This window comes from Rodentibacter sp. JRC1 (assembly GCF_020521555.1).
Lineage (GTDB): Bacteria > Pseudomonadota > Gammaproteobacteria > Enterobacterales > Pasteurellaceae > Rodentibacter > Rodentibacter abscessus.
Genome location: NZ_BPWA01000001.1, coordinates 1,730,145 through 1,845,487 on the forward strand (window position 1 = coordinate 1,730,145; position 115,343 = coordinate 1,845,487).

Annotated in this window: 100 protein-coding genes, 4 tRNA genes, 2 pseudogenes and 2 other annotated features (1 of these 108 only partly in view); of the genes and pseudogenes, 61 read left to right on the top strand and 45 right to left on the bottom strand. The window is 40.8% G+C overall.

Annotated features, from left to right (window positions below; genetic code table 11):
* Positions 1 to 102: 102 nt before the first annotated feature.
* Entirely contained in the window at positions 103 to 1,488 is a 1,386-nt protein-coding gene (locus tag HEMROJRC1_RS07925; RefSeq protein ID WP_226692407.1) for a nicotinate phosphoribosyltransferase, read from the top strand.
* Positions 1,489 to 1,847: 359 nt separating this feature from the next.
* Here the strand turns inward: HEMROJRC1_RS07925 and HEMROJRC1_RS07930 are convergent, their stop codons facing one another.
* From HEMROJRC1_RS07930 to rapA, 4 genes are all read right to left on the bottom strand, one after another.
* Positions 1,848 to 1,931 carry a putative quinol monooxygenase gene (locus HEMROJRC1_RS07930; RefSeq protein WP_226692957.1) on the bottom strand — a complete coding sequence of 28 codons (84 nt, stop codon included), beginning with the start codon at positions 1,929 to 1,931 and terminating at the stop codon, positions 1,848 to 1,850.
* A gap of 301 nt (positions 1,932 to 2,232) precedes the next feature.
* Positions 2,233 to 3,585, bottom strand: coding sequence for an esterase-like activity of phytase family protein (locus HEMROJRC1_RS07935; RefSeq protein ID WP_226692408.1), 1,353 nt, complete (start codon positions 3,583 to 3,585; stop codon positions 2,233 to 2,235).
* A gap of 861 nt (positions 3,586 to 4,446) precedes the next feature.
* Positions 4,447 to 5,106, bottom strand: a complete 660-nt coding sequence (gene rluA, locus HEMROJRC1_RS07940) for a bifunctional tRNA pseudouridine(32) synthase/23S rRNA pseudouridine(746) synthase RluA (protein WP_226692409.1) — start codon at positions 5,104 to 5,106, stop codon at positions 4,447 to 4,449.
* Positions 5,107 to 5,108: 2 nt separating this feature from the next.
* The gene (rapA, locus tag HEMROJRC1_RS07945) at positions 5,109 to 7,892 is read right to left on the bottom strand and encodes an RNA polymerase-associated protein RapA (RefSeq protein ID WP_226692958.1); all 2,784 of its coding nucleotides are present in this window, start codon (positions 7,890 to 7,892) and stop codon (positions 5,109 to 5,111) included.
* A gap of 173 nt (positions 7,893 to 8,065) precedes the next feature.
* Here rapA and pnuC point away from each other — a divergent pair, with 173 nt between their 5' ends.
* The gene (pnuC, locus tag HEMROJRC1_RS07950; RefSeq protein WP_226692410.1) at positions 8,066 to 8,749 is read left to right on the top strand and encodes a nicotinamide riboside transporter PnuC; all 684 of its coding nucleotides are present in this window, start codon (positions 8,066 to 8,068) and stop codon (positions 8,747 to 8,749) included.
* Between the two features lie 170 nt (positions 8,750 to 8,919).
* Here pnuC and HEMROJRC1_RS07955 read toward each other — a convergent pair whose 3' ends face one another.
* Complete coding sequence (locus tag HEMROJRC1_RS07955; protein WP_226692411.1) at positions 8,920 to 9,618, bottom strand: tRNA1(Val) (adenine(37)-N6)-methyltransferase; 699 nt, start codon at positions 9,616 to 9,618, stop codon at positions 8,920 to 8,922.
* An 81-nt stretch (positions 9,619 to 9,699) separates the two neighbouring features.
* On the opposite strand from HEMROJRC1_RS07955, the gene srmB reads away from it, so the two are divergent.
* The gene (gene srmB / locus HEMROJRC1_RS07960; protein ID WP_226692412.1) at positions 9,700 to 11,022 is read left to right on the top strand and encodes an ATP-dependent RNA helicase SrmB; all 1,323 of its coding nucleotides are present in this window, start codon (positions 9,700 to 9,702) and stop codon (positions 11,020 to 11,022) included.
* 210 nt (positions 11,023 to 11,232) lie between these two features.
* Here the strand turns inward: srmB and rpsT are convergent, their stop codons facing one another.
* On the bottom strand, positions 11,233 to 11,496 hold the full coding sequence (gene rpsT, locus HEMROJRC1_RS07965; protein WP_226692413.1) for a 30S ribosomal protein S20: 264 nt from the start codon (positions 11,494 to 11,496) through the stop codon (positions 11,233 to 11,235).
* Between the two features lie 267 nt (positions 11,497 to 11,763).
* On the opposite strand from rpsT, the gene murJ reads away from it, so the two are divergent.
* The 5 genes from murJ (at position 11,764) to ispH (ending at position 18,864) form a co-directional block, all read left to right on the top strand.
* Positions 11,764 to 13,338: a murein biosynthesis integral membrane protein MurJ gene (gene murJ / locus HEMROJRC1_RS07970; protein ID WP_226692414.1), complete on the top strand. Its 1,575-nt coding sequence runs from the start codon at positions 11,764 to 11,766 to the stop codon at positions 13,336 to 13,338.
* Positions 13,339 to 13,384: 46 nt separating this feature from the next.
* Positions 13,385 to 14,323, top strand: coding sequence for a bifunctional riboflavin kinase/FAD synthetase (ribF, locus tag HEMROJRC1_RS07975; RefSeq protein WP_226692415.1), 939 nt, complete (start codon positions 13,385 to 13,387; stop codon positions 14,321 to 14,323).
* A 15-nt stretch (positions 14,324 to 14,338) separates the two neighbouring features.
* Positions 14,339 to 17,164 (top strand): isoleucine--tRNA ligase, encoded by a 2,826-nt coding sequence (gene ileS, locus HEMROJRC1_RS07980; RefSeq protein WP_226692416.1) that lies wholly within the window; start codon positions 14,339 to 14,341, stop codon positions 17,162 to 17,164.
* Positions 17,165 to 17,404: 240 nt separating this feature from the next.
* Positions 17,405 to 17,923: a signal peptidase II gene (gene lspA, locus HEMROJRC1_RS07985; protein ID WP_226692417.1), complete on the top strand. Its 519-nt coding sequence runs from the start codon at positions 17,405 to 17,407 to the stop codon at positions 17,921 to 17,923.
* A complete protein-coding gene (gene ispH / locus HEMROJRC1_RS07990; RefSeq protein ID WP_226692418.1) occupies positions 17,920 to 18,864 on the top strand; it encodes a 4-hydroxy-3-methylbut-2-enyl diphosphate reductase in 945 nt (314 codons plus the stop codon). The genes lspA and ispH overlap by 4 nt, the downstream gene beginning before the upstream one ends.
* A 79-nt stretch (positions 18,865 to 18,943) precedes the next feature.
* Here the strand turns inward: ispH and HEMROJRC1_RS07995 are convergent, their stop codons facing one another.
* Positions 18,944 to 20,875 carry a TonB-dependent siderophore receptor gene (locus HEMROJRC1_RS07995; protein ID WP_226692419.1) on the bottom strand — a complete coding sequence of 644 codons (1,932 nt, stop codon included), beginning with the start codon at positions 20,873 to 20,875 and terminating at the stop codon, positions 18,944 to 18,946.
* Between the two features lie 199 nt (positions 20,876 to 21,074).
* On the opposite strand from HEMROJRC1_RS07995, the gene glyQ reads away from it, so the two are divergent.
* From glyQ to HEMROJRC1_RS08035, 8 genes are all read left to right on the top strand, one after another.
* On the top strand, positions 21,075 to 21,983 hold the full coding sequence (gene glyQ / locus HEMROJRC1_RS08000; RefSeq protein ID WP_194811608.1) for a glycine--tRNA ligase subunit alpha: 909 nt from the start codon (positions 21,075 to 21,077) through the stop codon (positions 21,981 to 21,983).
* A gap of 52 nt (positions 21,984 to 22,035) precedes the next feature.
* Complete coding sequence (locus tag HEMROJRC1_RS08005; RefSeq protein WP_226692420.1) at positions 22,036 to 22,689, top strand: FABP family protein; 654 nt, start codon at positions 22,036 to 22,038, stop codon at positions 22,687 to 22,689.
* A complete protein-coding gene (locus HEMROJRC1_RS08010; RefSeq protein ID WP_226692421.1) occupies positions 22,689 to 22,952 on the top strand; it encodes a hypothetical protein in 264 nt (87 codons plus the stop codon). Before HEMROJRC1_RS08005 ends, HEMROJRC1_RS08010 begins: the two co-directional genes overlap by 1 nt.
* Complete coding sequence (locus tag HEMROJRC1_RS08015; protein ID WP_226692422.1) at positions 22,952 to 23,179, top strand: hypothetical protein; 228 nt, start codon at positions 22,952 to 22,954, stop codon at positions 23,177 to 23,179. Before HEMROJRC1_RS08010 ends, HEMROJRC1_RS08015 begins: the two co-directional genes overlap by 1 nt.
* 172 nt (positions 23,180 to 23,351) lie before the next feature.
* A complete protein-coding gene (glyS, locus tag HEMROJRC1_RS08020; RefSeq protein WP_226692423.1) occupies positions 23,352 to 25,421 on the top strand; it encodes a glycine--tRNA ligase subunit beta in 2,070 nt (689 codons plus the stop codon).
* Between the two features lie 86 nt (positions 25,422 to 25,507).
* Positions 25,508 to 25,584 (top strand) — tRNA-Ile (locus HEMROJRC1_RS08025).
* 362 nt (positions 25,585 to 25,946) lie between these two features.
* On the top strand, positions 25,947 to 26,240 hold the full coding sequence (locus tag HEMROJRC1_RS08030; RefSeq protein ID WP_226692424.1) for a hypothetical protein: 294 nt from the start codon (positions 25,947 to 25,949) through the stop codon (positions 26,238 to 26,240).
* A 346-nt stretch (positions 26,241 to 26,586) separates the two neighbouring features.
* Positions 26,587 to 28,407: a monovalent cation:proton antiporter-2 (CPA2) family protein gene (locus HEMROJRC1_RS08035; protein WP_226692425.1), complete on the top strand. Its 1,821-nt coding sequence runs from the start codon at positions 26,587 to 26,589 to the stop codon at positions 28,405 to 28,407.
* Between the two features lie 138 nt (positions 28,408 to 28,545).
* On the opposite strand, the gene rdgB is transcribed toward HEMROJRC1_RS08035, so the two are convergent.
* Positions 28,546 to 29,139 carry an RdgB/HAM1 family non-canonical purine NTP pyrophosphatase gene (gene rdgB, locus HEMROJRC1_RS08040; protein WP_226692426.1) on the bottom strand — a complete coding sequence of 198 codons (594 nt, stop codon included), beginning with the start codon at positions 29,137 to 29,139 and terminating at the stop codon, positions 28,546 to 28,548.
* A gap of 20 nt (positions 29,140 to 29,159) precedes the next feature.
* Entirely contained in the window at positions 29,160 to 29,888 is a 729-nt protein-coding gene (locus tag HEMROJRC1_RS08045; RefSeq protein WP_226692427.1) for a 3-deoxy-D-manno-octulosonic acid kinase, read from the bottom strand.
* 76 nt (positions 29,889 to 29,964) lie between these two features.
* On the opposite strand from HEMROJRC1_RS08045, the gene HEMROJRC1_RS08050 reads away from it, so the two are divergent.
* The gene (locus HEMROJRC1_RS08050; protein WP_226692428.1) at positions 29,965 to 31,011 is read left to right on the top strand and encodes a glycosyltransferase family 9 protein; all 1,047 of its coding nucleotides are present in this window, start codon (positions 29,965 to 29,967) and stop codon (positions 31,009 to 31,011) included.
* A 65-nt stretch (positions 31,012 to 31,076) separates the two neighbouring features.
* Here the strand turns inward: HEMROJRC1_RS08050 and HEMROJRC1_RS08055 are convergent, their stop codons facing one another.
* The gene (locus HEMROJRC1_RS08055; RefSeq protein ID WP_226692429.1) at positions 31,077 to 31,421 is read right to left on the bottom strand and encodes a carboxymuconolactone decarboxylase family protein; all 345 of its coding nucleotides are present in this window, start codon (positions 31,419 to 31,421) and stop codon (positions 31,077 to 31,079) included.
* 115 nt (positions 31,422 to 31,536) lie between these two features.
* On the opposite strand from HEMROJRC1_RS08055, the gene HEMROJRC1_RS08060 reads away from it, so the two are divergent.
* Both HEMROJRC1_RS08060 and HEMROJRC1_RS08065 read left to right on the top strand, forming a co-directional pair.
* Complete coding sequence (locus HEMROJRC1_RS08060) at positions 31,537 to 32,433, top strand: cupin domain-containing protein (protein ID WP_226692430.1); 897 nt, start codon at positions 31,537 to 31,539, stop codon at positions 32,431 to 32,433.
* Positions 32,434 to 32,511: 78 nt separating this feature from the next.
* Positions 32,512 to 34,356, top strand: a complete 1,845-nt coding sequence (locus HEMROJRC1_RS08065; protein WP_226692431.1) for an ABC transporter ATP-binding protein — start codon at positions 32,512 to 32,514, stop codon at positions 34,354 to 34,356.
* Between the two features lie 59 nt (positions 34,357 to 34,415).
* Here HEMROJRC1_RS08065 and HEMROJRC1_RS08070 read toward each other — a convergent pair whose 3' ends face one another.
* On the bottom strand, positions 34,416 to 34,703 hold the full coding sequence (locus tag HEMROJRC1_RS08070) for a YfcZ/YiiS family protein (RefSeq protein WP_226692432.1): 288 nt from the start codon (positions 34,701 to 34,703) through the stop codon (positions 34,416 to 34,418).
* Between the two features lie 197 nt (positions 34,704 to 34,900).
* Between HEMROJRC1_RS08070 and HEMROJRC1_RS08075 the strand changes: the two genes are divergently transcribed.
* The 3 genes from HEMROJRC1_RS08075 to mutH all read left to right on the top strand — a co-directional run bounded on the left by HEMROJRC1_RS08075 (position 34,901) and on the right by mutH (position 37,816).
* On the top strand, positions 34,901 to 36,271 hold the full coding sequence (locus HEMROJRC1_RS08075) for an outer membrane protein transport protein (RefSeq protein ID WP_226692433.1): 1,371 nt from the start codon (positions 34,901 to 34,903) through the stop codon (positions 36,269 to 36,271).
* A 328-nt stretch (positions 36,272 to 36,599) separates the two neighbouring features.
* On the top strand, positions 36,600 to 37,139 hold the full coding sequence (locus tag HEMROJRC1_RS08080) for a methylated-DNA--[protein]-cysteine S-methyltransferase (protein ID WP_226692434.1): 540 nt from the start codon (positions 36,600 to 36,602) through the stop codon (positions 37,137 to 37,139).
* Positions 37,136 to 37,816, top strand: a complete 681-nt coding sequence (gene mutH / locus HEMROJRC1_RS08085) for a DNA mismatch repair endonuclease MutH (RefSeq protein ID WP_226692435.1) — start codon at positions 37,136 to 37,138, stop codon at positions 37,814 to 37,816. Before HEMROJRC1_RS08080 ends, mutH begins: the two co-directional genes overlap by 4 nt.
* Positions 37,817 to 37,893: 77 nt before the next feature.
* Here mutH and HEMROJRC1_RS08090 read toward each other — a convergent pair whose 3' ends face one another.
* From HEMROJRC1_RS08090 to znuC, 6 genes are all read right to left on the bottom strand, one after another.
* On the bottom strand, positions 37,894 to 38,511 hold the full coding sequence (locus tag HEMROJRC1_RS08090) for a MarC family protein (protein ID WP_226692436.1): 618 nt from the start codon (positions 38,509 to 38,511) through the stop codon (positions 37,894 to 37,896).
* A gap of 95 nt (positions 38,512 to 38,606) precedes the next feature.
* Positions 38,607 to 39,887: a tRNA lysidine(34) synthetase TilS gene (gene tilS / locus HEMROJRC1_RS08095; RefSeq protein WP_226692437.1), complete on the bottom strand. Its 1,281-nt coding sequence runs from the start codon at positions 39,885 to 39,887 to the stop codon at positions 38,607 to 38,609.
* Positions 39,887 to 40,753 (bottom strand): pyridoxal kinase, encoded by an 867-nt coding sequence (gene pdxY / locus HEMROJRC1_RS08100; protein ID WP_226692438.1) that lies wholly within the window; start codon positions 40,751 to 40,753, stop codon positions 39,887 to 39,889. Before pdxY ends, tilS begins: the two co-directional genes overlap by 1 nt.
* 203 nt (positions 40,754 to 40,956) lie before the next feature.
* On the bottom strand, positions 40,957 to 41,904 hold the full coding sequence (gene accA / locus HEMROJRC1_RS08105) for an acetyl-CoA carboxylase carboxyl transferase subunit alpha (RefSeq protein ID WP_226692439.1): 948 nt from the start codon (positions 41,902 to 41,904) through the stop codon (positions 40,957 to 40,959).
* An 88-nt stretch (positions 41,905 to 41,992) separates the two neighbouring features.
* Positions 41,993 to 42,778 carry a zinc ABC transporter permease subunit ZnuB gene (gene znuB / locus HEMROJRC1_RS08110; protein ID WP_226692440.1) on the bottom strand — a complete coding sequence of 262 codons (786 nt, stop codon included), beginning with the start codon at positions 42,776 to 42,778 and terminating at the stop codon, positions 41,993 to 41,995.
* A complete protein-coding gene (gene znuC, locus HEMROJRC1_RS08115) occupies positions 42,778 to 43,581 on the bottom strand; it encodes a zinc ABC transporter ATP-binding protein ZnuC (RefSeq protein ID WP_226692441.1) in 804 nt (267 codons plus the stop codon). The genes znuB and znuC overlap by 1 nt, the downstream gene beginning before the upstream one ends.
* Before the next feature lie 174 nt (positions 43,582 to 43,755).
* Here znuC and mepM point away from each other — a divergent pair, with 174 nt between their 5' ends.
* The 6 genes from mepM to HEMROJRC1_RS08145 all read left to right on the top strand — a co-directional run bounded on the left by mepM (position 43,756) and on the right by HEMROJRC1_RS08145 (position 50,054).
* Positions 43,756 to 45,216 (top strand): murein DD-endopeptidase MepM, encoded by a 1,461-nt coding sequence (gene mepM / locus HEMROJRC1_RS08120; RefSeq protein ID WP_226692442.1) that lies wholly within the window; start codon positions 43,756 to 43,758, stop codon positions 45,214 to 45,216.
* A gap of 155 nt (positions 45,217 to 45,371) precedes the next feature.
* On the top strand, positions 45,372 to 46,325 hold the full coding sequence (locus HEMROJRC1_RS08125; RefSeq protein WP_304621902.1) for an ABC transporter permease: 954 nt from the start codon (positions 45,372 to 45,374) through the stop codon (positions 46,323 to 46,325).
* Complete coding sequence (locus HEMROJRC1_RS08130; protein ID WP_226692443.1) at positions 46,318 to 47,271, top strand: iron chelate uptake ABC transporter family permease subunit; 954 nt, start codon at positions 46,318 to 46,320, stop codon at positions 47,269 to 47,271. Before HEMROJRC1_RS08125 ends, HEMROJRC1_RS08130 begins: the two co-directional genes overlap by 8 nt.
* Before the next feature lie 16 nt (positions 47,272 to 47,287).
* Positions 47,288 to 48,055 carry an ABC transporter ATP-binding protein gene (locus HEMROJRC1_RS08135; RefSeq protein WP_226692444.1) on the top strand — a complete coding sequence of 256 codons (768 nt, stop codon included), beginning with the start codon at positions 47,288 to 47,290 and terminating at the stop codon, positions 48,053 to 48,055.
* A gap of 9 nt (positions 48,056 to 48,064) precedes the next feature.
* A complete protein-coding gene (locus HEMROJRC1_RS08140) occupies positions 48,065 to 48,979 on the top strand; it encodes a siderophore ABC transporter substrate-binding protein (protein ID WP_226692445.1) in 915 nt (304 codons plus the stop codon).
* A gap of 118 nt (positions 48,980 to 49,097) precedes the next feature.
* Positions 49,098 to 50,054 (top strand): sigma 54-interacting transcriptional regulator, encoded by a 957-nt coding sequence (locus HEMROJRC1_RS08145; protein WP_226692446.1) that lies wholly within the window; start codon positions 49,098 to 49,100, stop codon positions 50,052 to 50,054.
* A gap of 24 nt (positions 50,055 to 50,078) precedes the next feature.
* Here HEMROJRC1_RS08145 and hflX read toward each other — a convergent pair whose 3' ends face one another.
* The 3 genes from hflX to rluC form a co-directional block, all read right to left on the bottom strand.
* On the bottom strand, positions 50,079 to 51,458 hold the full coding sequence (hflX, locus tag HEMROJRC1_RS08150; protein ID WP_226692447.1) for a ribosome rescue GTPase HflX: 1,380 nt from the start codon (positions 51,456 to 51,458) through the stop codon (positions 50,079 to 50,081).
* Between the two features lie 9 nt (positions 51,459 to 51,467).
* Entirely contained in the window at positions 51,468 to 51,746 is a 279-nt protein-coding gene (gene hfq, locus HEMROJRC1_RS08155; protein WP_226692448.1) for an RNA chaperone Hfq, read from the bottom strand.
* Between the two features lie 96 nt (positions 51,747 to 51,842).
* Positions 51,843 to 52,817 carry a 23S rRNA pseudouridine(955/2504/2580) synthase RluC gene (gene rluC, locus HEMROJRC1_RS08160; protein ID WP_226692449.1) on the bottom strand — a complete coding sequence of 325 codons (975 nt, stop codon included), beginning with the start codon at positions 52,815 to 52,817 and terminating at the stop codon, positions 51,843 to 51,845.
* 405 nt (positions 52,818 to 53,222) lie between these two features.
* Here rluC and rne point away from each other — a divergent pair.
* From rne to HEMROJRC1_RS08170, 3 genes and pseudogenes are all read left to right on the top strand, one after another.
* Positions 53,223 to 55,266 (top strand): annotated as a pseudogene (gene rne, locus HEMROJRC1_RS08165) (ribonuclease E); the annotation flags it as partial.
* Positions 55,267 to 55,394: 128 nt separating this feature from the next.
* Positions 55,395 to 56,051 (top strand): annotated as a pseudogene (locus HEMROJRC1_RS10925) (ribonuclease E); the annotation flags it as partial.
* A gap of 136 nt (positions 56,052 to 56,187) precedes the next feature.
* Positions 56,188 to 56,277: transfer RNA gene (locus HEMROJRC1_RS08170), tRNA-Ser, on the top strand.
* Positions 56,278 to 56,334: 57 nt separating this feature from the next.
* On the opposite strand, the gene priC is transcribed toward HEMROJRC1_RS08170, so the two are convergent.
* The 4 genes from priC to gloA all read right to left on the bottom strand — a co-directional run bounded on the left by priC (position 56,335) and on the right by gloA (position 59,933).
* Positions 56,335 to 56,919: a primosomal replication protein PriC gene (gene priC / locus HEMROJRC1_RS08175; RefSeq protein ID WP_226692451.1), complete on the bottom strand. Its 585-nt coding sequence runs from the start codon at positions 56,917 to 56,919 to the stop codon at positions 56,335 to 56,337.
* Between the two features lie 32 nt (positions 56,920 to 56,951).
* Positions 56,952 to 58,304 carry a Na+/H+ antiporter family protein gene (locus tag HEMROJRC1_RS08180; RefSeq protein WP_226692452.1) on the bottom strand — a complete coding sequence of 451 codons (1,353 nt, stop codon included), beginning with the start codon at positions 58,302 to 58,304 and terminating at the stop codon, positions 56,952 to 56,954.
* Between the two features lie 161 nt (positions 58,305 to 58,465).
* Positions 58,466 to 58,585: a sequence feature (His leader region), on the bottom strand.
* A 92-nt stretch (positions 58,586 to 58,677) separates the two neighbouring features.
* Positions 58,678 to 59,367 (bottom strand): ribonuclease T, encoded by a 690-nt coding sequence (gene rnt, locus HEMROJRC1_RS08185; protein WP_226692453.1) that lies wholly within the window; start codon positions 59,365 to 59,367, stop codon positions 58,678 to 58,680.
* 155 nt (positions 59,368 to 59,522) lie between these two features.
* Positions 59,523 to 59,933, bottom strand: coding sequence for a lactoylglutathione lyase (gene gloA, locus HEMROJRC1_RS08190; RefSeq protein ID WP_226692454.1), 411 nt, complete (start codon positions 59,931 to 59,933; stop codon positions 59,523 to 59,525).
* A 291-nt stretch (positions 59,934 to 60,224) separates the two neighbouring features.
* On the opposite strand from gloA, the gene pgtP reads away from it, so the two are divergent.
* Positions 60,225 to 61,556 carry a phosphoglycerate transporter protein PgtP gene (gene pgtP, locus HEMROJRC1_RS08195; RefSeq protein WP_226692455.1) on the top strand — a complete coding sequence of 444 codons (1,332 nt, stop codon included), beginning with the start codon at positions 60,225 to 60,227 and terminating at the stop codon, positions 61,554 to 61,556.
* A gap of 63 nt (positions 61,557 to 61,619) precedes the next feature.
* On the opposite strand, the gene cmoA is transcribed toward pgtP, so the two are convergent.
* Positions 61,620 to 62,342, bottom strand: a complete 723-nt coding sequence (gene cmoA / locus HEMROJRC1_RS08200; protein WP_226692456.1) for a carboxy-S-adenosyl-L-methionine synthase CmoA — start codon at positions 62,340 to 62,342, stop codon at positions 61,620 to 61,622.
* A gap of 229 nt (positions 62,343 to 62,571) precedes the next feature.
* Here cmoA and aspS point away from each other — a divergent pair, with 229 nt between their 5' ends.
* Positions 62,572 to 64,341, top strand: a complete 1,770-nt coding sequence (gene aspS / locus HEMROJRC1_RS08205; protein ID WP_226692457.1) for an aspartate--tRNA ligase — start codon at positions 62,572 to 62,574, stop codon at positions 64,339 to 64,341.
* Positions 64,342 to 64,408: 67 nt separating this feature from the next.
* Entirely contained in the window at positions 64,409 to 64,840 is a 432-nt protein-coding gene (nudB, locus tag HEMROJRC1_RS08210) for a dihydroneopterin triphosphate diphosphatase (protein ID WP_226692960.1), read from the top strand.
* Positions 64,841 to 65,020: 180 nt separating this feature from the next.
* Here nudB and HEMROJRC1_RS08215 read toward each other — a convergent pair whose 3' ends face one another.
* Positions 65,021 to 66,091, bottom strand: coding sequence for an acyl-CoA dehydrogenase family protein (locus tag HEMROJRC1_RS08215; protein ID WP_226692458.1), 1,071 nt, complete (start codon positions 66,089 to 66,091; stop codon positions 65,021 to 65,023).
* Positions 66,092 to 66,167: 76 nt separating this feature from the next.
* Positions 66,168 to 66,713 carry a carboxymuconolactone decarboxylase family protein gene (locus tag HEMROJRC1_RS08220; protein WP_226692459.1) on the bottom strand — a complete coding sequence of 182 codons (546 nt, stop codon included), beginning with the start codon at positions 66,711 to 66,713 and terminating at the stop codon, positions 66,168 to 66,170.
* Between the two features lie 225 nt (positions 66,714 to 66,938).
* On the opposite strand from HEMROJRC1_RS08220, the gene HEMROJRC1_RS08225 reads away from it, so the two are divergent.
* The 7 genes from HEMROJRC1_RS08225 (at position 66,939) to HEMROJRC1_RS10930 (ending at position 71,532) form a co-directional block, all read left to right on the top strand.
* Entirely contained in the window at positions 66,939 to 67,499 is a 561-nt protein-coding gene (locus HEMROJRC1_RS08225) for a TIGR00730 family Rossman fold protein (protein ID WP_226692460.1), read from the top strand.
* Positions 67,500 to 67,737: 238 nt separating this feature from the next.
* Entirely contained in the window at positions 67,738 to 68,478 is a 741-nt protein-coding gene (locus tag HEMROJRC1_RS08230; RefSeq protein ID WP_226692461.1) for a YebC/PmpR family DNA-binding transcriptional regulator, read from the top strand.
* An 86-nt stretch (positions 68,479 to 68,564) separates the two neighbouring features.
* Positions 68,565 to 69,074, top strand: coding sequence for a Holliday junction resolvase (locus HEMROJRC1_RS08235; protein ID WP_226692462.1), 510 nt, complete (start codon positions 68,565 to 68,567; stop codon positions 69,072 to 69,074).
* A 72-nt stretch (positions 69,075 to 69,146) separates the two neighbouring features.
* Positions 69,147 to 69,713 (top strand): crossover junction endodeoxyribonuclease RuvC, encoded by a 567-nt coding sequence (gene ruvC, locus HEMROJRC1_RS08240; protein WP_226692463.1) that lies wholly within the window; start codon positions 69,147 to 69,149, stop codon positions 69,711 to 69,713.
* A 59-nt stretch (positions 69,714 to 69,772) separates the two neighbouring features.
* Complete coding sequence (gene ruvA / locus HEMROJRC1_RS08245) at positions 69,773 to 70,387, top strand: Holliday junction branch migration protein RuvA (RefSeq protein ID WP_226692464.1); 615 nt, start codon at positions 69,773 to 69,775, stop codon at positions 70,385 to 70,387.
* A gap of 8 nt (positions 70,388 to 70,395) precedes the next feature.
* Positions 70,396 to 71,403: a Holliday junction branch migration DNA helicase RuvB gene (gene ruvB, locus HEMROJRC1_RS08250; protein WP_226692465.1), complete on the top strand. Its 1,008-nt coding sequence runs from the start codon at positions 70,396 to 70,398 to the stop codon at positions 71,401 to 71,403.
* Between the two features lie 9 nt (positions 71,404 to 71,412).
* Positions 71,413 to 71,532 (top strand): IS3 family transposase, encoded by a 120-nt coding sequence (locus tag HEMROJRC1_RS10930; RefSeq protein WP_226692961.1) that lies wholly within the window; start codon positions 71,413 to 71,415, stop codon positions 71,530 to 71,532.
* Between the two features lie 152 nt (positions 71,533 to 71,684).
* Here the strand turns inward: HEMROJRC1_RS10930 and rho are convergent, their stop codons facing one another.
* The gene (rho, locus tag HEMROJRC1_RS08260) at positions 71,685 to 72,947 is read right to left on the bottom strand and encodes a transcription termination factor Rho (RefSeq protein ID WP_226692466.1); all 1,263 of its coding nucleotides are present in this window, start codon (positions 72,945 to 72,947) and stop codon (positions 71,685 to 71,687) included.
* A gap of 473 nt (positions 72,948 to 73,420) precedes the next feature.
* Here rho and argH point away from each other — a divergent pair, with 473 nt between their 5' ends.
* Entirely contained in the window at positions 73,421 to 74,794 is a 1,374-nt protein-coding gene (gene argH / locus HEMROJRC1_RS08265) for an argininosuccinate lyase (RefSeq protein WP_226692467.1), read from the top strand.
* Between the two features lie 146 nt (positions 74,795 to 74,940).
* The gene (locus HEMROJRC1_RS08270; RefSeq protein WP_226692468.1) at positions 74,941 to 75,135 is read left to right on the top strand and encodes a hypothetical protein; all 195 of its coding nucleotides are present in this window, start codon (positions 74,941 to 74,943) and stop codon (positions 75,133 to 75,135) included.
* 631 nt (positions 75,136 to 75,766) lie between these two features.
* Here the strand turns inward: HEMROJRC1_RS08270 and glnE are convergent.
* The 8 genes from glnE to orn all read right to left on the bottom strand — a co-directional run bounded on the left by glnE (position 75,767) and on the right by orn (position 84,464).
* Positions 75,767 to 78,709: a bifunctional [glutamate--ammonia ligase]-adenylyl-L-tyrosine phosphorylase/[glutamate--ammonia-ligase] adenylyltransferase gene (glnE, locus tag HEMROJRC1_RS08275; protein WP_226692469.1), complete on the bottom strand. Its 2,943-nt coding sequence runs from the start codon at positions 78,707 to 78,709 to the stop codon at positions 75,767 to 75,769.
* Position 78,710: 1 nt separating this feature from the next.
* Positions 78,711 to 79,649, bottom strand: coding sequence for a tRNA (adenosine(37)-N6)-dimethylallyltransferase MiaA (gene miaA, locus HEMROJRC1_RS08280; RefSeq protein WP_226692470.1), 939 nt, complete (start codon positions 79,647 to 79,649; stop codon positions 78,711 to 78,713).
* On the bottom strand, positions 79,650 to 81,548 hold the full coding sequence (gene mutL, locus HEMROJRC1_RS08285) for a DNA mismatch repair endonuclease MutL (protein WP_226692471.1): 1,899 nt from the start codon (positions 81,546 to 81,548) through the stop codon (positions 79,650 to 79,652). It lies immediately after the preceding gene.
* Complete coding sequence (locus tag HEMROJRC1_RS08290) at positions 81,548 to 83,029, bottom strand: N-acetylmuramoyl-L-alanine amidase (RefSeq protein WP_226692962.1); 1,482 nt, start codon at positions 83,027 to 83,029, stop codon at positions 81,548 to 81,550. Before HEMROJRC1_RS08290 ends, mutL begins: the two co-directional genes overlap by 1 nt.
* A 7-nt stretch (positions 83,030 to 83,036) precedes the next feature.
* Positions 83,037 to 83,513: a tRNA (adenosine(37)-N6)-threonylcarbamoyltransferase complex ATPase subunit type 1 TsaE gene (tsaE, locus tag HEMROJRC1_RS08295; RefSeq protein WP_226692472.1), complete on the bottom strand. Its 477-nt coding sequence runs from the start codon at positions 83,511 to 83,513 to the stop codon at positions 83,037 to 83,039.
* 142 nt (positions 83,514 to 83,655) lie between these two features.
* A tRNA-Gly gene (locus tag HEMROJRC1_RS08300) sits at positions 83,656 to 83,731 on the bottom strand.
* Between the two features lie 15 nt (positions 83,732 to 83,746).
* Positions 83,747 to 83,822, bottom strand: a tRNA-Gly gene (locus HEMROJRC1_RS08305).
* Positions 83,823 to 83,915: 93 nt separating this feature from the next.
* Positions 83,916 to 84,464, bottom strand: coding sequence for an oligoribonuclease (gene orn / locus HEMROJRC1_RS08310; protein ID WP_226692473.1), 549 nt, complete (start codon positions 84,462 to 84,464; stop codon positions 83,916 to 83,918).
* Between the two features lie 68 nt (positions 84,465 to 84,532).
* Between orn and rsgA the strand changes: the two genes are divergently transcribed.
* The 5 genes from rsgA (at position 84,533) to manA (ending at position 89,659) form a co-directional block, all read left to right on the top strand.
* Positions 84,533 to 85,573 (top strand): small ribosomal subunit biogenesis GTPase RsgA, encoded by a 1,041-nt coding sequence (gene rsgA, locus HEMROJRC1_RS08315; RefSeq protein ID WP_226692963.1) that lies wholly within the window; start codon positions 84,533 to 84,535, stop codon positions 85,571 to 85,573.
* Positions 85,574 to 85,753: 180 nt separating this feature from the next.
* On the top strand, positions 85,754 to 86,011 hold the full coding sequence (gene ptsH, locus HEMROJRC1_RS08320; RefSeq protein ID WP_077414172.1) for a phosphocarrier protein Hpr: 258 nt from the start codon (positions 85,754 to 85,756) through the stop codon (positions 86,009 to 86,011).
* Positions 86,012 to 86,111: 100 nt separating this feature from the next.
* On the top strand, positions 86,112 to 87,839 hold the full coding sequence (ptsI, locus tag HEMROJRC1_RS08325) for a phosphoenolpyruvate-protein phosphotransferase PtsI (RefSeq protein WP_226692474.1): 1,728 nt from the start codon (positions 86,112 to 86,114) through the stop codon (positions 87,837 to 87,839).
* Between the two features lie 59 nt (positions 87,840 to 87,898).
* On the top strand, positions 87,899 to 88,399 hold the full coding sequence (gene crr / locus HEMROJRC1_RS08330; protein WP_226692475.1) for a PTS glucose transporter subunit IIA: 501 nt from the start codon (positions 87,899 to 87,901) through the stop codon (positions 88,397 to 88,399).
* Between the two features lie 63 nt (positions 88,400 to 88,462).
* Positions 88,463 to 89,659: a mannose-6-phosphate isomerase, class I gene (gene manA / locus HEMROJRC1_RS08335; RefSeq protein WP_226692476.1), complete on the top strand. Its 1,197-nt coding sequence runs from the start codon at positions 88,463 to 88,465 to the stop codon at positions 89,657 to 89,659.
* Between the two features lie 253 nt (positions 89,660 to 89,912).
* Here manA and HEMROJRC1_RS08340 read toward each other — a convergent pair whose 3' ends face one another.
* The 6 genes from HEMROJRC1_RS08340 to HEMROJRC1_RS08365 all read right to left on the bottom strand — a co-directional run bounded on the left by HEMROJRC1_RS08340 (position 89,913) and on the right by HEMROJRC1_RS08365 (position 95,912).
* A complete protein-coding gene (locus tag HEMROJRC1_RS08340) occupies positions 89,913 to 91,352 on the bottom strand; it encodes an anion permease (RefSeq protein WP_226692477.1) in 1,440 nt (479 codons plus the stop codon).
* Positions 91,325 to 92,749 (bottom strand): triphosphoribosyl-dephospho-CoA synthase CitG, encoded by a 1,425-nt coding sequence (citG, locus tag HEMROJRC1_RS08345; RefSeq protein WP_226692478.1) that lies wholly within the window; start codon positions 92,747 to 92,749, stop codon positions 91,325 to 91,327. The genes HEMROJRC1_RS08340 and citG overlap by 28 nt, the downstream gene beginning before the upstream one ends.
* Positions 92,750 to 92,773: 24 nt before the next feature.
* Positions 92,774 to 94,276, bottom strand: coding sequence for a citrate lyase subunit alpha (citF, locus tag HEMROJRC1_RS08350; protein ID WP_226692479.1), 1,503 nt, complete (start codon positions 94,274 to 94,276; stop codon positions 92,774 to 92,776).
* A gap of 14 nt (positions 94,277 to 94,290) precedes the next feature.
* A complete protein-coding gene (gene citE / locus HEMROJRC1_RS08355) occupies positions 94,291 to 95,166 on the bottom strand; it encodes a citrate (pro-3S)-lyase subunit beta (protein ID WP_226692480.1) in 876 nt (291 codons plus the stop codon).
* The gene (gene citD / locus HEMROJRC1_RS08360; RefSeq protein ID WP_226692481.1) at positions 95,163 to 95,450 is read right to left on the bottom strand and encodes a citrate lyase acyl carrier protein; all 288 of its coding nucleotides are present in this window, start codon (positions 95,448 to 95,450) and stop codon (positions 95,163 to 95,165) included. Before citD ends, citE begins: the two co-directional genes overlap by 4 nt.
* Before the next feature lie 198 nt (positions 95,451 to 95,648).
* On the bottom strand, positions 95,649 to 95,912 hold the full coding sequence (locus HEMROJRC1_RS08365; RefSeq protein ID WP_226692482.1) for a GrxA family glutaredoxin: 264 nt from the start codon (positions 95,910 to 95,912) through the stop codon (positions 95,649 to 95,651).
* Between the two features lie 204 nt (positions 95,913 to 96,116).
* Between HEMROJRC1_RS08365 and HEMROJRC1_RS08370 the strand changes: the two genes are divergently transcribed.
* On the top strand, positions 96,117 to 97,007 hold the full coding sequence (locus HEMROJRC1_RS08370) for a RimK family alpha-L-glutamate ligase (protein ID WP_226692483.1): 891 nt from the start codon (positions 96,117 to 96,119) through the stop codon (positions 97,005 to 97,007).
* Between the two features lie 41 nt (positions 97,008 to 97,048).
* On the opposite strand, the gene HEMROJRC1_RS08375 is transcribed toward HEMROJRC1_RS08370, so the two are convergent.
* Both HEMROJRC1_RS08375 and fumC read right to left on the bottom strand, forming a co-directional pair.
* A complete protein-coding gene (locus HEMROJRC1_RS08375) occupies positions 97,049 to 97,651 on the bottom strand; it encodes a chalcone isomerase family protein (protein ID WP_226692484.1) in 603 nt (200 codons plus the stop codon).
* Between the two features lie 109 nt (positions 97,652 to 97,760).
* Positions 97,761 to 99,155 (bottom strand): class II fumarate hydratase, encoded by a 1,395-nt coding sequence (gene fumC / locus HEMROJRC1_RS08380; RefSeq protein WP_226692485.1) that lies wholly within the window; start codon positions 99,153 to 99,155, stop codon positions 97,761 to 97,763.
* Between the two features lie 230 nt (positions 99,156 to 99,385).
* Here fumC and HEMROJRC1_RS08385 point away from each other — a divergent pair, with 230 nt between their 5' ends.
* From HEMROJRC1_RS08385 to HEMROJRC1_RS08410, 6 genes are all read left to right on the top strand, one after another.
* On the top strand, positions 99,386 to 99,814 hold the full coding sequence (locus tag HEMROJRC1_RS08385) for a DNA polymerase III subunit chi (RefSeq protein ID WP_226692486.1): 429 nt from the start codon (positions 99,386 to 99,388) through the stop codon (positions 99,812 to 99,814).
* A 25-nt stretch (positions 99,815 to 99,839) separates the two neighbouring features.
* A complete protein-coding gene (locus HEMROJRC1_RS08390; protein ID WP_226692487.1) occupies positions 99,840 to 100,400 on the top strand; it encodes a hypothetical protein in 561 nt (186 codons plus the stop codon).
* Positions 100,401 to 100,743: 343 nt separating this feature from the next.
* The gene (locus HEMROJRC1_RS08395) at positions 100,744 to 103,608 is read left to right on the top strand and encodes a valine--tRNA ligase (protein ID WP_226692488.1); all 2,865 of its coding nucleotides are present in this window, start codon (positions 100,744 to 100,746) and stop codon (positions 103,606 to 103,608) included.
* 77 nt (positions 103,609 to 103,685) lie between these two features.
* Positions 103,686 to 105,515: a MotA/TolQ/ExbB proton channel family protein gene (locus HEMROJRC1_RS08400; protein ID WP_226692489.1), complete on the top strand. Its 1,830-nt coding sequence runs from the start codon at positions 103,686 to 103,688 to the stop codon at positions 105,513 to 105,515.
* Positions 105,516 to 105,527: 12 nt separating this feature from the next.
* Positions 105,528 to 106,229, top strand: coding sequence for an OmpA family protein (locus tag HEMROJRC1_RS08405; RefSeq protein WP_226692490.1), 702 nt, complete (start codon positions 105,528 to 105,530; stop codon positions 106,227 to 106,229).
* Positions 106,229 to 107,098: an HNH endonuclease signature motif containing protein gene (locus HEMROJRC1_RS08410; RefSeq protein WP_226692491.1), complete on the top strand. Its 870-nt coding sequence runs from the start codon at positions 106,229 to 106,231 to the stop codon at positions 107,096 to 107,098. The genes HEMROJRC1_RS08405 and HEMROJRC1_RS08410 overlap by 1 nt, the downstream gene beginning before the upstream one ends.
* A gap of 152 nt (positions 107,099 to 107,250) precedes the next feature.
* On the opposite strand, the gene HEMROJRC1_RS08415 is transcribed toward HEMROJRC1_RS08410, so the two are convergent.
* Positions 107,251 to 107,955 (bottom strand): YggS family pyridoxal phosphate-dependent enzyme, encoded by a 705-nt coding sequence (locus tag HEMROJRC1_RS08415; protein ID WP_226692492.1) that lies wholly within the window; start codon positions 107,953 to 107,955, stop codon positions 107,251 to 107,253.
* A gap of 154 nt (positions 107,956 to 108,109) precedes the next feature.
* Positions 108,110 to 108,232, top strand: a sequence feature (Thr leader region).
* A gap of 34 nt (positions 108,233 to 108,266) precedes the next feature.
* On the opposite strand from HEMROJRC1_RS08415, the gene thrA reads away from it, so the two are divergent.
* The 6 genes from thrA to HEMROJRC1_RS08445 all read left to right on the top strand — a co-directional run.
* Positions 108,267 to 110,714: a bifunctional aspartate kinase/homoserine dehydrogenase I gene (gene thrA, locus HEMROJRC1_RS08420; RefSeq protein WP_226692493.1), complete on the top strand. Its 2,448-nt coding sequence runs from the start codon at positions 108,267 to 108,269 to the stop codon at positions 110,712 to 110,714.
* 13 nt (positions 110,715 to 110,727) lie between these two features.
* Positions 110,728 to 111,672, top strand: coding sequence for a homoserine kinase (thrB, locus tag HEMROJRC1_RS08425; protein WP_226692494.1), 945 nt, complete (start codon positions 110,728 to 110,730; stop codon positions 111,670 to 111,672).
* 21 nt (positions 111,673 to 111,693) lie between these two features.
* A complete protein-coding gene (locus tag HEMROJRC1_RS08430; protein ID WP_226692495.1) occupies positions 111,694 to 112,746 on the top strand; it encodes a DUF262 domain-containing protein in 1,053 nt (350 codons plus the stop codon).
* The gene (locus HEMROJRC1_RS08435; protein ID WP_226692496.1) at positions 112,727 to 113,365 is read left to right on the top strand and encodes a HEPN domain-containing protein; all 639 of its coding nucleotides are present in this window, start codon (positions 112,727 to 112,729) and stop codon (positions 113,363 to 113,365) included. Before HEMROJRC1_RS08430 ends, HEMROJRC1_RS08435 begins: the two co-directional genes overlap by 20 nt.
* A 16-nt stretch (positions 113,366 to 113,381) precedes the next feature.
* Entirely contained in the window at positions 113,382 to 114,656 is a 1,275-nt protein-coding gene (gene thrC, locus HEMROJRC1_RS08440) for a threonine synthase (RefSeq protein WP_226692497.1), read from the top strand.
* Positions 114,657 to 114,898: 242 nt separating this feature from the next.
* Positions 114,899 to 115,343: the 5' portion of a 4'-phosphopantetheinyl transferase superfamily protein gene (locus tag HEMROJRC1_RS08445; protein WP_226692964.1), read on the top strand. Its footprint extends 263 nt past the window's final position; the window shows 445 of its 708 coding nt (coding positions 1-445); its start codon is at positions 114,899 to 114,901; its stop codon lies off the right edge, out of view.

Here is a 115,343-nt window from a genome sequence, read left to right on the forward strand (position 1 = left end):
ATTTCGGTTTAACTTTGGGACACGAAAATGACAGCTTAAAACCCTGTGAAATTTAGGGCTAATCTACTTTAGCCCTTTTAATTTTTAAATGAGCTAAATGGAATGTACACATCTAATTTTTTAAATCTTATCTTAAATGTTGACAGTTATAAGGCATCTCATTGGTTGCAATACCCACCTAATACGGAATATGTCTCTTATTATGTTGAGGCGCGTAGCGGAGAGTTTGATGTCGTTTTTTTTGGTTTACAAGCCTTTATCAAAGAGTATTTGTTAACTCCCGTTACCCAACAGGATATTGAAGAAGCGGAAATTGTTTTAAAACTACACGGGTTGCCGTTTAATCGTCTTGGTTGGCAGCGTTTAATTGAGAAATATCAAGGATTTTTACCGTTAAAAATAGAAGCTGTTCCTGAAGGGACGGTATTACCGGTAGGCAATGTGGTTTGCCAGATTGTTAACACCGATCCTGAATTCTTTTGGCTGACGGGTTATCTGGAAACCGCATTATTACGTGCAATTTGGTATCCCTCCACGGTTGCAAGTATTTCTTATTTCTGTAAACGGCAGATCAAGCAAGCACTTGAAAAATCTGCCGATAATTTAGATAACTTATTATTTAAATTGCATGATTTCGGCGCGAGAGGGGCATCTAGTTTAGAAACGGTTGCTTTAGGCGGTTTGGCTCATTTGGTTAATTTTATGGGAACGGACAGTGTTTCGGCATTAGTTGCAGCCCGCCGTTGGTACAACGTGGAGCAAATGCCGGCTTTTTCTATTCCAGCCGCAGAACATAGCACCATAACTTCATGGGGCAAAGAAAGAGAAATTGATGCCTATGAAAATATGTTAAATCAATTTGCCGGTAAAGATAAAATTTATGCGGTTGTTTCGGATAGTTATGATCTTTGGTATGCACTGGAGCATATTTGGGGGGAGCGGCTTAAAGATAAAATAAAAGAACGAGGAGGAACTTTGGTTATACGCCCGGATAGCGGCGATCCTGCCGAAGTGATATGCCGCTCATTAGATATTTTAGCGCGTAAATTCGGTTCAACGCTGAATAGCAAAGGTTATCGGGTGTTGCCTGATTATATACGACTTATTCAAGGAGACGGGATTAATTGTAATTCAATCGCGCCGATTCTAGAATCAATAATCGCTCACGGATTTAGCGTTGATAATGTGAATTTCGGAATGGGTGGGGGATTATTACAACAGGTAAACCGAGACACGATGAGTTGGGCGATGAAAGCAAGCGCGGTGAATATCGCAGGTAAATGGCAAGATGTTTATAAAGATCCGATTACCGGTCAGGCGAAGCGTTCCAAAAAAGGGTTGCTCGCCTTGGTTAAACGGCAAAATCAATGGCAAACGATCCCTCAACAAGCCTTAAATGGACAAGAGAATCAATTACGTACGGTGTTTTTTAACGGACAGTTATTAATTGACGATACTTTAGAAACAATACGAATGAGAACGGGGTGATAGGCTTTGTGGTGAAATAAACCGAAATACTCGCTATTATGTAGCACTTGCACAAATCTTTGTAGGGGCTGTTAGGCGAAGCCGTAACGCATCATTAACAAAGTTTAATGGTGCGTTACGCAAAGCTAACGCACCCTACCTCCCGATAAATATTGAATATAAAATTCTATTTGGGCAACTGATACATAATACCGGAAATACTTCCCATCATTTTGTAAGACGGCGTATTTCGGTTTATTTGGGGGACTAATTCACTTTAGCTTTTAGGGTTGGGTAAAATGCAATTCGCCCTGATTTTCTAAAAACGTCGGTTGAATTTCTACATAATCTTTATCTTTCGCTTTCAATATACTGCCTGTTTATTGAATGTAATCTTTAAAGTGGGGCGTTTTGCGGTGATTTTCATAAGCCGCACCATTAGCGTAAATTTCAAAGAAAACCATTTATTGGGGCTTTCTTCTGTCGCCTCCGCATTCGCAATAACACTTTCTTCCCGTTTTAAGGATTATGTCATTTCCGCTGTAATAATGGCTTTAAATTTCGCATTATCTTCCGGTTTTACTTCCACTGTAACAAGATTTGCCCGCATTTCAGATTTTTGGTGTACCTTTTTATCTCCTAAAAATTGAGCCTTGAGCGTAATACGTTTTTTTTAAGGAAGACCAATAAAACCGTCAAAAAAATAACCGCACTTTTATTTTTAGTAGAATGCCAAGGTACGGTTAGTTTAGTTGAGATCTGTTATTACTTAGCGTTAAGTAATGCCGGTACTTTCAGTAAAATTAATTCGTTATCATCCTGACGATTAGGCTCACGGCTTGATGAAAATGGAAAATTATTATCGTTACCCACAATAATATGCTCATTATCCACAATATCTACGTTTTCAATAGTAAAAAACGGAAATGCTAATTTTTCTCCGGTTAATGGTTTAAGACTGATTTTATTTGGATCGGCAATTTTGAGTAAATCAATGTAAGCAATTTTTTTCACAGCCTTGCCAACATTGTTATCAGAAAACGTTACCTTATAAATACGTTTAAATTTTGCCGGATCGGAAAAACAATGTGTTGTGTCTGTAAGGTTTCTGCAGGCTTTATCAAGCGTTCCTTCCCCGTTATCCCGTTCAATAATTAAACCGTTTTTAGCATCAATCATATTGAAATCGCCGATAGCGTTATGCTCATTTTCTAAAGGGTAAAACCAATAACGTCCCGTCCATTTTTGTTTATCAACATCAAACTCTAAAATACGTAGTGAAACTTTACCATCTATGGTTTCCCAACTTTGTTTATTTTCATTCCATAAAGGGCCTTCTAATAATGGGTAAAGATATTTATTGTCAGGTGAGGCAGCCATTCCTTCATAACCTTTCGAACGTTTTAAATTAACATTTTTATAATGTCCGTTTGGTGTACTTGGCGAGCCAACCCGACTGTTGTCGGGAGACTGAATTTTTATTCCGTCAACTTCACTTTCAAATACGGATAATATTTTCCCGTCTAAATTTGCTTTAATTAGGTAAGGGCCAAATTCATCGCCAATCCAAATATTATCATCGATGATTTGAAAGCTTTCTGTATCGAAATCTGCTCCGGTTAAATATCTTTCCTTAGTATCTTCGTGGGTAATACGAAACGGTACTTTTTTGTCCGGATCGGATAAAAAGACAGTTTTAATCGGTTTAAATTGCCCTTGTGACCAGTCAATTTTGTATTGGTTTAAGTAAAGCATTGAATCGGCTGAATTTGCTTTACTGCCAAATCCGTTATCTGTAAGGAGCCATACTGTATCTTTGCCGACAACTTTGATTCCTGAGTGTCCTTGTCGGGGTTGATTTTGAATTGGTAAAAAATGACCTGTTTCGCGATCCTTCGATTTTCCTTGCACTGATTGTAATTTTTCTATCCGTTTAAATGTTGTATATTTCCCAGACGTTTTTAAATCATTTGGTGTATTATTCGGCACCGAAACAACGGAATTTGCTGGTAATACAGCATGTCCGGATAGCTCGGCAGGTACCTCAAAAGCGGCTTGAACAATGCTTGTCATACCTAAGGTTAAACTCAATATAGTTAAATACTGTTTGCTTTTCATACATTTTCCCTTTTACTTAATTCTATAAAGAGAATATATGGTAAATATGACGATAGTATGACAGAGAAATAAGTTCCTTTGAGTATGAATTAGGCGAAATATTAGTAAGTTTGAGCCATGATTGAAACTATCTCTTATTTTATGCCTTTATCACTTCAGTAATACCCGCTGCGCTCATTTTTGGGGCAAATCGCGAATTTCATATTCGTCGAGATCCGGATAGTAGCAATCCTCTTTGAAAATATTTTTAAACCATTCCGTATGGGGTGGAAAAAGTGAGTTTTAGGTAAAAGCTAACAATGCAACAGTATAATGCTTACTATGGGTAGCTTAATGTCAAAGCAGTATTTCTGAGGTAGAGCGTAAATTACAAATTGCCGTACCCTCTGCCAGTCAATCATTAAAATTACTTGAACGTACAGAAAAACGGCTAGGCATTGGGCGTATTTTTGAACCTAATATGCAAACTTTTACCGATAAAGACGACTTTGTTCCAATCTTGCAAAACACTGGAGTGAGTATCCACCACTTTATTTGTATTATCTACAGCATGCTAAAAAGGCATGAAAGGTTCAGACAGTGATTGAATTTCTGTAGGAAAAGAACAGGGTATAAAAATGTCGATAATGCAGTTGCATAAAGAAAATTTTATATTCAATATTTTGAGGTAGGGTGTGTTAGCCGTAGGCGTAACGCCCCTTTTTTGTCAATAAATTTCATTACGGTGCGTTACGGCTTCGCCTAACAGCACCCTTGTATATTAAAACTCTGATAAACTCGCAACAAACAACACAACGTTATCCACAGCTACGATGATTTGTGCAAGTGCTACATAATACCAAAAATTCACCGCACTTTTTACTAAAAATCTACATTTGCGTGAAATGTGATGGGCGCACCGGTTATTGGGTGCGTGATACTAAGTTCTTCGGCGTGTAAACAAAGGCGTGGCGCCATAAGTTTTGCTTGAGGATGTGCATAAAATTTATCACCTAAAATCGGGTGTCCCAGTGCCAGCATATGCAAGCGAAGTTGGTGGGAGCGTCCGGTGATTGGGGTGAGTTTTACACGCGTGCTGTTATTCGGGAGGCGTTCTAAAACGTCAAATTTTGTGACCGCTCTTTTGCCGGATACAAAGTCTAAACGCTGACGAGGGCGGTTTTCCCAATCGCAAATCATCGGCAAATCGACTTCACCGCTGTTTTGTGCCAAATGTCCCCACACGAGGGCTTGATAATGCTTTTTCGGTTCACGTTCACGAAATTGGCGTTTAAGTTCTTTATCGGCGGCTTTGCTCAAGGCAAATAAAATAATCCCGCTGGTTGCCATATCAAGGCGGTGTGCCGGTTCGCAGAAACCGAATTTTTCTTTTACCCGACTCATTGCACTGTCGTAATATTGAGGCTGATTACCCGGCACGGAAAGTAAGCCGCTCGGTTTATTCACCACACAAATATAGTTGTCTTGATAAATAAGATCCAAATAAGGCGTTATCGGGGGATTGTATTCAATTAATGCCATAATTATTCCTTATTGGTGATAATGACACGTAGGCTATCCAATCGCCATGTCGCTTTGGAAAGTTCTTGTAGCGATTGAGCTCGTTGAGCTTCCAAAATATCAATTTCGCTTTGACGAATGTTTTTATTGACGGCTTGTAAGGCTTGTAGTCGGTTGAGTTCGGCACTTAATGCGTAATCGGCCGAACGTTGCGCTTCGGAAATTGTGGTTTGTGCAAGAGATTGTACTTTCTTTTCTCCCATCACCAATAATTGCTCCAAGGTCGGACGTGCCATTTTGATCATTTTATTCGCCACATCTTTGCCGAGCGGTTTGAGTTTACTTTGTAAGGTTTCAAAGGCGACCTGTTCAGCTATGTTGTTGCCTTTGTTATCAAGCAAAAGGCGAATAGGTGTCGGAGGTAAGAAACGGTTTAGCTGTAATCCTTTTGGTGATTGCGTTTCCACGACATAAACGAGCTCTAATAACAAAGTGCCTGCCGGTAATTGCTTGTTGATGAGTAATGCCATTGCTGCTTTGCCGATATCGCCCGAGGCAATGAGATCAATACCTTGACGGATCATCGGGTGATCCCAAGTTAAAAATTCTAATTCCTCACGAGCAAGGGCAAGATTGCGATCAAAGGTTACCGTAACGCCCTCTTCTTTCAGCCCCGGAAAATCCGGTACAAGCATTGTGCCGGTAGGAGTGATGACAAGGCTATTTTCGCCGAGATCATCTTGTTCTACGCCGATAATATCGAATAAATCCAGCGCAAAATTCACTAATTCGACTTCGTTATCTTGTGCCGCGATTTCTTGCGCCAGTTGTTGTGCCTGTTCGCCGCCGTTAGAATTGAGTTCTAACAACCGATCACGACCTTGTTCCAATTCCCGCTTTAGTCTTTCCCGTGCTTTCTTTGTTTCTGTAATGAGTGTATTTATCTCAGAAAGTGCGGTTAAATTTGACCGTACTTTTTGTAGCGGTTCGGCAAAATGTTCAAATAACGTCATCCCCATCGGGCAGGTTTGTTCAAAGGCATTTAAACCTTCGTGATACCAACGCGCCAGCGCATAATCGGCGGAGTTTGCCACACAAGGAACATAAATTTGTACATCACGGGCTTGACCGATACGATCCAGACGCCCGATACATTGCTCTAATAAATCAGGATTATGCGGTAAATCAAATAACACCAAGGTATTGGCAAATTGGAAGTTACGCCCCTCTGAACCGATACCGGAACTCAGTAACACCTGTGCCCCTTGCGCCATATCGGCAAAGTAGGCAGCGGCACGATCACGCTCGATAATTGACATTTTTTCATGGAATACCGCCGCACGAATCGCCTCTTTTTCACGCAGAAGTTGCTCTAACCTCATTGCCGTTTGCGCGCTTTGGCAAATGACGAAAATTTTTTCATCACGTTGTGTTTTAAGGAAATTCAGCAGCCATTGCATTTTGCTATCTTGCGCTTGGTTTTCGCTTTCCACTGTAAGTGTAATTTGATGATAAATACGATGTGGAAAACCTTTTACGCCTTGACGGGTGTTGCGAAACAACACACGACTGGTGCCGTGCCGATCGATAAGGTTTTGAATGAGTTCTTGACGGGCAGATTGCTGCTCTTCTTCATTATGGGAATCAATGGCTCGGAACAGCGGTTCTACGTCTTGTTCGCTTAATAAATCGGAAATATGGTTTTTTTCAACCGCACTTAACGATTTATCCGCCAGCAACGATTGCACTGCATCCGCAACAGGTTGATAATTTTGTTGCTCTTTTTGGAATGTCGCATAATCGAAAAAACGTTCGGGATCGAGCAATCGTAAACGGGCGAAGTGGCTTTCTTGCCCTAACTGTTCAGGAGTCGCCGTGAGCAATAATACGGAAGGAATAGTCTGCGCAAGTCGTTCCACCAATAAATAAGCGTGGCTCGGTGCATTTTCGTTCCAAACAAGATGATGAGCTTCATCTACAATCAAACAATCAAAACCGGCGGCAAGGGCTTGCTCTGCACGTTTTGGTGAATTGACCAACCAATCTAACGCACAAATTATCAAGGATTCCGAAGCAAAGGGATTTTCTCCGGTGGTCACGAAATCGGCGCAACGTTCTTCATCAAATAATGAAAAATGTAAGTTAAAGCGGCGTAACATTTCAACTAACCATTGATGTTGCAAGCTTTCAGGCACGAGAATAAGGACGCGTTGCACTTTCTCGGCGAACAATTGATTTTGTAGAATCATTCCGGCTTCAATGGTTTTTCCTAATCCTACTTCATCGGCAAGTAGCACACGAGGATTCACACGCTTACCCACTTCGGCGGCGATATGCAATTGATGAGGAATTAGACCTGCGCGAATACCGCGTAACCCACGGAGTGGCGATTGAAATTGTGCCTGTTGATGTTTCAGCGTGCGATAACGTAGCGCAAAATGATGGCTGCGATCCAATTGTGCGGAAAAAAGACGATCTTTTGCCGAACTGAACGAAATAAGGGGGGAAATATCCTTTTCTTGCACGACCACTTGCTCGCCTTGCGGGTTTTCTACCAAGTAAAAATTTAGGTTTTTTAGGGTTTGAATATCGACGATTTTCCCTTGCCAACCTGCTTTATGCGTCAGCATTTCGCCCTTGTTAAATTGAATACGTGTAAGTGGTGCTTGTGTTATTGAGTAAATACGGGTTTCATCCGCCGCAGGGAAGTGAAGGCTCACCGTGCGGGCATCAAAATCGGTAACTATACCTAATCCAAGATTATTTTCACTTTCACTTAACCAACGCTGACCAAGGGCAAAAGGCATCATATTGTTTTTCCATTTATTAAAATTCGGGCGGCTATTTTAGTCCGATTGAAAGGGAAAGCAATGAAAAAACGTGATCTACTTCATAATTACGGGATTCTTACGAATCACTCCTTTACTTTAAAAAAGTGCGGTGTGAAAATGGCACAAATTTTCATCTCACGGAGTAAATTATGGATTGGTCTGAACGTCTTAAGCGCGAATTTCTATTAGGCTGGAAGCCTTTTGAAATTATTTGGCTTGCAGCTTTTATCATTGCGCAAATTTGGGTATATACGCAGGCACCGGATTCTTGGTTGGCAATGGTTTCCGGTATTGCCGGTATTTTGTGCGTGGTGCTGGTGAGTAAAGGAAAAATCAGTAACTATTTCTTCGGTTTAATTTTTGCTTATACCTATTTTTATGTGGCTTGGGGGGCAAATTTCTTAGGCGAAATGAATACCGTGCTTTATGTCTATTTGCCGGCGCAGTTTATCGGTTATTTTATGTGGAAAAATAACATGCAAAATGACAATGGCGGCGAAAGTGTAATGGCAAAAGCTTTAACGCTAAAAGGCTGGGGCGTTTTACTGGTAACGATAACTATCGGCACATTGCTATTCGTACAAGCCTTGCAAGCCGCAGGTGGAAGCTCAACGGGTTTGGACGGCTTAACTACCGTGATAACGGTGAGCGCGCAGTTATTGATGATATTACGTTACCGCGAACAATGGTTGCTATGGATTGCATTAAATATTCTTTCCATCGCGCTTTGGGCAGAAACACCGGCAATGTATTTAATGTATTCGGCGTATTTGTTGAACTCTATTTACGGTTATTACAACTGGACGAAGTTATCAAAACAGACTGAAAACTAACCGCACTTAAAAAAGATTCCGTAGGGTGCGTTAGGCTTGCCGTAACGCACCAAACTTGGATTTAACGGTACGTTACGCCTTTGGCTAACACACCCTACTCTGTTTTGTGCAACTGGTGCATAATATCACTATAGTGTAGAAAAGGCGAACTTTTGGGCTCGCCTTTTTCGTTAAAATTTTAGGTAAAACTCTTTGGTTAACGCGATAAATTCCACTGTGTATCGGTCGTTTTCATCGTAAATGGCAAGATGATCTCTCTCTAAAAGCAAAGGCTGTTTGGCAAACGTGATAAGCATTCGTTGCGGTGTTTTGCCGATTTTAGTGATGATTTCCGTTTGTTTAATGCAATAAAGTGCGGTGGATTTTACCAGTGTTTTTGCAGCCTCATAAGGCAACACAAAACTGATTTTGCCTTGTTCCGATAACCGAGATTCCGCACACCGAAGCCATTCCGAATGACTTTGTTGGGTATAACGCGCTAGTTTCCGTTCTTCATTTTTACAGGCGACACCTTGTTTAAAGTAAGGCGGATTTGCCACAATGAGATCAAAGGTTTCCTGCGTTGTTCGCAAAAAACGCAAGACATCATCTTGTACTAATTTAATACGTGTTTGCCAAGGTGAACGTTCAATGTTTTCTTGTGCTTGTTGTGCGGAAAATGTATCCAATTCTACGGCATAAATGCGGCAATCCGGCGTACTGCGTTGCGCTAACATTAATGCCAATAGTCCTGTTCCACAGCCCATATCTAAGATTTTTTTGCACTGGGATATCTCTGCCCAAGCGCCGAGCAAAATACCGTCGGTGCCGACTTTCATCGCACATTGTTGTTGATTGATATGAAATTGTTTAAAGGTGAAACTGCTCATAAAATATTTCGTAAATTGACCGCACTTTAGGCGGCTTTTCGGGTATAATCCGCGCCAATCTTAACAAAGAACCGCATAATAATGAATTTATCCCGATTTGAACAATTCGATCTTTCCCCCGAACTTCTCAAAGCCCTAGATAAAAAAGGCTATTCCCGCCCGACAGCCATCCAACTTGGAGCTATTCCGGCAGCAATGGAAGAGCGTGATGTGTTGGGTTCCGCACCGACCGGCACGGGGAAAACCGCAGCGTTTTTATTGCCGGCATTACAACATTTGTTAGATACTCCCCGCCGTAAACCCGGGCCGCCGCGTATTTTAATACTGACACCAACGCGTGAACTGGCAATCCAAGTTGCGGAACAAGCGGAGGAATTGTCGCAATTTACCCATTTGAAGATTGCAACAATCACAGGTGGCGTAGCGTACCAGAATCACGGTGAAGTATTCAATACCAATCAAGATCTTGTTGTGGCAACACCGGGGCGTTTATTGCAATACATTCAAGAAGAAAACTTTGATTGTCGTTCGGTGGAGATTTTGATCTTTGACGAAGCGGATAGAATGTTACAAATGGGCTTTGGACAAGATGCGGAAAAAATTGCAGCGGAAACCCGTTGGCGCAAACAAACTTTGCTTTTCTCAGCCACTCTTGAGGGCGAATTATTGATCGATTTTACCAAGCGTTTGTTAAATGATCCGGTCAAAATAGAGTCTGAACCAAGTCGCCGTGAACGCAAGAAGATCAATCAATGGTATTACCACGCAGACAGTAAAGAACACAAAATTAAATTGCTTGCCCGTTTTATTGAAACGGAAGAGGTAAGCCGAGGAATTGTTTTTGTACGCCGCCGTGAAGAGGCTCGAGAACTTTCAGAAACCTTGCGAAAGCGTGGTATTCGTTCCACTTATTTGGAAGGTGAAATGGCGCAAACTCAGCGCAATAACGCCATTGATAAACTTAAATCAGGTGTTGTAACGGTATTGGTGGCAACGGATGTTGCGGCACGTGGCATTGATATTGATGATATTACCCACGTGTTGAATTTTGACCTACCATATAGCGCAGATACTTATTTGCACCGTATCGGACGTACTGCCCGTGCCGGCAAAAAAGGCACGGCGGTTTCTTTTGTGGAAGCGCACGATTATAAATTACTCGGCAAAATCAAACGTTATACGGAAGAAATTTTAAAAGCACGTATTTTAGAGGGATTAGAACCTCGCACTAAACCACCAAAAGACGGCGAAGTAAAATCCGTCAGTAAAAAACAAAAAGCACGAATTAAAGAAAAACGTGAAGAAAAGAAAAAAGCCGAAACGAAGAAAAAGACAAAATTGCGCCATAAAGATACAAAAAATATCGGCAAACGCCGTAAACCGAGTTCAATACAGGAAGGTTAGAAATAAGTGCGGTTGAAATTTGGGGAATTATGTAGGGGTAGGGTGCGTTAGGCGAAGCCGTAACGCACCTTTCTATTAATTCATCAATCAATTTCATTGCGGTGCGTTACGGCTTCGCCTAACGCACCCTACAATGATTATAGCCAGACTTTGGCTGGCTATAATAAAAAACCGCACCTTTGAAGTGCGGTTTTTTTCAAGCTGTTTTTATTACGCTAATTTTTTGATTTGTGCAGCTAATTTAGATTTATGGTTGGCTGCTTTGTTAGCGTGGATTAAGCCTTTAGATGCCATACGGTCAACAACTTTTTGCATTTCAATGAATGCTGCTTCGGCTGCTGCTTTTTCACCTGCTGCTACTTGAGCATATACTTTTTTGATGTAAGTACGCATCATAGAGCGTTGGCTTGCGTTGTGTTGGCGACGTTTTTCAGATTGGATCGCACGTTTTTTTGCTGACTTGATATTAGCCAAGGTCAAACTCCTAAAATTTCTGTTAATTGATAGACAAAATAAAGGGCGTCAATATGCCGATTTTTTATACTTTTGTCAATGGAATATTTGTGTTGATTTCGGTGAGACACAACCGAAAGTAAGCATCGTTATTTTCACAAGCGCTTTCAATAGGGGCTCACACAAACGATGTGGGGCGGATTTTATCAGTTTTTTTTGGCGGAATATAGCGTAAAAACAAAATTTCTATACAATTAGGCAAAATTTTTCAGCCAAGAGAACAGTATTTTGAGTAAACGACTTTTGAAATCGGGTGTGATTGTCAGCAGTATGACCTTATTATCACGTATATTGGGTTTAGTCCGTGATGTGGTTATCGCTCATCTTATCGGTGCCGGAGCGGCGGCAGATGTCTTTTTATTTGCCAATCGCATCCCTAATTTTCTGCGCCGTTTATTTGCCGAGGGGGCATTTTCTCAAGCTTTTGTTCCCGTATTGGCTGAATATCGCAAATCAGGTGATATTGATAAAACCCGTGAGTTTATTGGTAAAGTTTCGGGCACATTAGGCGGTTTGGTGAGTATTGTGACGATTCTTGCAATGTTGGGCTCGCCCGTTGTTGCCGCATTATTTGGAATGGGCTGGTTTACCGATTGGTTAAATGATGGCCCTGATGCACATAAGTTTGAACAAGCCTCATTATTGCTCAAAATCACTTTCCCTTATTTATGGTTTGTTACCTTTGTGGCGTTATCCGGGGCGGTATTGAATACGCTCGGTAAATTCGGTGTGATGTCTTTCTCTCCCGTGTTGTTAAATATTGCGATGATTGCGACCGCACTTTTCCTTGCGCCGCAAATGGATAATCCCGATCTTGCCCTTGCTATCGGTATTTTTATTGGCGGGTTATTGCAATTTTTGTTTCAAATTCCCTTTATGAAAAAAGCCGGGCTATTGGTGAAACCCAAATGGGCTTGGCACGATGAAGGCGTGGTGAAAATCCGTAAGCTGATGATTCCGGCATTGTTCGGTGTATCGGTAAGCCAAATCAATTTATTGCTGGATACAGTGATTGCCAGTTTTCTTATGACAGGATCTATCAGTTGGCTTTATTATTCTGATCGCTTACTTGAATTTCCTCTCGGTTTGTTCGGTATTGCCATTTCCACGGTTATTTTACCGACACTTGCCCGTCATCACGTTAATCGTGAAGAAGATTCCGCGCAAAGTGCGTTGAATTTCCGAAACACAATGGATTGGGGGGTGCGTATGATTTTATTACTCGGCGTGCCGGCTGCGGTTGGCATTGCAGTGTTAGCGAAACCGATGTTACTTACTTTGTTTATGCGCGGCAGTTTCACCCTAAATGATGTGCATTCGGCAGCTTATTCTTTATGGGCGTTCAATGCGGGTTTATTGAGTTTTATGTTGATTAAAATTCTCGCAAACGGTTATTACGCCCGCCAAGATACGAAAACACCGGTGAAAATAGGGATTATCGCGATGGTGAGTAATATGGGATTTAATGCTTTGGCGATTCCCTTTAGTTATGTCGGGTTAGCGATTGCTTCTGCAATGTCGGCGACACTTAACGCTTATCTGCTTTATCGCGGTTTGGCGAAAACGGATGTGTATCGTTTCTCACGCAAAAGTGCGGTCTTTTTTGCGAAAGTTTTATTTGCCGCACTCGCTATGGGGGCTGCCGTATGGTATTACGTTCCGGCGATTAACGAATGGGCTGCAATGAGTTTTATGATGCGCGTGCATTGGCTGGGTTGGCTTATCGCCTTAGCTGTGATTGTTTATGGGATAATGTTGATTTTATTAGGTATTCGCAAGCACCACTTGCTGACAAGAAACTAACTTACCGCTATAATGCCGAAATTCTGTTATTTTCGTGGATAAGGACATGCAATTAATTCGTGGGCTACGCAATGTAAGCCGGGTTTCTCAAGGTTGCGCGCTAACAATCGGCAACTTTGATGGCGTGCATTTAGGGCATCAAGCCGTGTTGCGACATCTTCGCCAAAAAGCCGATGAATTACATTTGCCGATGGCAGTATTGTTATTTGAACCGCAGCCCCGCGAATATTTTATGACTGAAAATGCACCGGCGCGTTTAATGCGTTTGCGTGATAAACTCCACTATTTGCAACAAGCGAAAGTTGATGTTGTCGTCGTCCAAAAATTTGACCGCACTTTTGCCAAACAACCTCCTGAGCAATTTATTGAAGAAGGTTTAGTCAAACGATTAAATGTAAAATTTTTAAGCATTGGTGATGATTTCAGATTTGGTTTGAATCGCCAAGGCAGCTTTGCGATGTTGCAGGAAGCAGGCAAACGGTTCGGTTTTACGGTGGAAGATAATCACAGTTTCTGTTTTAATGCACAACGCATTAGTAGTACGGCTATTCGTGAGGCCCTAGGTTCCGATGATTTATGTTTTGCGGAACGTTTGCTCGGTAAACCTTATCGAATTTTCGGGCGGGTGATTCATGGCAATAAATTAGGCAGAACCATTGGTTTCCCCACGGCAAATATCCGTTTACACCGCCAAGTGAACCCTGTTAAGGGCGTGTATGCCGTTAAAGTGCGGTTAAAATCCGGCGAGATTTTCAATGGTGTGGCAAATATTGGGAAACGCCCGACAATCAATGGGACAATTCAATTATTGGAAGTGTACTTATTTGATTTCTCACGAGACATTTATGGCGAACATATTGAAATTGAGTTCTGCCATAAAATTAGAAATGAAATAAAATTTCCTTCTTTTGATGCTTTAAAAGCACAAATTGAATGTGATGTGGAAACAGCGAAAGCGTTTTTTAGTAAGAATTTAAAAATGTAAAAATTGGGAAATAAAATGACAGTTGATTACAAAAACACTCTTAATCTACCGGAAACAGGCTTTCCGATGCGTGGCGATTTGGCGAAACGCGAGCCTGTGATGCTGAAAAATTGGTATGAGAAAAAGCTTTACCAAAAAATTCGTCAGGCTTCCAAAGGCAAAAAATCCTTTATTTTGCATGATGGCCCTCCGTATGCGAACGGCAGTATTCATATCGGTCATGCTGTCAATAAAATTCTGAAAGATATTATCATTAAATCAAAAACCGCATTAGGTTTTGATTCTCCTTATATTCCGGGCTGGGATTGTCATGGCTTGCCGATTGAATTAAAAGTAGAAGGCTTGGTAGGCAAACCGAATGAGAAAGTTTCGGCAGCGGAATTTCGTCAAAAATGTCGAGAATATGCTGCAGAGCAAGTGGAAGGACAAAAGAAAGATTTTATCCGTTTAGGCGTATTGGGCGATTGGGATAATCCGTATTTAACGATGAATTTCGATACGGAAGCCAATATTATCCGCACGCTGGGTAAAGTGATTGAGAACGGTCATTTATACAAAGGTTCTAAGCCGGTTCACTGGTGCTTGGATTGTGGCTCTTCTTTGGCGGAAGCGGAAGTGGAATACGAAGATAAAGTCTCTCCGTCAATTTATGTGCGTTTTCCGGCGGAAAGTGCGGTCGAAATTGAAGCTAAATTTAATGCGCAAGGAAAAGGCGAGGGGAAAATTTCTGCGGTGATTTGGACAACCACACCTTGGACAATTCCATCAAATCGAGCTATAGCGGTTAATGCCGAACTTGAATATCAATTGATTCAGCTTGGCGATGAACGGGTGATTTTAGCGGCTGAACTGGTGGAATCCGTGGCGAAAGCCGTCGGCATTGAAAATGTGGAAGTATTGGGTTCGGCAAAAGGCAAAACACTTGAGCTTACCCGTTTCCATCATCCGTTCTATGATTATACCGTACCTGTGATTTTAGGTGATCACGTTACCACAGACGGCGGTACGGGATTGGTTCATACCGCACCGGATCACGGTTTAGACGATTTTATCGTCAGTAAACAATATGATTTACCGATGGCGGGGTTAGTGTCTAATGACGGCAAGTTTATTTCGAGTACGCCGTTTTTTGCAGGAAAAGGTGTGTTTGAAGCCAATCCGCTTGTGGTAGAAAAATTGCAAGAAGCAGGCAATTTACTGAAAGTTGAAAAAATTAAGCATAGTTACCCACATTGTTGGCGTCATAAAACGCCGATTATCTTCCGTGCCACACCGCAATGGTTTATCGGTATGGATGTGCAAGGCTTACGCCCGCAAGCATTAGGCGAAATTAAACAAGTGCGTTGGATTCCCGATTGGGGACAAGCCCGCATTGAAAAAATGGTGGAAAATCGCCCTGATTGGTGTATTTCCCGTCAGCGTACTTGGGGCGTGCCGATGACGATGTTTGTACATAAAGAAACGGAAGAATTGCACCCGCGCACATTAGAATTACTCGAAGAAGTGGCAAAACGGGTAGAAAAAGCCGGTATTCAGGCTTGGTGGGACTTAGACGAGAAGGAATTATTGGGTGCGGATGCGGAACGTTATCGTAAAGTGCCGGATACCCTAGATGTATGGTTTGACTCGGGTTCAACTTATTCTTCTGTGGTGGCGAACCGCCCTGAATTTAACGGCAATAGTGCGGATATGTACTTGGAAGGCTCCGATCAACATCGTGGTTGGTTTATGTCGTCATTGATGCTTTCTACGGCAACGGATAACAAAGCACCTTATAAACAGGTTCTCACACATGGCTTCACTGTGGATGGGCAAGGCCGTAAAATGTCGAAATCTATCGGTAATATCGTTACTCCGCAGGAGGTCATGGATAAATTCGGCGGTGATATTTTACGTTTATGGGTGGCATCTACCGATTACACCGGGGAAATGACCGTATCCGATGAAATTTTAAAACGTGCGGCGGATAGTTATCGCCGTATTCGTAACACCGCCCGTTTCTTGTTGGCGAACTTAAACGGTTTTGATCCGACACGTGATTTAGTGCAAGCGGAAGAAATGGTGAGTTTGGATCGTTGGGCGGTATCTTGTGCTTTAGAGGCACAAAAAGAAATTATTGAAGCCTATGATAACTATCAATTCCACGCCGTGGTGCAGCGTTTAATGCGTTTCTGCTCGGTAGAGATGGGATCGTTTTATTTAGATATTATTAAAGACCGCCAATATACCACAAAAGCGGATAGTCTCGCCCGCCGTAGTTGTCAAACGGCGTTATGGCATATTGCTGAAGCTTTGGTACGTTGGATGGCACCGATTTTATCATTCACTGCGGACGAAATTTGGCAATACTTACCGAAAACTAAAAATGAACGTGCGGAATTTGTTTTCACCGAAGAGTTTTATACCGGATTATTCGGTTTAGGTGAAAATGAAAAATTAGATGATGCTTATTGGCAACAACTGATTAATGTGCGTTCCGAAGTAAACTGTATGTTAGAAATTGCCCGTAATGAAAAAGTTATCGGTGGCGGTTTAGAAGCGGAAGTTACCCTTTATGCAAACGATGAATATCGCACCTTGCTTGAACAACTTGGCGATGAGTTACGTTTCGTCTTGATCACTTCAAAAGCCACGGTGAAACCATTAGCGGATAAACCGTCTGATGTTATGGTGGGCGAGCTTGAAGGCATTGCGATAAATGTAGTTCGTTCAAGTGGTGAAAAATGTCCACGTTGTTGGCATTATTCCGACAAAATCGGTGTAAATCCGGCGCATTCTGCCTTATGTCCTCGCTGTGTGGAAAATGTGGCAGGTAATGGTGAAGTACGCCGTTTTGCCTAATATAACTATTTCGTAGGGTGGACAACAAGTTGCCCCCTACAATCTAGTCGCAATTTATTGTTGTGAAAAGTGCGGTCGATTTTAACCGCACTTTTTCGGTATTATGTAGCACTTGCACAAATCATCGTAAGGTGCCGTTAGGCGAAGCCGTAACGCACCAATAGTGGGGGGAATGATGAAGTGGTGCGTTACGCAGAGCTTAACGCTCCTTATCCCCGGTGAATATTTAGGAATATATCAATGACAAAAAATAAAACGGGACTTTCTTTTCTTTGGCTAAGTGCGGTCGCTTTTGCCCTTGATTTACTTACCAAATATATCGTAGTACAGAAGTTCGATTTATACGAAAGCGTAAATATACTACCGATATTTAATCTCACTTATGTACGCAATTATGGTGCGGCGTTTAGTTTTTTAGCGGATCACGATGGTTGGCAACAGTACTTCTTTATTGTGTTGGCGTTGTTGATTTCCGCTATGTTGATTTATTTCTTAGCCAAAAATCAAGCAGATCAAAAAATTCAAAATACGGCTTATGCTTTGATTATCGGCGGCGCGTTGGCCAATATGGTAGATCGTGCGTACAATGGTTTTGTTGTCGATTTTTTCGATTTTTATTGGGATATTTATCATTATCCGGTGTTTAATGTTGCCGATATTGCGATTTGTATCGGTGCGGGACTGTTGGCACTTGATGCCTTCAAAAGCGAAAAGAAAAAAGTACAGACTCAACAGCAGGAAAAGAGCGGTCAAAAATGAAGATAATTTTAGCGAATCCGCGTGGATTCTGTGCAGGCGTAGACCGTGCCATTAGTATTGTTGAACTCGCTCTTGAAATTCACGGTGCGCCGATTTATGTGCGCCATGAAGTCGTGCATAATCGTTTTGTGGTGAACGGACTACGTGAACGCGGTGCTATTTTTGTGGAAGAGTTAAGCGAAGTCCCGGACGGTGCGATTGTGATTTTTTCCGCCCACGGTGTGTCGCAAGCGGTGCGTCAAGAGGCGAAAGATCGCCAACTGAAAGTATTTGATGCAACTTGCCCGCTGGTTACCAAAGTTCATATGCAAGTGGCTCGTGCCAGCCGTAAAGGAACGAAAGCAATCCTTATCGGTCATAAAGGTCACCCCGAAGTAGAAGGCACTATGGGGCAATATAGCAATGATGAAGGCGGCATTTATTTGATCGAAAGCGTGGAAGATATTTCCCGTTTACCGGTGCAAAAAAATGATGACCTCACTTTTATGACGCAAACTACGCTTTCATTAGATGATACCGCAGAAACGATCACCGCATTGAAAGAGAAATATCCGGCAATTCAAGGGCCGCATAAAAATGATATTTGCTATGCCACCACCAATCGCCAAGAGGCAGTGCGGGAGCTGGCAAAGCTATCGGATTTAGTGCTGGTGGTCGGCTCAAAAAATTCTTCAAATTCCAACCGTTTGGCGGAATTGGCTTCCCGTATGGGTGTGAAATCACAACTTCTTGACGATCCTGAAGATATTCAAGCGGATTGGTTTGATGAAGTGAAAACCATTGGCATTACTGCCGGTGCATCGGCTCCGGAAGAATTGGTGCAATCCATTATTTCTCGTCTTAGAGAATTCGGCGCAGATGAACTGGAAGAGCTACAAGGGCTTGAAGAAAATATGTTCTTTGAAGTGCCGAAAGAGTTACGGATCAAAGAAGTCGATTAAAGGAAAAACGGTATCTTATTTGAGATACCGTTTTTTATGATTGATAAAAGTACAGCTAAAATCGACCGCACTTTATACTTTAGAATGAACCTTTTAGCCCAACATAGACATTGCGTCCGTCTTGACCATAACCGAGAATGTTTTCATATTTTTTATCAAATAGGTTATTTAAGTTCGCATAAAGGGTTAGGTTCGGAATGAGCTGATAATCTACCCCAAGGTTAGCCAAGGTATATGACGGAAGTTTTACCGCTCTTGTGGCGTAAGGTGGTGAAGATTCGTAGTAGTTATCCATTCGTTGGCTCACATAAGATACATTCACATTCGTACCCAGTTTTTCAGTAACTTGATAGGCCAATCCTGCATTTGCCGTATGTTTAGGACGGCGGTTCAATTCTTTGCCTTTGCTGTCTTTTGTTTGTGTATAAGTGTAATTTGCGTAAACGGTTAAATCTTCGGTGAGTTTTCCGTTGTAGGCAATTTCAATGCCTTTTATTTTGGTTTTACCTTCAAGATTGATTGAACGTGTAACCGTATTTGGCCAAACGCCTGTCGATTGAGATGAAATAAAGTTCTCAACGTTACGTGCAAAATAGGTTATATCCAAGTGATGTGATTTATCGGTGTTTTCAATGAGTAAACCGATATCACCGCCACGGCTTTTTTCAGGTTTTAAGTTTGGATTGCCGATATATTGACCGTTATAGCCATAATATTCCGTGATTGTCGGATTTTGAATTGCGTTGCCGATACTTGCATGAGCTTTAAAATTCGGCGATAAACGATATGCACCTGAAATTCGTCCGGTGAAAGAATTATCATATTTGTTGCTATTAATATAACGTCCGCTGAGCGATAAACTGTGATCTTGCTCGCTCAATAGACGGTATTCCGCCGCAATACTCTTTTCATTGAGTTCCTTCTTATTTGTCAAGAAATAGCTGGAATCATAAGTCGTTTTTTGATATTCGCCCAATAAGCTAACGCCTTGAGTAATTGCGCCTTCACGATCAAAGTTTATATCTAACTGATAATTTGCATTCAGCTTTTTCGCATCATAGCCGCTTGTCATACCGAAAGTATCACTATCTGTTTTGATGTGGCTGACACTTGCTTTATGTTTAAAGAGATCTTGCGAATTTCCCCAATATCCGCCCAATTTAAACAGGGTTTCACGGGTGCGGGTGCGATGCCCTGTTTCATCATTCAGGCTATTATCGAAATAAACGCTTTGAGAGGAATGAGAGGTTAAAAATTCAATGCCTTTTTCATTATCATCATAACCAACACGCAACGACGTATTATCACGATGAAATTTATCTTTTTCCTTTGCATTTCCTACTGAAATTTTAGTTCCGTCTTGGGCGGTGTAAGAAAAAGGTTTATTGCTCAATGCCGAAATACCGCTTGTGCGGTGGCTATCAGCGTGTAAATCATAATAAAATCCTTGATGATAGCCTGAAAGGGTAACGGAACCGTCTCTTGTGCGGTGTGAACTTGTGCCGAAATCGAAGTCTATATTAAAGGGCTTTTCTTTATATAAACCGCTTTTGGTGGTGATGTAAATGACACCTCCCATGGCATCACTGCCCCATAGAGCCGACTGTTCTCCCCGTAAGACTTCAATACGTTCCACATTGCTTAAACTTAAGCCGCCAAAATCAAAGCCATAGCCGCTGACAGGATTTACTTTTACACCATCAATAATGACTGCCGTATGATTGGCATCCGCCCCACGTAAGTAAATATTGCTTAATGTGCCTCGCCCACCGGAAAAACTCATTGCCGTTCCGGGAACGGTTTTTAGTACATCACTCACATAAGTGGCGTTTCTTTTTGAAAAATCTTTTTCGGTGAGTACGGTAACCGAAGAGGCTGTTTTATCCTGATTGATTGGTGTTGCGTAAGCGGAGTAAACATTAATAGGCTCAAGTTCATTTTTACCGCTTTCGGCTTGTGCTGAAGCAGATAAACCGATTAAAAGTGCGGTCGTAATTAAATTTGTTTTCATATTGAAGTTCCCTAGAAATTAAAAAATACGGGTATTCTTGCATAGTCCTGTTTTTCTGCCTAATTGAGATTTTTCATTGCGAATATCAATTTTATTCATAAAAAAACATCACAATTTTTAACCGCACTTTTCGCCTTTATCCGCACTAGGCTTTCAAGTATAATGTCGGCATTTTTCACTATTTTATCGATTCAATATTATGAGCAATCAATTCAACATAAAAACATTCCAAGGTATGATTCTCGCCTTACAAGATTACTGGGCAAAACAAGGTTGCACGATTGTACAGCCTTTTGATATGGAAGTCGGTGCGGGGACATCACACCCGATGACCGCATTGCGTGCTTTAGGGCCTGAACCTATGGCATTTGCCTATGTGCAGCCCTCGCGCCGCCCGACAGACGGGCGTTATGGTGAAAATCCGAACCGTTTGCAACACTATTATCAATTTCAAGTGGTGATTAAACCTTCACCGGATAACATTCAAGAACTTTATTTAGGCTCACTTGAAATGCTCGGTTTTGATCCGACCAAAAACGATATTCGTTTTGTGGAAGATAACTGGGAAAACCCGACTCTTGGTGCTTGGGGGTTAGGTTGGGAAGTATGGCTAAACGGAATGGAAGTGACCCAATTTACTTATTTCCAACAAGTGGGTGGTTTGGAATGTAAACCGGTAACGGGAGAAGTTACCTATGGTTTGGAACGTTTGGCAATGTACATTCAAGGTGTGGATAGTGTGTATGATTTAGTGTGGTCTGACGGCCCGCTTGGCAAAACTACCTATGGTGATGTGTTCCATCAAAATGAAGTGGAGCAGTCCACTTATAACTTTGAATATGCAGACACGGATTTCTTGTTTTACTGTTTCGATCAATATGAAAAAGAAGCACAATCACTGCTAAGTTTAGAAAAACCGCTACCGTTGCCGGCTTATGAACGCATTTTAAAAGCGGCACACAGTTTCAATTTATTAGACGCACGCAAAGCGATTTCGGTTACCGAACGTCAACGTTATATTTTACGCATTCGCGCACTAACCAAAGGTGTAGCAGAAGCCTATTATGCCAGCCGCGAGGCTTTAGGATTCCCGGGTTGTAAAAAATAACTTGGAAAATAACCGCACTTTTATGCATTGACGACAATTTAAGGAAAGAATAATGAGTGATTTTCAATATCCAAAAGACATTTATACTGAAGCAGAAACCGATGTAAATACCCTTGACAACCTTGGACCGTTAGCTCCTTTAGCGGGGATCTGGGAAGGCAAACGCGGTTTGGATATTAATCCGAAAGCGGATGGTGCGGTAAAAGATCCTTATATTGAACACATTGAGCTACAACCTATTGATGCGCAAACTAACGGCCCGCAGTTATTTTACGGTTTGCGTTATCATACTCACATTGTGCAGCCTAATGAAGTGGAAACTTTCCATGATCAAGTCGGTTATTGGTTGTGGGAGCCGGCGACAGGCAATATTTTATTCACCTTAAGTATTCCACGCGGACAAACGTTAATGGCGGTGGGGAATGCTACAGCAGACGCCAAAAAATTTACCGTAAAAGCCGTGCGTGGTTCACTAACAAACGGCATTATTTCAAATCCGTTTATTGAGCAATCCTTCACTACGGAGAGTTATGAAATCACCGTGAGTATTAATGATGACGGGACTTGGTCTTACGATCAAACCACATTAATGACAATCCCGGGCTATGATAAGCCTTTTGAACATCGCGATCGTAATCGCTTAACAAAAATCGCAGAAGCGGCCTTGAATCCGACCGCACTTGCCGCACAAAAAGAAGGTAAATAATGAAACCGATTCTTTATTATGCAGCACAATGTCCTGATACTGCACCTTTTGTTGCAGAGTTAAAGAGATTAGGCGTAGATTATGAAGAAGTTGAAGTATTATCTTCCATTCCTAATCTGAAACAATGGCTACGTTTACGCGACCGCCACTCCGCTTTTGATAACGCAAAAGCTCAAGGTTTTGCAGGATTTCCGGCATTGTGGTTGGAGGACGATAGGGTAATTTTGGATTTAAATTTGTTGAACGGAATATTTAAAAAATAATGAAAAGCAGCCTTGCCGGAATCGCTTTCGTTAGCATTTTATCTGCTTGTAGCCAGACTTCGGATATGCCAAAAGAAGCAATGATCGGTGTTCGCCAAAATGCAAATGAGATGCATGGTTGTATAACGGCAGTAAGAGAACATTATTCTTATAGCCAACAAAAATGCGTTCAACAAGGAGCTCGGATTATCAAAACCAAGAAAGGTTGGAAAGTCCAAAACTTTTGATGTTTCCTAATCTTAAATTGCTCGTAGATTTTCTATATTGTTTATGTCATTGATATAGAAACAGTCGAATTGAATTTTAATTAAAAAAAATAAGTACATAGGGTGGGCTTTCGCTCATCAATATTTTAAAAAATTACTGAAGGGTTAAAGCCCACTCACAAGAGAAAAGAAAATGACAACCCAAAACTTCTTAGTCGAAATCGGCACAGAAGAGCTGCCGCCAAAAGCTCTGAAAACATTAGCGACCGCTTTTGCGGAGAATGTAGAAAACGAATTAAATCAAGCCGGTTTGTCATTCGATAAAATCGAATGGTTTGCCAGCCCTCGCCGTTTAGCGGTGAAAGTGTTGGCACTTGCAACACAACAGCCGAGTAAAGAAATTGAAAAACGTGGTCCTGCGGTGTCTGCGGCATTTGATCAAGATGGCAAACCAACTAAAGCGGCTGAAGGCTGGGCGCGTGGTTGCGGCATTACGGTGGATAAAGCGGAACGCCTTGCGACGGATAAAGGCGAATGGTTGGTTTATCGTGCCACCGTTGAAGGCAAAGCAACTAAAGATTTACTGGCAGAGATCGTATCGGCAAGCCTTGCGAAATTGCCGATCCCAAAACCAATGCGTTGGGCGGACAAAAGCGTGCAATTTATTCGCCCTGTTCACACCGTCACAATGTTGCTTGGAGATGACTTGATCGAAGGTGAAATTTTAGGTGTGGCAAGTGCTCGCACTATTCGCGGGCACCGTTTCTTGGGCGAACGGGAATTTGAAATTCAACACGCCGATCAATATCCGCAATTATTGCGTGAGAAAGGTTCTGTAGTGGCTGATTTTAACGAGCGTAAAGCGGAAATCCTTGCAAAATCTCAAGCAAAAGCGACCGCACTTGGCGGCGTGGCGGATATTGACGAAAGTTTGCTTGAGGAAGTCACTTCATTAGTGGAATTTCCGAATGTACTTACTGCGAAGTTTGAAGAACGTTTCCTTGCCGTGCCTGCGGAAGCCTTGGTTTACACAATGAAAGGCGATCAAAAATATTTCCCGATCTATGATAAAGACGGCAAATTATTACCGCACTTTATTTTTGTATCGAATATCAATCCTGAAGATCCGACAGCAATTATTGAAGGAAACGAAAAAGTGGTTCGCCCGCGTTTAACGGATGCGGAATTTTTCTTCAAAACCGATTTAAAACAAAAATTGGTCGATCGCTTACCTCGTTTAGAAACCGTGTTGTTCCAGCAGCAACTTGGCACATTGCGTGATAAAACCGCCCGTATTGAACAACTTGCAGGCGAAATCGCAAAACAAATTGGCGCAGATGAAAGCAAAGCGAAACGTGCCGGTTTACTCTCAAAATGCGACCTAATGACGAATATGGTGTTTGAATTTACCGATACGCAAGGTGTAATGGGAATGCACTATGCCCGCCACGATGGTGAAGATGAAGAAGTTGCCGTAGCCTTAAACGAGCAATATATGCCGCGTTTTGCCGGTGATGAATTACCGAAATCATTGGTGGCAAGCAGTGTTGCATTGGCGGATAAATTAGACACTTTAACGGGGATTTTCGGCATTGGACAAGCGCCTAAAGGGAGTGCTGACCCATTCGCACTACGCCGTGCGGCATTGGGCGTATTGCGCATTATCGTAGAGAAAAATTTATCGCTTGATTTAGCGGATTTAGTTCAAAAATCAGCCGCACTTTTCGGTGATAGGCTCACGAATAAGAATGTTATTGAAGACGTCGTGGACTTTATGCTAGGGCGTTTCCGTGCGTGGTATCAAGACGAGGGTATTGCGGTGGATGTAATTCAGGCGGTACTTGCCCGCCGCCCGACCCGTCCGGCTGATTTTGATGCACGCGTGCGTGCGGTATCGCATTTCCGTACTTTAGATTCTGCTCAAGCCTTGGCGGCGGCAAACAAGCGTGTGGCGAATATTCTTGCTAAAACGGAGAGTAACATTGGCGAGATCAATTTAGCCGCGTGCTTGGAGCCGGCTGAAAAAGCACTGGCTGAAATCGTACTTGGCTTACAAACAGAAGTACAACCGTTGATTGCGAAAGGCGAATACACCGCCGTGTTAGATAAATTGGCTGGCTTGCGCACACCGGTGGATAATTTCTTTGATAACGTGATGGTGAATGCGGAAGATCCTGTATTACGTCAAAACCGTTTGGCAATTTTAAATACGCTCCAAGATTTGTTCTTACAAGTGGCGGATATTTCTGTCCTTCAAGCGTAAAATTAATGAGGAATGGTCATTTTTCCAACGACCATTCCTTTACTTATAGACTTCATCTAATTATTTCTCTATAATCAGCCCCACTTTCCCCCTTAGCTCAGTCGGTTAGAGCAGGCGACTCATAATCGCTTGGTCGCTGGTTCAAGTCCGGCAGGGGGGACCAACATTAAATTTCTACTCTTTCGCCCTCTTACGTTTTCTTACGCTCAACCCTTATAAATACCGGCTTTTCGTTGGGTATATTTCTGTTTAATTAAGATTAAAAAATTCCCTAAAATTATTCCTAATATAGAAATTTCCACATTGATTCAATAATCAGAAAGTTATAATTGCGGACAATAAAAGTCTGCAAGAATTGACCGCGCTTTTTCCATAAGGACAATGTGTTCAAATTGAGGGAATAGGGTACGAGGTTTTATTTGAACGGGATCACATTCGATAAGTGGCAACGGAACAAATTTTTGCCTTTTTACAATAGGATTGTAATAAATCTAAATATTTTTTTAGAATTAACTCAAAAGGAAAATGGCTATGGCACTTTCTTATGCAAAAAGCTCACATTTATCAAAAGCAATTCGTAATTTAATTGGTGTGCCGTTTTGTTTTTACGTTGCATACTATATTTATTTTAAACTGCCGCTTATATTGGAAAGCGGGGAAAGTGTGCGAGTTCCTCGTATTGTGTGGTTAATCTATGAGGCATTTGGTGAAACCTATTTTTATCCAATTATGGCGGTAATAGCTATTTTCATTGGCTTTCTTGGTATCGGTTTAGCAGTAAAACATTTTAATGCTCACAAAGCACAAAAGAACCAATAGGTTATGTAATAAATTGCGGTAAAATAGGAGAGTTTTATTCTCCTATTTTAATTTCTGTTCAATAAGTCTTAGTCAAGGTATCGCAATAAAAGCATGTTTTATATTTGAACGAGAGTACATTTTCTAATTAGAAATGGAGCAGATTTTCGTAAAACCCAATAACCTAAAAATCAGAAGATTAAAAATAGCTGATTTTGGATATTTATTATACCCATTTCTAATGAAAAAATTATCAGCTTAAATTTCTTATCTCTATCTTTTCCCCTATAAATTGTCATAAAAACCAAGTAAAATACTGCGGTTTCTATTTAATATTTCTTTTTTACTATTTTAGTTAGGAGTTTCTATGGCTGCGGAAGGCGCGGGAGATTTGTTTCGGGTCGTTGCTTTATTAGGGGCTGCAGTGGTGGCGGTCCCCCTATTTAAACGAATCGGTTTAGGGTCTGTTTTAGGGTATCTTGCCGCAGGGCTTGCTATTGGGCCTTATGGCTTAAATGTCGTTGATGATCCGCATGCCATTATTCATCTTGCCGAATTTGGCGTAGTGATGTTCTTGTTCGTGATTGGACTTGAGATGAAACCTTCGCATTTGTGGAGTTTGCGCCGTCAGATTTTTGGCTTGGGAAGTATGCAGGTGATTATTTCCGCTATTGTATTAACCTGTGTTTCCGTGCAGTTTGGCGTATCTTGGGAAGTCGCATTTGTCAGTTCGGCAGGGTTTGTGTTGACTTCTACTGCAATCGTGATGCAAGTACTGGGAGAGCGTAAAGAATTATCTACAAAGCGCGGTCAAAAAATCGTATCAATTTTACTGTTTGAAGATCTCCTTATTGTTCCGTTGCTTGCTATCGTTACTTTCCTTTCGCCTTTTGAAAGCACGGAAGATTCAATGCCTTGGTGGCAATCTGCCGGTATCGCAATGTTGGCATTGACTGTGTTAGTGTGTATCGGTCGTTTTATTTTAAACCCGGTATTCCGTATTTTAGCGAACGCAAAGGCGCGTGAGGTGATGACGGCGGCAGCTCTTTTTGTTGTATTGGGTGCAGCGTTATTGATGGAGGAAGCCGGATTATCTATGGCGATGGGGGCATTTGTGGCAGGGGTAATGCTTTCTGAATCGGCGTTTCGTCATCAATTGGAAGCCGATATCGAACCTTTCCGTGGTTTATTGCTTGGTCTTTTCTTCCTCGGCGTGGGAATGGCATTAGACTTAAAAGTCGTGTTTGAAAATTGGCAATTGATTTTACTCGGTGTTATCGCCTTAATGCTAACCAAAGGTATCTGTATTTATCTTATTGCCCGTCTTGCAAAAAGTACGCACAAAACCGCGTTAGAACGCGCATTGCTCATGGCGCAAGGTGGCGAATTTGCTTTTGTGTTGTTCGCCGCCGGTCTCTCTAAAGGCGTAATTGATGAAACAGTTAATGCGAATATGACGGCAATTGTTGTACTTTCTATGGTGCTTACGCCGATTATCCTTATTATTTATGAAAAATTCGGTTCGAAAGAAAGTGTTGAAGAAATTCAACCGGATGAAATTGATGAACAACACCCGATCTTAATTATTGGAATGGGAAGATTCGGACAAATTGTCAATGACCTGTTACGTTTAAGTGGTTATGCCACCACGATTGTGGATCTTAATCCGAAAATGATTAAAGGTTTTAATGAATATGGCATTAAATCCTACTTTGGCGATGCTTCCCGCCGTGAGTTTTTAATCGCCGCCGGATTGGAAAAGGCGGAATTTCTTGTGGTCGCCATTGATAATAAAGAGCAGGCGTTATCTATTGTGCATTTTGCGCGGGAAGTGAATCCTAATATAAAAATTATTGCCCGTTCTTACGATCGTTTTCATACTTTTGATTTATACAAAGTCGGTGCCGATGAAATTATTCGCGAAACTTTTGATTCGGCGGTGAGAGCCGGTAAGCGGACATTGGTTCATCTTGGTATGGAAGAAGAGGTTGCGAAAGAAGTCGCGGAATATTATTTTCATGCAGATCGCCACGAAGTAGAGTTAATGTCTCAAGTTTATGATCCGAAAATGGGGATTTTTCGTAATCCGTTAATGCGTGATATTGCACGTGAATGCGATCAGAAAATGGCAGCAGATATTCAAGAAATCTTGTTAAGAGCAAAAGAAAGAGAAGAAGAGAGCTTATAAAAAACGCTAATAGAATTATACACAATCGCTTTGAGCGATTGTTATGCCTCACGGCACCGTTGGCAAGTCAACGTTCAAAATCTAAAGATTTTGTGACCGCACTTATGAGCATAAAGTGCGGTCATTTCTTTTTGTGTTTTATATGCTAAGTTTGGCTTTCAATATTTTCAATGCATGTGCACGATGGGAGATTTTTTTCTTCTCTTCGGTTTCTAGTTCGGCAAAAGTGCAACCTTGTTCAGGGCTGAAAAATAGGCTGTCATAACCGAAACCATTTTCGCCTTTTTCTTCAAAACCAATTACACCATGGCATTCGCCCTCTGCAATAATGGGCGAAGGATCAGTCGGATGTTGTAAAAATACGATGCAACTGACAAATTTTGCATGACGTTCCGTTTCCGCTGTATTTGCAAGTTCTGCCAATAATTTTTGGCGGTTTTTTGCATCATTGCCCTCTTCTCCTGCATAACGGGCGGAATATAACCCCGGTGCGCCGTTAAGTGCTTTCACGACTAATCCCGAATCATCGGCAATGGCGGGTAAACCGGATTTTTCCGAGGCGTAACGGGCTTTCAATAAGGCATTTTCCACGAAAGTTAAGCCGGTCTCTTCCGGGCTTTCAATACCTAAATCCGTTTGTGCGATAACCTCAAAGCCAAGACTTGCCAACACATCCGCCATTTCTTTTACTTTGCCTTTGTTGCCTGTAGCAAGTACGATTTTTCTTGTCATAATTTATCCTCTGTTCATATTTAATTTTGATGATAAGCGTCCGTTAAATCCGCCCAGTTTTGTTCGGTAAATAGAATGTTCAGCCTTCCCGTCTCTTTTATAAAAGAGCGATAAAGACGATTTAGGTTTTCCGTTTTCCAAAACTCCCCTGATTTTTCACCGCACTTATCAAAATCTAATAACCAACATTTTTGCCCTTGGGCGGTTTGCTGTACCAAAATATTATGAGCATTGAGATCCGAATGGCAAATTTGCAAATCGTGCAATCGGCGAATTAATCTCCCCATTTGTTGCCATATTTCTATCGGTAATGTTTCATTTGATAAAAGTGCGGTCAAATCTTGGGCGTTTTCGATTTTTTCCGTCAGAATATCCGCTTGATAACAAATGCCGAGTTGCCCTTTTTTGACACGCGCCCCAATGGGTTTCGGCACGGGTAAATCGGCGTTATGTAAACGCTGTAATAAGCGAAATTCGGTAAAACTGCGGGTATTTTCAAGGGAGGAAAAACGATAGCGATCTTTATTTAATTTTCCCCATAAGCCACCCCGATAATAATGGCGAAGTGCGCAATTTACGCCGAACCAATCTTCCGTTTGGAGAAAATATGTCGTACCGCGCCCTTTTGCAGATCCCAAAATGCACTGTTGGGATTGCCAAAATTCAGGATTAAAAAATTCCGTTTGGGTATCGAAAGTGCGGTCAAAATTGAAGATGAAAAATTGATTGTGATGTTGATATTCAAACATTTGGGTTGGATTCTTGATAGAAAATGCCTTCATTCTACTTTAAAATATCGGCAAATTAAACGATAAAGGATCTCAAATGCCACTTTTTAACAAAGCCCCTAAGTCCCTCTGTATTCTTCGACTTTCAGCGGTGGGAGATGTGTGCCATGCCCTTGCCGTGGTGCAGTGTATTCAAGCCTATTATCCTGAAACGAAGATTACTTGGATCATCGGTAAAACTGAAGCGACATTATTAGAGGGAATTCCAAATGTTGATTTGGTGATTTACGATAAAAAAACGGGTTGGAAAGGTGTCTTTAATTTATGGCGACAGCTGAAAAATGAACGTTTTGATGCATTGTTAAATATGCAAACGGCATTTCGTGCTTCCGTGCTTTCTTTAGGTATTAAAGCAAAATACAAAATCGGTTTCGGTAAAAAACGTTCGCGCGAAGGGCAGTGGTTATTTGTTAATCGGCGCGTGAATGATCCTGTTTCACAGCACGTATTAGATGGTTTTATGGCCTTTGCGGAATATATTGGTGTGCCGAAAGATGCGCCTACCTGGCAGTTAGCCGTTTCAGAACATGATCGGCAATTTGTGCAACAATTTATAGATCCTTCACGTAAGAATTTGTTGATTTCCCCCTGTTCCAGCAAAGCAGAAAAAGATTGGTTAGTGGAACGTTATGCAGAGGTGGCGAATATCGCCAATCAGCATAATGTGAATGTGATATTTTGCAGTGCTGCGGCAAAACGTGAATTAGAAATGGTTGAAAAAATTACCGCACTTTGTGATTTCACACCGATTAACGCGGCAGGTAAAACGAATCTAAAACAACTTGCCGCATTGATTGGAAAAGTGGATCTTGTACTTTCGCCGGATTCCGGCCCGGCGCATATCGCAACAACGCAAAATACGCCGGTGGTCGGATTGTATGCTTATCATAATCCGCGTCGCACCGCACCTTATCATAATTTAGCAAATGTCGTTTCCGTTTATGAACAAAATGTGTTGCGGGAGTTTGGTAAACCTTCTTCCGAATTGCCTTGGGCGACAAAACTAAAAGGAAAAAATTTGATGGCGGAAATTCAGGTGGAAGAGGTGATAACACAAATGAAAGCGTTAAATTTGTGGCAATAAAAAAGGCACTCAAAGAGTGCCAATATTCGTAGGTTCCTAAATAATTAAAAACTTAAGTGGTTTGATTACTCACCTTTTTGCGTGTGATAAGCTTCTAACGCGCGTAACGAATAAGTGTATGCTGCGCCTGCATTTAAGGCGATGGACATCGCAAGTGCTGCTGCAACCTCAGCTTCCGTTGCGCCCGCTTTTACTGCTTCTTCTGCGTGAACACTAATGCAACTTTCACAACGGGTTGTAACTGCTACTGCAAGGGCAATTAATTCACGGGTTTTCGCATCAAGCACATCACCTTCCGCAGCCGCCGCACCGAGTGCTTGATAGGCTTGCAACATTTTCGGATGTTGTTTACCAAGTGCAGCAAATGATTTTTTAACATGTGATGTATGTTCTTTCCAATCTGTAAACATTGTATTTTCTCCTAGAAATCAATTAAACATATAGGTAACTTCTGTGAGCTATTATAGTTGGATTGCGGTATTATACTTGTCAATTCATCTCAATTTTTATGGCTAAAATCTCATCATGGATTATTTAGACAGACTCACTCATTTGGCACAAGTACGCGGTGAAATTAATATTCACTGTCTTTTTCAGGGTGAATGGCAGATCAACTATGAAGAAAAGCATAATGACAAAGGCATTTTTCATTTAATTGAAGAAGGCGAGTGTTGGCTGACATTCGGTGAAAAGACCTTTCATTTGAAGGCCGGTGATATATTTTTTCTTCCGCAAAGTCGACCGCACTTGATGAGTAATTTGGAGGAAGGGCAGCCTTCCGTTCCTTTAAAAAAGGAACAACAAGGAATTTTTCAAATTCATCAAATCGGGCGGGGTACACCGAACTTTAAAATGTTTTGCGGTGCATTTTATTATCAGAAAAATGCCCTATTGATAGAATCATTGCCGACTTATTTACATTTGAATTTATGCGATACGCCGATCCATCCTTTGGTTCAATTATTTTTACAGGAAGCCCAGAAACAAGAAAGCGGCACGCAATCGGTGATTGATGCGCTGGCAAATGTATTATTTATTTACATTTTACGTGATGTGATTTCTCGCAGTGTGATTGATAAAGGCGTATTGTATGCATTACAAGATAAACGTCTTAACTCGGTGGTAGTGCAGTTATTACAATCACCGGCGAAGCAATGGCATATTGAACAACTTGCTAAGCTGGCGACGATGTCGCGTGCAAATTTTATTCGTGTGTTTCAGCAACAATTAGGAATGTCTCCCGGTAAGTTTCTTACAAAAGTGCGGTTAGATTTAGCAGCGTTTTTGTTAAAGCAATCGCAACAGTCAATACTGGCTATTGCGTTGGAAGTGGGCTATCAATCGGAAGCGCATTTTAGTAAAGCCTTTAAGAATGTTTATCAGCTCTCCCCAAGTCAGTATCGGAAATTGTCTTCTCTATAAATTGTAAAATTTTTGCGTTATAATAACAGGCGTTTTAGAAGGCAACTTTACGTTGCCTTTTGTTTTTAAGGAAATACTATGTTTAACAAAATTTTTTCGTGGTTTGAAAACCGTTTAAATCCGTATCCGGAAAGCAATCCGATCACGCCGGAAAAAGGTTTGTTTCGTTTTATTTGGTCTAGTATCGACGGTATGAAAGGCTGGATTTTCTTGCTGGCGATCTTAACTGTCGGTACGGGAGTAATGGAAGCGTTGTTGTTCCAATTTATGGGGTTACTCGTTGATTGGCTAGGCACTTACACGCCCGCAACCTTATGGCAGGAGAAAGGGCATTTATTGCTGGGAATGGCAGCATTGCTTGTGTTAAGTATTGTATGGTCTTTTATTGGGGTAAATGTTCGTTTACAAACTTTGCAAGGTGTATTCCCTATGCGTTTACGCTGGAATTTTCACCGTTTAATGCTGGGCCAAAGTTTAAGCTTTTATCAAGATGAATTTGCCGGTCGGGTTTCCGCTAAAGTAATGCAAACGGCACTTGCCGTGCGTGATACCGTAATGACGATTGCGGATATGTTGGTTTACGTAGCGGTATATTTTATTACTTCAGGTCTTGTGTTGGCGGCATTGGATGCGTGGTTCTTATTACCATTTGGTGTTTGGATTGTATTGTTCGTCATCATTTTAAAATTATTAATTCCACGTTTAGCCAAAACGGCGGAACGCCAAGCGGATGCCCGTTCATTGATGACAGGGCGTATTACAGATGCCTATTCAAACATTGCAACCGTAAAATTATTCTCCCATGGTGCACGTGAAGCCTCCTACGCAAAACGTTCTATGGAAGAATTTATGGTTACCGTGCATGCACAGATGCGTTTGGCAAGTTCGCTTGATACGTTAACTTATGCCTCTAATATTTTTCTGACGTTAAGCACGGCAATATTAGGCGTGATTTTATGGCAACAAGGGCAAACCAGTGTGGGGGCGATTGCCACGGCTACGGCAATGGCATTACGGGTGAACGGGCTTTCTCGCTGGATTATGTGGGAATCCGCCCGTTTATTTGAAAATATTGGTACGGTAAATGACGGTATGAATACGCTCACGAAACCGCACACCATTGTGGATAAACCGAATAGTACACCGCTACAGGTGAAGCAAGGTGAAATTAAATTTAATGATATTACTTTTGCCTATGATCCGACAAAGCCTTTATTGAGTCATTTTAACCTCACCATTAAACCGGGGGAAAAAGTCGGATTAATCGGGCGTTCCGGTGCGGGAAAATCCACGATTGTAAATTTATTGCTCCGTTTTTACGAAGCCCAGCAGGGAGCTATTACTATTGACGGGCAAAATGTATTGGATGTGCAACAAGAAAGTTTACGCCGTCAAATCGGTTTGGTGACACAAGATACCTCGTTACTACACCGTTCCGTACGTGAAAATATTATTTATGGTCGCCCGAATGCGACTGAAGAAGAAATGAAACAGGCGGCAGAGCGGGCTGAAGCGGCGGATTTCATTCCGTTCTTGCGTGATGAGCAAGGCCGACAAGGTTATGAGGCGCATGTCGGTGAACGCGGTGTGAAACTTTCCGGCGGTCAACGTCAACGTATCGCTATTGCCCGTGTAATGTTGAAAGATGCGCCGATCCTATTACTTGATGAAGCCACAAGTGCATTGGATTCGGAAGTGGAAGTTGCGATTCAAGAAAGTTTGGACAAAATGATGGAGAACAAAACGGTTATTGCGATTGCACACCGTTTATCAACCATTGCCGCAATGGATCGCTTAATTGTATTGGATAAAGGTCAAATTGTTGAACAAGGCTCGCACGCCGAGTTACTTGAACAAAACGGACTTTATGCCAAACTTTGGAAACACCAAAGCGGTGGTTTCCTAAGCCAGCATGATGATTAGAAAATAGGCACAAAAATGACCGCACTTTCGTTGAAGTGCGGTCATTTCCATATTTGTTTTTAACGATTTGCTAATTCAAAAATCATTGCTTCCGCTTGACAGCTGAAGGTGAAGCTTGCTTTTAGTTGCACCCCGTCTTCCATGGATATAATTTCACTAACGATTTCGCAAGGTTCACTTTCTGTTTTGCGGGCTTTTTCGGTTAAACGGGCGAGAGCCTGTTCCGCCTCTGTTCGGTTGTGATAAATTTGATCTACGTTTACGGTACAATCCGAACCGTCAATAATTGTGCCTACATCTACACAACTACAGGTAAGGGATTCTTCCGCTTTGCATTTTACCGTCATATTTTATCCTTATTTTGAAATTAATCCGGTGGCATTTTACCACTTTTAAAAACGCATTGAAAATTAACCGCACTTTAAATTCTTCCCACTGGTCGGAACTCATTAAAAATAAACAAAATAAATTTGCACTCTAGCACATGGAGTTTTAGAATCTTGTGTCTTTTTATTATTTCCATATAAATAACAAGGGTTTCCCAATGAAAAAATTTAACCAATCTTTATTAGCGGTTGCAATGTTACTTACAGCCGGTGGGGCAAATGCCGCAGCATTCCAATTATCGGAAGTTTCTACATCCGGCTTAGGTCGGGCTTATGCCGGTGAGGCGGCAATGGCGGATAATGCGTCAGTCGTGGCGACGAACCCTGCATTGATGAGTATGTTTAAAACCAATCAATTCTCTGTCGGCGGTGTTTATGTGGATTCTAAGATTAATATGAGCGGTCCTGTTACGGTTAGTGCATTTGGTCGTACTCTTGCTCAGGGTTCTGCTTCCCAAAAGAGCGTTGTGCCGGGATCATTTATTCCGAATATGTATTTTGTTGCACCGATTAACGATAAATTTGCGGTGGGTGCGGGAATGAACGTAAACTTCGGCTTAAAAAGCGAATATGACAACAACTATGATGCGGGTGTTTTTGGCGGTAAAACCGATTTAACCGCAATTAATCTTAACTTAAGCGGTTCATATCGTGTTACTCAAGGTTTAAGTGCAGGTGTTGGTTTGAATGCCGTTTATGCGAAAGCAGAAATCGAACGCCGTGCGGGTATTTTAAGTACCGCGGTTAAAAATGCTGCGCCTTTAGTTCCGTCTTTAGTTGCTGCCGGACGGATTTCTCCAAATGCAGCGCAGTCTTTATCAAGACTTCAAGGTATGGGGAAAGATACCGTTTTAACGCATTTACGTGATCGAAACGCATGGGGGTTCGGTTGGAATGCAGGTTTGTTATATGAGTTTAATGAACGTAATCGTATCGGTGTAGCATATCATTCAAAAATCGATATCGATTTTAACGATCGCTATGCCGTGAGCGCACCACGTGCAATTGCGGGAGCGCCGGCAGGGGAAGGTAACTTAACGTTGCATTTACCGGATTATTTGGAAGTCTCCGGTTTTCACCGGTTAACGGATCGCTTTGCAATGCACTATAGCTATAAATATACGCACTGGAGCCGCCTAAAATCGTTACATGCGACTTATAACACCGGTGAATTAGCTTTCCATAAAGATGAAAATTACCGTAGTAATTCCCGTATCGCACTTGGTGCGACTTATGATGTAAACGATCAACTCACCTTACGTGCAGGTATTGCTTATGACGAGGCTGCCGCGACATTAAATCACGCAAGTGCCTCAATCCCTGATACTGATCGTACTTGGTATAGTTTTGGTGCAACCTATAAAGTTACTCCGAATCTTTCTGTTGATTTAGGCTATGCTTACTTAAAAGGCAAAAAAATCCAATTTAAAGAATCACAAGATGTTCGTGGTATTGCGAAAATTGAAGCGGATTACACCTCTAAAGCAAGTGCTAGTCTTTACGGTTTAAACCTAAATTATAGTTTCTAATTTGTAAAAAAAATTTAGCATAATAAAAGCACAGACTTGCATAAAGTTTGTGCTTTTTTGTAGAATGAGATCCATCTCATCATTTCACAAACGCAAAAACTTCGGTATTAATACTCGCACAAATCATCGTAGGGTTCGTTAGGCGAAGCCGTAACGCACCAATTAATGGGGTTTTATGATGAAATGGATTGTTGGGGCGTATTGCATACGCCCTGATAAGCCCTCTTACGAAATTGGGCGTATGCAATACGCCCCTACCCCCGATAAATATTGGATATAAACTTCTCTTTGTGCTACTGATACATAACACTGAAAAACGTAGAAAAAAATGACCGCACTTTATTACACTTATTATCCTTCACCGGTCGGACAACTTTTAATTTTGTCCGATGGTGAATACATCACACATATTGATTTTGAAAAAGAGCAATACGCACCGAATCCGGCTTGGCAAGAAAAAAACGATCTGCCTTTGTTTCAAAAAGTGCGGTTAGCTTTTGATCGCTATTTTAACGGTGAACCCGAGACTTTCTCGGATATTCCTTTAAAAGCGGAGGGAACGCCTTTTCAGAAAGCGATTTGGCAAGCATTGTGCCAAGTTCCTTATGGAGAGATGTCGAGTTATGGTGAGTTGGCAAAAATAATCAATAATCCTAAAGCCGTGCGTGCCGTAGGGGGTGCAGTGGGCAGTAATCCGATTAGCATTATCATTCCTTGCCATCGTATTCTCGGTAAAGATAAAACCTTGACCGGATTTGGTGGCGGATTAGCCGCCAAACGTTTTTTACTGCAATTAGAAAATATTCCTTATATTGATAAGGGAAGTGAATACACCAGACCCCGCTTTTTCAAAAAATATAACGAATGATTTCTCAAACTCAAACACCGCCAAGCACATTATCACAACTCCTTCAACGGGCGCAACGGATAGCCGGTTTAACTTTTGGTGAGCTTGCAGACGAACTGAATATCTCTGTTCCGCCAAATTTAAAACGGAATAAAGGTTGGGTTGGAATGTTATTAGAAACCGCATTGGGGGCAACCGCCGGCAGTAAAGCCGAGCAAGATTTTGTTCACCTTGGTGTCGAGCTGAAAACCTTGCCTGTAAATGAACAGGGTTTTCCACTAGAGACGACCTTTGTTAGTCTTGCTCCGTTAGTACAGAATTCCGGTGTGCAATGGGAAACTTCTCATGTTCGCCATAAATTATCTTGTGTACTTTGGATTCCTATTGAAGGCAGTCGCAGTATTGCGTTGCGTGAACGCCATATCGGTGCGCCGATTTTGTGGCGACCGACTCCACAGCAAGAACATCAATTAAAACAAGATTGGGAAGAGTTGATGGAATACATCACGCTTGGGCGGCTTGATCAAATTACCGCAAGAATCGGCGAAGTGATGCAGTTAAGACCAAAAGGGGCAAACGCTAAAGCAATCACAAAAGGGATTGGAAAACGTGGTGAAACGGTGGAAACGTTACCCTTAGGTTTTTATTTAAGGAAAGAGTTTACCGCAGGTATTTTGAGGGATTTTTTAGGGGCTTAGCTTATATACCGCCTATACCGAATTAAAGGCTCGGAGGAAAAATAAAAAGGCTTCCGAAAAGAAGCCCTATTAAAAATTTACACAACCTGCGTAAAGAAATTTTTTAATCCCACCAATACATTATTTACGGCAACTGTTGCCAAAATCAATCCCATCACACGACTAATAATCGCCGCGCCGGAATTGCCAATGAAATGTTGAATTCGATTTGCGGCAAGCAACAGAATGTAGGTAATCAATAACACCGCCAACATAATTCCGGCAGTAATAAATTGTTCGCTGAAATTAAAACGGTGATTATCCGTTAAAAGCACGATTGCCATCATCGCACCCGGTGAGGCAATAGAAGGAACGGCAAGGGGGTAAACGGCAATTTCCGTCACATTAGCACGCATTTTTATTTCTTGATCGGGTTTGCTTTCACCGAAAATCATTGTTAAAGCAAACAAGAAAAGCACTAACCCACCTGCAATTTGGAAGGCTGGTAAAGGCACTTGCATTGCTTCAAAAAGAATTTGCCCACCGATTAAAAAGAAAAGTAAAATTCCGGCGGAAATAATCACTGCATTGCGTGCGATTTTACGGCGTTCTTCAAGGGAGAATCCAATTGTTTTGGAAAGGTAAACGGGAATTGAGCCAATAGGATCAATGACTGCCCAAAGTACGACAAACTGAACAATAAAAGAATCAAACATTCGCTTTCCTTTTTATATGATGAAAATAATGAGGGGCATTTTATCAAATAAATGGAGCAAAGTGCGGGAGGAACAGAATATTTTGCGCTATTTTTTTAGTGTTCAAAAACTTGAAAAAAACCGACCGCACTTTGCAGCGTATCTCCATAAAAAATTAGCGGAATTCGCTGCCGCTGCCAAGGAGGAACGCCTAATTCTTGCCATACTTTTTTGATTTCTTCTCTTGGGCGTTTGGGGTGGTATTTGATTTTACCTGAATAAGAAAAACGAATTTGAATAGGTTGCGTTGTTGGGAGTAATTCAACGGAATATTGCTGCCAATGGAAAATAAATGTTTTCTCGGTACGTTCTAGACGAAGTGTACCCAAATTATCAGGCAGTGTAATATGAGTCTCATTCAGTTCAAGGTGAATTTGCGTTAAATCGGCAAAGTTATCCGTAAGGTATAAGCGGGATTGATAACGACGAACCACGTTTTCATCAAGATGAAATTGCGGATTAGCCCCTTCTTTCGACAAGATAACATCTTGAATAAGTTGTTCAAGTTGACGTTTGGTCGGCATTTCACAATCATTTTCAGCCAACCACATACGCAAAAGTGCGGTCTGTTTTGCACGGGAATATCGAACAAAATGATGGAGGTTAAATTCGGTTTGCGTTTGGCAGTGTTTACTGAAGGTTTCTCGTAGCAATTCGTCGATCAATTGTTGTTGTTCAAAACAATGTTGTGCAGAACGTTGGACGACCCGATCAAAATAAGCCCAACGCTGTCGTAGTGTCGGCAAAATCAGGTTGCGTAAAAAATTGCGATCATAACGGTTGTCATTATTGCTTTCGTCATTAACCCAAACCAGATTTTCAATTTGAGCATAATTTTCTAATTGTTCACGGGTAAAATTCAGTAAGGGGCGGAAAATGTTCATACCGAACACTTCACTGTGCGTTTGCATTGCTCCCAAGCCCTGTAAACCGCTACCGCGTTTAAGGGCAAGAAAAAAAGTTTCCGTTTGATCGTTTAGGTGATGTGCGGTTGCCAGTAGTTCATCAGCTTGAAGGTGTCGGCGAATGGCGTTATAACGTGCTTCACGTGCGCCGGCTTCAATGCCGTTGCAACGATCGATTTGAACATATTCGATAATGAGCGAAATCTCAAATTTATCACATAACCGTTGGCAATGCTTTGCCCAGCTGTCCGCATTTGGACTTAAACCGTGATGAATATGAATTGCTCGCAGATGAAAGTGCGGTTGTTTTTCACGGTATTTTGCAAATAGTGAGAGAAGTACGGTGGAATCCAAACCACCGCTCAAGGCGATAAGGCAACCTTGCGCAGTGATTTGTTTTAGCTGTTGTTCAAAACTTGAGAAAAGATCCATTAAGCAATTTTTTCAGCTTTATACTGTGCCGTTGGATTTAAGATCTCAAAACGTGCGGCAATTGTTTGTAACTCATAGGAGTTGAGATCAAAGGTCATTTTCATCACACCGGCGACTTCGTTATTCATTGCTTCAAATGCTTCTACATCCGATTTACCATTGAGTAAATTCGCTAAGAAAGTACCGGCGATTAAATCGCCTACGCCTACGGGTTCAAAGTTGAATTGATAAAGCGGACGGCTTAAATGCCAAATACCTTCCGATGTCCCCATAATGATTTCAAAGGTATCCGGATCATTAATTTTGCCGACTTTGCCTAAGTGTTTTACTAAGACTTTTTTCACGCCTTTGTCGAGTAATGCACGCACGGCTTTAAGTACATCGTCAAAGTTGTTAATCGGAAAATCGCTCAGTTGGCGTAGTTCATGGAGGTTTGGCGTCATAATATCGGCCACAGGAATTGCTTTTTCTATCAAGGCCTCGCGAACGCCGTTTGCGACTACGCAGACTTTTTCCGGGTTAGGCATAACCGGATCACATAAGTAGAGCGCATTAGGATTGCGCTTTTTGATTTGTTCTAAGGCATAGATGATTTGATCGACTTGTTCTGCTGAGCCGAGATAGCCGGAAAGTAGCGCATCACATTCTTGTAATTTTTCGATATTGTCTAAGCCGGTGACGATTTCACGGATTTGTTCTTGTGGAATCACCATTCCCGTCCATTTGCCGTATTGTGTGTGGTTAGAGAATTGCACGGTGTTGAGCGCCCAAACATCCACGCCTAATAATTGCATTGGGAATGTGGCGGATTTATTTCCGGCAAAGCCGTATACGACGTGAGATTGGATAGAAAGTACGTTTTTCATGTTTGTATCCTTTTCTAATATTTATCGGGGGTAGGGTGCGTTAACCATAGGCGTAACGCACCTTTTTGCCAATTCATTAATAAATTTTATTACGGTGCGTTACGCCTATGGCTAACGCACCCTACAATGATTTGTACAACTGCTACATAATAACGCAAAAGATAAAAAAGAGCGGTCAAAAATACCGCTCTTTTTTTAATCGGTTAGCAATAGCCGTAAGACATTAAACGTTGGTAACGTCTGTCTAACAATTCTTCTTTTGATAATCCGTCAAGTTCGCTTAAATCTTCAATTAACTGTTGTTTTAAGTTTTTTGCCATCAACGCATAATCACGATGTGCGCCTCCGATTGGCTCTTGTACAATGTTGTCAATTAAGTTGAGTTCTTTTAAACGTTCTGCTGTTAAACCCATCACTTCAGCGGCGGTTGAGGCTTTTTCCGCACTTTTCCAAAGAATAGAGGCACAACCTTCCGGTGAGATAACGGAATAGGTGGAATATTGCAACATATTAACTTTATCACCGACACCGATTGCCAGTGCGCCACCGGAACCGCCTTCACCAATGACGGTACAAATCACCGGTACGGTTAATTGGGACATTTCCCGTAAATTGCGTGCAATGGCTTCCGCTTGACCGCGTTCTTCCGCGCCAATTCCCGGGTAAGCACCCGGTGTATCAATAAAAGTAATGATCGGGAGTTTAAAACGCTCCGCCATTTCCATTAAACGCAAGGCTTTGCGATAACCTTCAGGAGCAGGCATACCGAAGTTACGTTTTACTTTGTCTTTTACCGTTCTGCCTTTTTGATGGCCGATCACCATAATCGGGCGACCATCTAAACGGGCTAGACCACCTACGATTGCTTTGTCATCAGCAAAAGCACGATCGCCTGCCAGTTCTTCAAATTCCGTGAAAATATGTTCAATATAATCTAATGTATAGGGGCGATTCGGGTGGCGTGCCATACGGGAAACTTGCCAAGCATCAAGATTGGCAAAGGTTTTTTTGGTTAATTCATCGCTTTTTTTCTGTAATCGTTTGATTTCGTCAGTTAAATCGACTTTATCATCGGAAGCCGTGCGTAAGGCTTCGATTTTAGCTTCTAATTCTGCAATAGGCAGTTCAAAATCTAAATATTCTTGGCTCATTTTCTTATCCTAAAAACACCACAAAAATTGACCGCACTTTATCAAGAATTACTTTAGGGCGCAAATAGTTTTCACTGGTTGGGCAAGCTTATAAGCCGGCTTTTTTTAATAATGACAATGTAAATAAAAAGGTGGAACAAATAACCACAGAAGGGCCGGCTGCGGTGTCATAAAAAGCAGATAATAATAATCCGCCAATGATGGAAAGTACACTCACTGCGATGGCGAATCCCACCATAGATTCCGGCGTTTTGGCAAAACGACGCGCTGTAGCGGCAGGAATAATGAGCAATGATGTGATAATTAATGCGCCCACAAATTTCATACTTAATGCGATAGTAAGTGCGGTCAAAATCATCAGAATAAAACGCATTTTTCTGATGTCGATGCCTTCGACTTGGGCAAGTTCCGGTGAAACGGTGGTGGAAAGCAGGGATTGCCAAAAATAAGTCAGGGTACTTAATACCACTATAACGCTGATGCCGATGTAAATGAGATCCGTATAATTGATCGCTAGTAGATCACCGAATAAATAGTTCATTAAATCTACCCGTACATTCTTTAATAAACCGACGGTTACCACGCCGAGAGATAAGCAACTGTGCGCGATAATGCCGAGTAAAGTATCAATGGAAAATTGTGTGTTGCTTTCCAGCCACACCATAATTAAGGCGAGAATGAGGGTAAGAATAACGATCGTTACATAAGGATTGACTTGCAAGAATATGCCCAGTGCCACGCCAAGGAGTGCGGAGTGAGAAAGCGTATCGCCAAAATATGCCATTTTGCGCCACACGACAAATACACCTAATGGGGCGGTGATTAGCGAAAGTAAAATACCGGTTAACAATGCCGGAAGAAGAATTTCAAACATTAGACATCCTTGTTTTGGCAACAATTTGCGGAGGTATCACAACCGCATACATCGCCGTGTAAGTTGTGATGATGGTTGTGGTGGTGGGTGTAAAAGCCGACATTTTGTGCAAGCTGATTTCCCCATAAACGCATAAATGTGGGATCGTTTGATAAGGTTTCGGGTGTACCTGCACAGCAGATATGTTGGTTAATACAAAGCACTTCTTTACTATCCGCCATTACAATGTGTAAATCGTGTGAAACCATTAATACGGCACAGTTTAGCTTTTGTTGAGTCTGATGAATGAGGTGATAAAGTTCTGCTTGTCCGGTCATATCTACCCCCTGCGTCGGTTCGTCCAACACTAATAAATTCGGCTTATTTAAAATAGCGCGGGCAAGTAAGACCCGTTGCATTTCACCACCGGAAAGTTTTTGCATATTATTTTCACGTAAATGCGTGATAGAAAGCTGTTCAAGTGCGGTCAAAATTTCTTGTGTTTTGACTCCCTTTTTTAGGGCGAGAAAGCGTTTCACCGTAATCGGTAAACTCGGATCCAAATGAATTTTTTGCGGCACATAACCAATGCGTACGTTTTGGTTATAAATTACTTCACCGCTGGTGGGGGGCTGTAATTTCAACAATGTTTTGAGTAATGTTGATTTTCCACCGCCATTCGGTCCTACAATGGTAATAATGGAATTTGGGTAAATTTTTAAATTGATATTCTGTAACGCGGTTTTTTGTTCAAACACCACATTGATATTTTTAAGTTCAATTAATGGAGAGAGCGGATCGCGTTGAATAGTATGAATTTGCATAATACCGCCTATATGAAAATTAGCGGCTAACCTTAGCTTATTTCAGGGAATTTCTCAAGGTGTAATCTTTTGTGATGAATATTTAACCGTATTTTTTATGGGTTTTAAGGTAGAATGAACCTCCTTTACGATTTGTAGTCTGAAAAGCGATATTATTTATGTTAGGTAGCTATTTTGCAGCACGTTAAATTAGCCAGAGATAGACGTAAAAGAAAATCGCGCATTAAAGCGGCGATTTTTTTTGTTGCGTTATTGCTCATTTTTACCGGTACGATGCTGAGTTTGAAAAACAGTACGGAGTCCGAATCGACCGTTCAAAGCAATTTGGAACCTGAAATGGTAGGTGGGGTGCAGTATCAATCCCTTACTCCGGAACAAGCGGGCAGCACGCCGTCCCCTTCTGCACAAACGGATGCTCAAGCGCATTCTGAAGGCGCGACTTCTTATGATGATGAATTACAAGCCCACGATGATGAAGCGGAAGAAGTAAAGCCATCATTTGATGAACTTAATGATTTACCGCAAGACGCACAAAACGCATTGAGTGATTTGCTTGATGCGGCGGATCAGGCTATGCGTATTTCCGATCAATTTAGTCATACCGTTGTGCGCGGCGATACGTTAAAAGATGTGCTAGAGCTTTCAGGCTTGGAAGATGACACGGCAAAAAGCCTCATCGCCTCTTATCCCGAATTAAAAAATTTACGTGCAGGACAACAGTTCTACTGGATTTTAGACAAAAATGATCAGTTGGAATATTTGAACTGGCTCGTTTCCGAAAAAGAAGAACGTATTTATGAACGCGTGGAAGAAGGGAAATTTAAGCGTCAGATTTTAGAAAAACAAAGTGTTTGGAAAAAAGAGGTGCTGAAAGGACAGGTTTCAGGCTCTCTTGCTACGAGTTTGCGTGCGTTAGGTTTAGATAGTCGCCAGATTTCGCAGTTAAGTTCCGCATTACAGTGGCAAGTGAGTTTACGAAAACTGAAAAAAGGTACAAAGTTTGCCGTTTTGGTTTCGCGTGAATATTTAGGCGATAAACTTACCGGACAAGGTAATGTGGAAGCAATTCATATTATTGCGGGAGGAAAAAGCTATTATGCGATTCAAGCCGCGAATGGTCGCTATTACAATCAACAAGGCGAAACATTGGGTAAAGGTTTTGCGCGTTATCCATTGCAGCGTCAAGCCCGTATTTCTTCACCTTTTAATCCGAATCGTCGCCACCCGGTTACCGGACGGATTCGTCCGCATAAAGGGGTGGATTTCTCAGTGCCGCAAGGCACGCCGATTATTGCACCGGCGGATGGACTGGTCGAAAAAGTGGCATATCAAGCCGGAGGGGCAGGGCGTTATGTCGTGCTTCGTCATGGGCGGGAGTATCAAACGGTTTATATGCATTTAAGTCGTCCGTTGGTTAGAGCGGGGCAAACCGTGAAAAAAGGTGAGCGTATTGCGCTTTCGGGAAACACGGGAATTTCTACCGGCCCGCACTTGCATTATGAGTTTCATATTAATGGCCGTGCTGTAAATCCGTTAACGGTGAAATTACCCGGCTCAAGTAGTGGTATGGCAACGGCAGAACGTAAACAATTCTTGATAAGGGCGAAAGATGCGGAAAAAAGGCTTAGGCTTTAATCGCTAATGAAAACCTATCAGTCCTCTAAAAGCCAATATAGGCAATCTTAGAGGACTGATTTTTTTGCTTGATTTCCACTGCAAAAGGTAAATCTATCTTCCTGATTTTCGCTTAATGTGTTATTCTTTCTTTAAGAATTATTATCATTTTAGTTATGATCAAGCGACGTTATCTGATTTTTCTTCTCTTTGTACTTTCGGTTGTTTCACTTTTCCTCGGTGTAAGCTCTGTTAATTTACAGGGATTACTCAATTTTGAAGGCAATCAATGGCAGATTTTTGCTATAAGCCGCGTGCCTCGATTAATCAGTATTTTGATTGCCGGTGCCTCTTTGGGTATCTGCGGCTTGGTTATGCAGCAGTTAAGCAGAAACCGTTTTGTTTCTCCCACAACAGCAGGTACGATGGACAGTGCCCGTCTCGGTATTTTGATCGTAATGCTATTTTTTCCTTCGGCTTCAATGCTGCTGAAAACCGGTATTGCCGTTGCGGTGTCCTTTCTAGGTACATTGTTGTTTATGCTTATTCTTTCCCATTTGAAATTTAAAGATACGATTTTTGTGCCGCTTGTGGGGATTATGTTTGGCAATATTATTAGTGCGATTACAGCTTTTATCGCTTATCAGCAAGATGTGTTACAAAATCTTTCCGGCTGGTTACAAGGGGATTTTTCATTAGTGATGGCAGGGCGGTATGAATTACTTTACTTCAGTATTCCTATGTTGGCGATTGCTTATTTATTTGCTAATCGTTTTTCTATTGTGGGAATGGGCAAGGATTTTGCCGTAAATTTAGGTTTAAATTATAACTTGGTATTGTATGTCGGCTTGTTAATTGTGTCGGTTGTTTCATCTATCATTATTATTTCAGTAGGTGTGATCCCGTTTCTTGGGCTGATTATTCCCAACATAGTTACGCTTTATCTAGGCGATAATCTAAAAAAGGTGCTTTCTCATACTGCTTTGCTCGGTGCCATATTTGTTTTGTTTTGCGATATTTTAGGAAGGGCGGTGATTTACCCTTATGAAATATCCATTAATGTGGTCGTGGGAGTATTTGGTAGTGGGATTTTCTTATTCTTATTGTTGAAGCGGTACCGAAATGTATAAAAAATCTTCCTATCAATTAATCACGCTTGTGATTTTAGCCCTAATTTCGACCGCACTTTATTTAGGTTATGCCTTGCCGACCCGTTGGCAATACGCATTGGAAAACCGTAGTCTTTCGCTTTTAGCGATTATTATTACCGGCGCAGCCATTGCGCTTGCTACAATGATTTTCCAAACCGTAGTGAATAACCGAATCCTTACACCGAGTATTTTAGGGTTGGATTCGCTCTATTTATTAATTCAGACCGGTATTATTTTTTTGTTTGGTTCAAGTGCGTTCTTGTCCATAAATTCAATGGCTTTATTTGTGATTTGTACCGGTGCGATGATGTTGTTTTCTTTATTGCTTTATCATTTCTTGTTAAAAAAAGAATCTCAAAATATTTTCTTTTTGTTGTTGGTCGGGATTGTATTCGGCACTTTTTTTGGCAGTTTAACCACGTTTATGGAAGTGTTGATTGATCCGAATGAATTCCAGATTGTACAAGATATCGGCTTTGCGAGTTTCAACCGAATTAATACGCATATTTTATGGATAGCATTAGCCATTTTGATTGGAGCGATTTTATTCAGTCTACCTTATTGGCGCTATTTTGATGTTTTAGCATTAGGCCGTGAAAATGCGATTAATCTTGGCATTGATTACCAACAGATCACGAAAACATTGTTAATTTTGGTGGCGGTTTTAATCTCTGTTTCAACCGCCCTTGTGGGGCCGCTGACTTTTCTTGGTTTGTTGGTGATGAATCTTACCTTTGAATTTATTCGCGATTATCGCCACAAAGTGTTGATTCCGGCGGCGATGTTAATTTCCATCATCACTTTGGTGCTTGGTCAATTTTTGGTAACGCAAATTTTCACTTTCCGCACGACATTGAGCATAATCGTTAATTTTGTGGGCGGCGTGTATTTCATTTATCTTTTATTAAGAACAAACAAAAAATAGGGCTTATAAAGTAAAGATGGCGATTGAAGTTAGAAATATAAGTAAAAGTTATAGCGGAAAGAAGGTGGTAGATAATGTTTCTCTCACTATCCCTAAAGGCAAAATTACGTCTTTTATCGGACCAAACGGCGCAGGAAAAAGTACCCTGTTGTCTATCATCAGCCGTTTACTTTCGGCAGACTGTGGCGAGATTTATTTAAACAATGAGTTGCTGAATAGCAAAAAAAGTAATGATATTGCTAAGCAACTGGCTATTTTGAAACAATCCAACAATATTAATTTACGATTGACGATTGAGGAACTGGTGGCATTCGGGCGTTTTCCCTATTCCAAAGGAAACTTGACGGAAATTGACCGCACTTTTATTGATAATTCAATTCGTTATATGGATCTTGACGATATTCGCCATCAGTATATCGATAGCCTGAGCGGGGGACAACGCCAACGAGCTTATATTGCTATGACGCTGGCGCAAGATACGGACTATATTTTGCTGGATGAGCCTCTCAATAACCTTGATATGAAACATTCCGTACAAATTATGCAGGTATTACGTAAGCTGGTAAATGAATTGAATAAGACTGTGGTGATTGTCATTCACGATATTAATTTTGCTTCCTGTTATTCCGATTACATCATCGCGATGAAAAACGGACGTTTAGTACAGCAAGGGGAGGTCAATCACATTATGCAATCCTCTGTTTTAAAAGAAATTTATGATATGGATATTCCTATTCAGGAAATCGATGATCATAAAATTGCCGTTTATTTTAGACACAACTAGGAGTTTTCAATGAAAAAAACATTTTCCACTTTAGCTCTATCCGTTTTGGCATTTATCGGGGTGAATGCCGCCAATGCGGCAGATATCACCGTTGAAAATTTTGCCGGTAAGCAAATTGTTCCGCAAAGCCCGCAAAAAGTCGTGGTACTTGATTTTGGTGCGGCAGATACGATTCGTGCATTAGGCGCTGCGGATAAAATTGTCGGTTTTCCGCAAAGTGGCAAGATTCCGAGTTATCTTGCGGAATTTGCTAATGAAAAATTCAAAAATGTAGGCAATTTGAAGGAACAATCCTTAGAAAAAATTAACGATATCGCACCGGATTTAATTATTGCATCAAAACGCCAAGAAAAGATGGTGGATAAATTTAAAGAAATCGCTCCGGTTTTTTTCATTGATAATGACTACAAAAACTACTACGACAGTTTTCAACAAAATGTGCTTGCACTGGGAAAAATTTTTGATAAGGAATCCATCGCAAAAGAAAAATTAAAAGCCTTAGATATGGTGGTAAGCCAAGTGGCTAAGGATGCGAAAGATAAGACCGCACTGCTTGTTTTAGTGAATGAAAGCAAAATAAGCGCCTTTGGTGACGGTTCCCGCTACGGTATGGTGTACCAAAAATACGGTTTCCAACAAATTGATCCTACGATTAAATCTTCTACTCATGGTCAAAGTGTCGGATTTGAATATATTTTAGAAAAAAATCCTGATTTCTTATTGGTTGTGGATCGTACCGCTGCAATTACGGAAAAAGCCAATAATGCACAAAAAGTACTGGATAACGACATCATTAAACAAACTAAAGCTTATAAAAACGGACATATCGTTTATTTAGATGCGGCAAATTGGTATCTTGCTTTTGGCGGATTAGAATCAATGGAAATCATTTCAAAAGAATTAGATAGTGCCGTTCGTAAATAATTTTTTATTTGTAGTGCCCCTTTATAAAGGGGCTTTTATTTCTCTGTAAAATATTATTTACACTTTATTGTAAACATCTTATGATAGGGGTAATTTTTGTTCTTCGGGCTGATTTACTATGATCTCTAAATTTGATCCTAAATATCCTTTCGATTGCTTTGTTACTCATAGCGAGACGATGAAAAGTGCGGTAGAAAATGCGCAACGTTTTGCGATGTTTGACGTACCTTTGTTAATTCAAGGCGAAACCGGTACGGGTAAGGATTTGCTGGCAAAAGCCTGCCATCATCAAAGTTTGCGTAGAGAGAATAAATTTATCGCCGTAAATTGTGCCGGTTTACCGGACGAAGATGCCGAAAGTGAAATGTTCGGGCGAAAAGTGGGGGAGAGCGAAACTATCGGCTTTTTTGAATATGCTAATGAAGGTACGGTGTTACTGGATGGTATTGCCGAATTGTCGCTAAATCTGCAAGCAAAATTGCTCCGTTTTTTAACGGACGGTTCATTTCGCCGAGTGGGTGAAGAAAAAGAGCATTATGCTAATGTGCGGGTGATTTGTACTTCACAGGTGCCGCTAAATCAATTGGTTGAGTTGGGAAAGGTACGGGCGGATTTATTTCATCGTTTGAATGTGCTAACGGTTAATGTGCCGCCATTACGTGAGCGTGTGGAGGATATTCAACCTCTGACCGAAATTTTTCTGCAAGAAATCAGTGAAACCTTGAAAACAAAAACGCCGACCTTTGATTCGGATTTCCTCACTTATTTGCAACAATATGATTGGGAAGGTAATGTACGCGAACTTTATAACACGCTATATCGGGCTTGTTCTTTGGCAAAAGATAATCGCTTGAGTATTGAAAGTTTAAGTTTGACATTGCCGGAAAGTGCAGTCATTTCTATCAGTGAATTTGAAAACCAAACTTTAGAAGAAATTATCGGGCAATATGAATCCAAAGTACTTAGGATGTTTTATGCCGAATTTCCAAGTACAAGAAAACTGGCGCAACGATTGGGCGTTTCTCATACGGCGATTGCGAATAAATTGAAGCAGTATGGAATTGGAAAGCCATAATATTTAATTTTTCCTCAGAAGGTTTTATTCATCTTCTTGGGCTTGTAAGTTCGAATAGACATTAAGAAGTCCCGAGAATTGTTTGCACAACTTCAGCCATTCCACTTTGTCGATCTGTATCGCTAATAAAAATTCCCCTTGCTCTGAAATTTGCTCGCCACGCACGACATCCAGTTGATACAGCCTATGACGAAGTTTTCCCTCGTGCGGTTGAAGTGTGAGATTGAGAGAAAATATCTCATTTTTTAACCGCACTTTAATCGCTTCAATGAGTAAGTTCAGTCCCTCTCCTTTTTGGGCGGAAAGATAAACGGCTACCGGTTTATTTTCATCATCATATTCGATATGGGGTGGCACATCGTCCAACAGATCAATTTTATTATAAATCAGCAAAGTAGGGATTTTGTCTGCCCCGATTTCTTCCAACACCAAATTGACAGCTTCTATATTCTCCGATTTTCTCGGATCTGCTATATCAATTACGTGGAGTAACAAGGCGGCTTCTACGGTTTCCTGCAAGGTGGATTTAAAAGCTGAAACAAGATCATGCGGGAGCTGTCTTATAAACCCTACCGTATCTGCCAGAATCGTGGTGCCGACATCTTGAATTTGTAATCGGCGCAAGGTGGGATCAAGTGTGGCAAAAAGTTGATCTGCCGCATAGACGTTTGCTTGGGTAATGAAATTAAACAGCGTAGATTTGCCGGCATTGGTGTAGCCGACCAATGAAATGGTCGGAATATCCGCTTTTTGGCGTGTTTGGCGATTTTGATTTCGTTGCTTTTCCACTTTCGCCAAGCGATTTTGCAACTGCCCGATACGCACTTTAATGAGACGGCGATCCGTTTCCAATTGGGTTTCACCCGGGCCTCGCAAACCCACCGCGCCTTTTTGTTGATCAAGCCCTGTTTTACGGCGTACCAATCGGGTAGATAAATGCTTTAATTGTGCCAGTTCCACTTGCAATTTTCCTTCATGGGAACGGGCGCGTTGTGCGAAAATATCCAAAATAACGCCGGTACGATCCACTACCCGACAATGGCATAAACTTTCTAAGTTTCGTGTTTGTGCCGGTGTAAGTTGATGATTTACTAAAATTACATCTGCATTGTATTGTTCCACCGAAGCGGCGATTTCTTGAGCTTTACCTTCTCCCACAAAATATTTTGCTTGTGGCGCAGTACGGTTGGCGGTAACGATTTCTAATACATCAACATTGGCAGAATCTGCAAGTAAAAGAAATTCCGACAGATCGTCCAAATTTTTATTTTGTGAAAAGAAAACCTGTACGACGATAGCGGTATCGCGTGAAGAATTTATGTTTTTGCAGGCTTTAAACGAGGGAAGTGCGGTTGAAAATTCATCTGAAATTTCAACCGCACTTTGAGTTTGTTGATGATCCATTTTAACGGATTATTCGCTTTGGGCTTCGGTTTCTTCCGCCACCTCTGTTGCCGCTTGAGCATTGTGATGATTATTGTGATGGGATACAGAACGCGCAGGAACCACAGTAGAAATGGCGTGTTTATACACCATTTGGTTTACGGTGTTCTTCAATAAAATCACGAATTGATCGAACGATTCGATTTGACCTTGTAATTTGATCCCGTTCACGAGATAAATCGACACTGGAATACGCTCGCGACGTAGAGCATTCAAATAAGGATCTTGTAAAGATTGTCCTTTAGCCATTTTGCTATCCTTTGGGTTGTCGTGTTTACGAAAAATATGACAGAAACGTATTATTTCTGTTCTGTGTTCAAATATAGCAATAAACATAGAATTTGTCTATTTGCTTTTGCTTTCTCGTAACTTTTTCAATATCGCCTTCATTTTTTCATCAAGTTGGGCATTGAAACGGAGCGTTTCCCCTGTTTTCGGGTGTTCAAAACGAATTGAACAGGCATGTAAGAACAAGCGATTTAAGCCCAAGGTTTGCATCTGTGTATCAAAATCTTTATCACCGTATTTATCGTCTAAAGCGATAGGATGAGCGGCATACTGGGCGTGTACACGGATTTGGTGAGTACGACCTGTTACCGGAGAAGCCTTGACCAAGGTGGCGTTAGGATAACGTTCTTCAATAGAAAAACGGGTTTCGGAGGGCTTACCCTGCTCACTCACACGTACAATGCGTTCGCCTCCGGAAAGCTCATTTTTTAATAGTGGCGCTTGTATCACTTTTACATGAGATTGCCATTGTCCCCGAACCAAAGCTAAGTAATCTTTTTGTACGGTTTTTAATCGTAGTTGCTCATGCAGATGACGTAACGCAGAGCGTTTTTTCGCAATTAGTAAAATTCCCGATGTATCACGATCCAAACGATGTACCAATTCTAAAAAACGGGCTTCGGGGCGTAATGCACGCAATGCTTCAATCACACCGAAATTTAAGCCGCTGCCGCCATGCACGGCAATGCCTGAAGGTTTATTTAAAACGATCAAACAATCATCTTCAAATAGGATTTGGTTTTCAAGTGCGGCGACTTTATTTAAATTTTTAGAAACGGGCGTGTCATTTTTTTCCGATATGCGAACAGGCGGTATGCGTACAACATCGCCTGCCTGTAATTTATATTCCGGCTTAATACGTCCTTTATTCACGCGTACTTCGCCTTTTCGCACAATACGATAAATCAAACTTTTCGGTACCCCTTTCAGTTTTGCCAATAAATAATTATCAATGCGTTGGCCTGCTTCATCTTCACTGATTGTCAGCTGTTTTACCGCCGAATTGATGACTTTTTCTTTTTGTTTCATCATGCTTTTATCCTTTGAAAATCGGCGCGAATCATATCATAAAAGCGATTGCGAGGGTAATAATCGCCTTGCTAATTTGTCGGTTTCTATGGATAATAGAGCGTCTTTTTGTGCATAAATTTTTGCACTTCTAATTGACAAACTTTGTTGGTGGAAACTCAATGCGGCAATCGGCATAAGACATTGATAATCAACATTTTTCTTTTTGAAATAAACCGACCGCTTGCAACACGTGCGAAATATCGTGTTGTTTTATTACACAACCGTTTATTTATCGTTTTATAACGTTATCAATGCACCCAGCAACATACAATCGTGAGATTGACTGGCGCGAGAAACACGAGGTCGATGACGAAGCAAAGTGCGGTTTATTTTAAGGTAGTTTTTAATTTAATAAGAGAATTGACAATGAAAAGAATGTTAATCAACGCAACTCAAAAAGAAGAGTTGCGCGTGGCGCTTGTCGATGGACAACGCCTTTTTGATTTGGATATTGAAAATCCGGGTCATGAACAGAAAAAAGCGAATATCTACAAAGGGAAAATTACCCGGGTTGAACCTAGTTTAGAAGCGGCTTTTGTAGATTACGGCGCAGAGCGTCACGGTTTTTTACCGTTAAAAGAGATTGCACGTGAATATTTTCCGGCAGATTACGTATTCCAAGGTCGCCCGAATATTCGCGATATTTTAACCGAAGGACAAGAAGTTATCGTTCAAGTGAATAAAGAGGAACGGGGTAATAAGGGCGCAGCATTGACAACCTTTGTTTCTCTTGCCGGCAGTTATTTGGTGATTATGCCGAATAATCCGCGCGCAGGCGGTATTTCCCGCCGTATTGAAGGTGATGAACGTACCGAATTAAAAGAAGCACTAAGTTCTTTGGAAGTGCCGGAAGGCGTGGGGCTCATCGTGCGTACTGCCGGTGTAGGTAAATCACCGGAAGAATTGCAATGGGATTTGAAAGTGCTGTTGCATCATTGGGAAGCAATTAAGCAAGCCTCTCAAAGTCGCCCGGCTCCTTTCCTTATTCACCAAGAAAGTGATGTGATTGTGCGCGCTATTCGTGATTATTTACGTCGCGACATTGGCGAAATCTTAATCGATAGTCCGAAAATTTTTGAAAAAGCAAAAGCGCATATAAAACTTGTTCGCCCTGATTTTATTAATCGTGTGAAACTATATCAAGGGGAAGTACCGCTTTTTAGTCATTATCAAATTGAATCACAAATTGAATCGGCTTTTCAACGCGAAGTACGTTTACCGTCAGGTGGTTCAATTGTAATTGATGTGACAGAGGCCTTAACCGCAATTGATATTAATTCCGCTCGTTCAACCCGTGGCGGTGATATTGAAGAAACGGCGCTGAATACCAACCTTGAAGCAGCTGATGAAATTGCCCGCCAATTACGTTTGCGTGATTTGGGCGGTTTGGTTGTCATTGATTTTATTGATATGACACCGATTCGTCATCAACGTGAAGTTGAAAATCGTATTCGTGATGCGGTACGCCAAGATCGCGCACGTATTCAAATTAGCCGTATTTCACGCTTTGGTCTCCTAGAAATGTCACGTCAGCGTTTAAGCCCGTCTTTAGGAGAATCATCGCATCACATTTGTCCTCGTTGTCAGGGTACCGGAAAAGTACGTGATAACGAATCGCTTTCCCTATCGATTTTGCGTTTAATCGAAGAAGAGGCACTGAAAGAAAATACCAAACAAGTGCATACTATTGTGCCGGTACAAATTGCCTCTTATCTGTTAAATGAAAAACGTAGAGCCATTAGCAGCATAGAGAAACGCCATAATGTAGATGTGATCGTTGCGCCAAACGAAGCAATGGAAACACCGCATTTTAGCGTATTCCGTTTGCGTGATGGCGAAGAGGTGAACGAGTTAAGTTACAACTTAGCGAAAATTCACTGTGCGCAAGATGAAATTGACGAGGAGTCAACAATTGCCCGTCAGGCAGACAATCCGGTAGGGGGTGAACAGCCTGCAATCGAAAGTGCGGCTGTATCCCTTTCTATTTCTGAAGCGGCGCCAATACCGATGGAACGTAAATCGGATGAACCATCGCTATTGGCAAAAATCATCGCAAAAATTAAAGCGTTGTTTACTGCCAAGCCGAAGGAAGAAAAAACAAAAAATCATCGCAATAACCGTTCTAACCGCAACCAACGCCGTACACAAGATCGCCGTAATGCTTCCCGCCGTGCCAGAACGGAAAATATAAGTGATGTGGAAAAAGCGGAAGAAGAGCAAGTGCGTCCGACACGTGAGCGTAATCAACGCCGTTCCCGCCGGAACAATGTCGTAGATGAAACATTGAACGAAAGTGCGGTTAATTTTGCCTCTGTTTCTGATTCCGAAGTTCAAGAGGAAAAAACAGAGCAAGTGCCTCAACGTCGTCAACGTCGCGATTTGCGTAAACGAGTACGTGTTGATGAAAATGCTGCGGTAGATATTCGCAAAATAGAGAATAGTTCCGATGTGATCGAAGCTGCTTCGACCGTTACTCCGGCTGAAGTTAATATTCCGGCTGAAGCTGCTACACCTGTCGAAATAGTGGAAGAAAAACAACCTCGTCAGGAACGCCAACGCCGTACCCCGCGTCATTTACGTGTTGCGAATAGTCAGCGTCGCCGCCGTCAAGAGATTAAATCACCGATGCCGTTATTTGCTGCCGTCGTTTCGCCGGAATTGGCAAGCGGTAAAGTATGGGTGGATCATTCTGTGGTGAATACACCGAAAGAAAATCATTTCTTATCAGTGGATGAATTACTGGAACAAGAGAAAACCAAAAAAGGTTTTATTACGCCTGCGACAGGAATCGTGGTTCAAAACAATCCGGTGGAAGTGAAACCTGCTTTAGATTTCATCATTCAACCGGCAAATGAATCCGTACAGAAAAAAGTCCAAGAGTCATTGGAACGTCTTAATGCAGAGAACGGAAAAAATGAGGTTGCTGAGGCTCAACAAAGTGAAAATGTTGAGATGAAAAATACAACGGAATTTGTCCGCACTTATGAGTTCAAGGGGCGTTTGGGGACGATTTCTTCCGTAACTCATACGAAATCCGAAATGACGCTTGCAAAAGCAGGTGATGAAATGGCAAAACCTTTTCCTATTGTAGAGTGGAATGAATCACGCTATTACTTCTACGGTAAAGGCGCTGCAGGGCATCATAGTGCAATTAGTCATGTGTATTCTGAGCCAACAAAAGCAAAATCAGAATAATGAGAAATTGGTGCAAAATAATGCACCAATTTTTTTATCTTTGAATTGAGCTAAAATTAATCACTTGATAAAAATATGGATTTTTATACTTGACGGAGTTTGGTAAAAAACGTATCATTCACCCCGCTTAAATCACGGAGGAATGGTCGAGTGGTTGAAGGCACCGGTCTTGAAAACCGGCGAGGGTTTACGCCCTCCGTGAGTTCGAATCTCACTTCCTCCGCCATCAAATTTAAAAAATCCCTTAATTGAAAAATTAGGGGATTTTTGCTTTTTTAGTATTTTATTTTTCCTGATTATTTCTGTTTTCTTGTTCTTCTTTAAAGGCTAAATATTCTTCTAGTAAGTCAATGGCTTCTTGGCATTTTTGGCGTCGTTGTTTGTACTGCGCAGCAAGTTGCAAGGCTTTCTTTTGTTTTTCCACATGGGATTCCGTGTGGGCAAGATCCCGTTGTTGTTGATACAAACGGTTTAATTGTTCAAGCGCCTCATAATATTTTTCTAAACGTTCGCGTGGCGGAAGTTTATGGATTTCGTGTTGTGTTTTTTTTATCGGTGTTGGTTTTTGTTGCTTTTGTAAGATCAAAGGTTTGCTTTTTCGATTTAATGCCTCCGACAATGCGGTACATTGTTTCAATAAAAGCTCGGTAATAAAAACATAATGATTAACATCATTAGAATTGAGAAATTTAATTTTTGTTAATGTTTGTTTAATTTCGTTTAGATAAAAAGCGGTAGTTTGTCCGTTTTCACTAAATAAAGTGCGGTCAAATTTTACGAAGATTTTTTCTTCGTGCTGAGCCGAATAAGTTTGATGAAGTTGTTGTACTTTTTGCTCTAATGTCTTGATGAGTTGTTGAATGCTCATAAAAATCCCCCAATGACGGGGGATTATAATCGCTAAAGGTACATTGCTGCAATCCAGCCAAAGATAATCAAAGGAATATTATAGTGAATAAAGGTCGGAACGACAGAATCCCAAATGTGGTCGTGTTTACCGTCAATATTTAAGCCTGATGTCGGTCCTAATGTTGAATCGGAAGCCGGTGAACCTGCATCACCTAATGCCGCGGCTACGCCGATAATCGAAACTGTTGCTAATGGAGAAAATCCGAAAGACAAGCAAAGCGGTACATAGATTGACGTGATAATCGGCACAGTTGAGAATGAAGAGCCAATCCCCATCGTAATTAACAAGCCTACAAGTAACATCAAGAAAGCGGCAATGCCTTTACTTTGAATTGCGCCATTGCTAAGACTTTGTACTAAATCGGTAACACCGGTGGTTGCATTGATGACATTCGCAAAACCTGAAGCGGCGATCATAACAAAACCAATCATCGCCATCAGGCGTAAGCCTTGTTGGAAAATATCGTTACTTTCTTTGAGTCTGAAAATACCGAATACGGCGAAGATGATTAAGCCGACCAAGCCGCCGATAATTGTTGAACTGGTGAAAAGCTGGGTCGCAAAAGTGACGATAATGGCAATCAAACTTGCGGTAATTTGTTTCGGTTGAATATTGGCAATATGAGCTTCAATTTCTCTCGTTGTCGGTTCTTCAGCCATGACATTATATTCGCGTGGTTTGCGATAGGTAATAAATACGGCGGTTAATAAGCCTAAAATCATACCGACCACAGGGAGTAACATCGCAAGAGAGACCTGTGATACATCGGTTTGTAATCCTAAGGTACTACCCGCTTGGTTAATATTTTTTACTAAGATGCTTTCGATAAAGATTTTTCCGAACCCCACAGGCAGGAGCATATAAGTTGCGGTTAAACCGAATGTAAGTACACAAGCGACAGCACGGCGATCGATTTTTAAGCGATTAAAGATAGAAAGAAGCGGTGGTACGACAATCGGAATGAATGCGATGTGTACAGGGAGTAGATTTTGAGATGAAATAGAAAACAGAACCAATACGCCAAAAAGTAAATATTTAAACCATGCGAGGTTATTGGTTGTTGGGGTTCGATTCATTTTCGTAATGATTTTATAGGCGAGTAAATCGGTAATCCCCGATTTAGAAATAGCGATGGCAAATGCGCCTAACATTGCATAGTTCATCGCAACCTCTGCACCGCCACCTAAGCCGCCGGTAAAGGTTTCGATAGTTTTGCTTAAGCCGAGATCACCATATAATCCGGCGGTAAGTGCTGCGATAACGAGTGCGATAACCACATTGATGCGTAGCAAACTTAATGCCAGCAATACAATGATCGAGATAACAACGGGGTTTGATAACATTGTGTTTTTCCTTATAAATAATAGAAGTATTAAAGTTTGGTTTTAAAGTGAATTAAATTTAAAAATTTCTATTGCATTGTTGCTTATATTCATTTTGATTGAATTCGCTATATTTAATTTGGTAATGTCGCATAGTTAAAATTCCTTAGGTTGTTGTGATAAAAGAAACCCCTCGAAAGCTGTCTCCCGAGGGGTAAGATTTTGTTATCCTGTCTGCTCGGAAGAAATCTTCCAAGCACACCAAAAACCTGAAAGATTATTCAGTTAAATGGTGATGATAGTGACGGATAATAGACATATTTAAATCTCCAATTAAGAATTGGTTTTTAAACTACTGGAAAACGAAGACGATTGCAACCTCTTTTTAAAAAAATTAAAGTGCGGTTGTTTTTTCATTTGTTTTTTCGTTTTCAATTTCCGATACGGTATGAGGAAATCCGCCCAAATCTTTCAGATGATTTACCATATAACAGAATAATTCGGCGGTACGCTCCGTATCATACAAAGCGGAATGAGCCTGTTTTCCGTCAAAAGGAATTTTGGCGGCTTGACAGGCTTTCACAAGAACGGTTTGCCCGAACATTAAGCCCGCAAGACTTGCCGTATCAAACATTCCGAAAGGGTGAAACGGATTACGTTTTACACCGGTGCGTTCAGCCGCAGCCATTAAAAAACTTTGGTCGAAAGTGGCGTTATGTGCCACGATGATTGATCGTTGGCAATCCGCATTTTTTTGCCCGCGGCGTACCATTTGAAATAATTCCGTTATCGCATTTAATTCTGACACGGCACCGCGTAGAGGGTTGTGAATATCAATGCCGTTAAATTTCAAGGAATCCGGATTAATATTTGCACCTTCAAAAGGCTCAATATGGAAATGACATTTTTGATCGGGGTGTAAATATCCGTTTTCATCCATTTTTAATGTGATCGCCGCTAGTTCTAATAACGCATCTTTTTTCGCATCAAACCCTGCGGTTTCGACATCAATGATGACAGGGAAATAACCTCGAAAGCGATTTTTTAATTGATTATGATAAGAAATTTCTTGAGTATCGGACATAGGTTATCCTTCAGAAAATAAAAATAACGTAGGTGGTGAACCCACGTTATGAAAACACGATAAAAAATTATACGCAATCGCTTTGAGCGATTGTTATGGCTCACGGCATCGTTGGCAAAGCCAACGTTCAAAATCTAAAGATTTTGTGACCGCACTTATGAATTGCCAAGACCGGCTTTTGCGCTTTTGTTTTCAATAAATTCGATTTTGTAACCGTCCGGATCTTCTACGAAAGCAATGACAGTGGTACCACCTTTCACCGGGCCCGGTTCACGGGTGACTTTACCGCCGTTTGCTCGTACGGCTTCACAAGTCGCGACAATATCATCGACACCAATTGCAATATGACCATAAGCCGTACCAAGATCATATTCATTTACATCCCAGTTGTAGGTGAGTTCTATTACCGATGATTTATCTTCATCGTCATAACCTAAAAACGCCAGCGAATATTTATACTCCGGATTTTCACTGGTGCGTAATAAGCGCATTCCTAATATATCTTGATAAAATTTAATTGAACGATCCAAATCGCCTACGCGTAACATAGTATGTAAAATTCGCATTGGTTTGTCCTTATTTTTAAATAAACATTTGCGAGAATTATGCCATAAATTGAATCATAAATCAGTAACGCATTACTACATTGATTCTTTGTATTGGGAATGGCATTGGATTGAAAAAACAATCACCAATCATAAAGAATCTCTATTTCTTGATTTAAAACAATGTTACTTAAAATGCTGATTTGATTATATTGTAGTCTTAATTTATCTCTGATAAATTTTTCCGGGTATTAGGCGTAAATTACTTTTTTGCGGTGATACAAGTCTTTAAGTCTATTAACGGAGGTTCATATGTTTTCATTTTTGAAAGCCTCTCCGCCGGCTCCACGGATTGATCGTGCCAGAACTGACGTAGAGTATAAAAAATTACGTTGGCAAGTATTTGCCGGCGTGTTCATCGGGTATGCCGCCTATTATCTTATCCGCAAAAATTTTTCTCTTGCGATTCCTTATTTAATTGATGAGTATGGGTTTACCAAAGCTGATTTAGGTACAGTAGGTGTGGCGTTATCGCTGGCTTATGGTTTTAGTAAATTTATTATGGGCAACGTCTCTGACCGTAGCAACCCAAAATATTTTATTACTCTTGGGTTATTAGGTTCTGCTGCCGTGAGTTTAATCTTCGGTTTAGTACCGGGCGTGTTATCGTCTATTCCGTTAATGATCATCTTAGCCGCATTCAATGGCTGGTTCCAAGGTATGGGGTATCCGCCGGGGGCAAAAACGATGACAAATTGGTTCTCCGTGTCTGAGCGTGGTGTTTGGTGGAGTTGGTGGAATGTGTCTCATAATCTTGGCGGCGGTTTAATTGGTCCCTTGGCGATCCTTGGTTTAGCGATTTTCGGGACTTGGCAATCCTTGTTTTATTTACCGGCGTTAATTGCGATCCTATTAGCTTTCATTATGTTTTGGCTTATGCGTGATACCCCGGAATCCCAAGGCTTGCCTCCGGTTGATGAATGGAAAGGTGAAAAAGTGGTGCAACATACCGAGTCCGCACATACACTTTCTTCCAAAGATATTTTCAAAAAATATATTATCAATAATAAATTCTTATGGGCGATTGCGATTGCAAACGTGTTTGTTTATTTTATCCGTTATGGGATTATTGATTGGGCACCAACCTACTTAAAAGAGGTGAAACATTTTTCAGTCGATAAACAAAGCTGGGCGTATTTTTTATACGAGTATGCCGGTATTTTTGGTATGTTAGCCAGTGGTTATTTAAGTGATAAAGTCTTCAAAGGGCACCGTGCACCACCAATGTTATTATTCCTCATCGGTGTACTTATTGCGATTGTCGTATATTGGAAAAATCCGGCCGGTAACCCATTGGTGGATAATATTTGTTTGATTGCCATTGGTTTTTTAATCTATGGTCCGGTGATGATGATAGGCTTGCAGGCGGCGGATTTAGTCCCTCGTGTCGCAACCGGAACGGCAACGGGATTAACGGGTTTGTTCGGCTATTTATTAGGTTCTGCCGGTGCAGGTTATGTAATGGGCAAATTAGTGGACTTATTCGGTTGGGACGGCGGATTTTATGCCTTAATCGTCTCTTGCTTCTTAGGGTTCCTATTTATTGCCTTTACGTTATTCCATAAACCGAGTGTAGTGAAATAATCTTATTCTTGAATAGAAGTGCGGTCAAAAAAATTCTCGATTTTATGACCGCACTTTGTTTATTTATTTTACGGCGATCATTGAACCGAAATTAAAACATTGAAACCATAATTCTACTTGCGAGAATCCTACATTTTGTAGCCGATCTTTGTGCGTTTTGATTGAATCGGTACGCATTACATTTTCAAGTGCTGTACGTTTCTGACTCACTTCCAATTCACTGTAGCCGTTGGCACGTTTAAATTGATGGTGTAAATCAATCAACAAATTATCCACTTTTTCATCTTCAAAACGGAATTTTTCCGAAAGCACCAATACACCCTTTGGATTTAAGCCTTGGTAGATTTTTTCAAGCAATGCAATGCGATCTTCCGGTGGTAAAAATTGCAACGTGAAATTCAAAATCACCATGGAGGCATTTTTTATTTCGATATGGCGAATATCGTCACATAAAATTTCGACCGGAACATTACTGTGGTAAGCCGCAATATGTTGACGGCAACGTTCCACCATAGGTAGGGAGTTATCAATACCGATAATTTTTACGTTGGGCTGATGAATATTTCTACGGGCAGAAAGGGTTGCCGCACCGCGTGAACAACCGAGGTCATATACATTGCTGTTTGCCGTCACAAAACGTTCGGCAAGCATACCGATTGCCGTGATGATATTGGAGTAACCGGGTACGGAGCGTTGGATCATATCGGGGAATACTTCGGCAACGTTTTCATCAAAAGTGAAATCACCCAGTTTTTCGATAGGGGCTGAGAAAATGGTATCTTTCATAAGTTACATTACATCTAATATAGGATGATGAATATCTCACGCTCGAACGGAAGGGGGAATTGAGTACGTGAAACATCAATCTAGTTAGAAAATAGTTAAAAAGTGCGGTTATTTTAGGGAAAGTTTTCAACGGGTCAAATAAATTTCCGTTTCTGATTTAAAACATAGTGCTTTTTCCGTATAATTCGGCAATATTTTCTATTTTTACAGAATGTTAGAAGGAATAAATATGATGCGTACACATTATTGCGGTGCGTTAAACCGTAGCAACATAGGACAAGAAGTAACACTAAGCGGCTGGGTGCATCGTCGCCGTGATTTAGGCGGTTTGATTTTTATTGATATGCGCGATCGCGAAGGCATTGTTCAAGTGTGTTTTGATCCGAAATATCAAGAAGCTTTAACGGCTGCTGCGGGGTTACGTAATGAATTTTGTATTCAAATTAAAGGTGAAGTGATCGCTCGCCCTGAAAATCAAATTAATAAAAATATGGCAACCGGTGAAGTGGAAGTATTGGCAAAATCATTAAGTATTTACAATTCTTCTGACGTGCTACCGCTTGACTTCAACCAAAATAATACTGAAGAACAGCGTTTGAAATATCGCTACTTGGATTTACGCCGTCCTGAAATGGCAGAACGTCTCAAAACTCGAGCCAAAATTACCAGTTTTGTACGCCGTTTTATGGACGAACACGGTTTTTTAGATATTGAAACGCCAATGCTTACCAAAGCCACCCCAGAAGGGGCGAGGGATTATCTTGTGCCAAGCCGTGTACATAAAGGCAAATTTTACGCCTTGCCGCAATCGCCACAGCTTTTCAAACAGCTTCTAATGATGGCGGGCTTTGACCGTTACTACCAAATCGTAAAATGTTTCCGTGATGAAGACTTGCGTGCCGACCGCCAGCCCGAATTTACTCAAATCGATGTTGAAACATCATTCTTAACGGCATCGGAAGTGCGTGAAATTATGGAGCGTATGGTGCACGGCTTGTGGTTGGATACTATTGGGGTGGATCTTGGCAAATTCCCGGTCATGACTTGGCAAGAAGCAATGCGCCGTTTCGGCTCGGATAAACCGGATTTGCGTAATCCGTTAGAAATGGTCGATGTGGCGGATATTGTAAAAGACGTGGATTTTAAAGTATTCCAAGGTCCGGCAAATGATCCGAATGGTCGTGTCACAGTGATTCGTGTGCCGAACGGCAATGAAATTACCCGTAAACAAATTGATGAATACACGCAATTTGTCGGCATTTACGGTGCGAAAGGGTTGGCTTGGTTAAAAGTCAATGATGTAAATATCGGCCTTGAAGGTGTACAAAGCCCAATTGCGAAGTTCTTAAATGAAGAGGTGCTAAAATCCTTATTGGAACGTGTTGGCGCACAAACCGGCGATATTCTTTTCTTTGGTGCGGATAAATGGCAAATCGCAACCGATGCAATGGGAGCGTTACGTTTGAAACTCGGCCGTGATTTAGGTTTAACCCGTTTAGACGAATGGCAACCGCTTTGGGTGATCGACTTTCCAATGTTTGAGCGTGATGATGAAGGCAATCTTGCTGCTATGCATCATCCGTTCACCTCACCCAAAGATTTCACTCCGGAACAGTTAGAAGCCGATCCGACAGCTGCTGTTGCTAATGCTTACGATATGGTAATTAATGGTTATGAAGTGGGTGGCGGCTCTGTGCGTATTTTCGACCCGAAAATGCAACAAACCGTATTCCGTATTTTAGGTATTGATGAAGAACAACAACGTGAAAAATTCGGTTTCTTGTTAGACGCACTAAAATTCGGCACACCACCGCACGCAGGACTTGCGTTCGGTTTAGACCGTTTGACGATGTTGCTAACCGGCACCGAGAATATCCGTGATGTCATCGCCTTCCCGAAAACTACCGCAGCCGCCTGTTTAATGACAGAAGCACCAAGCTATGCGAACCTGCAGGCGCTGGCGGAGTTGGGGATTGAAGTAAAAAAACTAGCGGAATAATGACCGCACTTTGAGATAAATGGGCGTTTATGCCCATTTTCATTTTTATCTCTTTTTGATTATCGCAATGCCATTCAAAAATCCTAACGCCATTCTCGTTGTCATCTACGCTCAGTCCACCGGGCGTGTTTTAATGTTGCAACGTAAAGATGATCCTGATTTTTGGCAGTCGGTAACGGGCTCAATTGAGAAGGGGGAGACTCCATATCAAGCGGCAGTGCGGGAAGTGAGGGAAGAAACCGGGCTAAAATCGACCGCACTTTTTGATTGCCAACAAGTGGTTGAATTTGAGATTTTTCCGCATTTTCGTTACAAATATGCTCCAAATGTTACCCATTGTCGTGAACATTGGTTTTTGTTGCCGTTGGAGAGGGAGCAAATTCCACAATTAAGCGAGCATTTAAGTTACCGTTGGCTTCCGCCCCTTGAGGCGATTAACTTGACAAAATCGCCTAATAATTCCGAGGTCATTAGTCAATATATATTGCGAAAACGATAGGTAAAGCTATGGCAAATATTTTTCAATCTCCGCCGGTAATGGAAAGTGATAATATTGTTATCTGCCTGCTAACATCGCAGCAATTAATATATTCCCCCCCTATATTGCCTATTTAGAATTAATTTCCTTATTTTTGAGAAAAAGCGGACGTTAAATCGTCCGCATAGGCATTTATTTGAGTTAAGGCTGATTTAAAATCGTCCGTAGCTGTACCGCACTTGGGGTTACAATGGGCAGGAAAGCCATTTCTCGCCAACGGCGGATAAAATCGGAGCCTGTATTTTCTAAATAGCCTCGCCCCCCACCTGCTTGTAACTCGAGCAAAATACTGCTTGCCACCACATTGACAATATCAATGCGGAGTTGAAATAGGGATTTTGGCTCGGTGATAAATTGTTGGTTTGCCAAACCTTGAGCAAGCGCTTGTTCAATGCGAGTGAGTTCTTGTTTAGCTTGTTCCCATTCTGCTTTGAGTACATTGCGACTGCTGTGATATTGGAAGCTATTTTCCACTTCATTTAGGGATTTTTGAGCTAAACCAAACGCCATTCCAAATTGTAATCCGAGAAAAGCAGGGCGAATTTCCGCAAGATAGGCTTGGGCATTATCGCTGATGATCCATTCTTTATTTAATTCAAGGTTGTCTAATCGCACAGGGTGAGTGTGGCTACCTTTCAAGGCGACTAGCGGCAATTCAGGCAAACGTTCTAAGCCCGCTTCAGAAGGAATAGCAAGAATTAAAGCGGGGCGATTTGGTTCGTCTTGGAAGTCCGCTGCAAAAATAATCGCAAATTTTTCACTGCTTAGGTTAGTAATCCAAGGCAAAGTCCCATTAAGGTAATATTTCCCCGCTTTTTCGGTAATTCTGACGTTTAATTCCTCAATGCCGGAGAGGAATTTGACCGCATTGGATAGCCCTGTGCCACCGGCTCGTTCTCCTGCTAATAATTCTGGTACAAGGCGTTGATGCAAGGGGCTTTGGCTTAAACGTAGGTTTTCGATTAAAGTGCGATGGCCCCACGCACAAAAAGCGGCAGTTAGTGAGTAGCGAGCCACTTCGGTAATGGCATCAATAGCAGATTGTAAAGGGTTGCCATTGCCGCCTAATTGCGTTGGAATTCCGTGTTTAAATACGCCTCCTGCTACTAATTGGGGAAGTAATTGATCGGCATATTCAGTAGATTGATCGAGTGAATTAGCGTGTGTTGTGAGCCATTTCACTAAATCAGGGGTAAGATGTTGTGTTGTCATTATGTGTTACCTCTTGATATTGGCATAAATCGGCAACACAAGCGGTTGCCTTTAGATGAAAATTTGCATTATCAGATTACGCAAAAGGTTGTAACTCTGGGTTAATCGGTGTTTCAGCAATATTATTCACATAGTTACAAAGGGTTGCGAGGCTCACTCCTAAAATCACATCAATGGCATTTTGTTGGTTATAGCCTGCCTTGAAAAATTCCGATAACTGTGCTTCGGTTAATTTGGCTTTCTGTAAAATAACGGCCAAGGTAAAACGAGCCAACGTATCTAATTTTGGATCCGCCTCAATGCGAGCGGTGGCTCGGATAGCATTGACAACATCTTCCGGCATATTAAGTAATTTCAATGAAATTTTAGTATGCCCTGCCACGCAAAAGCCACAGCCATTAACGACCGCAGCGGTAATTTGTACCACTTCACGCTCTTCGGGAGTCAGGCTATTGCGACCGTTAATCCCCCCTACGGTGCGATAGGTTTCTAATGCCGTTGGGGCATTAGCCAGCACGCCGATTAAATTTGGGATAAAGCCGTTTGTTTGTTTAACCGCTTTTAACGCTTCTTGAGCGGCGGCTGGAGCGGAGTCAATAGTGTGAATTTGAAAAGTTGTCATAATCGTGTCCTATGTTTTGTTAAAATAAAATGTGGTTAATGAAAATGTTTTTAGCATAAAACTATTTTTATAATAAACAACGAATTTAAATTTATTTGATATAACTAAATGATCTAATGGGGTTTGGTTTAAAGCTAAAAGGAAAAGCGATTTTATTCTTATAAGTAGCAAGATAGAATGATGAAAAAACACATTCAAAGGTGAACAAAAACAAAGGAAGGAAAGATGAATGTTACAGTTTATTGCGGTGCAAACCTAGGGAATGATCCTATTTATCAAGCTGCAGCGGTGAAAATTGGAAAATGGATTGCCGGCAATCATCATAAATTGATTTATGGTGGAGGAGGAGCCGGTTTAATGGGCGTGGTGGCGGATACGGTATTATCTCAAGGTGGCGATGTCATCGGTATTATACCGACTTTTTTAGCCGAGCGAGAATTAGCCCATCAAGGTTTAACCCAATTAATCACGGTTGATTCAATGAGCGAACGCAAAAAAATGATGATTGAATTAGGGCAAGTTTATATTGCTTTGGCAGGTGGTCCCGGCACATTAGAGGAAATTAGTGAAGTGATTTCATGGGCAAGGATAGGGCAAAATTCCAACCCTTGCATTTTATTTAATCAAAACGATTATTATGAACCATTAAAAATAATGTTCGATCAAATGGTAAAAAGCGGTTTCTTAACTTTAGCAGATCGGCAAAAAATCTTATTTTCCGATAACTTAAGTGAAATCGAACAATTTATTGTGAATTATCAGCCTCCGCAAGTTAGACGTTACTAAGAGATTACAAAACGAAAAATAATTTCAAAATGATTAGTGGCTAAATAAAAACGCATTGATAGAATATTAAAAAAACGTTGCTTTTTTTGACCGCACTTTGGGTGAGAAAAGGGGGATTCGAGAGTATTGACGAAAGAAATAATGCTTTTTTTCAAAAAATGAAAAAAATTGAAATTTTCCCTTATTTCCGCTATAAATAAGCGTTTTTTACAGATAGATTGAATTTAGAGGTATTACGATGGCAGGTCATAGTAAGTGGGCTAATATTAAACACCGCAAAGCGGCGCAAGATGCCCAACGGGGAAAAATTTTTACCAAACTCATTCGTGAATTGGTAACTGCCGCCAAATTAGGCGGGGGGGATGTGTCGGCTAACCCACGTTTACGAGCGGCGGTGGATAAAGCCTTATCCAGCAATATGACAAGAGATACCATTAACCGTGCAATTGAGCGTGGTGTAGGCGGTGGTGATGACACCAATATGGAAACCAAGGTTTATGAGGGTTATGGCCCTGGTGGTACAGCGGTAATGGTGGAATGTTTAAGTGATAACGCCAACCGCACTATTTCCCAAGTTCGTCCGAGTTTTACCAAATGTGGCGGTAATTTGGGGACTGAAGGTTCTGTGGGTTATTTATTTAGCAAAAAGGGTTTGATCTTAATTGCTTCTGCTGATGAAGATGCGTTAACTGAGGCGGCGATTGAAGCCGGAGCGGATGATATTCAACCACAAGAAGACGGCTCTTTTGAAATTTATACCGCTTGGGAAGAGTTAGGGGCGGTGCGTGATGGTATTGAAGCGGCAGGTTTTAAGATTGATAATGCCGAAGTGACGATGATTCCTTCCACTACTGTGGATTTAGATGCTGAAACTGCCCCGAAATTGCTGAGATTGATTGAAATGCTAGAGGATTGTGATGATGTGCAGAACGTTTATCACAATGGTGAAATCAGTGATGAAGTGGCAGCCTTATTGTAAATTTTTGTAAAGTTCGAAACTTTTTAGTTTGTTATTTGACTCAGTTACTGAGTTTTTCTCAGCTTAACTTAAAGAAGGAAATTTTTATGAAGTTAACAAAAGTTTTTGCAGCATTAGCATTCGCTAGTGTATTAGGTGCTTGTTCAACCGCATCCGACATTGGAAATACCGTTGTTGATGGTGTGAAAGCGACAGGAACAGCAATTAGTGATGGGGCAAAAGCTGCAGGTTCTGCCGTTGTTGATAGTGCAGAAGCAGTAAAAAATACCGTAACAGGCAAAAGCTCACAAACTGTAGCTTATCTTTGTGATTCAAACGGTAAAACCAATCGACCGGTTTCAGCTACTTATCTTTTTGACGGCGATAATGTGAAGTCGTCAAGCGTTACTTTAGGTAAAAAAGTATTAGCAAAAAATTTACCTGTAGATGAAAAATATACTGACGGCGTTCAATTCACTGACGGTAAAAACGTTTGGACCCTAATAAGTGCGGTTACGCCAAAAAACGTGAAGAGTGTAGAACCTGTGATGTTTACGGTTAAAGGTCAAGAAACTGACCGTATCATAGTCAGAAATTGTTCTATTGCAAAAAAATAGTCATTTACCAAAACAAATATGAGCCAGCATTGACTGGCTCGTCTTTTTTGTAGCAAAAATTTATGAGAAAAAATGGCAATTATTTTAGGTATTGATCCCGGTTCAAGATTAACAGGTTATGGCGTTATTCGTCAGCAAGGGAAGCAATTGGAATATCTCGGTAGTGGCGTGATCCGTACAGCTGTTGATGATTTACCGACACGTTTAAAACATATTTATGCGGGAGTAAGCGAGATTATCATTCAATTTAAGCCCCAAATGTTTGCCATTGAGCAGGTATTTATGGCGAAAAATGCCGATTCTGCACTAAAACTTGGGCAAGCCCGAGGCACAGCCATTGTTGCTGCCGTTAATCACAATTTACCTGTATTTGAATATGCCGCACGCTTAGTTAAACAAACCGTAGTCGGAACAGGAGCCGCCGATAAAATGCAAGTACAAGAAATGGTTACTCGGTTATTAAAATTATCCGATAAGCCTCAAATTGATGCCGCTGATGCCCTAGCCATCGCCATTACGCACGCTCATTCTCTTCAACACAGTTTACATATTGCCCAACATTCACAAAAAACAACAGAAAAAATGACCGCACTTTTGAGAACCAGATATAGTCATGGTCGTTTCCGATTAAAAATTTAACTGGATATGTGTCCAGTTTTATTTTATGCTATGTAAAATTTTCTGCTTATGGATAGGTCATGATTGGTCGTTTAAAAGGTATTTTATTAGAAAAACAACCGCCTGAAATTTTACTTGATGTGCAAGGTATTGGTTATGAGCTGCTTTTACCAATGACAAGTTTCTACAATTTGCCTGAGATTGGACAGGAAACCACCTTATTTACTCATCTTGTTGTACGTGAAGATGCGCATCTTTTATTTGGATTCTCACAAAAAACAGACCGCACTTTATTTCGTGAACTTATCAAAACCAATGGTGTTGGGCCTAAGTTAGCCCTTGCTATTTTATCGGCAATGTCTGTTGAGCAATTTGCTTACGCCATTGAACATGAAGAATTATCTAAGTTGACGAAAATTCCGGGAGTTGGTAAGAAAACGGCAGAACGTTTATTGGTGGAATTAAAAGGTAAATTTAAAGGTGTAAAACAAAGCGATTTCTTTGTAGAAAGTTCCCATATTCCATCACCTTCTTCTGTCGTCTCGCATCAAGAAAGAGCGGGAGATGAAGCTATTGCCGCATTAATTGCACTTGGCTATAAAGCAACAGATGCAGAAAAAATGGTAAAACGTGTAGCAAAACCGGAATTAAGCAGTGAGCAGCTTATCCGAGAAGCATTAAAAGCGGCATTGTAGGTGGGTAAATGATTGAATCCGACAGAATTATCAGTGGTCAAGCAAAATTTGATGAAGAGATTATCGATCGAGCGATTCGTCCTAAATTGTTGACGGATTATGTGGGCCAGCCACAAGTACGCGAACAAATGGATATTTTCATTAAAGCGGCAAAATTGCGCCAAGATGCGCTGGATCATTTGTTGATATTTGGTCCGCCGGGGCTGGGAAAAACAACCCTCGCTAACATTGTTGCAAACGAAATGGGGGTGAATATTCGTACGACATCCGGTCCCGTATTGGAAAAAGCGGGTGATTTGGCGGCTATGTTGACTAATCTTGAACCGCATGATGTGTTGTTTATTGATGAAATTCATCGTCTTTCTCCGGCGATTGAAGAAGTGCTTTATCCGGCAATGGAAGATTATCAGCTGGATATTATGATCGGAGAAGGGCCGGCGGCGCGCTCTATAAAATTAGATTTACCCCCTTTCACACTGGTGGGCGCAACAACGCGGGCAGGTTCTTTAACTTCCCCTTTGCGTGATCGTTTCGGTATCGTGCAACGTTTAGAGTTTTATTCCGTGGAAGATTTAACGTCTATTGTTGCACGAAGTGCAGACTGTTTGAATCTTGAATTAGAAAATAAAGGTGCTTTTGAGATAGCGCGCCGTTCACGCGGTACGCCACGTATTGCAAACCGTTTATTACGCCGAGTACGGGATTATGCCGATGTGCGTAACGGTGGGATCATTTCCTTAGAAATTGCTAAACAAGCCCTTTCTATGTTGGATGTAGATAATGCGGGATTTGATTATTTAGATCGTAAATTGCTGACTGCAGTGATCGAACGATTTGACGGTGGACCGGTTGGGCTTGATAATCTTGCTGCAGCTATCGGGGAAGAACGGGATACGATTGAAGACGTATTAGAGCCTTATTTAATTCAGCAAGGTTTCTTACAACGAACACCTCGTGGGCGTATAGCTACATCACAAACTTATCGACATTTTGGGCTGCAAAAATTGACGGATTAATTAAACAGAATAGAAAAACACTTACATTTTGGCAATTCCGATGAGATTGCGCAAGCGGTAAGACATTATATTCATTATTATAATGAGGAACGGATACAACTAAAATTAAACGGTTCGAGCCCGGTATAATATTGAGTTCCGACCGCTTTCTAGTTTGTCTAACTTTTTGGGAGAGCAAAAGAATAAAAATAAACCCACCTTATTAAAATAAAGCTGGGTTTATTAGCCGTTTGAAAAGGAAACCTTAGTTTCCCTTTTTTCCCTCTGATGTTGAATAAATCTTACGATCTTTTCATAATTTCAAAAAACTCTTCGTTGGTTTTTGCCACACCGAGTTTATCAATAAGCCATTCCATTGCTTCCACTTCGCCCATCGGGTTAAGGATTTTACGAAGAATCCACATTTTTTGTAATTCATCAGGTGAAGTGAGCAAGTCTTCCTTACGTGTACCGGAGCGGTTGAAATCAATCGCAGGGAACACACGTTTTTCGGCAATTTTACGGGAAAGATGAAGTTCCATGTTACCGGTTCCTTTAAATTCCTCAAAGATAACTTCATCCATTTTTGAACCGGTATCGACAAGTGCGGTTGCAATAATAGTTAAACTTCCGCCTTCTTCTACATTACGTGCAGCACCAAAGAAGCGTTTTGGGCGGTGTAGAGCATTGGCATCCACACCACCGGATAAAATCTTGCCTGAAGCCGGAGTTACCGTATTGTAAGCGCGTGCCAAACGGGTAATTGAGTCAAGTAAAATCACCACATCTTTTTTGTGTTCCACAGAACGCTTTGCTTTTTCGATCACCATTTCCGCAACTTGTACGTGGCGGGCTGCCGGTTCATCAAAGGTTGAGGCAATTACTTCACCTTTTACCGAACGTTGCATTTCCGTTACTTCCTCCGGACGTTCATCAATGAGCAGGACGATCAGTTCGCACTCCGGATAGTTATGGGTAATACTTTGTGCAATATTTTGTAACAGCATGGTTTTACCGGCTTTTGGCGGTGCAACAATCAAACCACGTTGACCTTTACCAATAGGGGAAGCCAAATCCAAAATACGTGCCGTTAAGTCTTCTGTCGAGCCGTTACCACGCTCCATTCTTAAACGAGAGTTTGCGTGCAACGGCGTTAAGTTTTCAAATAAGATCTTACTCCGAGAAACTTCCGGTTTATCGTCATTGACTTGATCGACTTTCAATAATGCGAAATAGCGTTCACCTTCTTTAGGCGGGCGAATTTTACCTTCAATTTTATCACCGGTTTGAAGATTGAAGCGGCGAATTTGGCTAGGAGAAACGTAAATGTCATCAGGACCTGCAAGATAGGAGCTATCGGCAGAACGGAGAAAACCAAAACCATCCGGTAAGATTTCCAACACGCCGCCACCGAAAATGTCTTCACCGCTTTTAGCGTGTTGTTTTAAAATTGCAAAGACAATATCTTGTTTGCGCAAACGTGCTAAATTTTCCAAGCCCATTTGCTCTTCACCTAGTCTCACTAAATCGGAAACGGGTGTATTTTTTAGTTCTGTTAAATGCATAATGAATTAATTGTTGGGATTAATAAGAGTTGAATTATTGAATGGTGGGCAATTGCCCTAAAATCGTCGCGTAAGGTATCACCAAAACGTCATTCTGTCTAGTTTTTGTTGTAAAAAAATTAATGTTTTTATGGTAAAGTGCGGTCAAAAATAACAGTATTTTTTCAAGGATTTTCGTGATTGATAAATAATGTTTATTGTATTGTATTATTTTTTTAACTATTTCATTGATTTATGCATAAATATGCATTAAATTGGAATAATTAATTATAATTTAATAGGGTATTATGTATTAGTCGCACAAAAAGAATTTTATATCCAATATTTATTGGGTAGGGTGCGTTGAGCTTTGCGTAACGCACCATTTCATTTGTTGGTGTGTTACGGCTTCGCCTAACGGGACTCTACGATGATTTGTGTAACTGTTACATATGTCGGTTTATACGGCTAAAAGTACAAATAGAGGATAAATTATGGCACTTTGGGGTGGTCGCTTTACACAAGCTGCGGATAAGCGTTTTAAAGATTTTAATGATTCATTACGTTTTGACTATCGTTTAGCGGAACAGGATATTGAAGGGTCAATCGGTTGGTCTAAGGCTTTGGTTAAGGTGAATGTATTAACATCTGAAGAGCAGCAACAGCTTGAACAAGCCTTAAATGAATTGCTTATTGCAGTGCGGTCGAATCCGCAGGCGATTTTACAAGATGAAGCGGAAGATATTCATAGTTGGGTAGAAAGTAAACTTATCGACAAAGTGGGGAATCTCGGTAAAAAATTGCACACCGGTCGTAGTCGTAACGATCAAGTCGCACTTGATATTAAAATGTGGTGTAAACAACGTGTGGTTGAGCTACAAGAATCGATTCGTCATTTACAACGTCATTTAGTGCAAACCGCAGAAAATACGCAAGAAGCCGTGATGCCGGGTTATACTCATTTGCAACGAGCCCAGCCGATTACTTTTGCACATTGGTGTATGGCATACGTGGAAATGTTTGATCGCGATTACTCTCGTTTAACCGATGCATATAAACGAATGAATACTTGTCCGCTTGGTAGCGGTGCATTGGCAGGAACCGCTTATGCGGTGGATCGTGACGTTTTGGCACAGGATTTAGGTTTTGCATTTGCAACCCGTAATAGTTTGGACAGTGTTTCCGACCGAGATCACATTGTGGAATTACTTTCTACCGCATCATTGAGTATGGCGCATCTTTCCCGTTTTGCTGAGGATATGATTATTTTCAATAGCGGAGAAGCGAATTTTGTGGAATTATCCGATCGGGTGACATCAGGTTCATCATTAATGCCTCAAAAGAAAAATCCGGATGCTTGCGAATTGATTCGCGGTAAAGCAGGGCGTGTAATGGGGGCTTTAACCGGTATGTTAATGACCTTGAAAGGCTTGCCACTGGCATACAACAAAGATATGCAAGAAGATAAAGAAGGGATTTTTGACGCTTTAGACACTTGGCAAGACTGTGTGGATATGGCAACTTTCGTGTTAGATGAATTGAAAGTGAATGTCGAGCGTACTCGTGAAGCCGCCTTGAAAGGCTATTCAAATGCTACCGAACTGGCAGATTATCTTGTAGCGAAAGGCGTGCCATTCCGTGATTCTCATCATATTGTGGGTGAAACCGTGGTTTATGCTATTGAAAAAGGAAAAGGTTTGGAAGATCTTACCATTCCGGAATTTCGTCAATTTAGTGATGTAGTGGGTGATGATGTGTACGATATTCTCTCGCTCCAATCTTGTTTAGATAAACGCTGTGCGAAAGGTGGCGTTTCCCCATTGCGGGTGGCCGAAGCCATTGCAGAAGCAAAACAGCGATTTGCATAAACTATAAGGAAATATCATCAATATCTTTGTCAGGGTCAGTAGTCATTTTTTTTAATCATTTCAATGAATTATGAGATATTATTATGCTACTGCGTTTCGTGGTTTTGTCGTAAGCGATTCAATTCAGATTCCCGCATATCGACAAGTTGACGGCATTGTGCCACAAGTGTCACCAATGCAATATCAAAACGGCTCAGGTAATCGGTGGGGACATTAAGGATTTTACCGTACTTGATCAGGACGGGCAGACGGTTTGTGCGGTAGCTTATCAGTTACATGAAACCATTCGTTTAAAATTAGGACGCCGTTTTGCTGATTATTTAAGCGATACCAAAGCGTAATGATCAGGGCAATCGGGTAGATTGGTATGTTCCTTTTGGAGCTGATCACCCTGATGGTAAATATTTCATTATTTCTTGGATATCCGCAGTGATGAAGAGCGTGATTCAGATTTGGCAGAGTTATGCCTGTTTGAACAAAAGGTTGTGAACCGGCTGATAATTTAGCACAAAATCTGAATTTAAAAGGTGATCAACTGTTATTTTCTCGTTTATTAAATGGTTCGGTGAAGAATCTAGCTCGCCACAATGATTATAATTTTCTGCTAAAAGCATTACGTTTTCCAAGTGAGGATTATGTTTATTTAGTGAATAATCGACCTGTGATTAGTTTTTGGGGATTTGTGGAGAAATATATCCGGTTTTGCCGATAACGGTAGGCTTTTTCTTTATAAGCACTTTCTATTTCTTTCTTTAGTTGGATGATTAGTCTCTGTTCAGACATATAAAAGTCCCCTAATCTTTGTTATGGGGAGCTTAGCTATTATTTAGTGGTTTTAATTTTTACTCAAGTGCTACATAATACCGAAAATATCAACCATTTTGTTTATTATGCCTAGACTTAGAGCAATTTGAAAAACTGGTATTATTTTTTCTGTAAGATATAAATTAAAAAAGATAAATCAGAGTTCTATCAATTAAATAACTTTTTCCAAAACTCTTTTATAAATTTTCTCTCTTCTACAAATTCATTATCAGGAACTAGGGAAGGATTACCCAGTAAATTCAAATGATGTATTGTATTACGTAACTTAATATAGCATTGCTTTAGCTTTTCGCAGTCACTCCAACTAATAATATTGATTTCAGCCATTGAATCAAAAATTCTGACATTATCTGACCATCTTGTGAGGGTTACATTCTGTGGTGCATTGGCAAGCATAAGATACTGAGCAATAAATTCAATATCCGTTATACCGCCACGATCGGTTTTTAGATTAAATTTTGTCTTTTGAGAATGTGAGAAATGCGTAAGCATTTTTTCCCGCATTTCTACGACTTCCATTTTTAGTTTATTAATATCTCGAGGGGCGGAGAGAACGAGTCGGCGAATGTTTTCAAATTTTTGGCGTAATGCTTGTTCACCAAAAACGGGACGGCTTCTTACCAATGCTTGTTTTTCCCATGTCCAAGCCTCGTTAAGTTGATAGCTTTCAAATGCGGAAATCGAACAGCCCAGTAAGCCGGCATCACCTGAGGGGCGTAAGCGCATATCTACATCATAAAGTACGCCCGCACTTGTATTGAGGCTGAAAATACTGACAATTTTCTGTGATAATCGAAGATAAAATTGATTGTTATCAATCACTTTTTTACCTCCGATAGTTTCACCTTCTACTGCGTTATAAAGAAACACTAAATCGAGATCAGATTTATAGCCTAATTCAATTCCCCCCAGTTTCCCATAGCCGATAACTAAAAATCCTTTTTCATTATTTTGTAAATGTTGCGGAGTGCCAAAGCGTGCCGAAACCTGTTTCCAAGCCAAATTAACAACGGCATCAACGATTGTTTCAGCCAAATAAGTTAAATGATCACTAACTTTCATTGTCGGTAGTGCGTCTAAAATATCTGCTGCAGCTATGCGTAATAACGTAGCTTTTTTGAATTGGCGCAATGCATCAATGAATTGCTCTTCATCATCTTGCGGTAAGCGTAGCAAATATTGTTGAAGTTCATCGGGATACCGGGTGAAAGGAAGAGGATGACGTAAATTTTCTATATTGAGCAGTTCATCAAGTAAAATCGGATGTTCAGCCAGTTGGTCGGCTATAAGCTGAGATTGTGCACAAAGTTCGATCAGTTGTTGTAGTGATTGGGGGTTTTCCAGTAATAATTCTAAATAAGTTGTTCGGCTGGAAATTTTCTCAATAAGATGTAAAATTCGAGGCAGTAAAGTGCGGTGATTTTCTTGTTTAAAAATTAAGGAAAAAACAGAAGGCATGAGTCGCCCTAGTACTTCCCGCCCACGATGACCAATAATCCGACGATTTAAATTTTCCTTGAATTGTTTTAACTTATTTAATATTTCATCAATATGATCTGCTTGAACTTTCGTTTCTTGTAACATTTGTTCAATTTCGTCAAAATCCGCTTCAAGAAAATCCAGCCACTGATTCTCTTTTTCCGCGCTTTCTTCTTTCGTATCACCAATGAGCTGATTAAAAACTAATCTCACATTTTCTTGATGTTGTTGTAAAGTGCGGTAAAAATCTTTCCAATTTTTAATTGGGTAAGTTATGTCAATGATCTCCTCTTGCTCATTTAGGCAAGTGAAATGGCGGCAAGCTTCAATTAAACGTAGTCGGTCAATATCATCCGTAGGTAAAGTTTGGGTTTGTTGATCATTTATTGCCTGCAAGACATTTTCGACTCTTCGTAAAAAAAGATAGCTTTCATGTAATGATTGGCATTGTTTTTGGGTAATCAGCCCAAGTTTTGTTATTTTCGGTAGTAGATTGAGCAAGCAATGTTGCTGTAAGCTAATTTCTCGCCCACCGCGAATGAGCTGAAACACTTGCACGATAAATTCGATTTCACGGATTCCGCCTGCACCAAGTTTTATATTATCTTTAAGCCCTCGGCGGCGAACTTCGCGTTCAATTTTACTTTTCATTTCGCGCAGTGATTGGATTGCGCTGAAATCAATATAACGGCGGTAAACAAAAGGGCGCAGCATTTTTTGCAAGTATGCGATATGAGGATCGTTATCTTGTATGCCTAAGATACGCCCTTTAATCATAGCGTACCGCTCCCAATCACGCCCTTGATCTTGATAATATTGCTCCATTGCTGCAAAACTGAGTACCAAAGCACCGCTTTCTCCGAATGGTCGCAAACGCATATCGGTACGATACACGAAACCATCGGAAGTAAAATCATTTAATGCGTTGATTAAGCGCTGCCCCAGTCTGGTAAAAAATTTTGTATTATCTACGCTTCTTCGTGCATTTGTACCTGTGATATCGGTTTCACCTTGAGAAGGATAAGTAAAAATGAGATCAATATCAGAAGAAAAATTAAGTTCAAACCCTCCCAATTTTCCCATTCCAAGAATATAGAGTTGCTGTGGATTGCCTTGTTCATCAAGAGGTGTACCCATTTCAGCGCAGGCTCGGCGATAAAGCCAATCGAGTGCGCTAATAATAAGGCTTTCCGCCAGTTGCGAAAGACGGATAAAAATTTGTTCTACACCCGCAAGATTAAGGCTTTGGCAAAAGCTTAACTTTGCCATTTCGATGTGACGGAAGAGACGCAGCGTGCTATAAAACGTAGCTTCGTCAGAGATGCCGGATAACTGTGTATTTAAACGTTCCGCGTATTGATCACAATCAGAAAATTCGGGACTTTTTTCCCACCATTGTGCGAGTAAGTGCGGTTGTTTTTGTAAGACTTTTTCCACAAAATCTGACATACCTACGGCATAACCTAACCGCCCGATTGGATGGTTTTTATCTTTGTAATGCTGTTGGATTGTTAGAGCTAGCCGATTAGGATCGATTTCCGGAAAGGATTGGCATAAAGTTGCGCCAAGGGTGTTAAGTTTTTGTTCGATCAAAGGGAAAAGTGCGGTCATTTTATTTGTCTTTTTTTAGTGAATCTAACAAGCGGAATATCGTCTCTTTGGCTTGTTCAGGCTGCAAACTATCTAACCATTGAAGTGGTGTTTTCCAACCGCGCAGCCAAGTTATTTGGCGTTTGGCAAGTTGGCGGGTGGCGCAAATGCCACGGAAAACCATTTCATCGTGATCGTAATCACCTTGTAAATATTCCCACATTTGGCGATAGCCTACACAGCGAATAGAAGGTAAATTGATGTTTAAATCTTCTCTTGCATAAAGTTTTTCAACTTCTTCTTGGAAACCAAGTTGGAGCATTTTATGAAAACGTTGCTCAATACGATGGTGCAACACGTGGCGATCTTGCGGAGAGATGGCAAATTGCAAGACATTGTATGGTAGGGCATCTCCTTTTTGTTCGGTGAGTTCCGTAAGCGTTTTTCCCGTAATATAAAACACTTCTAAAGCGCGATTAATGCGTTGGGAATCATTAGGGTTAATACGTTGCGCTGAGGTCGGATCAATTTTGGTCAGTTCTTGATGCAATGTCGCCCAACCTTGCCGTTCGGCTTTTTGCTCAATGTCGGCTCGAATAGATTCATCAGCGGAGGGTAAAGGGGAAAGCCCTTCAATTAACGCTTTGTAATAGAGCATTGTACCGCCGACCAATAATGGAATTTTCCCTTGTGCCGTAATATCTGCCATTTCACGCAATGCATCGTCACGAAAATTCATTGCGGAATAACTTTCTGACGGATCTAAAATATCAATCAGTCTATGAGGAGCTAAAGCCAGTTCTTCTTTTGATGGCTTTGCCGTACCAATATCCATACCTTTGTAAATTAATGCGGAATCTACACTGATCACTTCCACCGGAAACTGTTGGCGAAGCTGAATGGCTAAATCGGTTTTTCCGGAAGCGGTCGGCCCCATTAAAAAAATCGCGGTCGGTTTCATTTATAATTCGTCCAATAAAGGTTGCCAGTTAATGGATTTAAGTAATCGGTTAAATTCATCTCTGTTTGTATTGTTAAGAAGTTGTTCCGTATCACTCAAAAATTTAACGGCATCGGCAAATACGCTAAATGTTTTGGTTTCTAATTGTCCGCAAAGTGCGGTTAAAAACGGCGTTGAATTTTCTTGTCGGCTTAACATTGCCATGACGCATTTTTGTAAGTTTTGTGTACGTAACAGACTTGGAACGTGATTTAATGTTAGCCTAAGCTGAGCTTTGTTTGCGATAAATTCAAAACCGGCTTGTGCGAAATCTTCGGCTTGTGCTTCCCATTGATTAAATTGGTTTTCCGTTAAACGAAAAACAATCGGAATTAATAGTGGTTGTTGGGCTATCTGTGTTTGTTGCAATGCCAGTTTCCATTGCAAATGTTGTAATTTTTCCAGCGAAAGCAAGAAATGCTTTTGATTTTGTTGTAATAAAAGTGCACAGTTGTCAATTAATGATAAGGCTCGCAAGTGTGATGGGTTTTCACTAATTTCGATTGGCGTAGTGGTTTGTATTACCGTGGTGTCATTATTTTGCGGCGTACGTAATAACTCGCCATACAGCTTTTGCTCGGTTTTAGTCGGTTGTTCCGAACGATAATTTTCCCGATACTTTTCCCTATACTCAGGATAGCCTTGATGAGAAGGACGGGAAGAGGCTCCGTCTGTCGAAAAGTGCGGTCGATTTTGCGGTAAATTTTTGTTGAAATCAGCAGATGCAAAGGTATTTTGACCTGCTGCCGCTCGATTAGGTTTATTACTCCAAGAGGCGGTATAGTTCGGTAATGGCTCACGTATTTCATTTTCTTGTGTATTTTTAACCGCACTTTCCTGAACGGTTGGTGGTTGAATAGCTAAGCGGCTATTTAGCGCATTGCTTATCCCTTCATAAATGAAATCATGAATAAGGCGTTGCTGATGAAAACGAACCTCGTGTTTTGTCGGGTGAACGTTTACATCGACTTCGTGGGGGTTGAGATCGATAAATAAGACAAATGCGGGGTAGTTTTCACTAGTCAAATGCTCTGCATAAGCCTGACGAATGGCGTGAGTGATAACTTTATCACGAACCATTCGTCCGTTGATATAACAATAACTCAAATCGTTTTGTGTTCGGCTGAAATTCGGCGTAGCCACCCAACCGGAAAGGTGTAAATCATTATGTTTCCAATCAATACGTAAGGCATTTTTGACAAAATCATCGCCGCAAATTGTGGCAACCCGTTTAAGTTGCTGCTCTAAATCAATGGCCGGACGATACTGACGAATAAGTTTTCCGTTGTGTGTAAGCGTGAAGGCAATATTGAATTTGGCTAAGGCAATACGGCGAATCACTTCATCAATATGCGCAAATTCGGTTTTATCCGTGCGTAGGAATTTACGTCTTGCTGGTGTATTGAAGAATAAATTGGCGACTTCTACCGTTGTGCCGACAGGGTGGGAAGCGGGTCTTATGGTAGTCTCCATATCCCGCCCTTGCGCATACACTTGCCAAGCCTCAGATTGCTCTGCCGTGCGTGAAGTGAGCGTTAAACGTGAAACTGAACTGATACTTGCCAACGCTTCGCCACGAAAGCCAAGACTTAAAATAGATTCAAGATCGTCTAAATCAGCGATTTTACTGGTTGCGTGACGAGCCAATGCCAAATTTAATTCCGCTTTTGGAATACCGCTGCCGTTATCCCGAATACGGATAAGGCTGGCGCCACCGTTTTCAATATCCACCTGAATTTTGTTTGCGCCGGCATCAAGGCTGTTTTCCACCAATTCTTTCACCACGGAGGCTGGGCGTTCGACCACTTCACCGGCGGCAATTTGGTTAGCAAGTTGTGGGGAAAGAATTTTAATCGCCATTATTTTTCTCTTAATTTTATTTTCTGTCCGGTAAATACTTTACCGTCTTTTAATTTCGGATTGAGTTTCAAAATTTGGTTCACCGGAATGTTGTATTCTCGAGAAACCGCATAAATGGTCTGATCCTTTTTAATTGTATGATAAAGCGGGATTTCAGCTTTTTTAGTTTCGCTTTTCTTCGCTTTCTCCTTGTTTTTATCGGCTGATTTTGCTTTTTCGGAAACCGATTTTTCGGCTTTTTTCGCTTCTACAATTTTTGCTTTCCCATTGTCAGGAATTTTCACCGTTTCGCCAATCCACAACTCTTTGCGCTTGAGTTTATTAAGGGAAATAATATCTGCGACTTTCACGTCATATTTATTGGCAAGACTGCCGATACTTTCACCTTTTTTTACTTTATGGCGAACGCCGCTGTCTTTGACTTCTGAAGTGCGGTCATTTTTCTCGACATTTTCAACCTTTGATTTTTTTTCTTCCGTCGTGTTTTCGGTTTTTTTACTTTTTCCGCTATTCGGAATTTTAATGGTTTCGCCTATCCATAGCTCTCTACGCTTTAAATTGTTGAGCGAGACGATATCGGCAATTTTTACATTATATTTATTGGCAAGGCTACCAAGGCTTTCACCGCTTTTTACTTTGTGATGAATCGTACCGGATTTTGCCAAAGTGCGGTCATTTTTACCCGTGTTTTCTTTGTTGTCACTTTCAAATGCGACAATCGATTTCAAGTTACCGTTACGGTATGCCACCAATCCCTCGTAAATCATATAAGCAATACGGCGGCGATAGAGCGGAGAATTGAGTTTTTGTTCTTCTTCAGTATTGGAAAGAAAACCGGTTTCTACCAAAACGGAAGGAATATCCGGTGAGCGTAGCACGCCAAGGCTTGCGTGTTGAGGCGTATTGCGACTTAATGTGGTAACTTTCGCAAAACGTCTTAAAATACTTTTGCCGATTTCATAACCCGTACGTTGGCTATGACCGAATTGGAGATCCAGCACGGTTTGATCTAAATATTTGTCGTGATTATGAGAAAGCATTTTTCCCGCGCCGCCTAATAATTCGGAACGTTTTTCATCATCTTCCAACCATTGTCCCATTTCGTCATTAGCGCGGCGATTTGAAAGTACCCAGACGGAGGCTCCCCGTTGATTTGGATTTAATGAAGAATCCGCATGAATAGAAACTAAATAATTGGCTTTGAATTTGCGGGCGATTTCCGAGCGTTCCGGCACAGAGATATAATAATCGCCGTTGCGGGTTAATACGCCGCGAAAATTCGGATCTTTATCAAGTAACGTTTTGAGCTCACGTGCAATAGATAGGGTTACATTCTTTTCATAAATGCCGAGATTACGTCCGATAGCACCGGGATCTTTGCCGCCATGACCGGGATCGATCGCAATTGTCCATTGTGCAGCGAAAACCGTTGAACAAAAGAGAGATAATATTCCTAAAAGAAACGAAAATTTGGTTTTCATCATTAAATTATAGTTGCTGAATAATTTGTTCGCCTAAAATATTTTGAGCCGTTAAGGTAATATTTCGTGCGTCATCGTAGTAATCAATATTCACCAATAAATCAGCCGACGGAAGAATACCTTCGCCTTTTTCAGCCCATTCAATCAGGCAAATCGAATCTTTGTCGAAGTAATCACGAATTCCCATAAATTCCAGTTCTTCAGGATCAGCAAGGCGATACAAGTCAAAGTGATAGATCATTTTACCCGCAATATTGTATTCTTCCACTAACGTATAAGTCGGACTTTTTACATTGCCTTTATGTCCCAAACCTTGCACCATACCACGGGTAAGCGTCGTTTTTCCTGCGCCTAAATCACCATTGAAATATAAAATGACGGCACGTTCGGCTTGGCATTGCATGATGGTTTCCGCTAATTTTTTACCAAAGCGGAGCATTGTCGCTTCATCAGGAATATATCGGGTTAATTCGATTGTGTTCATTATGATTTATTGAGGTCAAAATAATTTGAAATTCTACCGCACTTTTCTTCTTTCTTTAAGGATATTTTGAAAGTGAGGAGGTATTCATCGGAAATTATTTGACGTATAAAAAATCCGCTGCTTTTCGCAACGGATTGGAATTTGGAGCGGGAAACGAGGCTCGAACTCGCGACCCCAACCTTGGCAAGGTTGTGCTCTACCAACTGAGCTATTCCCGCAGAGAACGTGAAAATTGGAGCGGGAAACGAGGCTCGAACTCGCGACCCCGACCTTGGCAAGGTCGTGCTCTACCAACTGAGCTATTCCCGCAATTCACATCATTGAACGGAGTGGCATTATACGAATATTTTTAGCTGTTGCAAGCGCAAATTCGGCGAAAATCATTACTTGACCAAGTTTTCATCAATCTAATTTGATGAAATGGTCACGATAATAAGCCAATTCTTTAATTGACTCGTGAATATCATCCAATGCCAAATGTGTATTACCTTTTTTGAAACCCTCTAAAATCTCAGGCTTCCAGCGGGTTGCTAACTCCTTTAGGGTGCTGACATCTAAATGACGGTAGTGAAAATAATCCGCTAAATCCGGCATATATTTGTAGAGAAAGCGTTTATCTTGTGCGATGCTATTGCCACAAATAGGAGAAGCACCTTTAGGCACCCAGCGTTTTAAGAAATCCAGCGTTTGTAATTCTGCCGCTCGTTCGGTTAATTTGCTTGTTTTTACACGCTCGACCAAGCCGTTTGCCGTATGGGTTTTTATGCACCAATCCGACATTCTTTCCAATAATTCATTACTTTGATGTATTGCAAGCACCGGGCCTTCTGCAAGAATATTGAGATTTTTATCCGTAACGACGGTGGCGATTTCAATAATACGTTCTTTTTCGGGATCTAACCCTGTCATTTCCAAATCAATCCAAATCAGATTTTGTTTATTTAATTGCATAATATAAGGTATCCTATGTGAAATTTTTTCCATTCTATCAAAATTACGATAAAAACGACCGCACTTTTATGGCTAAACGTAAACTCACTCAAAATCAAGCCCGTCGCATTGAATCGAATAATGCCCGCACACTTTACCGCCACAAGAAAAAAGAAATCGAATGGCAAGATGAAATGTTGGGGGAATCACAAGATGGCGTTGTGGTTACGCGTTATTCCGCACATGCAGATGTGGAGGACGATCAAGGTGAGATTTATCGTTGTAATTTGCGCCGTACGCTTTCAAGTTTGGTAGTCGGCGATAAAGTCATTTGGCGAAAAGGGAATGAACAATTACAAGGCGTAAGCGGTGTAATAGAAGCCATTCATCCGCGTGTAAATGAAATTGCCCGCCCGGATTATTATGACGGTTTAAAGCCGATTGCTGCGAATATTGACAGGATTATTATCGTCTCAGCCGTATTGCCTGAACTTTCTTTAAATATTATTGATCGTTATCTCGTGGTGTGTGAAACCGCCGGAATTGAGCCGATTATTGTGGTTAATAAAGGCGATCTGCTTTCTGAGAAACAAGAAAAAGAAGTTGAAACGCAGTTACAAATTTACCGTAATATTGGTTATCAAACGCTCATAATTTCTGCGCAAAACGGTAAAAATATGGAAAAACTGACCGCACTTTTAAGTGACGGAACCTCGATTTTTGTTGGGCAGTCCGGAGTCGGAAAATCCAGTTTAATTAACCATATTTTGCCGACGGTGAATGCACAAGTCGGGGCAGTGAGTGAAACCTCAGGGTTAGGTCAGCACACGACAACCTCATCAAGGCTCTATCATTTACCACAAGGCGGAAATCTTATTGATTCACCCGGGATTAGAGAATTCGGTTTATGGCATCTAGAAGCAGATCAGATCACTAGGGGATATCGTGAATTTCAATATGTGTTGGGAACCTGTAAATTCCGTGATTGTAAACATTTAAACGATCCCGGTTGCGCACTGCGTGAGGCGGTCGAAGCAGGACGAATTTCACCGATTCGTTACGATAATTATCATAAGCTTATTGCAAGCCTGGCGGAAACTAAGTCGCAGCGACATTTTTCAATAGGTTAGAGCTAGAAAAACTAAGGATAATATTTAATCAAACATAGGAAAAATTCGTGTTTTTTTATGACTTATCTCAAGTTTTTTTACCTTTATTCTTGATTATTTAGTTTTTAACAAGGATACTATGGCGGATTTTTTGAATCTAACTGTTTTTAAGTTAAACAATGACTAAATAGAGGTAACATTATGTTCTCAAAAGATGTAGAAATCACAGCGCCTAACGGTTTGCACACTCGTCCTGCTGCGCAATTCGTAAAAGAAGCGAAAGCTTTTGCTTCAGATATCACTGTGACATCCGCAGGGAAAAGCGCAAGTGCAAAAAGTTTGTTCAAATTACAAACTTTAGGTTTAACACAAGGAACGGTCATTACCATCTCTGCCGAAGGTGAAGATGAGCAACAAGCCGTTGAACATTTAGTGGCGCTAATCCCGACTTTAGAATAATTTTGAGCATAGCCATGAAATCCGTTTTTAATTTACTCCGGTAATTACGGTATTTTGTGGCTATTGTTTTATTTAACCCCTATTAATTTGGAAGGTGAATATGATTTCAGGTATTCCGGCGTCCCCAGGCATTGTTTTTGGTAAGGCGTTAGTTCTTAAAGAAGAAAAGATTATTCTTGATACGACAAAAATTACAGATGAACAAATTGAAGCGGAAGTTGCACGTTTTTACGAAGGTCGCAATGCCGCCGTTGAGCAGCTTAATTCAATCAAAGATCGCGCACTTGCTTCGTTAGGTGAAGAAAAGGCAGCGATTTTTGAAGGTCATTTAATGATTCTTGAAGATGAAGAATTAGAAGAAGAAATTCTTGATTATTTGCGCTCAAATAAAGTAAATGCTGGTGTCGCAGCAAGCAAAATTATTGATCAACAAGTTGCGATGTTGTCAGAAATTGATGACGAATATTTAAAAGAGCGTGCCGGTGATATTCGTGATATCGGTAATCGGTTAATCAAAAATATCCTAGGAATGCACATTGTCGATCTTGGTGATATTAGTGAAGAATCCATTCTTGTGGCTTACGATTTGACGCCTTCCGAAACGGCGCAATTAAATCTTGAAAAAGTTCTCGGGTTTATTACCGATATCGGTGGTCGTACCTCGCACACTTCAATTATGGCACGTTCATTGGAGTTACCGGCAATTGTTGGTACTAACAATGTAACCGAACAAGTCAATACCGGTGATTTTTTAATTCTTGATGCGGTAAATAACAAAGTTTATGTCAATCCGACTCAAGCTCAAATTGATGAATCGAAAGCGCTGGCAGCAAAATTAGCGGAAGAGAAAGCGGAATTAGCAAAATTAAAAGATCTTCCTGCGGTTACTTTAGATGGTCATAGAGTTGAAGTGGTTGCCAATATCGGCACGATTCGTGATTGTGACGGAGCTAACCGTAATGGCGCCGAAGGTGTGGGTTTGTATCGTACCGAATTTCTCTTTATGGATCGAGATCAACTTCCAACGGAAGAAGAACAATTTATTGCCTACAAAGAAGTTGTGGAAGCAATGGCCGGGCGTTTGGTTGTGCTTCGTACGATGGATATCGGCGGCGACAAAGATTTACCATACTTAGATTTACCGAAAGAAATGAATCCGTTTTTGGGTTGGCGTGCGGTTCGTATTGCACTTGATCGTCGCGAAATTCTTCATGCGCAATTGCGTGCCGTATTACGTGCTTCTGCGTTTGGTAAGCTTGCCGTTATGTTCCCGATGATTATTTCCGTGGAAGAAATCCGTGAATTAAAATCCGTGATTGAAACGTTAAAAGCAGAATTACGTACAGAAGGCAAGGCTTTCGATGAGGATATTCAAATCGGTGTAATGGTGGAAACACCATCTGCCGCAGTAAATGCGAGATTCTTAGCGAAAGAAGTTGATTTCTTCAGTATCGGTACGAATGACTTAACCCAATATACTTTAGCGGTTGATCGTGGCAATGAGCTTATTTCTCATCTCTATAATCCAATGCAGCCTTCTGTACTGGGTTTAATTAAACAAGTGATTGATGCCTCTCATGCGGAAGGAAAATGGACAGGGATGTGTGGTGAGTTAGCAGGTGATGAGCGTGCGACATTGTTATTATTAGGTATGGGTCTAGACGAGTTTAGTATGAGTGCGATTTCCGTGCCCCGCATTAAAAAATTAATCCGTAATGTCAATTTCCAAGATGCTAAAATCCTTGCGGAAAAAGCATTACAGAAACCGACTGCGGTAGAAATTGAGCGGTTAATTGAAGAATTTTTGGTAGAAAAAGCACTAAATTAGATACAAGATCAACATTTTAGGCTAGAATATTAGTCGCGTTAAATGGATAGGAGATTAAAATGGGCTTATTTGACAAACTGTTCGGCTCTAAAGAAAATAAATCGGTAGAAGTCGAAATTTATGCACCGCTTTCCGGTGAAATCGTAAATATCGAAGATGTACCTGATGTCGTGTTTTCTGAGAAAATCGTTGGTGATGGTATCGCTATTCGTCCAACAGGTAACAAGATTGTTGCCCCGATTGACGGCGTAGTCGGTAAGATTTTTGAAACCAACCACGCATTTTCAATGGAATCAAAAGAAGGCGTTGAGTTATTCGTTCACTTTGGTATTGATACGGTTGAATTAAAAGGTGAAGGTTTTACACGCATTGCTCAAGAAGGACAATCTGTAAAACGTGGTGAAACTGTGATTGAGTTTGATCTTGAGTTGCTTGAGGCAAAAGCCAAGTCAGTATTAACTCCGGTTGTGATTTCTAATATGGACGAAATCTCAAGCATTGACAAAAAAGCAGGTGAAGTTGTCGCAGGCGAGTCAGTCGTGTTAACCCTTAAAAAATAATTTCGTATGAAGTTTAAAAATCCGCCGTTGTGCGGATTTTTTATTTAGATTGAGAGAAAAACAATGATTTATAAACTTACCGGCACACTCCAGCATTATGTTTGGGGCGGTCATAATTACATTCCGCAATTATTAAATATCCCAAAAGAAAATGAATATTATGCCGAGTGGTGGCTTGGCGCACACATTTCTTCGCCTTCAATGATAGAGGTTAACGGAAAAATATTACCGCTCAATGAATTTTTACAGCAAAATCCGACCGCACTTGGTGAAAAAAGCCGAGAAAATTTTGGTGATGAATTGCCGTATTTATTGAAAATTCTTGATGTAGCAAAACCGCTCTCCATTCAGCTTCATCCAACCAAACGACAAGCTGAAATCGGTTTTGCGGAGGAGAATGTAAAGGGCATTAGTTTAAAAGATCCGAAACGAACTTATAAGGATAATAATCACAAGCCCGAAATGATGATCGCCTTATCTGATTTTTGGTTGCTACACGGATTTAAAACGAAAGATAAAATCTTAGCAACGTTGAAAAGTCGAGCGTCTCTTGCACCTTTAGCCGAAAAATTAAATACGCAGGATTTGCATACGTTTTATGCCGATATTATGCAAGCGGAACAAGCACATTTGTATCAATGGCTTGCCCCAATTATTGAAGAAAAGAAATCCGCTTATATTGCCAATGAATTAGAACTCAGTAATCCTGATTACTGGCTACTATACACTTTGGAAACGATGGAAATTGCTTTAGATAAATTAGATCCCGGTTTGGTGTGTTTTTATTTGTTCAACATTGTACATATCAAAAAAGGAGAGGGGATTTATCAAGATGCGGGTATTCCTCATGCTTATTTGCGAGGGCAAAATATTGAGTTGATGGCGTGTTCCGATAATGTGATTCGGGGAGGGCTAACACCAAAATATGTGAATATTCCCGAATTACTGAAAGTAGTAGATTGTCGAGAGGTTGAGCCTCAAATTATTTCTCCGGCACCAAATGATACGCGTGTGTTTATTTATCCGACTCCGGCAAAGGATTTCGCCTTGCAAAATATTCAGTATGAATGTGGTGAAAGTCATCAGTTAAAAAGCCAAAGTGCCGGAATTTTTATGGTGATGAAAGGACAAGTCAATTTACGTTCGGAAACGACCGCACTTTTTCTTAAACAGGGTGAATCGGCTTTTATTACAGCAAATATTTTTTATGAAGTTGAAGGCTTAGAGAACGGCTATTCGGTATTGGCGGAACTACCTTAGTTTTTGAAATTTGTGTCTTGTGAAGGGGGTTGCGGTATTATAAAACATCGTAGGGTGCGCTTAGGCGAAGCCGTAACGCACCGATAGAGGGTTTAATGATGAAATGGTGCGTTACGCAAAGCTTAATGCACCCTATTCCCGATAAATATTGGATATAAAATTCACTTTGTGCCACTGATACATAATACCTATTAAATGCAAAAGTGCGGTTGAAATTAACCGCACTTTTTCACTTTTTGTTTTTAGGTAAGGATTATAACCAGCCTAAGCCTATTAATAATTCCCACCACGCCATACCGATAGTCAAATGAATGATGAGGCTACCGAAGGCAATAATCGCACCGGCAGTCCACCAAGATTTAATATCGTTATAGCCGGCACCAAAGGTGATTGGGCCGGGGCCACCACCGTAATGAGTTACAGAACCGCCGTATGAGTTGGCAAATAAAAGTCCGAATGCCAATAATTCGGCAGGTGCGCCTGCAACGTGTCCAATCGTTGCAAATACCGGTACCATTGCAGCAACATACGCACCGCCTGAAGCAAATAAGTAACGCACTGCAACACTTAATGTAAGAATGACGATCAATGCTATAACGCCTTGACCTTCAAATTGTAATACTTCACTCAATGTTGCGGCTAACCATTTGAAGAAACCTGCTTTTTCAAGTAAACCTGACATACCGATGATACCGCCGTACCACACTAAGGTATTCCACGCACCTTTGCTTTTTAAGATGTCGTCCCAACTCACAATATTTAAAACGATACAAAGTACCATTACGATTATCGCAACGATGGTGGCATTCACGTTAAGTGCGCTGGAGAAGATCCAACCGAACAGGGCAACGACAAATAATGCAATTAATGCTTTTTCACGGAAAGACATTGGACCTAGTTCTTCTAAACCTTTACGGGCAATTTCTTTGTTATTCACCTGTTTTAGCTCAGGTTTAGAAACAAAATAACATATCGCAGGGATTAGGAATAAGCAGAGTAGACCCGGTACGGAGGCGGCTAAAAACCATTTTATCCAAGTTGTTTCAAAGCCAAGAATCGGTGCCATTAAAGAAATAGCGAGCGCATTTGGGGCCATCGCAGTTAAGAAAATATACGAGGTTGTTTTTACCACCATATACACGTTCATCATTAAATAACGGCCTGCTTTTTTCGGGCTTTTTTCCGGATCAGAACCTAATGCGATGGCGACACTGTTAATAATCGGGAAGATAATTCCACCCGCACGAGCGGTGTTGGACGGTGTTGCCGGAGACAGGAGAAGATCTAAGAACATCGTAACATACCCCAAACGTAGAGTAGTGCTACCGATTGCGCCGATCATATGGTAAGCGATACGCTTTCCAAGACCGGTAATGACGAATGCGGAACTGAGCGTGAACGCAGTGAAAATAAGCCAAGTCGTACCGGATTTATACCCGTCCAACATATTACCGACTTTCACAAATTCGTTTGCGCCTTCGGTGTTGCCGATGATAGCGCCGGAAACCGCAACTGCTGCCAATAAAATGACAGGCTCGCCGTAAGGTTTGATAACCAGACCTACGATGGTTGCAATATACACGCCGAGTAAACGCCAAGCTATGAGAGAAAGCCCTTCAGGTGCCGGGCAGAAAAAAGTGACCAGCGGGATTGCCGCCAAGATCACTAACTTTGCATTTTTGGATAATGCCATTTTGGGTTACCTCTAAATGATAAAAAGAAAATCATCAGTGCTAACAGATCAGCACTTCCGCCTGCGCTCAAGTTCTTAGCAATGCAGTCGGAATCAAATTTCAATAAAGCCTGTGTGAGTTTCGCTTTATTAAATATGAGTTGTTGATTTTTAAGTAAATCAACCGCACTTTGTTGCACAAATCGTAAGCCTTCCAAGCCACCGCGATTAACCACATTGGTATCCGGGTTTTTCGCCATTAAATGCAGCAAAGCAATCAACAAACGGTGTTCCCATCCTTGTTGATGGTATTCATCAAACACCGGCAACAACGATTGAATTTGTTGAAAACCGCTTTCCGCCTCACCCCGTGCACCGGTTAAACCCTGTTCACGGAATAAACGCACACCGGCGGTAATCGGCAAGTGCTTTGGATAATCTTCAAGCTCTTTTGTTATTCCTGTCGCAAATTTTGCTGATAGAGTACAAATTGAGCCTATGTCGAATGTCATCCCATTAGATTTAGACTGTGTTGCGGCTAATCGCCCGATTGCGGCACACACCAGCCCAAAAGAAAAAATAGCCCCCTTATGCGTGTTGATATTATTGGTTGCACGGAACATCGCCTTTTCAGCCTGAATACCAATAGGGCGAATTTGCTCTAACACTTGGCTTTCCGGCAAGTCTGACGTTGTCATCCCCTTCAGCAGAAATTCTACAAAAAACGGCTTTAAAGCAACCGCACTTTGTTTAAAGGTATGCAGATTCATATCTTGGTGAGCGCCATTATTTATGGCATCAACCAAGCCCGGTTTCGGCGATAAGTGCGCCTCTTGCAATAAAGCTTGATAAGCAAGATAGCCGATTTGTTCTGCAAAATCGTGCATTTGCGCACGCTCCTGCATTTCTGCAATGATTTCATTCGATTGATGATGACGGCTACGTGCACAATATTTGGCATTATCGCCACAAATCAAACAAGCACGAGGCGGAAGACCGAACTCGGCACGACTTAATAAAATGCCGTCCGTATTCACCACATCTAAATCCCACAGGCGAGCAAGGGGAATACTGTCTTCTAATTCAATCATCGCACGTTTTAATTCACAGGCTTTGATTGGTAGAACGAAAAAGGCTTCGTGTCCGGTTTCTAAAGGGCGAATAATTTTTTTGCTAGGAATCCATTCCCGTTGTGAAAAAAGTGCGGTCAGTTTTTCTAATGCTTTTTCAAACACATAATCCAATAATGGATTTTTCTTCACTTCTCCCACCGCCGTTAAGGTGACGGAAAGCAAGGGGGAACGATATTCCGCCAAAAGCTGTTGTTGCAACAATGCCCGTTCTTCACGTGCATTCAGTAAGGCTTCAAGGGAAACCGCCTTACCCTGAGTCGAAAATGTTTGAAAAAAACGCTGCAAAATTTGACCGCTCTTTTTATCATCTTATTCTTTAATCTGATACACCGTATCAATCACCGAACCGTCACGATAACGCACTACCGCAACAGGCTTATCGGTAAACTCAATTTCTTTCGGCTTGCCGGTTAAGCTATAAGCACGTTCACAAAGTTGTTCGATAGTAAATAGCGGAATACCTGCTTGGGTGAGTGATTCAATTAAATCAGTGCGTTTAGGGTTTACTGCAACCCCGTGATCCGTGACGAGAATATCAATATTTTCACCCGGGGTAACACAAGTGATAACATTTTCAACCACAGTCGGAATACGACCACGAACCAATGGTGCAACAATAATCGCAACTTGTGCGGAGGCTGCGGTATCGCAGTGGCCGCCGGAAGCACCACGAATAACCCCGTCGGAACCGGTTAATACGTTCACGTTGAATTTTGTGTCGATTTCTAATGCGGAAAGAATCACCACATCTAAACGTTCAACGGATGCACCTTTTGAACTGTAATTTGCATATTGATTTGCAGAAATTTCAATATGATTCGGATTACGTGCGAGAGATTCCGCCGCCACCGCATCAAAACTTTGCACATCCAATAATTTTTTAATAAGCCCCGCTTCGTGGAGCGCGGCCATACTGGCGGTAATACCGCCGAGAGCAAAGTCTGCAGTGATATTTTCACGGCGCATTTTTTCTTCTAAGAAACGGGTTACGGCTAATGCGGCACCACCGGTACCGGTTTGCAAAGAGAACCCGTCTTTAAAATAACCTGAACCGAAAATCACTTCGGCACATTTACGGGCGATTAATAATTCGCGCGGGTTAGTTGTCATACGGGTTGCGCCGCCACCGATTTTTTTCGGATCACCTACGGCTTCGACTTGCACAATGAAATCCACTTGATCTTGCCCGATACTGATAGGGTGATGTGGGTACTCGGCAAATTCTTCCGTTAATAACACGACTTTATTGGCATATTCCGCATCCACACGGGCATAGCCTAAGGAACCGCATTTACTTTTACCGGTAAAACCGTTGGCATTACCGAATTTATCACAGCAAGGTACGCCTAAAAATGCGACATCAATTTTGAGTTCGCCGGATTTGACTAAATGCACGCGACCGCCGTGCGAATGAATATTGACGGGTTCATTTAATAAACCACGTGAGATTTGTTCGGCTAATTCGCCACGTAAGCCGGAGGAATAGATTTTTGTTACTACACCGTTTTTAATGTGTTCAATAATCGGTGAGTGGCTGTCAATCAGTGAACTTGATGCAAGAGTTAAGTTTTTAAAGCCCATTTCGGTGATTTTATTCATCACCATATTCACCACAAAGTCACCACCGCGGAAAGCGTGGTGAAAAGAGACGGTCATACCATTTTGAAGCCCCGAACGCTTAATGGCTTCTTCAAGATTTTCGCAAAGTTTACGATCTTTAGCGGTGCGGGCAAGGGATTCTGCCTTTGGCACAGCTTGATAAACTGCATGACCGGCATTAAATTTTTCAATACGTTGTTCTCTGGTTGTCATTTTTTCTGCCCCCCTTATTCTTCACGAATGCCTGATTTAGCACGTTCTAATACTAATTTGGCGCGATCAATAATCGGCGCATCAATCATTTTGCCGTTTAATGACACTACACCGCTGCCTTGGCGTTCCGCTTCTTCAGCCGCTTCAATAATACGTTTTGCTTGTTCCACATCTTTTTGAGTCGGTGCAAACAAATTATGCAATAATTCGATTTGTCGTGGGTTGATTAAGGATTTACCGTCAAAACCGAGTTGTTTAATCAATGCCGCTTCTTTTAAGAAACCTTCTTCATTGTTTGCATTGGAATAAACCGTATCAAAAGCCTGAATGCCGGCTGCGCGGGCAGCTTGAAGAATAGAACAACGGGCGAATAATAATTCAATGCCCTCTGGAGAACGTTCGGTTTTTAGGTTGCGAACATAATCTTCCGCACCTAAAGCAATCCCGATTAAACGTTTAGATGCCGTAGCGATTTGATTTGCTTGAGTAATACCTAAAGGAGATTCAATTGCCGCTAACATTTTGGTTGAGCCGACTTCACGCCCGCAAGCTTTTTCGATTTCAGTGATTTCGCGATCCATATCAATCACATCTTGTGCGGTTTCGGTTTTCGGCATACGTACTACATCCACACCGGCACGAACCACAGCATTTAAATCTAATAAACCAAATTCAGAATCTAACGGATTAACACGCACCACCGTTTCGATTTCTTGATAAAGCGGATGTTGCAAAGCGTGAGCAACAAGAAGACGTGCCGTATCTTTTTCTTTTAATGCCACCGCATCTTCTAAATCGAACATAATTGAATCAGGTTTGTAGATAAAGCTATTACTAAGCATCGCAGCATTAGAGCCGGGCACAAACAACATACTTCTTCTTAATTTCATAGCAACGCCTCCCAGTTAATCGGTTCATCTGTCGCACGCATTGCCGCGGCTTTGACACGAGCTTGTAATACACAATCCAACGCCCCTTTGTCTTCAACGACAACAAGGGCTTCGGTAATACCTAATTTTGTTAATGTTGCACGAACGGTTTGGTCAATAGCTTCACCAAATTGCTTTCCGACGGAACTGTTAATTTCAACGGTTAATGAATTTGCGGGTTCAATACGAATCAACACATCACTGGATTCCAGAGTGCCCGCTACCGCAGATTTATTAATCTTCATAGTTATTCCCTTCACTTGTTAATATAAAAAAACACCCCTCATTTTACTGATTTTCAGCTCAACTAGCTAACTCTAAAGAGGTGTTTTTGTGACATAGATCAAAAAATAGTTTTTAAGAAAAAAGTGCGGTCAATTTTTAGAAATTTTTAAATTCCTCTAAAATTGACCGCACTTTTTGTGAAGGATTAAATTTTTAGGTTATGCAACAACACCAAATTGCGCTTTCATCAGGGCTTCAAAATCGGTACACCCACCGATTGGTTTTTCGTCAATAAAGATTTGCGGTACGGTTTCAACCGGTTTACCGACTGATTTTGATAAATCCTCTTTCGTGATACCTTCTGCGTGAATATCAACATAACGATAATCGAAATCAGCGACTTCACCTTTTAATTTTTCAGCAAGATTTTTTGCACGTACGCAAAACGGACAACCCGGGCGACCAAAAATAACGACAAACATAATATTTCCTTTTTGTTAATGTAAAAAATCCCGCCGATTTTACTCTTTTTTTATTTACTCATAAACTGTTTTTCAGGATTGGTGTGATTGGTATAGTAAATTAAATTTAAAAATATCTACTGCATTGCTACGCTTTTCCGATTTGTATCCATTTTGATTGAATTCACTATATAATGTGTCGCTATTTTTACTTTGGAATCCTTTATGAAATTGTTAATGCTTTGTCGAGAACCGCGTTTATATAGCTGCTGGCGTTTGAAAGAAGCAGCGGAACAATGCGGGCACGAAATGGATATTCTAGATCCGAATCGCTGCATTTTAAAACTCACAAAAAATGCACCGCACTTTGTTATTTATTATCAGCCTCTGGAAGGTGAACCTTACCTTTTACCTCATTACGATGCCGTTTTGCCCCGTTTTGGGACGACAAGCACTAAAATGGGCTGTGCGGTATTGCGTCATTTTCAGGCAAAGGGAATTTATTGCTTGAATAACGAAAACGCATTTTTAATGGCGCGTGATAAATGGAAAAGTCTGCAAATTTTATTAGAACACGGCATTGCCGTACCACCCGGCCGATTATCCGGCATTGAAGTTGAATCCAAATTCTCAGTTCGGCAAGCGGATTTTCCATTGATAATAAAAACCTTAAGCGGTTCGCAAGGCGTTGGTGTGATGTTGGCTGAAAAGACGCAAAGTGCGGTCAGTATTTTGGATACTTTGAAACAAGCGGGTGTGCCTGTGTTATTGCAAGATTTCATTGAAGAAGCGAAGGGAACGGATATCCGGTGCTTTGTGATTGGTGAACGGGTTGTGGCAAGTATGCAACGCATAGGACAAGCAGGGGAGTTTCGTGCCAATGTTCATCAAGGCGGCTCTGCCCGAGAAATCCATTTGACGAATGAAGAAAAGCAAATTGCCGTGAAAGCCGCAAAAGCTTTGGGGTTGGATGTCGCCGGTGTCGATTTGATCCGTTCAAAATCAGAGTTGTTAGTATTGGAAGTAAACGCAAGTCCCGGCTTAGAAATGATTGAGAAAACGAGCGGTGTCGATATTGCGTTGCAGATAATGCTGTATTTGGAAACGCAGATTTGATCGAAAAGGCGAGCCTTACGTTCGCCCCGCTGTGTGAAAAATTAGCCTTTTAAATCTTTTTTTAACTCATAATTGGGCGGAAGTTCCGGCATAGGATTTTCTTCATCGAAAGGTTCGCTCGCCGGTTGATATTGAAATTCTTTACTATTTTGACCGCTCTTTTCTTTGCCGAGCAGTTGAGGTTGTAATTTTAAGAAGCTACTTTTAGGGGAAAGCCAAATATTTACAAAGGCTTCGGTAAATTTCGCATCAAATTCGTGACTGAGTACCGTGTCATTGACAATAAAATAGCCTTTATTGTCTAAGGCGACAAAATTTAAAATATCATTTGGTGAAAAATCAGGAAAGATTTCCTGCATCTTTTTTAACCAGGCGTTAGTATCATCTGTGCTTGCTTGTTGCGCTTCCATTTCTTTAATGAGGCTAATTGCAAAATTTTTTCCTTCAATCGGTTTCCCGTATTTGATGGAAAACATTAATGGACGTTGATTCTCCTGATATGAACCGGTTTCAGATGAAAGCGCTACGCTATAAACATGGAACGGTCCCCAAGTGTATTCCGCATTGCCGACATGTTGCCAATGGGCAGAAAGTGCGGTTGAAAAAAGTAGGGAAATTGCCGCAAAAAGATATTTTATTTTCATATTGTTATTTCACAGTTCAATGTTGGGCGGATTATAGAAAAAGCCCTCAAAAAATACAAATAAAAAGGCGAGCCGATGCCCGCCTTTGACCCTTATTTCGGAAGGAAGTTTATTTTAAGCTACCCACCATATCTTCAGGACGAACCCATTTGTCGAAATCTTCTGCTGAGACTAAGCCGAGATTAATCGCTTCTTCACGTAATGTCGTACCGTTTTTGTGTGCTGTTTTTGCAATTTTCGCCGCATTTTCATAGCCGATATGCGTATTCAGTGCAGTCACCAACATTAATGAATTTTCAAGCTGTTGTTTAATACGCGGATAATTCGGCTCAATGCCTACGGCACAGTGTTCATCGAAAGAGACGCAAGCATCACCCAATAATTGGGCGGATTGTAAGAAGTTTGCAATCATCACCGGATTGAATACGTTCAATTGGAAATGCCCTTGCGAACCGACAAAAGCGATGGTGGTATCGTTACCGAATACTTGCGCGCATACCATCGTCATTGCCTCGCATTGGGTCGGATTAACTTTGCCCGGCATAATGGAAGAACCCGGTTCATTTTCAGGAATTAAGATTTCACCGATACCGGAGCGAGGGCCTGAGGCTAATAAACGAATGTCGTTTGCAATTTTGAATAAGCTCATGGCTAATTGACGTAACGCACCGTGCGTTTCAACAATGGCATCATGTGCAGCCAAGGCTTCAAATTTGTTGTCGGCGGTCACAAACGGAAGACCGGTGAATTTCGCAATGTAATCTGCGACTTTCACATCATAGCCCTTTGGTGTGTTCAAACCGGTACCTACTGCCGTTCCGCCTAATGCCAATTGGCTTAAGTGCGGTAGGGTATTTTTTAATGCACGTAAGCCAAACTCTAACTGCGCCGCATAAGCGGAAAATTCTTGACCGAGCGTCAATGGTGTTGCATCCATTAAATGGGTACGACCAATTTTCACCACGTCTTTAAAGGCTTCGGATTTTGCTGCGAAAGTTTTCTGTAAACGTGCTACACAAGGAATGGTATGTTCCACCACTTTTTTGTATGCGGCAATGTGCATTGCTGTTGGGAAAGTATCGTTTGAAGATTGTGATTTATTCACGTCATCGTTTGGGTGAATGATTGATTTTTCACCGAGTTTACCGCCGTGTAAAACGTGTGCACGGTTTGCCACCACTTCATTCACATTCATATTGGATTGTGTGCCGGAGCCGGTTTGCCAAATAACGAGCGGGAATTGATCATCTAATTTATTGGCAAGAATTTCATCACAGGCTTGTGCGATTAAATCACGTTTTTCAGCAGATAACACGCCTAAATCATGGTTTGCAAATGCGGCCGCTTTTTTCAAATAACCAAAAGCTTCAATAACTTCATGCGGCATAGAGGCTTCAGGGCCGATTTTGAAATTATTGCGTGAACGTTCGGTTTGTGCCGCCCAATATTTATCGGCAGGAACCTGAACTTCACCCATCGTGTCTTTTTCAATACGAAATGCCATTGTGATACTCCTATTAATAGAACAAAAATTGGCATAATTCTAACACTTCAGAGTTATGAATGGAACGCAACGAAAATGCCAAAAATCAGTTTTGTGATATAGATCATAAAAGTGCGGTCGATTTTATACGTGTTTTTATTTGCCAGCTCAACTCACGATTAAATCGTTTATTTTTTTCCTCTTTTTCGATACAATCGCAAAATTTGTAGCTTGGTAAAATTGAGACAAAAATGGTAAAAAATGCGCAGTTTTACATTTTGACAGAACAAAGCCTTACCGTTGAACAACTCGCATGCAATTTAGCTGCCTCGGCATGGCGTTTGGGAAAACGGATTTTGATCGCTTGTGAAACGGAACGGCAAGCACATGATATTGATGAAGCGCTTTGGCAGCGTGAGCCTAGTGAATTCGTACCACATAATTTATCAGGCGAAGCAACACAATATCCAACGCCGATTGAAATTTCGTGGCATGGAAAACGTAATGCACAACGTCGTGATTTATTAATTAATTTACAACAGGAAGTGCCTGAATTTAGCCATAGTTTTACCCAACTAATTGATTTTGTTCCCACAGATGAAATTCAAAAGGCACAAGCACGAGAACGTTATAAACAATTACGTATGCAAGGTTGGCAACTTTCCACGGAAAATGCGTAATATTTTTTAATTAATGGAGTTTACTATGAAATCATCAATGAAATTTGCTTTGTCTCTCTTACTTGGCTCAAGTGTTTTCGTTTTAACGGCTTGCGACAATCAAGAAACGAAAACAACGGAAAAATCGACCGCACTTGCGGAAAACTATGTGGTTCAAGCTCCACAAAAGGCAGAAGCTTCAAATGTGGAGGAAACCGAAAAAGCGATTGAGTCCACAGCTACAGACAATACCGCTAAACCGGAAACAAATACTTTGATAGCAGAAAATGGTATGGCTGAAAAGATAAAAACAGAAGAGACCGAAGCGGTATCCGACGTTGTAAAAACAGAAAAATCTGCCGTTGCTGAAAATGAAGTAAAGAAAGAAAATAAGAAGAAAGTAAAAAAATCAACGAAAGCCGGTAGTAAAAATAGTTACTTAGAAGAACAAAAAGCCTTACTCAACGCGCTTGAATCACAATATGAGCAAGTACGTTGCCCGGCGGAAGCGGCAAAATTAGGCGATAATAGTTTCTGTCGCCAAGAAGAACGCCGTTTGTCTGAGGAAATTAAACGAGTGATAGATGAGATTCGGTTGAATCAGTAAAGTAATAGGATACCAAATGACGAAAGAAGAAATTTTAGCCCAACAAAAACAGCTTAGAATTCTTTTTACGGCTTGGATGAATGAAAAGAAAAAGCATGAAGTTCTGACTTTCTATTGTTCGTTATTATCCTGATGGATGTGAAGAAGTGATTGAGTATGCAAAATAACCTTGTGATTAAATTAATTAGTATTATGTAGCATTTACACAAATCACCGTAGGGTGCTGTTAGGCGGAGCCGTAACGCACCAATAGATGAAATGGTGCGTTACGCAAAGCTCAACGCACCCTACCCTTTTAAAGATTATTACCTAAATAAATTTAAATATTATTAAGAGAACAACAATGACCCAAAAATTTGAAATGGCAGACCGTTTTAATCCGTCTGCAGTAGAACAAGCACTTTATAAACACTGGGAAGAACAGGGGTATTTTAAGCCTTCCGAGAATCCGAACGTTCCAAGTTATTGTATTGCGATTCCGCCGCCGAATGTAACGGGGAGTTTGCATATGGGACACGCTTTCCAACAAACCTTGATGGATACTTTAATCCGTTTTAACCGTATGGAAGGTAATAACACCCTTTGGCAAACCGGTACGGATCATGCAGGGATCGCCACTCAAATGGTGGTGGAGCGTAAAATTGCTGCCGAAGAAGGCAAAACCCGCCACGATTACGGACGTGATGCCTTTATTGATAAAATCTGGGAATGGAAAGCTTATTCAGGCGGTACGATCGGGCAACAAATGCGCCGTTTAGGTAATTCTATTGATTGGGAGCGTGAGCGTTTCACGATGGACGAAGGTTTATCTAATGCGGTGAAAGAGGTATTTGTTCGTTTGCACGAAGAGGGATTGATTTACCGCGGTAAACGTTTGGTAAACTGGGATCCTAAATTACATACCGCTATTTCTGATCTTGAGGTGGAAAATAAAGAGAGCAAAGGCTCGCTTTGGCATTTCCGCTATCCGTTGGCAAATGGAGCAAAAACCGCAGAAGGGAAAGATTACTTAGTGGTGGCAACCACCCGTCCTGAAACAATGCTGGGGGATACCGCCGTAGCGGTTCATCCGGAAGATGAACGTTATCAATCTTTGATTGGGAAAAGTGTAATCCTACCGCTTGCAAATCGTGAAATTCCAATTGTGGCTGATGATTATGTGGATCGGGAATTTGGAACAGGTTGTGTAAAAATCACACCGGCACACGACTTTAACGACTATGAAGTGGGTAAACGCCATCAGTTACCTTTGGTAAACATTTTTACGTTTAATGCAGATATTCGTCATGAGGCGGAAGTGATCGGTTTTGACGGAAAAACTTTGCCAAATTACACCGCACTTATTCCTGAAGATTATCAAGGTTTAGAACGTTTTGCCGCGCGTAAAAAAATCGTGGAAGATTTTGAGCGTTTGGGTTTATTAGAAGAAATTAAACCGCATGATCTCAAAGTACCTTACGGTGATCGTGGTGGTGTGCCGATTGAACCGATGTTGACAGATCAATGGTACGTTAGCGTTAAACCCCTTGCCGAAGTAGCAACGAAAGCGGTGGAAGAGGGTGAAATTCAATTTGTGCCGAAGCAATATGAAAACCTGTATTTCTCTTGGATGCGGGATATTCAAGACTGGTGTATTTCCCGCCAACTTTGGTGGGGACACCGCATTCCGGCATGGTATGATGAAGCAGGTAACGTTTATGTGGCTCGTGATGAAGCAGAAGTGCGGTCAAAATACAACCTTTCTGCCGATTTGCCATTAAAACAAGATGAAGACGTATTGGATACTTGGTTCTCATCAGGTTTATGGACTTTCTCGACCCTCGGCTGGCCGGAGCAAACGAAAGAACTGAAAATGTTCCACCCGACCGATGTGCTAATCACAGGTTTTGACATCATTTTCTTCTGGGTCGCCCGAATGATTATGTTCACCATGCACTTCATCAAAGATGAAAACGGCAAACCGCAAGTACCGTTTAAAACCGTTTATGTAACGGGTTTAATTCGTGATGAGCAAGGGCAGAAAATGTCAAAATCCAAAGGTAATGTGCTTGATCCGATTGATATGATCGATGGCATTTCCCTTGAAGATTTACTTGAAAAACGTACCGGCAATATGATGCAGCCACAGCTTGCAGAAAAAATAGCGAAATCGACCGCAAAACAATTCCCGGAAGGCATTGCAGCGCACGGTACGGATGCCTTACGTTTCACTCTTGCGGCATTGGCGAGCAATGGTCGTGATATTAACTGGGATATGAAACGCTTGGAAGGTTACCGCAACTTCTGCAATAAGTTATGGAATGCCAGCCGTTTTGTTCTCACCAACGATAAATTAGATTTAAGCGACGGTGAAATCGAATTTTCCGTGGCGGATCGTTGGATTGAATCGGCATTTAATCGCACAGTGGAAACATTCCGTAGCGGATTGAACCAATATCGTTTTGACTTGTGTGCGAATGTTATCTACGAGTTCACTTGGAACCAATTTTGTGATTGGTACTTAGAATTGACCAAACCGGTTTTTGCCAATGGTAGTACCGCACAAATTCGTGCAGCAAGTCAAACATTAGTACGTGTGTTAGAACAGTTGCTACGTTTAGCGCACCCATTAATTCCGTTTATTACCGAAGAAATTTGGCAAAAAGTGAAAGGTTTTGTGGGTATTGAAGCGGATAGCATTATGTTGCAACCATTCCCAAGTGTGAATGAAGCTGCATTCGACACAAATGCAGAAAGTGAAATCAACTGGTTAAAAGAGGTGATTGTTGCAGTACGTAATATTCGTGCGGAATGCAATATCGCACCAAGTAAAGGTTTGGATTTATTATTCCGCAATATCAATGCAGAAGAACAAAAAATCCTTGAAAAACAGACCGCACTTTTATGCGTAATGGCGAAACTTGATGGCGTAACAGTGCTAAATGAAGGTGAAACAGCACCGCTTGCAGTGGCAAAACTGGTGGGCAATACGGAACTTCTTGTGCCTATGGCAGGCTTCATCAATAAGGAAGCCGAACTTGCTCGTTTAACTAAAGAGATTGAAAAATATCAAAATGAAGTTAAACGTATTGAAGGCAAACTCAGCAATGAAGCTTTTGTCGCAAAAGCACCGGAAGCGGTGATTGCAAAAGAACGTGAGAAAATGGCGGAATACCAATCCGGATTGGAAAAAATCCGTGAACAGTATAAGGCGATTGAAAATTTATAATCAGTAAAAGTGAAATGTAGCTAAATTTTATTTAGCTACATTTTTTATAAGTATCTAGAGTCTACACAATTTAAATTATGAAAATTTACTTTATTTTTGCTTTTATCCTTTCTATCTTAGCCAGTTATTTTATTGCAAGCTTTGCCTCTTTATTCGGGCAACAGTTTTTTATGCAAATTTCAGCAGAAAAAATAACAACTGCATTTTATTTTGCAATGTTCTGCTTATTTTTATTTTCTTTTTTGTTGATTAAAACAATAGGAAAATTAAAAGCTTTTATCCAATCAACTCCAACTTTTTTAACCTCTATTGGGATTCTTGGAACATTTACCGGTATAGTGATTGGATTACTAGAATTTAACCCGCAAGATATTGATAGCAGTATTACGCACTTATTAGCTGGAATGAAAACAGCATTTTTGACTAGTGTTATTGGAGTTTTTCTTTCTATTAGTTTTAAAATAATACATACATTATGTTATAAGCAAGAACAACAATCTAATGATAGTGAATTCCTTATTCAAACTTTTTACCAACAAGCAGAGTTAATTGAACAATTAGTGATGCAACTAGGTGAATTTAAAAATAATGTCGATTTACAACAAACTAGAATAAGTAAATTATCTACTCATCAAATCGAGCAATTGACACAGTTAGTTGATTTATTTAGAGATTTTAAACAGCAACAAAATGCCCATCAGGATAACATACAAGCCTTTTATTCTACACAAAATGAATCGCTATTATCACTTACAAGAGCTATAGGATCTGATTCCGATAATAGTCTTTTAGGGCAAATAATGCAGTTACGCAATCAACTAAGTGAGCAATTTAATAGTGCAAAACAGCTTATTGAAAATGGTCAAACAAACTTCAATCATTTTGAACAAAATCTTGAAATTCAGCTAAAAAGTTTTGCCGATATTTTATCGAAATCTGCCACTGAAACGGTGATTGAGGCCCTAAATCAGGTAATTCGGGATTTTAATCATAATTTAACCGAGCAATTCGGAGAGAATTTTAAAGAATTAAACAGGGCGGTTAATTTATTGGTAGAATGGCAAGAAAATTATAAACAGCAACTAGTCGAAATGATCAAGCAATATCAGCTTGGAGTTGCTGCTATTAGTGAAACGGAACAAGCAGTTGGAAATATTGAGAAGTCTACTCAAACTATCCCACAAAGTATGCAAAATCTTGAGCAAGTGATTACCACGAATCAGCAACAAATTGTGTATTTAAATGAACATTTGAGTGCTTTTGCCCAACTTCGTGAAAAGGCTGTCAATGCGTTACCTATGATACAAACTCACATTCAAAAAATGGTAGAAGGGGTAAGTCAAGCAACGGAAAATTACATCACGCAATCCGGAGTGATGAACCAACGCTTAGCTGAGCAATCTGAATCTCTCATCGATCATAATCGAACTATAAATAATCAACTTGCGCAAATTTCAGAAAATTTCTCTGAGAGTACCGAACAGGTCCAGCAATGTATTAAAGACACAGCGGAGAAATGTGGTGATGTTAGTATGCTTGCTCAAAAAACTGTACTTCAAACAACGGAACAGCTCGAAAAAATGCTGGCAGGAGTTAGCCGCTCTCTTGAGCATACTCAAACAGAATTGCTCAATTCTTTCCAACAAATTTTAAAGAATCATGCATCTGAAAATAGTAAAATTATTAGCCAGCTAGGTGAAAATAATGATCAAATATTAAAAGAGTCTCGTACAATTTTAGCTCAACAAGTTGAAAAACAACTTGAGCTCATCGATCAATCAATTCAGACTGAACTTGAACGTGTTTTAAATCAAATGGGAAGTTCATTAGCGACAATCACAGGGCGTTTTACTCAAGATTATGAGCAACTGGTGAAAGCGATGAAAAATATTGTGGAACAACACTAGGGAATCGTTTTTATGATTGATTTATCAAAACTGACTCAAAAAAATGATGATGATTCTCAGTGGCTACCAATCTCTGATTTAATGTCCGGATTGATGATTTTGTTTTTATTTATTGCAATTAGCTTTATGCGTAATATTCAAATGGAAAAACAAAAAATTGAAGAAGTTGCACTCACTTATCAACAAAATCAGGTTGCGATTTATGAAACTTTGATAAACGAATTTAAAGACGATCTAATTTCTTGGAATGCAGAAATTGATCAGGATTTAACTTTTGTTTTTAAATCTCCCGATGTTTTGTTTAATATAGGAAAGTCTGATTTAAATACGAAATATCGAAAGATTTTATCCGATTTTTTCCCCCGCTATTTAAATGCAATTCAACCTTATTTAGGTTCTATTAATGAAATACGTATTGAAGGGCATACATCAAGTCATTGGAATAAATTGGTTTCAGATGATGAAGCCTATTTCTTAAATATGGCACTATCACAAGAACGTACTCGGAGTGTATTAAAATATGTTTATGAATTAGAGAGTATTGGATTTAAACAAAGAAATTGGATCAAATCACATCTTGCTGCTGTAGGGTTATCTTCCTCTAAAACAATTATTGAAAATGGCCTAGAAAATGAAGAAAAATCTCGCCGAGTGAGCTTTAGAATTATCACCAATGCTGATATTCAAATTAAGAAAATTATTGAGATGAAATAATGAAATTAAACATAAATTTGACCGCTCTTGAGCAGGCAGTTCGGCAAATGGGTGAACAGATAAAATTTTCAACAGGTTTTGGGGTACGTTTGCCTCCACTGAAAACGGCTCAAGGAGTACAAATTCAGCCGGGCGATATTGAATGGATTAAAACCAAAGAAGGGAGTGAACTCCCTCTTTTTCAAGGGGAAGTGGTTATTTTGTTTATCCCTGATCATACAAAAGGGCGGCAATCCATAGAAGCCATTATACAAAATGGGGGAAATGGCAATCGCCTGCATTTTTCCAATTGCGAAACTTTAGAGAAAATGCGTCAAATCGGGCGTTATGAGCGTTATCGTGCTACCAATAACCTTGAGGGACTCGTAGAAATTACTGCCCTAAACCAGCAAGGGCAAATCGTTTCAGGTGAAGTCGTGTTGAAAGCCTGTAAAAACTGCTTATCTCAACTCAATTATAAAAATTATGCTCAAACATCTAGGCAAGAAAAAAATGAGATTTGGGCAAATTTTTCCTTTAAAGAGTTTTTTGAGATCTATAAACCCTATTTTCATACCAATCCAGATTTAGATCTTACTCCCGGTTACAGCGATGATTGGAAGTATATTTCTCAACGGGAAAAGGAGAAAAGAGATTTTTGCTGTGATGAATGTGGAGTTAATTTGCGGCAATATCGACACTTGCTACATACCCACCATAAGAATGGAGTAACTAAAGATAACCGAATAAGTAATCTAGCAGTGCTTTGTGTGGAATGTCATTGCAAACAGCCTAAACATGAGCATATGAGTGTTTTGAATGAAGATAAGCAACTATTAGCGAAGTTAAGAGCTGAATCTGCTTGGGACTTAGATGATATCCCTTTTTAGTTAATATGCCTGATTGCTAAAGAACGTGAGAAAATGGCGGAATACCAATCCGGATTGGAAAAAATCCGTGAACAGTATAAGGCGATTGAGGCACTATAATGGGTAGGAAACGCTGGCTTTATAGCCAGCGTTTTTTGTTGTCGGCAAGCTTATTATTTCGGCGAATAATCTCTTGCTCCGAAAATCGCCGTACCGATACGCACCATTGTTGAGCCGCACTTTATTGCACTTGGCATATCGTCCGTCATTCCCATCGAAAGGGTGTCGATTTGTTGATTTGGGAAGGCTTGTTTGAGCTGTTCAAATAAATCCGCCATTTTTTTGAATGCACTTTCTTGTTCTTCAATGTTTTCTGTGGGGGCGGGAATTGTCATTAAGCCACGTAAACGTAAGTGCGGTAGATTTTCGATGTGTTTTGCTAACTCAAGCATTTCTTCGGGGTGAATACCTGATTTACTCGCTTCATCACTAATATTAATTTGAATCAGCACATTTAACGGTGCTTTATTTGTCGGGCGTTGTTCGTTTAAACGATTGGCGATTTTTGCGCGATCAAGGGTTTGCATCCAATCGAAATATTCCGCCACCAAACGGCTTTTATTTGATTGTAAAGGGCCGATAAAATGCCATTCGAGAGCAATTCCTTGTTCGGTAAAAGATTGAATTTTTTCTACACCTTCTTGCACATAGTTTTCACCAAATGCGGTTTGCCCGGCTTGGTAGGCGGTTAAAATATCAGAAATCGGTTTGGTTTTAGAAACGGCAAGTAGTTTCACCGCATTAGATGTTCGTTGAACCTGTTCACAAGCGATATGAATGCGTTGATGAATTTGTTGCAAATTTTGTTGAATATTCACTGAATTCTCCCTGTTTAAAGTGCGGTTAGTTTACACGAAATTTAGTGTCTTGAGAAAAATTCGGGTAAATTATGATTTTCTGTTTGACAAGCTAGGTAAATTTCGGTATTTCTTAGCGCATTCTTTTTTGAAAGATAAAAAAACACAATGAAAAACAACCGCACTTTCACCATGACCATTATTATGCTCACCATTACGATGTTTAATGGCGCGGGTTAGTGCATAAAATACAGGATACATAAAACCCGCAATCTGATCGAATGCGGGTTTTTTTATAGATTAAAAAATACAACTTTCTAGGAGAATCAATTATGCGCGTACTTAAATTTGGCGGCACTTCGCTTGCTAATTCGGAACGTTTTTCCCAAGCGGCGAAACTTATTGAGCAAGCCCATTTGGAAGAGCAGGCAGCCGGTGTGTTATCCGCCCCTGCGAAAATCACCAATCACCTCGTAGCCCTTTCTGAAAAAGCCGCCTTAAATCAACTGACCGATACGCATTTCAACGAAGCAATTGAAATTTTCTATAATATTATCAATGGGCTATATGCTGAAAATAATCAATTTGATTTAGACGGGACGAAAGCGCTCATTGATGCGGAATTTGCTCAAATTAAAGATCTATTGGACGAAATTCGTCAAGCAGGAAAAGTGGAAGATGCAGTTAAAGCGACTATTGATTGTCGCGGTGAAAAACTTTCTATCGCAATGATGAAGGCTTGGTTTGAAGCGCGTGGTTATGCGGTGCATATTGTCGATCCAGTGAAACAATTATTGGCAAAAGGCGGTTATTTGGAATCCTCCGTGGAGATTGCGGAATCGACTAAGCGTGTTGACGCGTCAAGTATTGCGAAAGACAAGGTTGTTTTAATGGCAGGTTTTACTGCGGGTAATGAGAAAGGGGAATTGGTGCTTTTAGGTCGTAACGGCTCCGATTACTCCGCAGCTTGCTTAGCCGCCTGTTTAGGTGCGAGCGTGTGTGAAATTTGGACGGATGTAGATGGCGTTTATACTTGTGATCCGCGTTTAGTGCCGGATGCACGTTTACTCCCGACCCTTTCTTATCGTGAAGCGATGGAGCTTTCTTATTTTGGCGCAAAAGTTATTCACCCACGTACTATTGGCCCTTTATTGCCGCAAAATATTCCTTGTGTGATAAAAAATACCGGTAATCCGTCTGCGGCAGGCTCTATTATTGATGGAAGTGTGAAATCCGAAGGTTTGCAGGTAAAAGGCATCACCAATTTAGATAATTTAGCGATGTTTAATGTATCAGGCCCGGGAATGCAAGGTATGGTGGGAATGGCGTCCCGCGTATTTTCGGTGATGTCAAAAGCCGGAATCTCCGTCATTTTAATCACGCAATCTTCTTCTGAATATAGTATTAGTTTCTGTGTACCGGTGAAATCGGCAGAAGCGGCGAAAGCCGCACTTGAGGCGGAATTTGCGAATGAATTGAATGCAAATCAATTGGAACCGATTGAGGTGATTAAAGATATGTCGATCATCTCCGTTGTAGGTGATGGAATGAAAGAAGCGAAAGGCATTGCGGCGCGTTTCTTCTCCGCACTCGCGCAAGCGAACATTAGTATTGTTGCCATTGCGCAGGGGTCGAGCGAACGTTCGATTTCTGCCGTTGTACCACAAAATAAAGCGATTGAGGCGGTGAAAGCCACTCACCAAGCACTTTTCAATAAGAAGAAAGTGGTAGATATGTTTCTTGTCGGTGTCGGTGGAGTAGGTGGAGAGCTGATTGAGCAGGTAAAGCGACAAAAGGAGTATCTGGCGAAGAAGGATATTGAAATTCGCGTCTGCGCAATTGCAAACTCCAACCGTATGTTGCTTGATGAAAACGGCTTAAATTTAGATGATTGGAAAAACGATCTTGAAAATGCAACCCAACCTTCCGATTTTGATGTGCTACTTTCTTTTATTAAATTGCACCATGTGGTCAATCCTGTATTTGTTGATTGTACCTCTGCGGAATCAGTTGCAGGGCTTTATGCAAGAGCTTTAAAAGAAGGCTTCCATGTCGTCACGCCAAACAAAAAAGCGAACACGCGTGAGTTGACGTATTATTACGAATTACGTAAAAATGCTCAAGCGGGACAACACAAATTCTTATACGAAACCAATGTCGGTGCGGGCTTACCGGTGATTGAGAACTTGCAAAATCTTCTTGCCGCCGGTGATGAATTAGAGCGTTTTGAAGGGATTTTGTCCGGCTCACTTTCTTTTATTTTCGGTAAATTAGAAGAAGGATTTTCTCTTTCGGAAGTGACCGCACTTGCACGTGAGAAAGGCTTTACCGAGCCGGATCCTCGTGATGATTTATCCGGTCAAGATGTAGCGCGTAAACTTTTGATTTTAGCCCGTGAGGCCGGTTTGGAGTTAGAACTATCTGATGTTGAAGTAGAAGGCGTGCTGCCGAAAGGATTTTCCGAAGGAAAATCCGCTGAGGAGTTTATGGCAATGTTGCCACAGTTGGATGCCGATTTTAAAGCGCGTGTTGAGGCCGCCAAAGCAGAAGATAAAGTTTTACGCTATGTAGGGCAAATCAGCGATGGTAAGTGTAAAGTTTCGATTGTTGCGGTAGAGCAAAACAACCCGCTTTATAAAGTAAAAGACGGTGAAAATGCGTTGGCTTTCTACACACGCTATTATCAACCGATCCCGTTATTATTGCGTGGTTATGGTGCAGGCAATGCGGTGACTGCTGCGGGGATCTTTGCGGATATTTTAAGAACATTACAACATTAATAAGGAATGTCCAATGTTACGAATTTATGCACCGGCTTCCAGCGCAAATATTAGCGTAGGTTTTGATACTTTAGGGGCTGCAATTTCTCCGATTGACGGCTCGTTATTAGGCGATGTGGTTCAAATCGAATCTATCGCAAGCGGCTTTGAATTGGAAAGTGCGGGTTATTTTGTCCGTAAATTACCTAAAGAGCCGCAAAAAAATATTGTATATCAAGCCTATGTGCTGTTTAGTGAACGGTTAAAATTACGCGGTGGTAATGTGAAGCCATTGCGTTTAACCCTTGAAAAAAATATGCCGATTGGATCGGGGCTCGGCTCTAGTGCTTGCTCCATTGTGGCGGCATTGGTAGCATTGAATCGGTTTCATAATGAGCCTTTTTCTAAAATGGAACTGCTTGAAATGATGGGTGAATTAGAAGGGCGTATTTCAGGCTCGATTCATTATGACAATGTAGCCCCTTGCTATCTTGGCGGTGTGCAGTTTATGGTGCAATCTCTTGGCAATATTTGCCAAAAATTGCCGTTTTTTGATAATTGGTATTGGGTGTTGGCTTATCCGGGAATTGAAGTTTCCACAGCCGAGGCCCGTGCAATTTTGCCAAAAAGCTATACCCGCCAAGATGTTATTACTCACGGTCGCCATTTAGGTGGCTTTGTTCACGCTTGTCATACGCACCAAGAAAATTTGGCGGCGATTATGATGAAAGATGTCATTGCGGAGCCTTATCGAGAGTCATTGTTGCCAAACTTCGCAGAAGTGAAACAAGCGACACGTGATTTAGGCGCATTAGCAACCGGTATTTCCGGTTCAGGCCCTACGATTTTTTCTATCGCACCGAATTTACAAACGGCAACAAAACTGGCGACTTATTTGGAAAGCCATTATTTACAAAATAATGAGGGTTTTGTGCATATATGCAAAGTTGATAATATTGGTGCGTGCGAATTGAATTAGAAAAATATAGGAAAATAAGTAATGACCGAATTAAATAAACATTTAAATTTATATCCAATTGATTATCCATTTGAAACATTAAAATCAAGGATTAAAGATAAAAAGCTTAAACTAGATCCTGATTTTCAAAGAAAATATAAATGGGATAAGAAAGGATGGGGAAGAGCCTCAAAGTTTATTGAGTCATGTTTAATGAGAATTCCCTTGCCATCATGTTATTTTGCAGAAGATTATGATAATAATCATATAGTTATTGATGGTGTCCAGAGATTAACTACAATTCAGAAGTTTTTTGACGATGAGTTTGCTTTAGAGGGAATGACAGCTTTTTCTAATTTAGAAGGAAAGAAATTTTCTGAATTAGGAGAGTATAAGAATGAATTAGAAAATACAACTATTCGTTGTATTATTTTACGTAAAGATAATTCTCAAGATTTAATTAGAGAAATTTTTGCTCGATTAAATCAAGGTGCTGTAACATTAACAGATCAAGAAATTAGGCATGCTCTGTATCCTAGTAAGTTTAATGATTTACTTGATGAATTAGTTGTGGAGTTGAAAGATTATAAATTTAATCATATTAAGGATGAGACCGATAAAGTTGAATTAGTCTTGCGTTATTTCGCTTTATCAAGTAATGATAATTTATCTAATTATTCAGATAAACTTAAGGAATACTTAGATACTTATATAGAAGAAAGAGCTAATGAAACAAATATAAATATAGATTTATATAGAGAAAAATTCAAACGAGCATTAAAGAACTGTAGAGAAGTTTTTGGTGATGAGGTATTCTTAAATTTATCTCGTAAAAGAGACATGAAATCTAAAGCTATAGTTCATTATGATTTACAAATGTACTCTGTTGGAAATTTATCTGATTATGTAATTAATAGATTTTCATCACAAATTAGAGAAAAATATAAGGAGCTATGTGAAACAGAAGACTTTAGTAAAACATTGAAGAGAAGTGTTCAAACACGAGCATCAATTACTAAACGTAGAAAATTATGGAAAAGACTTTTAGATGAAATTGTTTCAAAGGTTGATGATAATGCAGCAGGAATATCTTAATGTATATGAAAAATATCACGATTTATTAGAGACGCTTAAGTTAATTGTGAAAGAAACTGAAACTAGAGTTATTAATGATAATGATATTTTATTTTCTAGTGTTCATGTTAACTTTTTTTCTAGAAGTTATATTGTAAATCTTTGTACTTATTTGGAATCTTATTTAATAGAAATAGCAACTAAATTATTTGAACGACATTGTGCTTGTATTAACCAATATCGAGTTCCTAGAGTATTCGTGTCAGCAAGTTTTAATTCTTGGAAAAATTTTGATAAAAAACATTGTGAATCTTCTATTAATAACATTGACTTCTTTGTCTCACCTACAAAGGAAAATATAGAGGAGTTTTTTGATTGTAATAAAATTTCAGGAAATATAAAAAAGACTTTTAATGTTTTTGAGTTATTAGGAGTTGAGTTAGCAAACGTTGTTAGAGATAAACCGATAAAAGATCAAATTACAGCTATAGTTAACAAACGAAATGATATTATTCATAGAAATGATGATGCCATAGATATTTCGTTATCAGATATTTCTCAGTATATAGAGACAGTGGATAACTATATGTCAACGATAAAAGATGGGATAATAAATTCTATTTATATAACTAATAATTGAGGACAGTCAAATTATTATGAACTTATACAATATCAAACACCCGGAACAACAAGTCAATTTCGCTCAGGCGGTTCGTCAAGGGTTGGGTAAAGATCTGGGACTATTTTTTCCGGAAACGATTCCGCAACTCTCCAATATCGATGAATTGCTCGATCTTTCGCTTGTTGAACGCAGCCAGAAAATACTTTCTGCGATTATCGGTGATGAAATTCCGACGGAAATTTTGAATGCAATGGTTAAAAATGCGTTTACTTTTCCGGCACCTTTAGAAAAAGTACAAGACAACATTTACGCGCTTGAGCTTTTCCACGGGCCGACACTGGCTTTTAAAGACTTTGGCGGTCGCTTTATGGCGCAAGCCTTAGCAGCGGTAAGAGGCGATGGAAAAATTACTATTTTAACTGCGACTTCCGGTGATACCGGTGCGGCGGTGGCGCATGCATTCTATGGTTTGGAAAACATCAATGTCGTCATTTTATATCCGAAAGGTAAAATCAGCCCATTACAAGAGAAATTATTCTGCACCCTTGGCGGCAATATTCGTACCGTAGCAATTAACGGCGATTTTGATGCATGCCAAGCATTGGTGAAACAAGCTTTTGATGATGCCGAATTACGCGAAACTATCGGTTTAAATTCGGCAAATTCCATTAATATCAGTCGCTTACTTGCACAAATTTGTTATTACTTTGAAGCGGTTGCGCAGTTACCGAAAGCAAAACGTGATAATGTGGTGATTTCCGTACCAAGCGGTAACTTTGGAAATTTAACGGCAGGATTGATTGCAAAAACCTTAGGTTTACCGATCTCACGTTTTATTGCTTCAACCAATGCTAATGATACCGTGCCACGTTATTTACAATCCGGCAACTGGGAGCCAAAATCGACTGTTGCCACTCTCTCTAATGCAATGGATGTAAGCCGACCGAATAACTGGCCGAGAGTAGAGGAATTATTTAAACGCAACGGTTGGAATTTAGCGGATTTGGGTGCAGGTATGCTTACTGATGCACAAACGGAAGAAACCTTAAAAGCAATGCACTCTGAAGGTTATATTTGCGAACCACACGGTGCGATTGCATACCAAGTTTTGAAAGATCAACTTAATGCGAACGAAACCGGTATTTTCCTTTGCACTGCGCACCCGGCGAAATTTAAAGAATCCGTTGAGCGTATTTTAAATCTCGAACTACCACTTCCTGAAGCCTTGGATAAACACAATAAATTACCATTGCTTTCTGATGAAATGGATAATGATTTCGCACAGTTACGTGCATATTTGTTGAAATAACAAAAAAGTGCGGTTAATTTCACCGTCGTTATGTAGCAGTTACACAAATTATTGTAGGGTGCTGTTAGGCGAAGCCGTAGCGCACCAATTGACAAAATTTAATGATGAAATGGTGCGTTGCGCAAAGCTAACGCACCCTACTTCAATTAAATATTAGAAATAAAATTCTTTTTGTGCAACAGCTACACAACAATGAAATTCAATATAATTTTGACCGCACTTTTCTTTTTCTATTTATTTTTATGTCGACTTTTATCGCTTACGCTAACATTCAGCAGTTTTTTCCTTTTGATGAAATCCCTTCGGTGCTTGTTCCTGAAAATTTACTGATATTGTCTAATGAAAATACTCGGGTAAAACAACGTCATCAATGTCGCCGATTAGCCCATTTCTTATTATGGAAATTGTTAAAAGTATCAGAAAAATCAACCGCACTTTTGGGACAGATTCAACGTACGAAAAGTGAACGACCTTATTTTTTCAATGAAAAAATAGATTTTAATATCAGCCATTCTGATGATTGGGTTGCAGTAGTGTTGAATATTCAAGAAGATAAACAAAGTGCGGTCGGGATTGATATTGAATTTCCCAAAAAACGAAATTTTCTTGCGTTAATGGAATATTTTGCACCCGAGGATGAAATCCATTGGTTTACACAGCAAATAAGTGCGGAGAATGCCTTTTATC

Coding starts and splice junctions, on each gene's coding strand:
- HEMROJRC1_RS07925 (WP_226692407.1), top strand. CDS start 103: ATGTACACATCTAATTTTTTAAATCTTATCTTAAATGTTGACAGTTAT.
- HEMROJRC1_RS07930 (WP_226692957.1), bottom strand. CDS start 1,931: ATGGTTTTCTTTGAAATTTACGCTAATGGTGCGGCTTATGAAAATCAC.
- HEMROJRC1_RS07935 (WP_226692408.1), bottom strand. CDS start 3,585: ATGAAAAGCAAACAGTATTTAACTATATTGAGTTTAACCTTAGGTATG.
- rluA (WP_226692409.1), bottom strand. CDS start 5,106: ATGGCATTAATTGAATACAATCCCCCGATAACGCCTTATTTGGATCTT.
- rapA (WP_226692958.1), bottom strand. CDS start 7,892: ATGCCTTTTGCCCTTGGTCAGCGTTGGTTAAGTGAAAGTGAAAATAAT.
- pnuC (WP_226692410.1), top strand. CDS start 8,066: ATGGATTGGTCTGAACGTCTTAAGCGCGAATTTCTATTAGGCTGGAAG.
- HEMROJRC1_RS07955 (WP_226692411.1), bottom strand. CDS start 9,618: ATGAGCAGTTTCACCTTTAAACAATTTCATATCAATCAACAACAATGT.
- srmB (WP_226692412.1), top strand. CDS start 9,700: ATGAATTTATCCCGATTTGAACAATTCGATCTTTCCCCCGAACTTCTC.
- ribF (WP_226692415.1), top strand. CDS start 13,385: ATGCAATTAATTCGTGGGCTACGCAATGTAAGCCGGGTTTCTCAAGGT.
- ileS (WP_226692416.1), top strand. CDS start 14,339: ATGACAGTTGATTACAAAAACACTCTTAATCTACCGGAAACAGGCTTT.
- lspA (WP_226692417.1), top strand. CDS start 17,405: ATGACAAAAAATAAAACGGGACTTTCTTTTCTTTGGCTAAGTGCGGTC.
- ispH (WP_226692418.1), top strand. CDS start 17,920: ATGAAGATAATTTTAGCGAATCCGCGTGGATTCTGTGCAGGCGTAGAC.
- HEMROJRC1_RS07995 (WP_226692419.1), bottom strand. CDS start 20,875: ATGAAAACAAATTTAATTACGACCGCACTTTTAATCGGTTTATCTGCT.
- glyQ (WP_194811608.1), top strand. CDS start 21,075: ATGAGCAATCAATTCAACATAAAAACATTCCAAGGTATGATTCTCGCC.
- HEMROJRC1_RS08005 (WP_226692420.1), top strand. CDS start 22,036: ATGAGTGATTTTCAATATCCAAAAGACATTTATACTGAAGCAGAAACC.
- HEMROJRC1_RS08010 (WP_226692421.1), top strand. CDS start 22,689: ATGAAACCGATTCTTTATTATGCAGCACAATGTCCTGATACTGCACCT.
- HEMROJRC1_RS08015 (WP_226692422.1), top strand. CDS start 22,952: ATGAAAAGCAGCCTTGCCGGAATCGCTTTCGTTAGCATTTTATCTGCT.
- glyS (WP_226692423.1), top strand. CDS start 23,352: ATGACAACCCAAAACTTCTTAGTCGAAATCGGCACAGAAGAGCTGCCG.
- HEMROJRC1_RS08030 (WP_226692424.1), top strand. CDS start 25,947: ATGGCTATGGCACTTTCTTATGCAAAAAGCTCACATTTATCAAAAGCA.
- HEMROJRC1_RS08035 (WP_226692425.1), top strand. CDS start 26,587: ATGGCTGCGGAAGGCGCGGGAGATTTGTTTCGGGTCGTTGCTTTATTA.
- rdgB (WP_226692426.1), bottom strand. CDS start 29,139: ATGACAAGAAAAATCGTACTTGCTACAGGCAACAAAGGCAAAGTAAAA.
- HEMROJRC1_RS08045 (WP_226692427.1), bottom strand. CDS start 29,888: ATGTTTGAATATCAACATCACAATCAATTTTTCATCTTCAATTTTGAC.
- HEMROJRC1_RS08050 (WP_226692428.1), top strand. CDS start 29,965: ATGCCACTTTTTAACAAAGCCCCTAAGTCCCTCTGTATTCTTCGACTT.
- HEMROJRC1_RS08055 (WP_226692429.1), bottom strand. CDS start 31,421: ATGTTTACAGATTGGAAAGAACATACATCACATGTTAAAAAATCATTT.
- HEMROJRC1_RS08060 (WP_226692430.1), top strand. CDS start 31,537: ATGGATTATTTAGACAGACTCACTCATTTGGCACAAGTACGCGGTGAA.
- HEMROJRC1_RS08065 (WP_226692431.1), top strand. CDS start 32,512: ATGTTTAACAAAATTTTTTCGTGGTTTGAAAACCGTTTAAATCCGTAT.
- HEMROJRC1_RS08070 (WP_226692432.1), bottom strand. CDS start 34,703: ATGACGGTAAAATGCAAAGCGGAAGAATCCCTTACCTGTAGTTGTGTA.
- HEMROJRC1_RS08075 (WP_226692433.1), top strand. CDS start 34,901: ATGAAAAAATTTAACCAATCTTTATTAGCGGTTGCAATGTTACTTACA.
- HEMROJRC1_RS08080 (WP_226692434.1), top strand. CDS start 36,600: ATGACCGCACTTTATTACACTTATTATCCTTCACCGGTCGGACAACTT.
- mutH (WP_226692435.1), top strand. CDS start 37,136: ATGATTTCTCAAACTCAAACACCGCCAAGCACATTATCACAACTCCTT.
- HEMROJRC1_RS08090 (WP_226692436.1), bottom strand. CDS start 38,511: ATGTTTGATTCTTTTATTGTTCAGTTTGTCGTACTTTGGGCAGTCATT.
- tilS (WP_226692437.1), bottom strand. CDS start 39,887: ATGGATCTTTTCTCAAGTTTTGAACAACAGCTAAAACAAATCACTGCG.
- pdxY (WP_226692438.1), bottom strand. CDS start 40,753: ATGAAAAACGTACTTTCTATCCAATCTCACGTCGTATACGGCTTTGCC.
- accA (WP_226692439.1), bottom strand. CDS start 41,904: ATGAGCCAAGAATATTTAGATTTTGAACTGCCTATTGCAGAATTAGAA.
- znuB (WP_226692440.1), bottom strand. CDS start 42,778: ATGTTTGAAATTCTTCTTCCGGCATTGTTAACCGGTATTTTACTTTCG.
- znuC (WP_226692441.1), bottom strand. CDS start 43,581: ATGCAAATTCATACTATTCAACGCGATCCGCTCTCTCCATTAATTGAA.
- HEMROJRC1_RS08125 (WP_304621902.1), top strand. CDS start 45,372: ATGATCAAGCGACGTTATCTGATTTTTCTTCTCTTTGTACTTTCGGTT.
- HEMROJRC1_RS08130 (WP_226692443.1), top strand. CDS start 46,318: ATGTATAAAAAATCTTCCTATCAATTAATCACGCTTGTGATTTTAGCC.
- HEMROJRC1_RS08135 (WP_226692444.1), top strand. CDS start 47,288: ATGGCGATTGAAGTTAGAAATATAAGTAAAAGTTATAGCGGAAAGAAG.
- HEMROJRC1_RS08140 (WP_226692445.1), top strand. CDS start 48,065: ATGAAAAAAACATTTTCCACTTTAGCTCTATCCGTTTTGGCATTTATC.
- HEMROJRC1_RS08145 (WP_226692446.1), top strand. CDS start 49,098: ATGATCTCTAAATTTGATCCTAAATATCCTTTCGATTGCTTTGTTACT.
- hflX (WP_226692447.1), bottom strand. CDS start 51,458: ATGGATCATCAACAAACTCAAAGTGCGGTTGAAATTTCAGATGAATTT.
- hfq (WP_226692448.1), bottom strand. CDS start 51,746: ATGGCTAAAGGACAATCTTTACAAGATCCTTATTTGAATGCTCTACGT.
- rluC (WP_226692449.1), bottom strand. CDS start 52,817: ATGATGAAACAAAAAGAAAAAGTCATCAATTCGGCGGTAAAACAGCTG.
- priC (WP_226692451.1), bottom strand. CDS start 56,919: ATGAGCATTCAACAACTCATCAAGACATTAGAGCAAAAAGTACAACAA.
- HEMROJRC1_RS08180 (WP_226692452.1), bottom strand. CDS start 58,304: ATGTTATCAAACCCCGTTGTTATCTCGATCATTGTATTGCTGGCATTA.
- rnt (WP_226692453.1), bottom strand. CDS start 59,367: ATGTCCGATACTCAAGAAATTTCTTATCATAATCAATTAAAAAATCGC.
- gloA (WP_226692454.1), bottom strand. CDS start 59,933: ATGCGAATTTTACATACTATGTTACGCGTAGGCGATTTGGATCGTTCA.
- pgtP (WP_226692455.1), top strand. CDS start 60,225: ATGTTTTCATTTTTGAAAGCCTCTCCGCCGGCTCCACGGATTGATCGT.
- cmoA (WP_226692456.1), bottom strand. CDS start 62,342: ATGAAAGATACCATTTTCTCAGCCCCTATCGAAAAACTGGGTGATTTC.
- aspS (WP_226692457.1), top strand. CDS start 62,572: ATGATGCGTACACATTATTGCGGTGCGTTAAACCGTAGCAACATAGGA.
- nudB (WP_226692960.1), top strand. CDS start 64,409: ATGCCATTCAAAAATCCTAACGCCATTCTCGTTGTCATCTACGCTCAG.
- HEMROJRC1_RS08215 (WP_226692458.1), bottom strand. CDS start 66,091: ATGACAACACAACATCTTACCCCTGATTTAGTGAAATGGCTCACAACA.
- HEMROJRC1_RS08220 (WP_226692459.1), bottom strand. CDS start 66,713: ATGACAACTTTTCAAATTCACACTATTGACTCCGCTCCAGCCGCCGCT.
- HEMROJRC1_RS08225 (WP_226692460.1), top strand. CDS start 66,939: ATGAATGTTACAGTTTATTGCGGTGCAAACCTAGGGAATGATCCTATT.
- HEMROJRC1_RS08230 (WP_226692461.1), top strand. CDS start 67,738: ATGGCAGGTCATAGTAAGTGGGCTAATATTAAACACCGCAAAGCGGCG.
- HEMROJRC1_RS08235 (WP_226692462.1), top strand. CDS start 68,565: ATGAAGTTAACAAAAGTTTTTGCAGCATTAGCATTCGCTAGTGTATTA.
- ruvC (WP_226692463.1), top strand. CDS start 69,147: ATGGCAATTATTTTAGGTATTGATCCCGGTTCAAGATTAACAGGTTAT.
- ruvA (WP_226692464.1), top strand. CDS start 69,773: ATGATTGGTCGTTTAAAAGGTATTTTATTAGAAAAACAACCGCCTGAA.
- ruvB (WP_226692465.1), top strand. CDS start 70,396: ATGATTGAATCCGACAGAATTATCAGTGGTCAAGCAAAATTTGATGAA.
- rho (WP_226692466.1), bottom strand. CDS start 72,947: ATGCATTTAACAGAACTAAAAAATACACCCGTTTCCGATTTAGTGAGA.
- argH (WP_226692467.1), top strand. CDS start 73,421: ATGGCACTTTGGGGTGGTCGCTTTACACAAGCTGCGGATAAGCGTTTT.
- glnE (WP_226692469.1), bottom strand. CDS start 78,709: ATGACCGCACTTTTCCCTTTGATCGAACAAAAACTTAACACCCTTGGC.
- miaA (WP_226692470.1), bottom strand. CDS start 79,649: ATGAAACCGACCGCGATTTTTTTAATGGGGCCGACCGCTTCCGGAAAA.
- mutL (WP_226692471.1), bottom strand. CDS start 81,548: ATGGCGATTAAAATTCTTTCCCCACAACTTGCTAACCAAATTGCCGCC.
- HEMROJRC1_RS08290 (WP_226692962.1), bottom strand. CDS start 83,029: ATGAAAACCAAATTTTCGTTTCTTTTAGGAATATTATCTCTCTTTTGT.
- tsaE (WP_226692472.1), bottom strand. CDS start 83,513: ATGAACACAATCGAATTAACCCGATATATTCCTGATGAAGCGACAATG.
- orn (WP_226692473.1), bottom strand. CDS start 84,464: ATGCAATTAAATAAACAAAATCTGATTTGGATTGATTTGGAAATGACA.
- rsgA (WP_226692963.1), top strand. CDS start 84,533: ATGGCTAAACGTAAACTCACTCAAAATCAAGCCCGTCGCATTGAATCG.
- ptsH (WP_077414172.1), top strand. CDS start 85,754: ATGTTCTCAAAAGATGTAGAAATCACAGCGCCTAACGGTTTGCACACT.
- ptsI (WP_226692474.1), top strand. CDS start 86,112: ATGATTTCAGGTATTCCGGCGTCCCCAGGCATTGTTTTTGGTAAGGCG.
- crr (WP_226692475.1), top strand. CDS start 87,899: ATGGGCTTATTTGACAAACTGTTCGGCTCTAAAGAAAATAAATCGGTA.
- manA (WP_226692476.1), top strand. CDS start 88,463: ATGATTTATAAACTTACCGGCACACTCCAGCATTATGTTTGGGGCGGT.
- HEMROJRC1_RS08340 (WP_226692477.1), bottom strand. CDS start 91,352: ATGGCATTATCCAAAAATGCAAAGTTAGTGATCTTGGCGGCAATCCCG.
- citF (WP_226692479.1), bottom strand. CDS start 94,276: ATGACAACCAGAGAACAACGTATTGAAAAATTTAATGCCGGTCATGCA.
- citE (WP_226692480.1), bottom strand. CDS start 95,166: ATGAAATTAAGAAGAAGTATGTTGTTTGTGCCCGGCTCTAATGCTGCG.
- citD (WP_226692481.1), bottom strand. CDS start 95,450: ATGAAGATTAATAAATCTGCGGTAGCGGGCACTCTGGAATCCAGTGAT.
- HEMROJRC1_RS08365 (WP_226692482.1), bottom strand. CDS start 95,912: ATGTTTGTCGTTATTTTTGGTCGCCCGGGTTGTCCGTTTTGCGTACGT.
- HEMROJRC1_RS08370 (WP_226692483.1), top strand. CDS start 96,117: ATGAAATTGTTAATGCTTTGTCGAGAACCGCGTTTATATAGCTGCTGG.
- HEMROJRC1_RS08375 (WP_226692484.1), bottom strand. CDS start 97,651: ATGAAAATAAAATATCTTTTTGCGGCAATTTCCCTACTTTTTTCAACC.
- fumC (WP_226692485.1), bottom strand. CDS start 99,155: ATGGCATTTCGTATTGAAAAAGACACGATGGGTGAAGTTCAGGTTCCT.
- HEMROJRC1_RS08385 (WP_226692486.1), top strand. CDS start 99,386: ATGGTAAAAAATGCGCAGTTTTACATTTTGACAGAACAAAGCCTTACC.
- HEMROJRC1_RS08390 (WP_226692487.1), top strand. CDS start 99,840: ATGAAATCATCAATGAAATTTGCTTTGTCTCTCTTACTTGGCTCAAGT.
- HEMROJRC1_RS08395 (WP_226692488.1), top strand. CDS start 100,744: ATGACCCAAAAATTTGAAATGGCAGACCGTTTTAATCCGTCTGCAGTA.
- HEMROJRC1_RS08400 (WP_226692489.1), top strand. CDS start 103,686: ATGAAAATTTACTTTATTTTTGCTTTTATCCTTTCTATCTTAGCCAGT.
- HEMROJRC1_RS08405 (WP_226692490.1), top strand. CDS start 105,528: ATGATTGATTTATCAAAACTGACTCAAAAAAATGATGATGATTCTCAG.
- HEMROJRC1_RS08410 (WP_226692491.1), top strand. CDS start 106,229: ATGAAATTAAACATAAATTTGACCGCTCTTGAGCAGGCAGTTCGGCAA.
- thrA (WP_226692493.1), top strand. CDS start 108,267: ATGCGCGTACTTAAATTTGGCGGCACTTCGCTTGCTAATTCGGAACGT.
- thrB (WP_226692494.1), top strand. CDS start 110,728: ATGTTACGAATTTATGCACCGGCTTCCAGCGCAAATATTAGCGTAGGT.
- HEMROJRC1_RS08430 (WP_226692495.1), top strand. CDS start 111,694: ATGACCGAATTAAATAAACATTTAAATTTATATCCAATTGATTATCCA.
- HEMROJRC1_RS08435 (WP_226692496.1), top strand. CDS start 112,727: ATGCAGCAGGAATATCTTAATGTATATGAAAAATATCACGATTTATTA.
- thrC (WP_226692497.1), top strand. CDS start 113,382: ATGAACTTATACAATATCAAACACCCGGAACAACAAGTCAATTTCGCT.